The sequence below is a fragment of the Streptomyces sp. NPDC059787 genome (assembly GCF_042732315.1).
Classification (GTDB): domain Bacteria; phylum Actinomycetota; class Actinomycetes; order Streptomycetales; family Streptomycetaceae; genus Streptomyces; species Streptomyces atrovirens.
The window spans coordinates 113418-228010 of sequence record NZ_JBHWHX010000003.1 but is presented as its reverse complement, the minus strand read 5'-3'; the positions used below and the strand labels follow the sequence as shown (position 1 = coordinate 228010).

The 114593-nt window shown below is 73.0% G+C and carries 95 protein-coding genes and 14 pseudogenes (2 of these 109 cut by a window edge); 57 read left to right on the top strand and 52 right to left on the bottom strand.

Annotated features, from left to right (window positions below; genetic code table 11):
• Window positions 1-5982 carry the 3' end of an amino acid adenylation domain-containing protein gene (locus tag ACFV5H_RS04780; RefSeq protein WP_385192839.1) on the top strand. 8160 nt of this gene lie to the left of the window's left edge, so the window shows 5982 of its 14142 coding nt (coding positions 8161-14142); its start codon lies beyond the left edge, outside the window; its stop codon occupies window positions 5980-5982.
• The gene (locus ACFV5H_RS04775) at window positions 5979-6188 is read left to right on the top strand and encodes an MbtH family protein (protein ID WP_385051051.1); all 210 of its coding nucleotides are present in this window, start codon (window positions 5979-5981) and stop codon (window positions 6186-6188) included. The genes ACFV5H_RS04780 and ACFV5H_RS04775 overlap by 4 nt, the downstream gene beginning before the upstream one ends.
• 437 nt (window positions 6189-6625) lie before the next feature.
• Here ACFV5H_RS04775 and ACFV5H_RS04770 read toward each other — a convergent pair whose 3' ends face one another.
• Window positions 6626-8515, bottom strand: coding sequence for an ABC transporter ATP-binding protein (locus ACFV5H_RS04770; RefSeq protein WP_385192837.1), 1890 nt, complete (start codon window positions 8513-8515; stop codon window positions 6626-6628).
• Complete coding sequence (locus tag ACFV5H_RS04765) at window positions 8512-10206, bottom strand: ABC transporter ATP-binding protein (protein WP_385051047.1); 1695 nt, start codon at window positions 10204-10206, stop codon at window positions 8512-8514. Before ACFV5H_RS04765 ends, ACFV5H_RS04770 begins: the two co-directional genes overlap by 4 nt.
• Window positions 10207-10443: 237 nt before the next feature.
• On the opposite strand from ACFV5H_RS04765, the gene ACFV5H_RS04760 reads away from it, so the two are divergent.
• The 5 genes and pseudogenes from ACFV5H_RS04760 to ACFV5H_RS04740 all read left to right on the top strand — a co-directional run.
• Complete coding sequence (locus ACFV5H_RS04760; protein ID WP_385192834.1) at window positions 10444-11511, top strand: FecCD family ABC transporter permease; 1068 nt, start codon at window positions 10444-10446, stop codon at window positions 11509-11511.
• A 41-nt stretch (window positions 11512-11552) separates the two neighbouring features.
• Window positions 11553-12593, top strand: a complete 1041-nt coding sequence (locus tag ACFV5H_RS04755) for a FecCD family ABC transporter permease (RefSeq protein WP_385192832.1) — start codon at window positions 11553-11555, stop codon at window positions 12591-12593.
• A complete protein-coding gene (locus tag ACFV5H_RS04750) occupies window positions 12590-13450 on the top strand; it encodes an ABC transporter ATP-binding protein (protein ID WP_385192828.1) in 861 nt (286 codons plus the stop codon). The genes ACFV5H_RS04755 and ACFV5H_RS04750 overlap by 4 nt, the downstream gene beginning before the upstream one ends.
• A 51-nt stretch (window positions 13451-13501) precedes the next feature.
• Complete coding sequence (locus ACFV5H_RS04745; RefSeq protein ID WP_385051039.1) at window positions 13502-14473, top strand: pirin family protein; 972 nt, start codon at window positions 13502-13504, stop codon at window positions 14471-14473.
• Window positions 14474-14673: 200 nt separating this feature from the next.
• Window positions 14674-15021, top strand: a pseudogene (locus ACFV5H_RS04740) (transposase); the annotation flags it as partial.
• Between the two features lie 50 nt (window positions 15022-15071).
• On the opposite strand, the pseudogene ACFV5H_RS04735 reads toward ACFV5H_RS04740, so the two are convergent.
• From ACFV5H_RS04735 to ACFV5H_RS04725, 3 genes and pseudogenes are all read right to left on the bottom strand, one after another.
• Window positions 15072-15221: pseudogene (locus ACFV5H_RS04735) on the bottom strand (IS3 family transposase); the annotation flags it as partial.
• A 98-nt stretch (window positions 15222-15319) separates the two neighbouring features.
• Window positions 15320-15625, bottom strand: a complete 306-nt coding sequence (locus tag ACFV5H_RS04730) for a transposase (RefSeq protein ID WP_385051037.1) — start codon at window positions 15623-15625, stop codon at window positions 15320-15322.
• 120 nt (window positions 15626-15745) lie between these two features.
• Complete coding sequence (locus tag ACFV5H_RS04725; protein ID WP_385192825.1) at window positions 15746-17011, bottom strand: MFS transporter; 1266 nt, start codon at window positions 17009-17011, stop codon at window positions 15746-15748.
• Between the two features lie 284 nt (window positions 17012-17295).
• Here ACFV5H_RS04725 and ACFV5H_RS04720 point away from each other — a divergent pair, with 284 nt between their 5' ends.
• Window positions 17296-17574 (top strand): metal-sensitive transcriptional regulator, encoded by a 279-nt coding sequence (locus ACFV5H_RS04720; protein WP_030227223.1) that lies wholly within the window; start codon window positions 17296-17298, stop codon window positions 17572-17574.
• Between the two features lie 24 nt (window positions 17575-17598).
• On the opposite strand, the gene ACFV5H_RS04715 is transcribed toward ACFV5H_RS04720, so the two are convergent.
• The 3 genes from ACFV5H_RS04715 to ACFV5H_RS04705 are packed head-to-tail and all read right to left on the bottom strand — an operon-like array spanning window position 17599 to window position 20102.
• Entirely contained in the window at window positions 17599-18348 is a 750-nt protein-coding gene (locus ACFV5H_RS04715; protein ID WP_385051033.1) for a sulfite exporter TauE/SafE family protein, read from the bottom strand.
• The gene (locus ACFV5H_RS04710; protein WP_385192823.1) at window positions 18345-18704 is read right to left on the bottom strand and encodes a rhodanese-like domain-containing protein; all 360 of its coding nucleotides are present in this window, start codon (window positions 18702-18704) and stop codon (window positions 18345-18347) included. Before ACFV5H_RS04710 ends, ACFV5H_RS04715 begins: the two co-directional genes overlap by 4 nt.
• Before the next feature lie 36 nt (window positions 18705-18740).
• Complete coding sequence (locus tag ACFV5H_RS04705) at window positions 18741-20102, bottom strand: rhodanese-like domain-containing protein (RefSeq protein WP_385192821.1); 1362 nt, start codon at window positions 20100-20102, stop codon at window positions 18741-18743.
• Window positions 20103-20290: 188 nt separating this feature from the next.
• Between ACFV5H_RS04705 and ACFV5H_RS04700 the strand changes: the two are divergent.
• Window positions 20291-20687, top strand: a pseudogene (locus ACFV5H_RS04700) (DUF302 domain-containing protein).
• Window positions 20688-20834: 147 nt separating this feature from the next.
• Here ACFV5H_RS04700 and ACFV5H_RS04695 read toward each other — a convergent pair.
• The 6 genes from ACFV5H_RS04695 to ACFV5H_RS04670 form a co-directional block, all read right to left on the bottom strand.
• A complete protein-coding gene (locus ACFV5H_RS04695) occupies window positions 20835-21101 on the bottom strand; it encodes a metal-sensitive transcriptional regulator (protein ID WP_048456494.1) in 267 nt (88 codons plus the stop codon).
• 40 nt (window positions 21102-21141) lie between these two features.
• Window positions 21142-21510, bottom strand: a complete 369-nt coding sequence (locus tag ACFV5H_RS04690) for a thioredoxin family protein (RefSeq protein ID WP_385192819.1) — start codon at window positions 21508-21510, stop codon at window positions 21142-21144.
• A 164-nt stretch (window positions 21511-21674) separates the two neighbouring features.
• Entirely contained in the window at window positions 21675-22535 is an 861-nt protein-coding gene (locus tag ACFV5H_RS04685; protein ID WP_385051024.1) for a sulfite exporter TauE/SafE family protein, read from the bottom strand.
• Between the two features lie 5 nt (window positions 22536-22540).
• Window positions 22541-23122, bottom strand: a complete 582-nt coding sequence (locus tag ACFV5H_RS04680) for a rhodanese-like domain-containing protein (RefSeq protein ID WP_385051022.1) — start codon at window positions 23120-23122, stop codon at window positions 22541-22543.
• Window positions 23119-24522, bottom strand: a complete 1404-nt coding sequence (locus ACFV5H_RS04675) for a rhodanese-like domain-containing protein (protein ID WP_385192817.1) — start codon at window positions 24520-24522, stop codon at window positions 23119-23121. Before ACFV5H_RS04675 ends, ACFV5H_RS04680 begins: the two co-directional genes overlap by 4 nt.
• Window positions 24519-24884, bottom strand: a complete 366-nt coding sequence (locus ACFV5H_RS04670; protein WP_385192815.1) for a rhodanese-like domain-containing protein — start codon at window positions 24882-24884, stop codon at window positions 24519-24521. Before ACFV5H_RS04670 ends, ACFV5H_RS04675 begins: the two co-directional genes overlap by 4 nt.
• A 558-nt stretch (window positions 24885-25442) precedes the next feature.
• Here ACFV5H_RS04670 and ACFV5H_RS04665 point away from each other — a divergent pair.
• The 5 genes from ACFV5H_RS04665 to ACFV5H_RS04645 all read left to right on the top strand — a co-directional run bounded on the left by ACFV5H_RS04665 (window position 25443) and on the right by ACFV5H_RS04645 (window position 28675).
• Entirely contained in the window at window positions 25443-25895 is a 453-nt protein-coding gene (locus ACFV5H_RS04665; RefSeq protein WP_385192813.1) for a hypothetical protein, read from the top strand.
• 53 nt (window positions 25896-25948) lie between these two features.
• On the top strand, window positions 25949-26473 hold the full coding sequence (locus ACFV5H_RS04660; protein WP_385051016.1) for a hypothetical protein: 525 nt from the start codon (window positions 25949-25951) through the stop codon (window positions 26471-26473).
• A gap of 60 nt (window positions 26474-26533) precedes the next feature.
• On the top strand, window positions 26534-27319 hold the full coding sequence (locus ACFV5H_RS04655) for a DsbA family protein (protein WP_385192810.1): 786 nt from the start codon (window positions 26534-26536) through the stop codon (window positions 27317-27319).
• Window positions 27312-28199: a cytochrome c biogenesis CcdA family protein gene (locus ACFV5H_RS04650; protein ID WP_385192808.1), complete on the top strand. Its 888-nt coding sequence runs from the start codon at window positions 27312-27314 to the stop codon at window positions 28197-28199. The genes ACFV5H_RS04655 and ACFV5H_RS04650 overlap by 8 nt, the downstream gene beginning before the upstream one ends.
• A gap of 167 nt (window positions 28200-28366) precedes the next feature.
• Window positions 28367-28675, top strand: a complete 309-nt coding sequence (locus tag ACFV5H_RS04645; RefSeq protein WP_385192805.1) for a sulfurtransferase TusA family protein — start codon at window positions 28367-28369, stop codon at window positions 28673-28675.
• Window positions 28676-28870: 195 nt separating this feature from the next.
• Here the strand turns inward: ACFV5H_RS04645 and ACFV5H_RS04640 are convergent.
• The 4 genes and pseudogenes from ACFV5H_RS04640 to ACFV5H_RS04625 form a co-directional block, all read right to left on the bottom strand.
• Window positions 28871-29688, bottom strand: a pseudogene (locus tag ACFV5H_RS04640) (IS5 family transposase); the annotation flags it as partial.
• 121 nt (window positions 29689-29809) lie between these two features.
• A pseudogene (gene cutA, locus ACFV5H_RS04635) lies at window positions 29810-30138 on the bottom strand (divalent-cation tolerance protein CutA).
• A 428-nt stretch (window positions 30139-30566) separates the two neighbouring features.
• A complete protein-coding gene (locus tag ACFV5H_RS04630; RefSeq protein WP_385192802.1) occupies window positions 30567-31211 on the bottom strand; it encodes a DUF305 domain-containing protein in 645 nt (214 codons plus the stop codon).
• 105 nt (window positions 31212-31316) lie between these two features.
• Window positions 31317-31733: a DUF6153 family protein gene (locus ACFV5H_RS04625; RefSeq protein ID WP_385192800.1), complete on the bottom strand. Its 417-nt coding sequence runs from the start codon at window positions 31731-31733 to the stop codon at window positions 31317-31319.
• 572 nt (window positions 31734-32305) lie between these two features.
• Here ACFV5H_RS04625 and ACFV5H_RS04620 point away from each other — a divergent pair.
• Together ACFV5H_RS04620 and ACFV5H_RS04615 are read left to right on the top strand one after the other, a co-directional pair.
• A pseudogene (locus ACFV5H_RS04620) lies at window positions 32306-32779 on the top strand (DUF1918 domain-containing protein); the annotation flags it as partial.
• A 129-nt stretch (window positions 32780-32908) separates the two neighbouring features.
• Complete coding sequence (locus ACFV5H_RS04615) at window positions 32909-33247, top strand: TrkA C-terminal domain-containing protein (protein WP_385192912.1); 339 nt, start codon at window positions 32909-32911, stop codon at window positions 33245-33247.
• Between the two features lie 73 nt (window positions 33248-33320).
• On the opposite strand, the gene ACFV5H_RS04610 is transcribed toward ACFV5H_RS04615, so the two are convergent.
• The 4 genes from ACFV5H_RS04610 to ACFV5H_RS04595 all read right to left on the bottom strand — a co-directional run bounded on the left by ACFV5H_RS04610 (window position 33321) and on the right by ACFV5H_RS04595 (window position 38868).
• Window positions 33321-35465, bottom strand: a complete 2145-nt coding sequence (locus ACFV5H_RS04610) for an AMP-binding protein (protein WP_385192798.1) — start codon at window positions 35463-35465, stop codon at window positions 33321-33323.
• 88 nt (window positions 35466-35553) lie between these two features.
• Window positions 35554-36582 carry an alcohol dehydrogenase catalytic domain-containing protein gene (locus ACFV5H_RS04605; protein WP_385051001.1) on the bottom strand — a complete coding sequence of 343 codons (1029 nt, stop codon included), beginning with the start codon at window positions 36580-36582 and terminating at the stop codon, window positions 35554-35556.
• A 142-nt stretch (window positions 36583-36724) separates the two neighbouring features.
• On the bottom strand, window positions 36725-38332 hold the full coding sequence (locus tag ACFV5H_RS04600) for an FAD-dependent monooxygenase (RefSeq protein ID WP_385050999.1): 1608 nt from the start codon (window positions 38330-38332) through the stop codon (window positions 36725-36727).
• A complete protein-coding gene (locus ACFV5H_RS04595) occupies window positions 38305-38868 on the bottom strand; it encodes a hypothetical protein (protein WP_385050997.1) in 564 nt (187 codons plus the stop codon). Before ACFV5H_RS04595 ends, ACFV5H_RS04600 begins: the two co-directional genes overlap by 28 nt.
• 194 nt (window positions 38869-39062) lie before the next feature.
• Between ACFV5H_RS04595 and ACFV5H_RS04590 the strand changes: the two are divergent.
• The 5 genes and pseudogenes from ACFV5H_RS04590 to ACFV5H_RS04570 form a co-directional block, all read left to right on the top strand.
• Window positions 39063-40040: pseudogene (locus ACFV5H_RS04590) on the top strand (nicotinate phosphoribosyltransferase); the annotation flags it as partial.
• 224 nt (window positions 40041-40264) lie between these two features.
• Complete coding sequence (locus ACFV5H_RS04585; RefSeq protein WP_385051071.1) at window positions 40265-41140, top strand: universal stress protein; 876 nt, start codon at window positions 40265-40267, stop codon at window positions 41138-41140.
• 61 nt (window positions 41141-41201) lie between these two features.
• Window positions 41202-42253, top strand: a pseudogene (locus ACFV5H_RS04580) (HAD-IC family P-type ATPase); the annotation flags it as partial.
• Window positions 42254-42491: 238 nt separating this feature from the next.
• Entirely contained in the window at window positions 42492-43247 is a 756-nt protein-coding gene (locus ACFV5H_RS04575) for a hypothetical protein (RefSeq protein ID WP_385192910.1), read from the top strand.
• Window positions 43154-43918 (top strand): cation transporting ATPase C-terminal domain-containing protein, encoded by a 765-nt coding sequence (locus ACFV5H_RS04570; protein ID WP_385192795.1) that lies wholly within the window; start codon window positions 43154-43156, stop codon window positions 43916-43918. Before ACFV5H_RS04575 ends, ACFV5H_RS04570 begins: the two co-directional genes overlap by 94 nt.
• On the opposite strand, the gene ACFV5H_RS04565 is transcribed toward ACFV5H_RS04570, so the two are convergent.
• The 4 genes and pseudogenes from ACFV5H_RS04565 to ACFV5H_RS04550 form a co-directional block, all read right to left on the bottom strand.
• A complete protein-coding gene (locus ACFV5H_RS04565) occupies window positions 43804-44976 on the bottom strand; it encodes a nitrate/nitrite transporter (RefSeq protein ID WP_385192908.1) in 1173 nt (390 codons plus the stop codon). The two genes, ACFV5H_RS04570 and ACFV5H_RS04565, sit on opposite strands and share 115 nt — an antisense overlap.
• Before the next feature lie 204 nt (window positions 44977-45180).
• Window positions 45181-47868, bottom strand: a complete 2688-nt coding sequence (fdhF, locus tag ACFV5H_RS04560; protein WP_385192792.1) for a formate dehydrogenase subunit alpha — start codon at window positions 47866-47868, stop codon at window positions 45181-45183.
• Window positions 47865-49550 carry an NAD(P)H-dependent oxidoreductase subunit E gene (locus ACFV5H_RS04555; protein ID WP_385192790.1) on the bottom strand — a complete coding sequence of 562 codons (1686 nt, stop codon included), beginning with the start codon at window positions 49548-49550 and terminating at the stop codon, window positions 47865-47867. The genes fdhF and ACFV5H_RS04555 overlap by 4 nt, the downstream gene beginning before the upstream one ends.
• 237 nt (window positions 49551-49787) lie before the next feature.
• Window positions 49788-50108, bottom strand: a pseudogene (locus tag ACFV5H_RS04550) (restriction endonuclease); the annotation flags it as partial.
• A gap of 249 nt (window positions 50109-50357) precedes the next feature.
• Here ACFV5H_RS04550 and ACFV5H_RS04545 point away from each other — a divergent pair.
• The 4 genes from ACFV5H_RS04545 (at window position 50358) to ACFV5H_RS04530 (ending at window position 55639) form a co-directional block, all read left to right on the top strand.
• Window positions 50358-51230: a universal stress protein gene (locus ACFV5H_RS04545; protein ID WP_385192787.1), complete on the top strand. Its 873-nt coding sequence runs from the start codon at window positions 50358-50360 to the stop codon at window positions 51228-51230.
• Window positions 51231-51605: 375 nt separating this feature from the next.
• Window positions 51606-51794: a hypothetical protein gene (locus ACFV5H_RS04540; RefSeq protein WP_385192785.1), complete on the top strand. Its 189-nt coding sequence runs from the start codon at window positions 51606-51608 to the stop codon at window positions 51792-51794.
• Window positions 51795-51919: 125 nt separating this feature from the next.
• Window positions 51920-52840 (top strand): universal stress protein, encoded by a 921-nt coding sequence (locus ACFV5H_RS04535; RefSeq protein ID WP_385192783.1) that lies wholly within the window; start codon window positions 51920-51922, stop codon window positions 52838-52840.
• A gap of 414 nt (window positions 52841-53254) precedes the next feature.
• Window positions 53255-55639 carry a phosphoketolase gene (locus ACFV5H_RS04530; protein WP_385050981.1) on the top strand — a complete coding sequence of 795 codons (2385 nt, stop codon included), beginning with the start codon at window positions 53255-53257 and terminating at the stop codon, window positions 55637-55639.
• 117 nt (window positions 55640-55756) lie between these two features.
• Here ACFV5H_RS04530 and adhE read toward each other — a convergent pair whose 3' ends face one another.
• The 4 genes from adhE to ppdK form a co-directional block, all read right to left on the bottom strand.
• Complete coding sequence (gene adhE, locus ACFV5H_RS04525; protein WP_385192780.1) at window positions 55757-58399, bottom strand: bifunctional acetaldehyde-CoA/alcohol dehydrogenase; 2643 nt, start codon at window positions 58397-58399, stop codon at window positions 55757-55759.
• Between the two features lie 184 nt (window positions 58400-58583).
• Window positions 58584-59204: a CBS domain-containing protein gene (locus ACFV5H_RS04520; protein ID WP_385192777.1), complete on the bottom strand. Its 621-nt coding sequence runs from the start codon at window positions 59202-59204 to the stop codon at window positions 58584-58586.
• A 112-nt stretch (window positions 59205-59316) separates the two neighbouring features.
• Window positions 59317-59697 (bottom strand): hypothetical protein, encoded by a 381-nt coding sequence (locus ACFV5H_RS04515; RefSeq protein WP_385058297.1) that lies wholly within the window; start codon window positions 59695-59697, stop codon window positions 59317-59319.
• A gap of 129 nt (window positions 59698-59826) precedes the next feature.
• Entirely contained in the window at window positions 59827-62523 is a 2697-nt protein-coding gene (ppdK, locus tag ACFV5H_RS04510; RefSeq protein ID WP_385192774.1) for a pyruvate, phosphate dikinase, read from the bottom strand.
• Between the two features lie 232 nt (window positions 62524-62755).
• Here ppdK and ACFV5H_RS04505 point away from each other — a divergent pair.
• The 14 genes and pseudogenes from ACFV5H_RS04505 to ACFV5H_RS04440 form a co-directional block, all read left to right on the top strand.
• Window positions 62756-63151: pseudogene (locus ACFV5H_RS04505) on the top strand (universal stress protein); the annotation flags it as partial.
• A gap of 96 nt (window positions 63152-63247) precedes the next feature.
• Complete coding sequence (locus ACFV5H_RS04500; protein WP_385192905.1) at window positions 63248-63700, top strand: universal stress protein; 453 nt, start codon at window positions 63248-63250, stop codon at window positions 63698-63700.
• A gap of 276 nt (window positions 63701-63976) precedes the next feature.
• Window positions 63977-66235 (top strand): formate C-acetyltransferase, encoded by a 2259-nt coding sequence (gene pflB / locus ACFV5H_RS04495; protein WP_385192771.1) that lies wholly within the window; start codon window positions 63977-63979, stop codon window positions 66233-66235.
• Entirely contained in the window at window positions 66232-66978 is a 747-nt protein-coding gene (gene pflA / locus ACFV5H_RS04490; RefSeq protein ID WP_385192768.1) for a pyruvate formate-lyase-activating protein, read from the top strand. Before pflB ends, pflA begins: the two co-directional genes overlap by 4 nt.
• 94 nt (window positions 66979-67072) lie before the next feature.
• Window positions 67073-67771 carry a response regulator gene (locus ACFV5H_RS04485; protein ID WP_385192766.1) on the top strand — a complete coding sequence of 233 codons (699 nt, stop codon included), beginning with the start codon at window positions 67073-67075 and terminating at the stop codon, window positions 67769-67771.
• Window positions 67772-68190: 419 nt separating this feature from the next.
• On the top strand, window positions 68191-69948 hold the full coding sequence (locus tag ACFV5H_RS04480) for a GAF domain-containing protein (RefSeq protein WP_385058287.1): 1758 nt from the start codon (window positions 68191-68193) through the stop codon (window positions 69946-69948).
• Between the two features lie 942 nt (window positions 69949-70890).
• On the top strand, window positions 70891-71520 hold the full coding sequence (locus tag ACFV5H_RS04475) for a hypothetical protein (RefSeq protein WP_385058283.1): 630 nt from the start codon (window positions 70891-70893) through the stop codon (window positions 71518-71520).
• A gap of 152 nt (window positions 71521-71672) precedes the next feature.
• Complete coding sequence (locus tag ACFV5H_RS04470; RefSeq protein ID WP_385192763.1) at window positions 71673-72578, top strand: universal stress protein; 906 nt, start codon at window positions 71673-71675, stop codon at window positions 72576-72578.
• 37 nt (window positions 72579-72615) lie between these two features.
• Window positions 72616-72735, top strand: a pseudogene (locus ACFV5H_RS04465) (zinc-dependent alcohol dehydrogenase); the annotation flags it as partial.
• A 317-nt stretch (window positions 72736-73052) separates the two neighbouring features.
• On the top strand, window positions 73053-73250 hold the full coding sequence (locus ACFV5H_RS04460) for a BON domain-containing protein (RefSeq protein WP_385192760.1): 198 nt from the start codon (window positions 73053-73055) through the stop codon (window positions 73248-73250).
• A gap of 16 nt (window positions 73251-73266) precedes the next feature.
• Window positions 73267-73608, top strand: coding sequence for a hypothetical protein (locus tag ACFV5H_RS04455; protein WP_385053359.1), 342 nt, complete (start codon window positions 73267-73269; stop codon window positions 73606-73608).
• Window positions 73587-73772 (top strand): annotated as a pseudogene (locus ACFV5H_RS04450) (pyridoxamine 5'-phosphate oxidase family protein); the annotation flags it as partial. The gene ACFV5H_RS04455 and the pseudogene ACFV5H_RS04450, both read left to right, overlap by 22 nt.
• Before the next feature lie 239 nt (window positions 73773-74011).
• On the top strand, window positions 74012-74656 hold the full coding sequence (locus tag ACFV5H_RS04445; protein WP_385053364.1) for a CBS domain-containing protein: 645 nt from the start codon (window positions 74012-74014) through the stop codon (window positions 74654-74656).
• Window positions 74657-74726: 70 nt separating this feature from the next.
• Window positions 74727-74882: pseudogene (locus ACFV5H_RS04440) on the top strand (IS1380 family transposase); the annotation flags it as partial.
• A 491-nt stretch (window positions 74883-75373) separates the two neighbouring features.
• On the opposite strand, the gene ACFV5H_RS04435 reads toward ACFV5H_RS04440, so the two are convergent.
• From ACFV5H_RS04435 to ACFV5H_RS04410, 6 genes are all read right to left on the bottom strand, one after another.
• A complete protein-coding gene (locus ACFV5H_RS04435) occupies window positions 75374-76369 on the bottom strand; it encodes an Acg family FMN-binding oxidoreductase (RefSeq protein ID WP_385053367.1) in 996 nt (331 codons plus the stop codon).
• Window positions 76370-76384: 15 nt separating this feature from the next.
• Window positions 76385-77260: a pyridoxamine 5'-phosphate oxidase family protein gene (locus ACFV5H_RS04430; protein ID WP_385192759.1), complete on the bottom strand. Its 876-nt coding sequence runs from the start codon at window positions 77258-77260 to the stop codon at window positions 76385-76387.
• 130 nt (window positions 77261-77390) lie between these two features.
• Window positions 77391-77858 (bottom strand): Hsp20/alpha crystallin family protein, encoded by a 468-nt coding sequence (locus ACFV5H_RS04425; protein ID WP_385192757.1) that lies wholly within the window; start codon window positions 77856-77858, stop codon window positions 77391-77393.
• A 128-nt stretch (window positions 77859-77986) separates the two neighbouring features.
• Window positions 77987-78271: a DUF1876 domain-containing protein gene (locus tag ACFV5H_RS04420; protein WP_385053376.1), complete on the bottom strand. Its 285-nt coding sequence runs from the start codon at window positions 78269-78271 to the stop codon at window positions 77987-77989.
• An 11-nt stretch (window positions 78272-78282) separates the two neighbouring features.
• Window positions 78283-79674 (bottom strand): nicotinate phosphoribosyltransferase, encoded by a 1392-nt coding sequence (locus ACFV5H_RS04415; RefSeq protein ID WP_385192755.1) that lies wholly within the window; start codon window positions 79672-79674, stop codon window positions 78283-78285.
• A 35-nt stretch (window positions 79675-79709) separates the two neighbouring features.
• Window positions 79710-80315, bottom strand: coding sequence for a hypothetical protein (locus ACFV5H_RS04410; protein WP_385192752.1), 606 nt, complete (start codon window positions 80313-80315; stop codon window positions 79710-79712).
• 280 nt (window positions 80316-80595) lie between these two features.
• On the opposite strand from ACFV5H_RS04410, the gene ACFV5H_RS04405 reads away from it, so the two are divergent.
• From ACFV5H_RS04405 to ACFV5H_RS04395, 3 genes are all read left to right on the top strand, one after another.
• Window positions 80596-81471, top strand: coding sequence for a universal stress protein (locus tag ACFV5H_RS04405; RefSeq protein WP_385053384.1), 876 nt, complete (start codon window positions 80596-80598; stop codon window positions 81469-81471).
• 103 nt (window positions 81472-81574) lie between these two features.
• Entirely contained in the window at window positions 81575-83056 is a 1482-nt protein-coding gene (locus tag ACFV5H_RS04400; protein ID WP_385192903.1) for an AAA family ATPase, read from the top strand.
• Between the two features lie 88 nt (window positions 83057-83144).
• The gene (locus ACFV5H_RS04395; RefSeq protein WP_385053387.1) at window positions 83145-84191 is read left to right on the top strand and encodes an alcohol dehydrogenase catalytic domain-containing protein; all 1047 of its coding nucleotides are present in this window, start codon (window positions 83145-83147) and stop codon (window positions 84189-84191) included.
• Between the two features lie 362 nt (window positions 84192-84553).
• Here ACFV5H_RS04395 and ACFV5H_RS04390 read toward each other — a convergent pair whose 3' ends face one another.
• The 5 genes and pseudogenes from ACFV5H_RS04390 to ACFV5H_RS04370 form a co-directional block, all read right to left on the bottom strand.
• On the bottom strand, window positions 84554-84808 hold the full coding sequence (locus ACFV5H_RS04390; protein WP_385053390.1) for a LapA family protein: 255 nt from the start codon (window positions 84806-84808) through the stop codon (window positions 84554-84556).
• A 132-nt stretch (window positions 84809-84940) separates the two neighbouring features.
• Complete coding sequence (locus ACFV5H_RS04385) at window positions 84941-85822, bottom strand: universal stress protein (protein WP_385053392.1); 882 nt, start codon at window positions 85820-85822, stop codon at window positions 84941-84943.
• 27 nt (window positions 85823-85849) lie between these two features.
• Complete coding sequence (locus tag ACFV5H_RS04380; protein ID WP_385053395.1) at window positions 85850-86731, bottom strand: universal stress protein; 882 nt, start codon at window positions 86729-86731, stop codon at window positions 85850-85852.
• 812 nt (window positions 86732-87543) lie between these two features.
• A complete protein-coding gene (locus ACFV5H_RS04375) occupies window positions 87544-88056 on the bottom strand; it encodes a flavodoxin domain-containing protein (RefSeq protein WP_385192750.1) in 513 nt (170 codons plus the stop codon).
• Between the two features lie 64 nt (window positions 88057-88120).
• Window positions 88121-88815, bottom strand: a pseudogene (locus ACFV5H_RS04370) (DUF4389 domain-containing protein).
• A gap of 480 nt (window positions 88816-89295) precedes the next feature.
• Between ACFV5H_RS04370 and ACFV5H_RS04365 the strand changes: the two are divergent.
• Window positions 89296-91695 carry a glycoside hydrolase family 65 protein gene (locus tag ACFV5H_RS04365; RefSeq protein WP_385053403.1) on the top strand — a complete coding sequence of 800 codons (2400 nt, stop codon included), beginning with the start codon at window positions 89296-89298 and terminating at the stop codon, window positions 91693-91695.
• A 122-nt stretch (window positions 91696-91817) separates the two neighbouring features.
• On the top strand, window positions 91818-92315 hold the full coding sequence (locus ACFV5H_RS04360; RefSeq protein WP_385192748.1) for a flavodoxin domain-containing protein: 498 nt from the start codon (window positions 91818-91820) through the stop codon (window positions 92313-92315).
• An 8-nt stretch (window positions 92316-92323) separates the two neighbouring features.
• On the opposite strand, the gene ACFV5H_RS04355 is transcribed toward ACFV5H_RS04360, so the two are convergent.
• From ACFV5H_RS04355 to ACFV5H_RS04335, 5 genes are all read right to left on the bottom strand, one after another.
• Window positions 92324-94687 (bottom strand): heavy metal translocating P-type ATPase, encoded by a 2364-nt coding sequence (locus ACFV5H_RS04355; RefSeq protein WP_385192746.1) that lies wholly within the window; start codon window positions 94685-94687, stop codon window positions 92324-92326.
• Between the two features lie 225 nt (window positions 94688-94912).
• A complete protein-coding gene (locus tag ACFV5H_RS04350; RefSeq protein WP_385192743.1) occupies window positions 94913-95800 on the bottom strand; it encodes a universal stress protein in 888 nt (295 codons plus the stop codon).
• Between the two features lie 222 nt (window positions 95801-96022).
• Window positions 96023-96661, bottom strand: coding sequence for a hypothetical protein (locus ACFV5H_RS04345; RefSeq protein ID WP_385192741.1), 639 nt, complete (start codon window positions 96659-96661; stop codon window positions 96023-96025).
• A gap of 743 nt (window positions 96662-97404) precedes the next feature.
• Complete coding sequence (locus tag ACFV5H_RS04340; RefSeq protein WP_385053414.1) at window positions 97405-98067, bottom strand: response regulator; 663 nt, start codon at window positions 98065-98067, stop codon at window positions 97405-97407.
• A complete protein-coding gene (locus ACFV5H_RS04335; RefSeq protein WP_385192738.1) occupies window positions 98064-99191 on the bottom strand; it encodes a sensor histidine kinase in 1128 nt (375 codons plus the stop codon). Before ACFV5H_RS04335 ends, ACFV5H_RS04340 begins: the two co-directional genes overlap by 4 nt.
• Window positions 99192-99422: 231 nt before the next feature.
• On the opposite strand from ACFV5H_RS04335, the gene ACFV5H_RS04330 reads away from it, so the two are divergent.
• Window positions 99423-99797, top strand: a complete 375-nt coding sequence (locus tag ACFV5H_RS04330) for a DUF6223 family protein (RefSeq protein ID WP_385192736.1) — start codon at window positions 99423-99425, stop codon at window positions 99795-99797.
• A gap of 51 nt (window positions 99798-99848) precedes the next feature.
• On the opposite strand, the gene ACFV5H_RS04325 is transcribed toward ACFV5H_RS04330, so the two are convergent.
• On the bottom strand, window positions 99849-101093 hold the full coding sequence (locus ACFV5H_RS04325) for an MFS transporter (protein ID WP_385192900.1): 1245 nt from the start codon (window positions 101091-101093) through the stop codon (window positions 99849-99851).
• 106 nt (window positions 101094-101199) lie between these two features.
• On the opposite strand from ACFV5H_RS04325, the gene ACFV5H_RS04320 reads away from it, so the two are divergent.
• Complete coding sequence (locus ACFV5H_RS04320) at window positions 101200-101748, top strand: TetR/AcrR family transcriptional regulator (protein ID WP_385053423.1); 549 nt, start codon at window positions 101200-101202, stop codon at window positions 101746-101748.
• Here ACFV5H_RS04320 and ACFV5H_RS04315 read toward each other — a convergent pair.
• Window positions 101709-101930, bottom strand: coding sequence for a hypothetical protein (locus tag ACFV5H_RS04315; protein ID WP_385192734.1), 222 nt, complete (start codon window positions 101928-101930; stop codon window positions 101709-101711). The genes ACFV5H_RS04320 and ACFV5H_RS04315 overlap by 40 nt on opposite strands.
• A 204-nt stretch (window positions 101931-102134) precedes the next feature.
• Between ACFV5H_RS04315 and ACFV5H_RS04310 the strand changes: the two genes are divergently transcribed.
• From ACFV5H_RS04310 to ACFV5H_RS04270, 9 genes are all read left to right on the top strand, one after another.
• Window positions 102135-102944, top strand: a complete 810-nt coding sequence (locus ACFV5H_RS04310) for a DUF5753 domain-containing protein (RefSeq protein ID WP_385192731.1) — start codon at window positions 102135-102137, stop codon at window positions 102942-102944.
• Window positions 102945-103001: 57 nt separating this feature from the next.
• The gene (locus tag ACFV5H_RS04305) at window positions 103002-103817 is read left to right on the top strand and encodes an SAM-dependent methyltransferase (RefSeq protein ID WP_385053428.1); all 816 of its coding nucleotides are present in this window, start codon (window positions 103002-103004) and stop codon (window positions 103815-103817) included.
• Window positions 103818-104231: 414 nt separating this feature from the next.
• Window positions 104232-105437: an ATP-binding protein gene (locus tag ACFV5H_RS04300; RefSeq protein WP_385053431.1), complete on the top strand. Its 1206-nt coding sequence runs from the start codon at window positions 104232-104234 to the stop codon at window positions 105435-105437.
• Window positions 105434-105835, top strand: a complete 402-nt coding sequence (locus tag ACFV5H_RS04295) for a roadblock/LC7 domain-containing protein (protein ID WP_385053433.1) — start codon at window positions 105434-105436, stop codon at window positions 105833-105835. Before ACFV5H_RS04300 ends, ACFV5H_RS04295 begins: the two co-directional genes overlap by 4 nt.
• Window positions 105832-106206 (top strand): DUF742 domain-containing protein, encoded by a 375-nt coding sequence (locus ACFV5H_RS04290; RefSeq protein WP_004921410.1) that lies wholly within the window; start codon window positions 105832-105834, stop codon window positions 106204-106206. Before ACFV5H_RS04295 ends, ACFV5H_RS04290 begins: the two co-directional genes overlap by 4 nt.
• On the top strand, window positions 106181-106783 hold the full coding sequence (locus ACFV5H_RS04285; protein ID WP_385053435.1) for an ATP/GTP-binding protein: 603 nt from the start codon (window positions 106181-106183) through the stop codon (window positions 106781-106783). The genes ACFV5H_RS04290 and ACFV5H_RS04285 overlap by 26 nt, the downstream gene beginning before the upstream one ends.
• Window positions 106784-106994: 211 nt before the next feature.
• On the top strand, window positions 106995-108341 hold the full coding sequence (locus ACFV5H_RS04280) for a cytochrome P450 (RefSeq protein ID WP_385053438.1): 1347 nt from the start codon (window positions 106995-106997) through the stop codon (window positions 108339-108341).
• Between the two features lie 106 nt (window positions 108342-108447).
• A complete protein-coding gene (locus ACFV5H_RS04275) occupies window positions 108448-109713 on the top strand; it encodes a cytochrome P450 (RefSeq protein ID WP_385192729.1) in 1266 nt (421 codons plus the stop codon).
• Entirely contained in the window at window positions 109710-110492 is a 783-nt protein-coding gene (locus tag ACFV5H_RS04270; RefSeq protein WP_385053444.1) for an enoyl-CoA hydratase/isomerase family protein, read from the top strand. Before ACFV5H_RS04275 ends, ACFV5H_RS04270 begins: the two co-directional genes overlap by 4 nt.
• A 45-nt stretch (window positions 110493-110537) precedes the next feature.
• On the opposite strand, the gene ACFV5H_RS04265 is transcribed toward ACFV5H_RS04270, so the two are convergent.
• On the bottom strand, window positions 110538-111122 hold the full coding sequence (locus ACFV5H_RS04265; RefSeq protein WP_385192897.1) for a DinB family protein: 585 nt from the start codon (window positions 111120-111122) through the stop codon (window positions 110538-110540).
• A 98-nt stretch (window positions 111123-111220) separates the two neighbouring features.
• Here ACFV5H_RS04265 and ACFV5H_RS04260 point away from each other — a divergent pair, with 98 nt between their 5' ends.
• Complete coding sequence (locus tag ACFV5H_RS04260; protein ID WP_385053446.1) at window positions 111221-112189, top strand: helix-turn-helix transcriptional regulator; 969 nt, start codon at window positions 111221-111223, stop codon at window positions 112187-112189.
• 57 nt (window positions 112190-112246) lie between these two features.
• On the top strand, window positions 112247-113191 hold the full coding sequence (locus ACFV5H_RS04255; RefSeq protein ID WP_385192727.1) for a GNAT family N-acetyltransferase: 945 nt from the start codon (window positions 112247-112249) through the stop codon (window positions 113189-113191).
• Here ACFV5H_RS04255 and ACFV5H_RS04250 read toward each other — a convergent pair.
• The 3 genes in view from ACFV5H_RS04250 to narJ are tightly spaced (at most 50 nt apart) and all read right to left on the bottom strand, a layout consistent with a single transcriptional unit that may run on beyond the window.
• A complete protein-coding gene (locus ACFV5H_RS04250; RefSeq protein ID WP_385053452.1) occupies window positions 113188-113745 on the bottom strand; it encodes a vitamin K epoxide reductase family protein in 558 nt (185 codons plus the stop codon). The genes ACFV5H_RS04255 and ACFV5H_RS04250 overlap by 4 nt on opposite strands.
• A 50-nt stretch (window positions 113746-113795) precedes the next feature.
• Window positions 113796-114518 carry a respiratory nitrate reductase subunit gamma gene (gene narI, locus ACFV5H_RS04245; RefSeq protein ID WP_385192724.1) on the bottom strand — a complete coding sequence of 241 codons (723 nt, stop codon included), beginning with the start codon at window positions 114516-114518 and terminating at the stop codon, window positions 113796-113798.
• Window positions 114518-114593 carry the final stretch of a nitrate reductase molybdenum cofactor assembly chaperone gene (narJ, locus tag ACFV5H_RS04240; RefSeq protein ID WP_385192722.1) on the bottom strand. The gene runs 731 nt beyond the window's last position, so only the last 76 of its 807 coding nucleotides appear in the window; the start codon falls outside the window, past its right edge; the stop codon is at window positions 114518-114520. The genes narI and narJ overlap by 1 nt, the downstream gene beginning before the upstream one ends.

The window sequence follows — 114593 nt, the reverse complement described above, 5'->3', positions numbered from 1 at the left end:
CTGCTCCTGGACACCCCGTCCGTGGCCGCCGAACTCTCCGCACTCCCGCACGACGGCGTCACCGACGCCGAACGGCCGGCGTTCGCCCGCGGTGTGCCGGACCGGCTGGAGCACCCGGCGTACATCATCTACACCTCCGGCTCCACCGGACGCCCCAAGGGCGTCGTCACCCCCTACCGGGGGCTGACGAACATGCAGCTCAACCACCAGCGGGAGATCTTCGACCCGGCCATCGCCTCCGCCGGGGGACGGCGGCTGCGGATCGCGCACACCGTCTCCTTCGCGTTCGACATGTCCTGGGAGGAACTGCTGTGGCTCGTCGAGGGCCACGAGGTGCACGTCTGCGACGAGGAACTGCGCCGTGACGCCGAGGCGTTGGTGAACTACTGCGACCGGCACGCCGTCGACGTCGTCAACGTCACCCCGACCTACGCCCAGCTGCTGATCGAGGAGGGCCTGCTCGAACAGGACCCGGCCGCGGGCCGGCACCGGCCCGCCCTGGTCCTGCTCGGCGGCGAGGCCGTCCCCGACACCGTGTGGACCCGGCTGCGCCGCACGGAGGGCACCTACGGCTACAACCTGTACGGGCCCACCGAGTACACGATCAACACCCTCGGCGGCTCCACCACGGACAGCGACACCCCGACCGTCGGCCTGCCCATCCGCAACACCCGCGCCCACGTCCTCGACACCATGCTCCGCCCGGTCCCGCCCGGCTGCCCCGGCGAGCTGTACATCGCCGGCACCGGGCTCGCCCGCGGCTACCACGAACGGCCGGGACTCACCGCGGAACGCTTCGTCGCCGACCCGTTCGGGGAGCCGGGCGAGCGCATGTACCGCACCGGCGACCTGGTCCGGCGGCGCCCGGACGGCCTGCTCGACTTCCTCGGCCGCACCGACGACCAGGTGAAGATCCGCGGCTACCGCATCGAACCGGCGGAGATCGCCGCCGCCCTGTCCGCGCATCCCGAGGTCGCCCGTGCGGCGGTCGTCGTGGTGCCGTCCGCCGGGACGAAGCGCCTGGTCGGCTACGTGGTGCCGGAGGAGGACGGGCAGCCGGGGGAGGACCTGCCCAAACGGCTCCGCGACCACCTGCGGGCCGGCCTGCCGGACTACATGGTCCCGGCCGCCCTCGTCCCCGTGGACACCCTCCCGCTGACCGTCAACGGCAAGCTCGACGTCAAGGCACTGCCCGCCCCCGACCTCACCGGCACGGGCACCGGCCGGCCGCCCCGCACCCCGCACGAGGAGACGCTGCGCGCGCTCTTCGCCGATGTGCTCGGCCTGCCCGAGGACGGTGTCGGGGCCGACGCCGACTTCTTCGACCTGGGCGGACACTCCCTGCTCGCCACCCGGCTGATCAGCCGCGCCCGCGCCGCCCTCGGCGTCGAACTCGCCATCCGCGACCTGTTCGAGGCACCCACCGTCGCCGAACTGGCACGCCGCACGGCCCGCTCCGGCACCGCCGCCCGGCCCGCGCTCACGGCCGGGGAGCGCCCCGCCGAGCTGCCGCTGTCCCACGCCCAGCAGCGGCTGTGGGTCGTCCAGCAGATCGAGTGCACCTCCGCCGCGTACAACTTCCCGCTGGTGACGCGGGTGCGCGGACCGCTCGACCGTACGGCGTGGAGCGCGGCCCTCGCCGATGTGACGGCCCGCCACGAGGCCCTGCGCACCCTCTTCACCGAACGGGACGGCCGGGTGTCCCAGCACGTGCTGCCCGCCGACGAGGCCCGCCCGGAGGTGGAGCACATCCGGGCAGCCGAGGACGAGGTGCCCGGCGTCGTGGCCACCGCGGTGCGCCGGCCGTTCGACCTCGCCCGTGAACTGCCCCTGCGCGCCACCCTCGTGGAGATCACCCCCGAGGACCACGTCGTCGTGCTGCTGCTGCACCACATCACCACCGACGAATGGTCCGACCGCCCCTTCCTGCGCGACCTGGCCACCGCCTACCGCGCCCGCCTCGCGGGCACCGCCCCCACGTGGCGGCCGCTGCCCGCCCAGTACGCCGACTACGCCCTCTGGCAGCAGCGGCTGCTCGGCGACCCGTCCGACCCCGACAGCCCGGCCGCCCGTCAACTGGCCTACTGGAGTAAGGCGCTGGCGGGGATCCCCGAGGAACTCGACCTGCCCGTCGACCGGCCCCGGCCCGCGCGTCCCGCCTTCTCCGGAGCCGCGCTCGACATCGAGTTCGACACCGCGGTGCACGAAGGGCTCGGCCGGCTCGCCCGGTCCACCGGCACCAGCATGTTCATGGTCGTCCACGCGGCCGTCGCCACCCTGCTCCACCGCATGGGCGCCGGAACGGACATCCCGCTCGGCGCGCCCGTCGCGGGCCGCGGCGACCAGGCACTGGACGACCTCGTCGGCTTCTTCGTCAACACCCTCGTCCTACGGGCCGACCTCAGCGGGGACCCCGGCTTCACCGAGCTGCTCGCCCGGATCCGCGCGACCGACCTGGCCGCGTTCTCCCACGCGGACGTGCCGTTCGAGGCGGTGGTGGAGGCGGTCAACCCGGCCCGGTCGCTCGCCCGCAACCCGCTGTTCCAGGTGATGGTCGGCCACCACGTCCGTACCGGCGACGCGCTCGAACTGCCCGGCCTGACCGCCGAGTACCTGCCGTTCCCGGTCGAATCGGCCAAGTTCGACCTCGTGTTCAGCTTCACCGAGCGGCAACGGACCGACCACGAACCGGGATCGCTCCGCTGCCGCCTGGAGTACGCCACCGAGCTGTTCGACCACGAGAGCGCCGAGCGGATCGGCGAACGGCTGCGCAGGCTCACCGCCGCCGTCGTCGCCGCACCCGAACAGCCCGTCTCCCGGGCGGAGATCCTCTCCGCCGACGAACGCCACCAGGTCCTGGAGCGCTTCAACGCCACCGGACGGGACGTCGAGGAGGCGTCCCTGCCCGCCCTCTTCGCCCGGCGGCTCGCCGAACGGCCCGACGCGGCCGCCGTCGTCGAGCGCTCCCGCTCGGTGACGTACGCACAGCTCGACGCACGGGCCGACCGCATCGCACGGCTCCTCGCCGCGCACGGCGTCGGCACCGAGAGCGTGGTCGGAGTGGCCGTGCCCCGCTCGGCCGACATGATCGCGACCGTGCTCGCCGCGCTGAGGCTGGGCGCCGCCTTCCTGCCGCTGGACCTGACACACCCGGGCGACCGCCTCACCTACATGATCGAGGACTCGGGCGCCGCCCTCGTCGTCGGCAGCGAACCGGTGGCCGGCAAGATCCCCGAGGTGCCGGGCGTCCCCGTGGTGCTGCTCGACGCCCCCGCGACCGTCACCGCACTGGACCGCCTGCCGGACACCCCCCTGGACGCCCGCCCGGTCGCGCTGGACCAGGCCGCGTACGTCATCTACACCTCCGGTTCGACGGGCCGGCCCAAGGGCGTCGTCGTCTCCCACGAGGGCGTCTCCAGCCTGGTCGCCACCGCCGTCGACCGCATGGACCTGCGCCCCGGCAGCCGGGTGCTCCAGTTCGCCTCCATCGGCTTCGACGTGTTCGTCTTCGAACTGGCCATGGCCCTGTGCCACGGCGGCCGGCTCGTACTGATCCCCGACGAGGCACGGGTCGCCGGAGAGGCGCTCACCGACTTCCTCGCGGAGCAGCGCGTCACCCACATGATCCTGCCGCCGTCCCTGGTCTCCGCCCTGCCGCCCGGCTGCGCCCTGCCCGAGGGATCGACCGTCCTGGTCGGCACCGAGACGGTCCCGCCGGACCTGTTCGAACGCTTCGGCGCCACCGCCCACCTGATCTGCGCCTACGGGCTCACCGAGGCGACCGTCAACTCCACCCTGTGGCCCTCCCGCGCCCACGGACCACGCACGCCCGGCCGGGTCCCCATCGGCCGCCCGGACCCCAACACCCGCTGCTACGTCCTGGACGAGCACCTCCGCCCGGTCCCGCCGGGCGTGGCGGGGGAGCTGTACGTCGCCGGGCGCGGTCTCGCCCGCGGCTACCTCGGCAGGCCCGCGCTCACCTCCGAGCGGTTCGTCGCCGACCCGTTCGGACCGCCCGGCGGCCGCATGTACCGCACGGGCGACCGCGCCCGCTGGCGGACGGACGGCAACCTCGACTTCCTCGGCCGGGTGGACACCCAGGTGAAGATCCGCGGGTTCCGCGTCGAGCTCGGGGAGATCGAGGCGGCCCTCACCGGCCATCCCGCGGTCGGCCAGGCGGCCGTGACCGCCGACCGCGACGGCGACATCGTGCGCCTCGTCGGTTACGCCGTGCCCGACGGCGGCGCGGACCTCGACCCGCGGGCGCTGCGCGCCCATGTCGCCGGGCTGCTGCCCGAGTACATGGTCCCGGCCCTCGTCGTACCGCTGGACGGTCCGCTGCCGCTGACCCCCAACGGCAAGCTGGACCGCAGGGCGCTGCCCGCACCGGACTGGTCCTCCATGACCGGCGACGCCCACCCCGCCACCCGGACGCAGGCCCGGCTGGCCGGGCTGTTCCGCGAGGTCCTCCGGCTGGACGGCGTCGGCGTCCACGACAACTTCTTCGCTCTGGGCGGCCACTCGATGGCCGCGATGCGGCTGCTGGGCCGGATCCGCACCGAGTTCGGCGTGGAACTGGGCATCCGGGACGTCTTCGACGCGCTGACCGTCGCCGGCCTCGCCACCGCGGTCGACGGGGCGGCCGGCGCCCGCCCCGCGCCGCGCCCGGCCGGGGACGGCGCGGCGGTGGACCCCGGCCGGCCGGTCGCGCCGGTCCAGCGCGCCCAGTGGTACGCCCACCGGCGCGACCCCCGGTTCGACCACGCCCTGGAACTGCGCTCGCCGGGCGGACTGGACGCCGGCGCGCTCACCGCCGCGCTGGCCGACGTGACGGCCCGTCACCAGCCGTTGCGTACGGCGTTCACCGAACGCGACGGCACGGTGTTCCCGCGCCCGGTCGAGCCTCCCGCCCTGACCGTCGAGCGGTGCGCCGACCTCGACGGGCGCCTGGCCGAACTCGCGGGGCAGGTGACGGACCTGACGGCGGAGGCGCCGCTGCGGGCGCGGCTGCTCACCGCCCCCGACGGCCGCCAGGCGGTCTCGCTGACCGCGCACTACCTCGCCGTGGACGAGTGGTCGGTGGTCCCCCTGCTCCGTGACCTCGCCACCGCGTACGCCGCCCGGTCCGAGGGCCGGGAACCCGGCTGGCGGCCGCTGCCGGTGACGTACGCCGACCACACCCGCCGGTCCCACGAGACGCTCGGCGACCTCGCCGACCCGGACAGCCGGGGCGGGCGCCGACTCGCCCACTGGCGGCGGACGCTGAAGGGCGTACCGCCCGCCCTCGCGCTGCCGGCGGACCGATCGCGGTCCGCCGTGCCCGGCCGGGTCGCCTTCGTGCTGGACGAGCGGCTGCACGCCGACGTGGACCGGCTGGCCCGGACCACCGGCACCAGCATGTTCATGGTGCTGCACTCGGCCCTGGCGGCCCTGCTCACCGCGCACGGCGCGGGCACCGACCTGCCCATCGGCACGATGGCCGCGGGCCGCGCCGACGAGCGGCTCGCCGACCTCGTCGGCTGCTTCCTCAACACGCTCGTCCTGCGCACCGACACGGCGGGCGACCCCACGTTCGCGGAACTACTGGCCCGGGTGCGGGAGACGACGCTCGACGCCCTGGACCGGCAGGACGTGCCGTACGACGAGGTGGCCCGCGCGACCGGACTGCCCCCCGAGGGGCCCCGGGTCATGGTGATCCACCACGAACAGGCCGACCTGGCACGGCTGGAAGGGGGCCTGGGCTCGCTGCGGGCCGCCCCCACCGGCGCGGTGCGGGCCGGGCTGACCCTCGGCTTCCACGAACCGCGCGGCGCCGGCCCGGTGCACTGCGCGCTGACCCACGCGGCCGGCGTACTCGGCACCGCCGCGGCACGCCGGCTCGCCGACGGCCTGACCGCCCTGCTGCGCGACGCGGCGGCCGACCCGCGACGACCCCTCTCCGAGCTGATCACCACCCCGTCCACAAGGAGTGACCACGCATGACGACCAACCCGTTCGAGGACCCGCAGGGCCGCTTCCTGGTCCTGGTCAACGACGAGAACCAGCACTCCCTGTGGCCGTCCTTCGCCCAGGTGCCGGCCGGCTGGCGGACCGCCTTCGGCGAGGACACCCGCGAAGCCTGCCTGGCCTACGTGGAGACCCACTGGACCGACCTGCGCCCCGCGAGCCTGGCCGCCCGCGACCACTGACCCGCCTCACCCACCCGGCCGCCACGCCGACGCACGGACGAGGCGTCGCGGGACCTCACGGGCGACGCCGCCATGGGGCGGCCCGGTTTCCCGCGATCGCCTGCCACCACCACGGACCCGCGCCGCCGCCTGCCGTCGCCGGGGGGTCACCCGCCGGTGGCGGTTCCCGGTGGCGCGCCGGGTCTTCTCGAAGGGGCGCCGTGGGGCTCGCTCTTCGGCGGGGCGATGCCGCTGGGCCTTGCCGCCTGCCGTCGCCGGGGGTCACTTGCTGGTGGCGGTTTCCGGCGGCGCGCCAGGTCTTCTCGAAGGGGCGCCGTGGGGCTCGCTCTCCGGCGGGGCGCTGCTGCCGGGCCTCGCCGCCTGCCGTCGCTGGGTGCCGCCGGGCGGTGGCGGTTCCCGGTGGCGCGCCGGGTCTTCTCGAAGGGGCGCCGTGAGGTTCACCCTCCGGCGGGGCGGTGCCGCCGGGTCCCGGCGTCCTCCGCCGGCCGGGGCGTTCCCGGGCGGCTGTCGGACCAGGCTGCCCACAGTTCGGCGTACCGGCCGCCGGCCGCGAGGAGTTCCTCGTGGGTGCCGGTCTCGACGACCCGGCCCTCGTCGAGGACGACGATCCGGTCGGCGGTCGCGGCCTGCGGCAGGCGGTGCGCCACCATCAGGCCCGTGCGGCCCTCCAGGGCCTTCAGCGCGGCCGCCTCCAGGACGCGCGCCCCCGCGCTGCCCGCGTCGGCGGTCGCCTCGTCCAGGATGGCGATCGGCGGGCCGGCGAGGACCAGCCGGGCCAGCGCCAGATGCTGGGCCTGCGTCACCGTCAGCCGGTGCCCGCCCTCCCCGACCACCGTGTCCAGCCCGTCGGGCAGCGCCTCGGCCCATTCCAGGGCACCCACCGCCGCCAGGGCCGCCCGCAGGTCGTCGTCGCCGGCGTCCGGCCGGGCCAGCCGCAGGTCCTCGGCGAGCGGACCGGCGAAGACGTGCACCTCCTGGCTGATGAGCGTCACCGCCCGGCGGACCCCCGCGGGACCCAGCTCGTCCGCGTCGGCACCGCCCAGCGTGACCGACCCCCGGGCCGGCCGGTGCACGCCCGCGATCAGCTTGGCCAGTGTCGTCTTGCCGGCCCCGCTCGAACCGACCAGCGCGACCCGCTCCCCGCCGCTCACCTCCAGATCGACGTCCCGCAGCACCGGGTGGCCGGGCACGTAGGCGTGGTCGAGCGAGGAGACCTTGACCGAGCCGTCCACCGGCACGGCCCGCCGGTCCGGCTCCGGCTCCGGCGCGACGGCCAGGCCGGACACCCCGACCAGACGGGCGAGGCTCGCGCCCGCCGACTGCACGTCGTCCAGCAGGAACAGCGCGGCGTTGACCGGGTTGAACAGGCTGTGGAAGTACAGCGCGGCCGCGGTCGCCGTGCCGATGCTCACCGACCCGTCGTCCACCAGCACGAAGCCGGTGACCAGGACCGAGGCCAGGCCGATGAACTCGGCCAGGTTGAGCCGGGAGAAGAACCCGGTCACGACGTGGATGCCGCGCAGCGCCAGCCCGAGGGCCGCCCGCGACCGCTGCTCCACGAGGTCCAGATGCGGCCCGTTCAGCCGGAACGCGCGTACGGTGCGGACGCCCCCGATGCTGTCGAGCAGCTGGTGCTGGAGCGCGCCGGTGGCCACCCGGTGCCCGGCGTACACGGGAGCGGCCCGGCGCAGGTACCAGCGCACCGACAGCACCTGCACGGGCACGGCGCACAGCGCGGCGAGCAGGAACCGCCAGTCCAGCACGGCGAGTCCGGCCAGGGTCAGCACGATGGTGAAGGCGGAGCGGGAGAACTCCGGGAGGGCCTGCCGTACCGACTTGGCGACCATGGTGACGTCGTCCGTCACCCGGGAGACCAGGTCGCCCGAGCCGGCCTCCTCGACCCGCTCCAGCGGCAGCCCGAGGGCCCGCTCGACGAACCGCTCGCGCAGGGCGGCGAGCAGGGTCTCGCCCAGCCGGGCGACGAGGGCGCTGCCGAGGGCGGTGGCGGCGCCGCGCGCCACGGCCACCGTGACGAGCAGGACCATGGGTACGGTCAGCGCGTCCGTGCCGCGCCGTTCCACCACCAGGTCGACGACGTGTCCGAGCAGGGGCGCCGTCAGCAGGCCGACGGCCGTTCCGGCGACCAGGACGCCCACCGCCGCCGCCGTGAGCGGACGGTGGCCGCGCAGCATGGAGCGGAGGGCGGCGAGGGTCTCGGCGCCGGTCGCGGTCGGCAGCAGGGCGCGGTCGCCGGGGCCGGTGCGGATCGTCGTCTCCTCGGTCCGTCCGTCGTCGGTGCGCGGGTCCGTGCCGTTGGCGGCGCTCATGCCAGGACCGCCGCACGGTAGGCGGCGTCGGCGGCGACGAGTTCGGCGTGCCGCCCGTCGGCGGTCACCGTGCCGCCGTCGAGCACCACCACCCGGTCGGTGACCGCCAGCAGCGAGGGGCTGGTGGTGACCAGGACAGTGGTGCGGTCCCCTCTCGTCTCCCGCAGCCGGGCGGCGATCCGCGACTCGGTGACCGTGTCCACCGCGGTGGTCGGGTCGTGCAGGACCAGCACGGGCCGGCCGGCGGCCAGCGCCCGGGCCAGCGCGACCCGCTGGCGCTGTCCGCCGGAGAGGGAACGGCCGCGCTCGGCGAGGACGGTGTCCGCGCCCTCGGGCAGCAGCCGGGCGACGTCGTCGGCCGCCGAGGCGGTGAGCGCCGCCTCCACCGCGGCCGTGTCCGCGTCCGCCCCGGCGCGCACGTTGTCCAGCAGACTGGTCTCGAACAGATCCGCGTCATGGGGCGCCACCAGGACGGCCCGGCGGACGTCGTCGGGGTCCAGGCCGGTCAGCGGCACGCCGTCGAGTTCGACCACACCCCCGGCGGGGTCCGACTCCCGGGCCAGACAGCGCAGCAGGTCCCGTGCCGCCGCCGGGTCCCCGGTCACCACACCGGTGAGGCCCGGTCCGAGGTCGAGGTCGACGCCCCGCAGCGCGCCGAGCGTGACACCGCGCAGCCGGATCCGCCCGGCGACGGCCCCGGGCAGCGCGGCCCCGCCCGGCTCCACCGCGGCGGGCGCCGCCAGCACCTCGGCGATCCGGCGGGCCGAGGCGCGGCCCTGCGCGAACTCGGCGTTGACGAAGGTGAGCAGCTGGAACGGCCCGAGCAGGAACTGCGCCAGCCCCACCGCCGCCACGAGTTCACCGACACTGATGCCGCCGCGCATCGCCAGGTACGCGCCCACCAGGGCGATGACCGCGATGAAGACGCCGGTCAGCGCGAGCACCGCCCCCTCGTGCCCGGCCCGGCTGCGGGCGGCACGCAGCGCGGCGGCCAGCGAGTCCTGACTGGTCCGCCGGTAGCGGGCCACGGCCGCCGGCTCGGCCCCCATCCCCTTGAGCACCCGCAGACCCATGACCAGGTCGGCGGCGACCCCCGAAGCGTGGGCGGCGCGCTCCTGCTCGGTCTCGCTGCGCCGCTCCAGCGGCCCGCTGATGCGATGGCCCAGCCACAACAGGGGCGGGATGCCGAGCAGGACGAGCAGGCCGAGCGGCACCGAGATCCGCAGCAGGGCCACCGCGCTGACCGCGAGGGCGGCGAGCGCCGAGGCGCCGTACGACAAGGCGGTCACCGCCGCGCCCACGCGCCGGGCGTCGTTGGTGGCGATGCTGGTCAGCGCGCCCGGGAGCCGGTCGGCGTCGGCGCCGCCGCGCGGGTCGAGCACCCGGGCGGCGAGGTCCAGCCGCAGCCGGTGCGTGGCCCGTTCGCCCGCGGCCTCCGTGACGCGGGCGCCCACGCGGTAACACGTCGACAGGACGACGAAGACGACGGCGAGCACCGCCAGCAGCCGCAGCAGAGTGCCGGACGAGCCCTTGGCCACCGCCTCGTCGATGATCACGCCCACGATCACGGGGACCAGGGCCTCACACGTCTGATGGCCCATGCCGAGGAGCGATGCCGCGACGACACCGCGGCGCCGGCCCCTGATCGCTTCCCGGAGGACATGCCCCCCGGTCGGTCCTCCAGCCGGCATGTGCCGTACCTCCGCGATGGTCGGGCAGTTAGGTAAGGCTACTCTGAACAAGGCGGACCGGATACGGCGCGCCGAGTGCGCCGGCGTACGCCACCGCGCGACCAACACCCCTCGTACGACGGCTCGTTGACCACCCGCTTCGCCTTCGGTTAGCCTCGCCTAAGCTGAACTCGCCGTCGTGTCCTGCCTTCCCGCACCCGGGCGAGCCCCGCGAACCACCGCCAGGGGGAGTTGTCGTTGACGGTCGAAACCCGGGCGGTGTCCACCGGGCAGCCCTCCGCCCCGGTCGTGCCCGGAGCACGACGCGGGACCACCGCGCTCCGCGCGTTCGGGCTCCTCCTCGCGCTCGGCGCGCTCGTCCTCGTCGGACTCCTCGGCGTGTGGGTGGGGACCCGGGGCATCCCGTTCACCTCGACCTGGACACTGCTGTGGCGGCCCGACGGTTCCGAGGCCGCGGTCATCATCCACGACTACCGCATCCCCCGTACGCTCCTCGGGCTCGTCGTCGGCACGGCCCTCGGGCTGTCCGGCGCGCTGATGCAGGCGATGACGCGCAACCCGCTCGCCGACCCGGGACTGCTCGGCGTGAACCTGGGCGCCTCCACCGGGGTGGTCGTGTGCATCGCGTTCCTCGGGGTGGGATCCGTCCTGGGCCAGGTGTGGTTCGCGCTCCTCGGCGCGGTCGTGGCGACCCTGGTGGTCCACCTGCTCGGCTCCGCCGGACGGACGGTCGCCACACCCGACCGCCTCGTGGTCGCCGGCGCGGCCGTCACGGCGGTGCTGTACGCCTTCAACTCCACGGTGCTGCTGCTGCGTCCGCGCGCCTTCGACCAGTTCCGCTTCTGGACCGCCGGCTCGCTCGCCGGACGCACCTACGACGTCCTCCAGACCGTCCTGCCGTTCGTCGCCGTCGGCACGGCACTCGCCCTGCTGCTCGCCCCCGCGCTCAACGCCCTCGCCATGGGCGACCAGTTGGGACGGGCCCTCGGCGTCCACGTGGTCCGCACGCGGGTGCTGGCGGCCGTCGCGGTCATGCTGCTGTGCGGTGCCGCGACCGCCGCCGCCGGACCGATCGGCTTCGTCGGCCTCGCCGTCCCGCACGTGGCCCGGTTCGTCGCCGGTCCCGACCAGCGGTGGGTGATGGCGTACTCGATGCTGCTCGCCCCCGTCCTGCTGATCGGCGCCGATGTGCTGGGCCGGGTGATCGGCGCGCCGGGCGAGGTCCAGGTCGGCATCGTCACCGCGTTCCTCGGCGCCCCGCTGTTCATCGCGCTGTGCCGTCGCCGGAAGCTGGTCATGCTGTGAACCCCGTACACCCGACGGAAACCCCCGCCGAAGCCGCACCCGTGATCAGCGGGACGGTCGTGCGCGCCCGGGGAGGCGGGATCTCGCTGCGGATCCCGGGCCGGTCCGTGGCCGTGGGCGCCGTACTGCTCGCCGTGCTCGTCGTGATCATGGGCGTCAGTCTGACCACCGGGGACTTCGAACTCTCCGTCACCGAGGTCGTCGAGGCGCTGACCGGCAACGGATCCCCGGGCGCCGACTTCATCGTCAACACCCTGCGCCTGCCCCGCCTGGTCACCGCGGTGTGCGTCGGCGCCGCCCTCGCCGTGAGCGGCGGCATCCTGCAGAGCCTCACCGGCAACGCGCTCGGCAGCCCCGACGTCATCGGCTTCACCAACGGGGCGGCCGTCGGCGCCCTGACCGTCATCATCGTGCTGCACGGCAGCATGACCCGCATCGCGCTCGGCGCGCTGCTCGGCGGCCTCGCGACCGCCGCCGCCGTCACCCTCCTCGTCGCCGGCCGGGGACTGCAGGGGTTCCGGCTCGTCGTCATCGGCATCGGGGTGAGCGCGCTGCTGCTGGCCGTCAACTCGTACCTGATCACCAGGGCCACCTTCCAGGAGGCGCTGGAGGCGCAGGCGTGGCTCCTCGGCAGCCTCAACAACCGCGGCTGGACCCAGGCCGGCGCCATCGGTCTCGCGGTCCTCGTGCTCCTCCCGGTCGCCTTCGTGTTCGCCCGCCGGCTCTCGATGGTGGAGATGGGCGACGTGACGGCGACGGCGCTCGGTGTCGACGTGGCCCGGACCCGCACCGTCCTGCTCGTCGTCTGCGTCGCCCTGGCCGCGTTCGCCACCGCGGTCGCCGGACCCATCTGGTTCGTCGCCCTGGCCGCCCCCCAGGTGGCCCGGCGGCTGACCCGGTCCTCCGCCCCCGCCCTGCTGCCCACCGCCCTCATGGGCGCCGTACTGCTCACTGCGAGCGATCTCGCCGTGCAGCGCCTGTTCACCGACACCCTCCTGCCGGTGGGCGCGGCCACCGGCACCATCGGCGGGCTGTACCTCATCCGGCTGCTGGTCACCGAGTCGCGAAAGAGCCGCGCATGACAGGAACGCACCCGCCGGAACCCCGGATCCGGGCCGAGAACCTGACCCTCTCCTACGACCGGCGGACCGTGGCCACCGGCCTCGGCGTCGACATCCCCGACCGCTCCTTCACGGTGATCGTCGGACCGAACGCCTGTGGAAAGTCCACCCTGCTCAAGGCACTGGCCCGGATGCTCAGGCCCAAGGCGGGCGAGGTCTACCTGGACGGCGCCGCCATCGCCTCCTACCGTACCCGCGAGGTCGCCCGCCGGCTCGGGCTGCTGCCGCAGTCGTCGACCGCGCCCGGCGGCATCACGGTGGGCGACCTGGTGGCCCGCGGCCGTTACCCGCACCAGCGGCTGCTGAGGCAGTGGTCCGCCGAGGACGAGACCGCGGTGACCGGGGCGATGCGCCGCACCGGAGTCCTCGACCTCGCCGGCCGGCCCGTCGACGACCTGTCCGGCGGGCAGCGCCAGCGGGTCTGGCTGGCCATGGTGCTCGCCCAGCAGACGCCCGTCCTGCTGCTCGACGAGCCCACCACCTTCCTGGACATCGCGCACCAGATCGAGGTGCTGAACCTCTGCGCCGAGCTGCACGCGGCCCAGGGGCACACCGTCGTCGCGGTCCTGCACGACCTCAACCAGGCCTGCCGCTACGCCACCCACCTCGTGGTGATGCGGGCCGGCGGCACCGTCGTGGCCGAGGGGGACCCGTCGGCCGTGATGACCGCCGAACTGGTGGAGGACGTGTTCGGCCTGCCCTGCCGCATCATCGACGACCCGGAGACCGGCACCCCCCTGATGGTGCCCGCCGCCCCGCGGCGCGCCGCCGACGACTCACGGCGTCCGGCGCGCGATCCTGGCACAGCCGTCCTATGATCGACCCATTAAAGTTGAATTTCGAACTTTTCTGTGGTGGAGGGCCGGCACATGAGCAACACGGAAACGCACCCGACGGAGACGGTCTGCGGCGCGGACGCCGACGGGCCGCCCCCGCCGGACATCGAGATCCTCACCCCGAGGGACGTACCCCTCGGCGGCCCCCGCGCCATGCGGGTACGGCGGACCCTGCCCCAGCGGGCGCGCACCCTCATCGGAGCCTGGTGCTTCGCCGACCACTACGGCCCCGACGACGTCACCGAGTCCGGCGGCATGCGCGTACCCCCGCACCCGCACACCGGTCTGCAGACGGTGAGCTGGCTGTTCAGCGGCGAGATCGAACACCGCGACAGTCTCGGCAGCCACGCCTACGTCCGGCCCGGTGAGCTGAACCTCATGACGGGCGGCCACGGCATCAGCCACTCCGAGGTCTCCACCGGGAGCACCCGGATCCTGCACGGCGCGCAGCTGTGGGTGGCACTGCCCGGGGAACACCGCGACGCGGCCCGCGACTTCCAGCACCACGTCCCCGCCCCGGTCGCGCTGGACGGCGGCGAGGCCCGCGTCTTCCTGGGCACGCTCGCCGGCGACACCTCACCGGTACGCACCTTCACCCCGCTGCTCGGCGCCGAGATCACCCTGGACCCGGGCGCCCGCGTGACCCTCGACGTGGACCCCGGCTTCGAACACGGAGTCCTCCTCGACACCGGCGACGTCCTCCTCGCCGATACGGCACTGAAGCCGGCCGAACTGGGCTACGCGCCCCCCGGCCGCACCGCCCTCACCCTCTCCAACCAGGCGCCCGACCCGGCCCGCCTGCTGCTCCTGGGCGGACCGCCCTTCGAGGAGGAGATCGTCATGTGGTGGAACTTCATCGGCCGGTCACACGAGGAGATCGTACAGGCCCGCGAGGACTGGACGAAGGGGTCACGTTTCGGCGAGGTGCAGGGGTACGACGGGGCCCCACTGCCCGCGCCGGAGCTGCCGAACGCTCCTTTGAAGCCACGAGGAAGGATGCGCTGACCTGCGAAAACATCGGCCTTGAACCAGGGGCCTCAAGATCGCTGCTGGGCCCGCCCGGTGACGTGGCCATCCCCTGGTGCGTGCCTTCGGTTCCTGCCTTCCGGCGTCTCTGAAGCTGTCCGCAGTTCTCAATGTATGGGCATCTGCGGGCAGCTTTACAAGTCATTTCATTAGGCGTGATCTTGCGCCATGTTGGCGTGATGACGACTTCGCTTGTCCATCGGATGGCGCCAGACGCGCTGTGGGAGCTCTTTCAGCGGGTCGTGCCGCCGGCTCCCGTCCGTCCGCAGGGTGGGGGCCGAAGACGGCACGGGGACCGCGAGGTCTTGGCCGCGATCATCTTCGTGGCCACGTCGGGCTGCACGTGGAACCAGCTACCGCCAGGATTCGGGCCGTCTGGCGTGACGGCCTTCCGCCGGTTCACCGAGTGGTCACAGGCGCGGGTCTGGGCAGAGCTGCACCGGTTGGTTCTGGATGAGCTGGGCGCCCGTGGGGACCTGGACTGGTCACGGTGCGCCATCGACTCGGTCAGCGACCGGCGCTTGCGCCGGGTGACGCCGGTGATGTCGCGCTCACGCATGATCCGCTCCACGCGCTTGCGGTTGACCCGCCGGTCCGGCCCGCGCAGCTCGGCATGGATGCGCGGCACTCCGTAGGTGCACCGGGAGGCGATGTGCAAGACGGTGATCTCGTGGGCGAGGGCGTCGTCGGCGGCCCGGCGGGCGGCGCGGGCCTGCTCGCCGGCCATCCAGGCGTAGAAAGAGGACCGGGCCACCTTCAGCAGCCGGCACAACAGAGCAACATGGTGGGTGGTCTTCTCCGCCTTGATGAACGTGTACACGTCCTTCATCGATCGCTCTCCTTCGCGAAGAAGACCGCCGCTTCTCGCAACACCTCGATCGTCTCGGCCTGCTCACGGTTCTGCCGCCGCAGCCGACGCAGTTCCTCCCGCTCCGCGCTCGTGAGCTCGCCCGGCGCCCTCTGCCCGCGGTCGATCGTGTCCTGCTTGACCCAGTTCCGCAGTCCCTCGGCGCTGACCCCGATCTGACGGGCCACCTCGGTGACGGTCTTCCCGGAGGAGCGTACGAGAGCCACCGCGTCGCGCTTGAACTCCTCCGTGTACCGCCTGCTGCGATTGCTCTTGCTTCCCACCTGGCACTACTTCCTCTGGAACCTCACGTCCCAGTCTCCGGGTGTCCGACATCAAGGGGAAGCTTCATGTGGCGGGTCACCCAGAGCCTGCTCCGGTAGCGGCCGGGACAGGTCGCTCGTTCAGCGGACGTCGGGCCGGTGCTCGGTGATCCAGTGGGCTGCCAGGAGTCCCGAGGCGGCGGTGAGAGTGGCGGCGGCGATGACGGTGGCGTTCAGGTCGAGGGCGTCGGCGAGGATGCCGGCGACGAGGGCCCCGGCGGCGTAACCGATGTCCCGCCAGAACCGGTATGTGCCCAGGGCGTTGGCCCGCCAGGCGGGGTGGGCGTGGTCGGAGACGGACGCGATGAGGGCCGGGTAGACCATGGCGGTGCCCAGGCCCAGGAAGACCGCGGACAGGATGCCCGCAAGCAGCGGCTGGTCCAGCAGGGCGAGGGCGAGGACGAAGCTCACGGCCTGGACGAGCATGCCGTAGACGATGAGGGGTTTGCGGCCGATGCGGTCGGCGAGGTGGCCGGTGGGGATCTGCCCGAGCCCCCACAGGATCGGGTAGATCCCTTTGATCAGTCCGACGGCGGCGAGCCCGAGGCCGTGGTCGGTGAACAGCAGGGGGAAGACGCCCCAGGTGAGGCCGTCGTTGAGGTTGTTGATCAGTCCGGCCTGGCTGGCTCCGCGCAAGGAGCGGTTGCGCCAGGAAGTGCGGGTGAACGTGGCCTTCAGACCGGTGTCCTCATCCGGCGGCAGCGGCTTGGTGTGGTGGGCCAGTTCCAGGGCGACGTGGGCGGCGGTGTCGCGGACGGCCAGGGCGAGGGCGAGGCCGGCGGCGACGAAGACGACGCCGATGAGTTCGGGGACCGGGCGCAGGCCGTAGCTGGTGGCGAGGTAGCCGGTGAGCAGGGCGGTGACGCCGACGGCGGTGTATCCGGCGGCCTCGTTCAGGCCGGTGGCGAGTCCCCGTCGGGAGGGGCCGACGAGGTCGATTTTCATGTTGACGGTCATCGACCAGGTCAGGCCCTGGTTGAGGCCGAGGAGGACGTTGGCGGCGACGATCCAGCCCCACGACGGCGCCCAGGCGAGGGCGAAGGGGACGGGAATGCCGAGCAGCCAGCCGGTCACCAGCAGCTGCTTGCGGCGGAAGCGGGAGGTCAGGGCGCCTGCGGCGAGGTTGGTGAGCGCCTTGGTGAGGCCGAAGGCGATGATGAAGGAGAAGACGGCCAGGTCACTGGTGAGTCCGAAGGTCTCGGAGCCGATGAGCGGGACTGTGGTGCGTTCCAGGCCGACCAGGCCGCCGACGCAGATGTTGACGACGACCAGCAGGGTGAACTGCAGCCAGTTCTCCCGCAGACCCAGCCGGACGGGCCGCCCGGTCGCGGTGGGCGTGGCGCTCACGGGCGGATGTCCTCCGTACCTCGGGTGGGCCGCTGTCCGCGGGCACCCACGTGGTCGGCCGGCCCGCCGCCGAGGACGGTGGCATCGGTGCGGCCGGTCCGTTTCCTGAGACCGGCGGCGGTCACGGCGCGCTCGCGACGTAGGTTTTCAAGCGCTCGGCTGCCTGGGCGGGATCGATGGCGATGGGGGGTGCTCATGTGCGTGAGGTTGCTTTTCGTCTTTTCGTCCGGGAGAAGCACCGAACGGACTAGAATACCCCAAGGGGTATCAATGAAGGAGGATGTGTGGAGCTGGACATGGCGGCCGACGAGCTGAAGAGCGTGCTCAACCGGCTGCGCCGGGCGCAGGGCCAGATCGCGGGGATCATCAGGATGATCGAGGAGGGGCGGGACTGCGAGGACGTGATCACGCAACTCGCCGCGGTCTCCCGAGCCCTGGACCGGGCCGGCTTCGCGATCATCGCGACGGGGTTGCAGCACTGCATGGCCGAGGAGGGTCAGGTGGACGGCGACCGGGACCGGATGCGCGCCCGGCTGGAGAAGCTGTTCCTGTCGCTGGCCTGAGCGAGCCCCGGCCCGAGCGGCGTCTCATGTCACCGCGTCGGCGAGCATGAAGGCGGCCACGGCCAGCAGGACGACCGCGAAGACGCGTTGCAGGCGGGGCCCGGAGGCCTTCGCGGCGAGGCGTTTGCCGTCCCAGGCGCCCAGCACGGCGGTGGCGATGAAGGGGCCGATCACCGCCCAGTCGAGGGAGACGGCGGCGCCCGAGCGGGTGGCGAGCGAGGCCAGGGAGTTGGCCGTGATGACCAGCAGGCTGGTGCCGACGGCGGCCTGCATCTCGAAGGCCAGGACGGTGACCAAGGCAGGGACGGCGAGGAAGCCGCCGCCCACACCCAGCAGCCCGGTCAGCGCCCCCAGTCCCGCCCCGGTCCCGGCCGCCCGACCCGGCCGCACCCCGCGGCCCGCGGCGCCGGCCGGGTCGCCGGGCCGGAGCATCCTCAGTGCGGCCAGGGCCGCGACGGCCGCGAAGGCGACGGTGAGGACGGCCTGCGGCAGGCGGGCGGCGGCGGCCCCCGCCAAGGCGGCCGGCAGCAGTCCCGCCGCCGCGAAGGCCGCCCCGGCTCTCCACCGCACGTTCCCCGCCCGGGCGTGGGCGTACAGGGCGGTCAGGGAGGTCACGGTGACGATGACGAGGCTCGCGGTGGTGGCCGCGGCGGGGGTGAAGCCGAGCAGGTAGATCAGGGCGGGGACGGCCAGGACGCTGCCGCCACCGCCGAGCGCGCCGAGCGCCAGACCGACCACGGCTCCCGCGACCAGGGCCAGGACCAGGGCGCTCACGCGATCCGGCCGCCCTGCCCGTGCTCGTCGACGACCGGCAGGCCGGCTTCCGCCCAGGCGTTCATGCCGCCGGTGACGTCGACGGCGTCGACGCCCCGGGAGGCCAGGAGTTTCGCGGCTTGTTGCGAGCGGTTCCCGGAGCGGCAGATCGCCACCACCGGACGGTCCTGCGCGTCCGGCGGCAGGACGGCGCCGGCCGCCAGCCGGGACAGGGGCAGGTGGACGGCGCCGGGTGCGTGCCCGGCCTTCCACTCTGGCGTCTCGCGTACGTCGAGCAGTACGGCGGTGCCGTCGTCGGTGCGGGTGCGGGCCTGGTCGGGGGTGAGGCGGTCGGTGCCGCGTCGGAAGAGGAACATGGTGGTGCCCTTGCCTTGGGTGAGCGGACGGGGTGATCAGCGGCGGGTCACGGTCAGGCCCGCCTCGCCGGCGGCGTCGAAGCCGTCGTCGACGGCGACCACGTCCCGTCCGGCGGCGTCGAGCAGGGAGGCGGCGATCGCCGCGCGCATCCCGCTCGCGCAGTGCACCCACACGGTTCCGGACGGCACCTCGCCGAGGCGGCCGTGCAGCTCGTGGATCGGGATGTGCACTGCCCCCTCGACGTGTCCCGCGGCGCGTTCGGAGTTCCGCCGCACGTCCAGGACCACCACGTCGTCGCGCTCGCGGACGTCGGCGAGGTCGGCGAAGCGGGCGCGGGGGAAGGAGGCGAGTTGCTCGCCTTCGCGGACCCAGCCGGCCGGGTCACCGGTGGTGGCGGCGGCCGGGCGGTCGATGCCCACCCGCGCGAGTTCCCGCTGCGCGTCGGCGATCCGCTCCGGGGTGTCGGCGAGCAGGGTGACGGGCTTGCCCCACGGGATCAGCCAGGCCAGGTAGGTGGCGAGCTTGCCCTCGCCCTCGAAGTTGAACGACCCGGCCACGTGTCCCTCGGCGAAGGCCATGCGGCTGCGCAGGTCCACCACCCACTCGCCCTCGGCCAGCCGGGAGGCGATCTCCTCGGCGTCGGCCCGCTCCGGCGGGGTGAGGTCGACCGGTGCGGGACCTGCGGCGTTGGCCGGGCCCATGTGAGCGTAGTAGGCGGGTACGTCGTCCAGGCCGGCCAGCATCCGGGCGACGAAGGTGTCCACGTCCAGGTTCAGCGCGTCGTTCGTCTCGCGCTCCTTGCCGATCGTGGTCGCGTCCCCCTCGGCCTGGGAGGAGGAGCAGAAGCTGCCGAAGCCGTGGGTGGGCAGCACCGGCACCTCGTCGTCCAGCTCGTCGGCCAGCCGGTGGGCGGAGGCGTGCTGGGCACGGGCCAGCCGCTCGGTCAGCCGCGGCTCGACCAGGTCCGGACGGCCCACCGTGCCGATCAGCAGCGACCCGCCGGTGAACGCCGCCACACCGCGCCCGTCCTCGGCAAGGGCGTAGGAGGTGTGGTGGGGCGTGTGCCCGGGAGTGGCGATCGCGCGCAGCACCAGGCCCTCGTCCACCGTCACGGTGTCGCCGTCGGCGACCGGGGTACGGGGGAAGGACACGTGAGCCGCGGCCGGCACCAGGTACTGGGCGCCGGTGACGCGGGCCAGTTCCAGGCCGCCGGTGACGTAGTCGTTGTGCACATGGGTCTCGGCCACGAGAGCGATGCGCACCCCGCGCCTCGCCGCGGCGGCGATGACCTGGTCGATGTCGCGCGGCGGGTCGACGACCACCGCGGCGTCGGGCCCGCCGGCCAGGTAACTGCGGTTGCCCAGGCCCTCGAATTCCAGGGTGTCGACGAAGAACACGGCTACGGCTCCTCCGCAAGAGACTGTATACCTCGGGGGGTATCCGGCTCACTCACCCTAACAGAGATACCCAGGGGGGTATTTCCGGTCTTTGTCCGGATGGCTCGTCCGGTATCGCGTTCACTGCGGCGGGTACCCGGTGGGGTATCGAGGGAACCGGACATTCCGCATCGAAGGAGCAGCGCACCGTGGCTTACGACCGCACCGTCCGCCTGACCGGCGCCGACTTTGACACTGCCGTCGCCGCCGTCCGCCGGGCCCTGGCCGACCAGGGGTTCGGCGTTCTCATCGAGATCGACGTGCGGGCCACCCTGAAAGCCAGGCTCGACCATGACATGGAGGACTGCCTGATCCTGGGCGCCTGTAACCCGCCCCTGGCCCACCGGGGCGCTGGAGGCTGACCGCTCCGTCGGGCTGCTTCTGCCCTGCAACGTCGTCGTCCGTTGCGACGGCGACCACGCGCTCGTCCAGGCTCTCGACCCGGGCACCAGGGTCACCCTCACCGGACTCGACGCCCTCACGCCCGTCGCCGACGAGGCCACCGCCCGCCTGGACGCAGCCCTGAGCGCCCTGTCCGCCGTCTGACCCGCCCGGGCCCATCAGGGTCCGGCCGGTGGCCACGTACCAGGACCGGTGGGCTGTGGCAGCTCACCGGCCACGGGAGTGGGGAGGACGGTAGGGCCACGGGGAGGTGCTCCACGGGTGTCCTCACCTGGTCGGAGCGGAGGAGTTTCAGGAGAGGGAGAGGAAGAGCTTCTCCATTTTCTGGGTGTCGAGGCTGTCGGCTCCGCCCTCCTGGGTCAGGCACTCCTTGAGGCCGCTGGCGACGATGGCGAAGCCGGCCCGGTCCAGTGCGCGGTTGACCGCGGCGAGCTGGGTGACGACGTCCTCGCAGTCGCGTCCTTCTTCCAGCATGCGTACGACGCCGGCGAGCTGGCCCTGGGCGCGCTTGAGGCGGTTGGCGGCCGACCGCACCTGGTCGGCGGGGAGCTGGACCATGGGGTGTCCTCTCGAAGGGCCGGTCGGGGACCGGCCGCGGTCACTGGCTGGGGCTCTGGGTGGCGAGGGAGGCGCGGACCTCGTCCGTGTCGAGCTCGCGGACGGAGGTGATCAGCTGGTCCAGGGTCCGGGGCGGCAGGGCGCCGGGCTGGGAGAAGACCAGGACGCCTTCGCGGAAGGCCATCAGGGTGGGGATCGAGGTGATGTCGGCCGCGGCGGCCAGGGCCTGCTCGGCCTCGGTGTCGACCTTGCCGAAGACGATGTCGGAGTGGGCCTCGGAGGCCTTCTCGTAGGCGGGGGCGAACATCCGGCTCGGTCCGCACCAGGCGGCCCGGAAGTCGACGAGGGCGATGTCGTTGCCGTTGGCGGTCTTCTCGAAGTCCGCGGCGGCGAGGGCGACGGTGCTCATGGGTCGGTACCTTCCGTTTCGCCAGGGCAGTGGCGTTTGATACCCCCTGGGGTAATGAACGACGAAACGGGGCGGGTCATTCCCCGGACGGCACGGAATGCCGCTGCCCCGGCGCGCCGAGGGGACGGTGCGCCGGGGCAACGGTGTTGTGCAGGATCGGGGGGTCAGGTTCGACGAACGGCGCGGCGCAGCGGGCAGCGGGCGACGAAGCCGTAGCAGACGCCCGCTCCGGCGCCCAGCGAGGCGATGGCGGTCAGGATCGGGACCGCTACGTGGGCGGGGGCCTGCTGGATCAGGACGAGGGTGCCCATCGCCAGCACGAACCAGGCGAAGAGCCGGGAGAGGACGTGGGCGGGGACGCGTCCGGCCAGCCGGGCTCCGGCGAGGCTGCCGACGACCGCGAACCCGGTGACGGCCAGGGTCAGGCCCCAATCGATCTGGACGGTGGCGAGATAGCCGGCGAAGCCCGCGGCGGACTTCATCGCGATGACCAGCAGGGAGGTGCCGATGGCGACCGGCATGGGCAGGCCGCCCAGCAGGGCCAGGGCGGGGACGACGAGGAAGCCGCCGCCCGCGCCGACCAGGCCGGTGGCCAGACCGACGGCCGCGCCGTCCAGCAGGACCCGCCCCACCGGGAGCCGTTCAGGGGCCCGGCCGGGGCCGGCATCCCGGCGGCCGCGGAGCATGGCGGCGGCGGTGACGATCATCATGACCGCGAAGGCGACCAGCAGGACGACGTCGGGAATGTGGCCGCCGATGAGCCCGCCGGTGTAGGCGCCGGCCATGCCGGCCGTTCCGAACAGGACGCCGGTGCGCCAGCGGACCCGTCCACCGCGGGCGTGGTTGATCACGCCCACGGCGGAGGTGACGCCGACGACGAACAAGGAGGTGGCGATGGCCTCCTTGGCGTCCATGCCCGCGACGTAGACCAGCAGCGGCACGGTCAGGATCGACCCGCCTCCCCCGAGCAGCCCCAAGGAGACGCCGACCAGCAGCGCGAGGACCAGGACGAGCGTCAGCGTCATGACGGTCACCTGCCGTCGGCCAGCTGGGCGACGGCCTTGCGCGGGTCGAAGGACGGTGTGCGGTTCCACGGCATCTTCGACAGCAGCACACCCATGGCGCAGGTGTTGCTGATGGCGGCGAAGGCCAGTCCGCCGCCGACGAACGCGGACAGCGCCTGTAGGCCGGGGACGGCGAAGCTGCCGAGGGCGCCGACCAGGACCAGGGAGCCGGCGACCAGGCGGACCTGGCGCTCCATGTCCCAGCGTTCCTGGCCGTAGGTGGTCGGGGCGCCGGACTTCTCCCAGGCCGTCATGCCGCCCGACAGGATCGCCAGACCGGGGAGCCCGGCTTCGGCGAGGGCGCGTTCGGCCTGGCCGGCGCGCTGGCCGGAGCGGCACACCAGTACCACGTCGGTGTCCAGGTGCTTCGTCAGTTCCTCCCGGTGCTCGCGCAGGACGTCCAGCGGCACGTTGTAGGAGCCGGGGATGTGCGCTCCCTCGAACTCGGCGGGGGACCGGACGTCGAGCAGCCGGGGCGGGTCGGCCGAGTCGAGCCGGGTGCGCAGTTCGTCGGTGGTCAGGCCGCGGGGGGTGGTGGAGGTGGTCACGCGTTGATCTCCTGTCGGTTGTCGGAGGGTGCGGGGGTTTCGGAGGGGAGGGCGCACAGGCCCAGGTCACGGGCGTTGTCGAAACTGTCGTCGACGGCGACGACGTCGCGGCCGCGGGCGTGGAGCAGTGCGGCGACGACCCCGGCGCGGTAGCCGCCGGCGCAGTGCACCCAGACGCGGCCCGCGGGGATCTCCTCGAGGCGGCCCGGCACCTCGTGGATGGGGATGTGTACCGTGCCGGGGATGTGGGCCTCGTCGCGCTCCTGGTGGCGGCGTACGTCCAGGACGACGAGGTCGTCGTCGCCGGCCAGGGCCTCCTTGAGGCCGCCGAAGGTGGCGCGCTCGTAGGCGGCCAGGAGCTCGCCGCCGGCCCAGTCCCCGGGGCCGCCGGTGGCCATGGCGGCCGGGCGGTCGATGCCGATGCGGACCAGTTCGCGCTGGGCCTCGGCCACGTCCGCGGCACTCTCGCCGAGCAGGGTGAGTGGGGTGCCCCACGGGATCAGCCAGCCCAGGTAGGTGACGAACTGGCCGTCCAGGCCGAAGTTGAGGCTGCCGGCGAGGTGCCCGGCGGCGAAGGCGGTGCGGTCGCGCAGGTCCACCACCCATTCGCCGGCCTCGATCCGGCGGCGCAGCTCGGCCGGGTCCGCCACGGACGGCGCGGACAGGTCCGGCTTGCCTGGCTCGCCGGAGTTGGCCGGGCCCATGTGGGCGTAGTAGGCCGGGTAGGCGTCCAGGCCCGCCAGGAGCTGTGCGACGTAGGCCTCCTCGTCGGCGGTCAGCGCGGTGTTGGTCAGCTTCTCCTGGCCGATGGTGCTGGCCAGGCCGGTGGCCTGGGTGGCGGAGCAGAACGAGCCGAACCCGTGGGTGGGGTAGACGGCCGTCTCGTCCGGCAGTTCGTCCGCCAGCCGTCGTGCCGAGTGCCACTGGGCGCGCACCAGGGTGTCGGTGTGGTCCGGGCCCAGCAGGTCGGGCCGTCCGGTGGTGCCGTACAGCAGGGAGCCGCCGGTGAACACCGCGACCTGCTCCCCGTCGGCCTGAAGCGCGTAGGAGAGGTGGGTATGGGTGTGACCGGGGGTGTGGATCGCCCGCACCCGCAGGGTGTCGCCGACCTCGATCACCTGGCCGTCGCGCACCGGGGTGCGCTCGTAGGAGACCTCGTCGTCGGCGTTCACCAGGTACTGCGCGCCCGCTTCACGGGCCAGGGCCAGGCCGCCGGTGACGTAGTCGTTGTGGATGTGCGTCTCGAACACGTGGGTGATCCGCACGCCGGCCGCGTCGGCCAGCGCGGTCACGCGGTCGTAGTCGCGCTGGGGGTCGATTACCAGCGCCACGGAGCCGTCGTGGGCGAGGTAGGTGCGGTCGCCCAGGCCGGGGGTCTCGACGGGCAGGACGGTGATCATCGCGTCTCCTCGGAGGTGGCGGGGGCGGTGGAGGCGTCGGGGGTGCCGGGCTCGTCGCCGGTGACCGCGGGGCGGTCGGCGGCGATCCAGGCGGCGGTGCCGCCGCTGACGCTGTGGGCGTCGTAGCCCAGGGCGCGGAGTAGGGAGGTCGCCTGTGCGCTGCGGCCGCCGCTCTGGCAGATCACGTGGACCGGCCGGTCCTTGGGCAGTTCGGCGAGGGCCAGCGGGAGGGTGGGCAGCGGTGCCGACCGGGCGCCGGGGACGTGGCCGGCGCGGTACTCGCCGCGGTTGCGGACGTCGACGACGAGGGCGCCCGCCGCGTGCGCCTCGGCGAACCTCTGCTGGTCGATCTCGTGAACCATGCGGGGAACTCCTGCTCACTTGCCTTCAGTGATACCCAGGGGGGTATGCATGGCTCAACCGTAACAGGATCCGGTTTATGCCCCGGGGGGTATCCGAAAGTGATGCGCCTCACACGCCGGGACTCCGTCCCGCCACAGAACAGGGGAGGCGGCGGGGCGCTGCGCCACTCCGGGAGGAAGCCTGCGGGTGGCGCCGCCGGCCGGCCTTCCGCGCCCGCCGGTCCTCGTGCCGTGGAGGTGAACCACTGCCGTGGCACCCCAGCCGCCCGGCCTCGGACCCGAGTCGCGCCGACGTGCGGCACGGTTCAGTTCAGGGCGGACCCGGCGGCCCGTCGTCTGTTCCGCGGTCTTGTCGTGAGGCCGAGGTGGATCATGGCCGGGGCGCGGCTCGGCATCCGCCGGGCGCCGCCTCGGAGCACCGCCGCTCCCGGCACGAGTGGCAGCCCTGACGGCCCGAGTGCGGTGTGAGTGGCGGCTTCGCGACCCACGGGTACATACCCCTACCCGTATGCCCTACTGTGATTCCCGCATGCGGTATCGCCTCCCGGAGCCCTCACCATGACAGTGCTTTCTTCGCGCCACAGAGCGGGTTCCGTGCTGTGCTGCCTTCTGGTGCTGGTCGCCGTGCTGGTCTCGTCCCTGTGCGCGGCCGCGCGGTCCGCGGCGGAATCCGTCCGCGCCGAACCGGCCTCCACCACAGCCGGCGTACGGCCCGCAGTGGACCCCCTCGTAAGTGGGACCGCTGCGGAGCAGGGCGGCGTCGATGTCCGCGAAGCCGTCGCCCTCCACAAGGCGTCCGACCCCTTGTCGTCGGACGCCGGGCACTGCGGCAAGCAGGCCACCCCCGACATCGCCTCCACCCACGACGGCTCCCGTCCGTCCGCGCCGCTGCCGGAACGCGCGGAGCACCGGACACCGACCGCGCCGGCAGGCCCGGGCCCCGCATCCGCGGGGCCGGGGTCCGCACCCCCCGCACCCGACCTGGTACAGCTCTCCGTCCTGAGGATCTAGACCGGCCCGCGCGCCGTGTCCCTTCATCTCCTCAGCGAAACGGAGTCCCTTTCATGCCCTCCTCCCGGTCCCTGCGCCGGGCGGGAGCGACGCTGGCCGCGTGGCAGTCCCCGCAGTGGGTCGCCGCCACGGCCGGTGCCGCACTGACCACGGTGCTGGTGGGCGTGCCCACTGCGGTGGTGCCCTCGCCCCTGTTCTCCCGTTCTGTCCCCGTCCAGTGGTGGAACTACCCCGTGCTCGCCGCCACCGCGGTGCTCGCCGGCCTCGTTCTGGCCACCTTCCTCAGGCCGCCGCGCGGCACCGGTGCCGACGACCCGGGCGCACCGGAGGGTCAGAGTGATCCGTCCGCGAAGACCGCCGGACGGCTCGGGTCGGCCGGCGGGCTGCTGTCGTTGCTGGCGGTGGGCTGCCCCGTCTGCAACAAGCTCGTCCTGGTCCTGCTGGGCACCTCCGGTGCGCTCACCTACTGGGCCCCGCTGCAACCGCTGGTGGCCGTCGTCTCCCTCGTCCTGCTGGCCGAGGCGGCACTGCGCAAGCTCTCCACAGCCGACGCGTGCCCCGTGCCCGTCCGCCGCTGAGCCTTTCGCCGCCCCCGCGTACACATCTCCTCACTCTTTCTCACCTCTCGGAGCACCACCATGCCCGCAACATCCGCACCCTCCGCGTCCTCGCGAGCCGGGCGGCCCCGCCCCGGCCGCACCCGGCGCGTCCTCGCCGTGATCGTGCTGGCCGCCGCCGTCGTGACCGCCGTCCTCGCCCTCACCCTCGGCCGCGACACCACCGGAGGCGGCACGGCCGCCCCAGCCACGGTGTCGACCCCCGAGACACAGGAACCGGCCAACCCGGAGCTGCTCGCCCTGGCCCGCCGGGACGCCGCCGACCTGCTCGCCCTCGGCAGCCCGGACGCCCCCGTCGTGCTGATCGAGTACTCCGATTTCCAGTGCCCCTTCTGCGGCCGGTTCGCCCGCGAGACCAAGCCGGACCTGGTCCGCGACTACGTCGACAAGGGAATCCTGCGCATCGAGTGGCGTAACTTCCCCGTCTTCGGCGCCGAGTCCGACCAGGCCGCGCGAGCCGGCTGGGCGGCCGGACAGCAGAACCGCTTCTGGCAGTTCCACGACGCGGCCTACGCCGAGCCGCGTCGGCGCAACGCGGGCGACTTCAGCGAGGGCAACCTCATCGCCATGGCCCGGAAGGCCGGCGTCCAGGACCTCGCACGGTTCGAGAAGGACATGGCCTCCGACGCCGCCCACCAGGCGGTCACCCGCGACAGCGAGGAGGGCTACGGCATCGGGGTCACCAGCACCCCCGCGTTCCTGATCAACGGACGGCCGGTGCTCGGCGCCCAGCCCACGGACGTCTTCACCGACATCATCGACGAGGCCGCCGAGCAGGCACGACAGCAGGGAGACGGCGATGAGTGACCCCGGCGTGCTGGTCGCCTTCCTCGGCGGCCTGCTGGCCCTCCTCAGCCCCTGCTCGGCCCTGCTGCTGCCGGCCTTCTTCGCGTACTCCTTCACCAGCCGCACCCGGCTCCTGGGCCGCACGGCCCTCTTCTACGCCGGCCTCTGCCTCACCCTGGTGCCACTGGGCGTGGCCGGCTCCTTCGCCGGGCGGCTCTTCTACGGACACCGGGACACCTTGGTGACAGCGGGCGGCTGGCTGGTCATCGCGCTCGGCGTGGCCCAGGTGCTGGGCCGGGGATTCGGCTCGCGCCGCCTGCAGCAGGCGGCCGGCAGGCGCCGCTCGGGATCCGCGGCCTCCGTGCTGGCGCTGGGCTCGGTCTACGGCCTGGCGGGCTTCTGCGCGGGCCCGATCCTCGGCGCCGTCCTGACCGTCGCGGCCATGGGCGGCAACCCCTGGCGGGGCGGTGCGCTGCTGGCCGTCTACGCCCTGGGCATGGCGGTGCCGATGTTCGTACTGGCCGCCTTGTGGGACCGCTACGACCTCGGGCGCCGGCGGTGGCTGCGCGGCCGGGCGATCCAGGTCGGAAAAGTACCGCTGCACACCGCCTCCCTGGCCGGCGGGGTGATGTTCATCCTGCTCGGCGTCCTCTTCCTGGCCTTCGACGGAACCTCCGCCCTGCCGTCCCTGATGGGAGTGGACGCGGAATTCGCCTGGGAGGAACGGCTGTCCCGGTGGGCGGGCGCGGTCCCCGACCGCACCCTGCTGCTCGGCCTGTCCACCGTCGCGGCCGCAGCCGCCCTTGCCGCCCTGCTGCGCACCAGGCCCGGACGACAGGAGAAACGACACCCGCCGGCGGAGCGCGTCCGCGTGGACGGCACCAAGAAGGAACACCGCTGACCCCACACATGTCCTGGGAGGACCCGTTCCGGATTCTCCCAGGACCCCGGGCTCGCAAACGGCCACGAGGCCGAAGTCCAGCTCAGTCCTGGCAGGGCGAGTGTGAGCACGAGGATCGGCGATGCCCTCGCTCTGCTGCCCGCCGTCGCCACGGCCACCTACCGCCGATGAACGCCATGAACCGCGAGATCCCGGTGCCGGACGTCACCGTCGACGGCACCGGCCTGCTCTGCGTCCCCCTCCTGCTGCGCCTTCGCAAGGAGATCGACGGGGCGGGGCCGGGCACCGTCGTCCAAGTCATCGCCACCGCCCCGGCCGCACCGCTCGACCTGCCCGCCTGGTGCCACAGGACGGGCCACCACTACCTCGGTCCCGTTCCCGACGGCGAACGGCCGGCGTACGCCCTGCGGATTGCTGCCCTTGCCCGCCTCACCCGAGCTCGTGCCCCCTGGCATGCGGACAATTCCGGCGGTTAACCGCCGTCCCCCTTGACAGCACGGAATCGCTCACGGTCCGTGATCACACCTTGCCAACCGTCCTGCTGTATCTTCGCCAGCTGCACAGCGACACATCCCTCGACCCAGCACAGCCTGCGCAGTCCTTTGCCGACAAAACTGCGTGGTCACAGCGGGCACCGCCCTTTGGCGTGCGCGGGGTTGGACCATGTCCCATGTGGTGAGGCGGATGAGCCGTTTGTAGCAGCACAGGGAGGCGGCGAGTCCGAGAAAGGCCAGGTAGTTGCGGGGATCGCGCTCGTAGCGGGGGCTGAGTCCGTGGTAGCCGGACAGCCACGGCATGGTGCGCTCGATGACCCATCGGCGGCGCCCTAATCGTTCGCTGGACTCGATGCCCTTGCGGGCGATGCGGACTCCGATGCGCTTGCCACGAAGCCACCTGCGCAGGTCAGCCCGGTCGTAGGCTTTGTCCGCATGCAGGCGCTGGGGCTTGACGCAGCGGCCGCGGTGGGGGTCGTGTCTCGTTTGGTGACCCTCGACCATCGGCTTCAGCCCTTCGCTGTCGTGGGTGTTGCCCGCCGAGACGCCGACGAGGAGAGGCAGTCCGTTCGCGTCCGACAGGACGTGCATCTCGGAACCCGGCTTACCCCGGTCCACGGGGCTCGGACCTGTGCGTTCGCCCCTTTTTCAGCGCGGGCGTGGGCGGTGTCCAGGACGACGCGGGTGACGTCGACGAGACCGGCGTCGTCGAGCCGATGCAGTACGGCCTCGTGCGGCCGCCCCCAGACGCCGGCTCTGGACCAGATCAGGAACCGACGGTGGGCGGTCGACTTCGATATGCCGAAGCAAGGCGGAAGCCGACGCCAGGCACAGCCGCTGACCAGCACGTGGACGATGGCCGCGAACAGCGTCTCATCAGGCGTGTCCTGCGTTCCGCCAGCCTGCGGCCGCACCCTCGACGGAGGGATCAGCGGCTTCGCGATCTCCCACAGCCCATCCGGAACAATCCAACTCCACGTACCCCGCCGCCCCATACCGAAGTCAACGACGCCTCACCACGGAGGAGACGATATAAGGCAGTTCGCATCCTGAGCCCCATCGGACGACATGCGGGCAAGCTCAAGACGAGAGCGCCGTCGTACGGTGCATCGCTCGTCAGCCTTGAGCCGTCTCCTCGACAACCCAGGACAGGTACGCGTCCGACCCACCGGTCACGGGCAGTGTGATCCCATTGGGGGACTTCGTACGGGTGCCGCTCGTTGCAGCGAAGCTTCCAGCGTCGGGAGGCGATCCGTCGTGGTCGTGTACGAGATCCGCCACTCCTGCGCCGTCTCGGCCTTCCCCTTCCACCAGTAGAAGGCGGTGATCGGCGCATCGATGTGAACGCCTGCTGCCAGCTTGCCCTCGACCGCGCCCCGGGCCAGCGCCGTCGCCTGGTCCTCGTTATCGATGGTCGTCTGTGCGATCACGATGTCGTTGGCCATGTAACGGCCTTTCCAACTCGGGTACCGCGACCCTACCCAGTCGTTCAGAGCACACCGGAAGTCGGTCGCTACACCGCTGATCGAGGTCTGCCCGGCTGCTTTTCCATCAGGTCCCTGTCCTTCTGGGGTGGCATGCAGGGCGCCGTGTGCGTCCTACGTTCGTACAGACGCCAGTACGTCTCGCCTTGGCCGGTCCACGCCGAAAAGTGTCGCAGTTCCTGTGTCTCGGCATCACTCCGCCGAAGCTCGCCGCGCTGTCATACCGGACGCCGTATCAGCCGTGGGGGAATACGTGGCCAGTGCGACCGCGAGAACGACCGCGGTGGCGCGGGAACGAACCCTCGTGTTGAGGTTCTTTGCAAGTTGCGACGAGGAGCGTGAAGCGGGCGACGGAACAGGGGACCCACCCCGTCGCCCGCCGTGGAGCGTCAGTTCTTGTCGAGGAGTTCGTTCATCTCCTCGATCTCGGCGGTCTGCGCGGTGATGATGTCGTCGGCCAGCTTCTTGGCCGGCCCGTACCGACCCTCGTCCTTCTCGGTGGTGGCCATGTCCACGGCGCCCTCGTGGTGCTCGATCATCATCGTCAGGAACATGGTGTCGAAGTCATGGCCGGACGCCTCCATGAGCTGGTCCATGTCCTCGGTGCCCATCATTCCGGGCATGCCGGAGGAGTCGTCGTCACCGTGCCCGCCGTGATCCATGCCGGGCATGCCGGAGGGCACGTCCTCGCCCCACGCCTCCAGCCACCCGGACATGGTCTCGATCTCCGGGTCCTGGGCCTTCTCGATCCGGGAGGCGAGGTCCTTGACCTCGGCGGAGGATGCTTGGCGCTGGGCCATCCGTGCCATCTGGAGGGCCTGCCGGTGGTGCGGGATCATGCCCTCTGCGAAGTCGACGTCCTGGTCGTTGTGGGCGCCGGCGGTGTCCTCGGCGCTCGCCGGGGCGGACGTCTGCGCGCCGGAGCCGGTGTCGGGGGAGGCGTCGTCGTTGCCGCAGGCGGCGAGGACGAGGGCGGCGGTCACGGCCGTGACGCCCAGGGCGGCACGGCGGACGAGGGAACGGGTGCTGGTCATGGGTGTACTCCTGCGAGGTACGAAGGCGGGCGCGCCGATCGGCGCGGGACACGGTGGAGTGCCGTGTCCGCCTTGACGGTGGGGCGGGCACGGCTCGGCCTTGTCCTAGATCCGCAGGAGTTGCAGTTCGGCCAGGGTGGGCGGGGCACGCCCGCCCCCGGTTGCGGCGGTGAAGGCGCCGGGCAGGTGATCGGCGGACGGGGCCGCACCGACGGGGTCGGGCGCCAGCGGGGACAGAACCGGACCCGCGCCGACCGCCCCGGACGCACAGGTGGCATCGGCGTGCTGTGTGTGCCCGCCGTCGCTGTCGGCGCCGTGACAGATGAACTCGTCGGCCGTCCCCGTGCCCGCGTGCGCCGTAACGGCGGGAAGGTGATGTGACGCATGGCCGCCTGCCGCGACCGCGTCGGCAGGCCCGAGGGCGTGCATGCCGAGCAGACCGGCGAGCAGCCCGAGCAGCAGCAGCGCACGCCACCGTCCGAAGGACGATCGCGTACGACGGAGCTGCGTACGGGCTGTCACATCCCTCATGTTACGAGAGCGGCCCCGCTGTATGCGGGGCGAGAGGTACGCAAGAGCGAACCCAGGCGTGCCACAGCGGGTCGGGTTCGAGGCCGGCCGAGCGGCCGGCGGATTCGTGATCGACCTCGCCGGCAGTCCTGACGATCAGCGCGCAGAGCGTCCGGTCGGGCTCCGTGGCGGTCGTCGGGGTGGTCAAGCCGGTGCCGGACCCGGTGTCCACGGCGCTGACCGCGTCCAGGCTGCCGACCGTCTCGGCGATGACGCCCCGGCAGTGGGCGAGACGATGCCGTCCAGCTCGTCGTCACCGATCTCGAGGCCGCCGGACACCTCACCCGTACCAGGGCGGGCCGCCGCAACCGCCACACCATCGACCCGACCGTGGCCCCGCGCCACCCCGCCGCGCTGATTCCGACGGGGAGGGGCAGTGACCCGGTGCCGATCACGCGGACCTGAGGCCCGCACGCGGGACGAAGGACCTTTTCGTCCTGGCCGGGGCACTCGGCCACCTGGTGGGGGCGTCGCTCCGGCGTGATCCTGGAGTGGTATCGGCACAGAGGAAAGGGGGCGCTGCCATGCACGCCCGCCTTGGCGACCGGCTGATCGTCGAGAGCCCGGCCACCGGTGTCGTCCGGCGGGACGGGGAGAACATCGGCCTCCATCACGACGACGGGACACCGCCGTACGACGTGCGCTGGTCGGACACGGGCGACGTCACGCCGGTCCTCCCCGGGCCGGACGACCACCTCCGCCACCTCGGTGCGGAACGGGAGGCACCGGACGCACCGGTGCCGGGTGACGCGGCCGCCGCCGGGACCTCGGACGCCGAAGCCGCCGTCGGCGGCCCCGGTGACATCGGTCGGAGGCTGGCGGCCGCACGCCGGCGGAAGGGCCTCGGCCTGGAGGAGACCGCCCGCCGGGCCCGTATGTCACCGGCCTACCTCGACTACCTCGAGACGCACCCGTCCGAACCGGGCTTCGGGACCCTCGTCCGTCTGGCCGACGCACTGGGGACCACCCTCCTCGAACTGCAGGGAGGCGGCCCGGAGCGGCAGAGGTGGTGCCGATCGCGGGTGACTCCTTCGAGATACGGGTGCGCGGCCACGTCCTGACGGTGGACCAGCCGCTGTCCGACGGGGGCAAGGACACCGCGCCCACGCCCGTGGAGCAACGCCTGGCTGTTCGACGCGCGCGGGGGCGTAGACGTCGCCGTACCCGCCGCCACCCCGCTGATCTCCCTCATCGAGGAGGCCACCGGGGCCACCGACACGGTCGCCCTGCTGCGGCTCAGCAAAGCCGGCATCGACGTCGTCGAAACGGCCATCACGCCGCGGTCCAGAGCGGTGGGCCGGGCTCTGGGCGACATCCGGCTGCCCGAAGGGACGGTCGTCGCCACGATCGTCCGCGACGGACAGCCCACCGTGCCGGACCCGGCAGTCCGCCTGCGGGCCGGGGACGAGCTCCTGCTCGTCTCGCACTCCGCGACCGAACACGAGATCCACGCGGCGTTCCAGTGAACCACCCCCGCCGGGCACGCCGGGCTGCCTGCCGCTGTGGTGAGGCCGGGTGCCGGAGCGCGCGGCGGACGCTTCAGCGACGCTCTCCCGTTCCCCGCACCACCGCGACCGGACAGCGCGCGTGATGCAGCAGGGCCTGGCTGAGCGAACCCAGGAGCAACCCGGCGAAACCGCCGCGCCCTCGCGCGCCGACCACCACCAGCCGGGCGGAGCTGCTGGCCTCGACCAACGCCTCCCGCGTCCCGCCGTGCACCACCCTGTGATCCGCCACCACGCCCGGGTGGCGCTCCTGACGTCCGGCGAGCGCCTCGGACAGCAGCCTCTCCTCCTCCCCGGCCAGCGCTCCCGGCGGATTCGCGTACGGCACCGACGGATCCTGCGGGTCGGGCATCGGCGCGTTCCACGTGGTCCAGGTGTGCAGCGCCACCAACGGAGCGTTCCGCAGGGCGGCCTCGGAGAAGGCGAAGTCCACGGCCTTCTGTCCTGCGGCCGAGCCGTCGATGCCCAGCACGATCGGACCGTCGACGAGGGACTGCTCGCGCACGACCAGCACCGGGCACCGGCCGTGCGCCGCCAGATGCACCGCCGTCGCCCCCACCAGCAGCCCGACGAACCCGCCCATGCCCCGGTATCCGACCACCACCAGCTCCGCGGCCCGCGACTGGGCCTCCAGAACGGTCAACGGCTCACCGGTCACCACGACGTGACCGGCCTCGACCTGCGGTGCCACCGCCCGCGCCCGTTCGGCCGCCTCGGCCACCAGACGATCCACCATGTTCCGCAGCCCGCCCTCCGGTGGTCCCATCGGCGACGGTCCGTCCCGGCGGACCAGGTCACCCGTCAGGTACCAGCCGCCGGCGAACGCGGCGGCGTAGCGCTCCTTGTCGTGCAGGTAGCCGCGGAACATCGACGGCCATCCCGGCCGCAGCGCCAACTCGCCCTCCATGCCGGGGCTTTCCACCTCCGTGACGTTGCCCTCGGCGACCAGGACCCGGCCGTCCTCACCTCGTTTCAGCACGGTCGCGTCGACACCGGGCAGCGGCCGCCCCATCGAACCGGGACGGATCTCGCAGGCCGCGAAATTCGCGATCATGATGCAGCCGGTCTCCGTCTGCCACCAGTTGTCGTGCACCGGCAGGCCCAGCACGTCCCGGCCCCACACGACGGCCTCCGGGTTGAGGGGCTCGCCGACGGAGGCGATGAAACGCAGGGCCGACAGGTCGTAGGAGCGCGGCAGGTCGTACGGGCCCCGGTGCGGGGTGGCGCGCATCAGCATGCGCAGGGCCGTGGGGGCGGTGTACCAGACGGTGACGCGCTGTTCGCCGAGGATCCGGTACCAGCGCCGGGCGTCGTAGTCCCCCTCGTCGACGACCACCGTCACACCGTGGACGAGCGGGGCGATGATCCCGTACGACATACCGGTGACCCAGCCGGGATCGGCGGTGCACCAGTACACGTCCCCGGGATGCAGATCGAGCGCGTACGCGGCCGTGGTGTGGTGGGCGACGACGGCCTCGTGGACGTGGACGGCTCCCTTGAGGGTGCCGGTGGTGCCGCTGGTGAAGTGCAGCAGGGCCATGTCCTCGGGCGAGGTGGGCGGGACGGTGAAGGTGTCCGGGGCGGCGGACAGCAGGTCGTCGAAGGAGGCCGTGCCGGGCAGCTCCTCGGCGCCGGGACCGACGAGCAGGACGTGCTTCAGTCCGGGAACCGACGCGCGGCGCTCGGCGACCTTGCGCCGGTAGAGGGCCGCGGTGGTGACCAGCACCTGCGCGTCGCCCAGCCGCAGCCGCTGTTCCACGGGGTCGGGGCCGAAGGCGGAGAAGAGAGGGCAGAGCACGCTGGTGTTCTTCAGCGTGCCCAGCACCGTGGTGTACAGCTCGGGGCAGCGGCCCAGCAGGGTGAACACCCGGTCCCCGTGACCGACACCCAGCGACCGGAGCACGTTCGCGAAACGGGCCGTACTACGGGACAGCTCCGCGTACGTGAGGGTCGAGACGGAGTCGTCCCGGGCGACGCACCGCAGTGCGACCTTGTCCGCGTGGTCGGAGGAGGCGTGCCGGTCGACGGCCTCGTGGGCCATGTTGAGCCCGCCGCCGGGCAGCCCGGACAGCCCGGTACGCGCCTGCGACCAGGTGAAGGCGGAGCGGGCCCGGTCGTAGTCGGTGAGACGGGGCGGGACGACCGGTGCGGTCTCCTTGTGGATGGTTTCCCCGTGCATGGACGCTCCTCCCGGCACTGTCCCCTGATCTCCAGGGTCACCGGGCCCGGCTCCGGCCGCGTCTCCGGACTCCTGCGGGCCGGGCCCCTCACTCACGGCGCAGTGCGACCTTGAGCGCGCCGGACGTCGTGCCGTGGGAGAACACCTCGTAGGCGTCCGCCACCCGGTCGAGGCCGAAGGCGTGGGTGACCAGCGGGGAGACGCGCAGGCGCCCGAACCTCAGCAGCCCCAGCAACCAGGGTGTGGAGGAGGTGTCGACCTGGCCGGTGCTGATCGTCACGTTCTTGTGCCACAGGGACTCGAGGTGCAGCGTGGCGGGTTTGCCGGGCGTGCCGATGACCGCGATGTGCCCTCCCGTGCGGACGGCGCGTGTGCACAGGACGAAGCCCTCCGGTTCGCCCGACGCCTCGACGACCACGTCGGCGCCGGGCCCGTCGTACAGCTCGGCGATCATCCTCCCCGGTACTTCGGCGGCATCGGCGCCCATGCGGACGGCGGCCTCCAGCCTGGCGGCCGACAGGTCCACCGCGATGACCCGGCGGGGCGAGTAGAGCCGCGCGATCGCCACCGTGGCGAGGCCGACGGGGCCCGCGCCCACCACGACGACGGTGTCCCCCGGGCCCACCTCTCCGTTCCGCACGCCGACCTCGTAGGCGGTGGGGAGGACTTCGGCGAGCAGGACCGCGTCGTCGAGCGGCAGGGCGGGGGGCCGGCGGTGGGCGGAGTGGTCGGCGAAGGGCACCCGCACGAACTCCGCCTGGGTCCCGTCGATCAGATTCCCCAGGATCCATCCACCGCCCCCGCGGCACTGCCCGAACATGTGGTCGTGACACGGCCGGCAGCGGCCGCAGGCCGAGACGGACGAGACGATCACCTGGTTCCCGGGGCGCAGGTGGTGGACGTCCCGGCCGACCTCGACCACCTCGCCGACCGCCTCGTGGCCGAGGACCGTCCCCGCCTTCACCTCGGGCAGGTCCCCGCGCAGGATGTGCAGGTCGGTGCCGCAGACGGTCGTGGCCCCGACGCGTACGACGGCGTCGGCGGGATCCTCGATCGCCGGATCCGTGACGGTGTCCCAGGAGATCCGTCCGGGACCGTGGTAGACGAGGGCTCGCATGGTCACCCACTCCCTGGCGGCTCGGCCGGCTCCCTCCACCGTCGCCCCGGGCGGACGCCCGGGCAACCGGGGCCCCAGACCGTTTGTTCCGCAGGACAGCCGGACCCCTGTGGCCGGGAGGAGGGGCTCCGTCGCCCAGTGCTCATGGCCGGACGGGCGGGTATGGCGCCGCACCGATCAGGGAGAGCCAGCCGGTCAGCCCGGCGGGGTCGGCGGCCCCGCAGCGGAAGCCGACGTGGCCGTCCGGTCGGACGGCCACCAGACCACGGCCGGGGCTGTTCGACAGCCGCAGGACGGTCACCCGAGGGTCGGCCGTGTCCGGCGGTGGAGCGGCGTCGTGTTGCAGCAGCAGGTGCACACCCGGGCGGGCCAGCAGTCCGTGCAGCCGCTGGGCAGGTCCTCCGACGCTGACGGCCGCGTCGGGCAGGCGGTCTCCCGGGCGAGGAGATCCCCGCAGGGGCGGTGTTCCCTCCACCGACAGGGGACTGTGCCGGTAGTTCACGCGCAGTTGGGAGATGATACGGATGGCCTCGGCGACCAGCCGTCGCCGGCCGAGGAGGACGGGGACGGCGGGGGCCGAGCGCGGAGCGGCCACCGCGCGCAGCCACGAGGGGAGCCGGCCCGTCGACGCCTCCGCCCAGAACGCGGTGTGCGTCAGGAGCAGCCGTCGATGGGCGGCCGCTCTGCGCTCCCTGCCGTAGGAATCGAGCAGTACTTCGGCATCGAACCCGTTCGCGGAGCCGCCCCCGGATCCACTCGCCGCGAAGCCGAGCTTCCAGCCGAGGTTCACCGCGTCCTGGATACCGGCGTTCATGCCCTGGCCGGTGGCCGGTGAGTAGTTGTGGGCCGCGTCCCCCGCCAGGAAGAGCCGCCCCCGGCGAAACCGCCGAGCGAGACCGCACTGCAGCGGAACCCGCGCCGACCACGCGAGACGTTCGATCCGCGCTGTCATCCCGGCGTCGTCCAGGAGGCGTCGGAGCTCGGCTTCCGGGACGGCGGGGCCGGGCTGGCCGAAGTCCCGCCCGGCCCCGCCGGCGGACGCCCGCGTGGCCAGCAGCCGCCAGGCGGCCTGCTCCCCGAGCGGGAAGAGGAACAGCAGCCCTTGGCGTCCCGCGAACACCTGGGCGTCGGCATCAGGGGGCATGCCGCCGAGGTCCAGGTCGGCAAGGAACACCTCCTCGGCGTAGGGCCTGCCGTGCCACCCGATGCCGGCACAGGCCCGCACGGCACTGGCCGGGCCGTCGCAGCCGACGACGAAGGGGCAGCGGATCTCCTCGACGCCGCGCCGGGAGCGCAGCACGGCACGCGCGCCATCCCCGTCGTCGTCGACGGTGAGCAGTTCGGTGCCCCGTTCGACCGTCACCCCGCCGTCGGCGAGCGCCCGCGCCAGTACTGTCTCGACGTCCGTCTGCCGCATGAGTGTCAGGTGGGGGAACGCCGTGTCGGGCAGCGCGAGGTCCGCGAGCCCGGCTTCGACGACGTGGGATCCGAGATGCAGGTGGACCCTCGGGGCGGTGTCCGCCAGCTCCAGCAGGGCGTCCGTGACACCGAGCGGTCGCAGGACCTCAAGGGTCCGTGGATGCAGGATGAGCGCACGGGAAGGCCGGAACGGCTCGGGACGCCGCTCGACGACCCGGACCCGTGCTCCATGGGCATGGGCCTGCAGGGCCAGGCCGAGGCCGGTCGTACCGCCCCCGACGACCAGGACGTCCACCGCCGTGGTCACGTCCCGGCCGCTGTGCGCCACCACGCGGAGGCCTCTGGCTCCGAGTCCTCGACGAGTCGGGGGTCCGCGATCACGTCGTCGCGGCGCAGCCCCGGCACGACGGCGTACCGGATCGAACCGGGCACGCTGACCAGCGCGAGAACCCGCCACAGGGAGCGCGCGTAGTGTTCGGCGCGCCGTGGGCCGTCCCACTCGTACACGCCGCGGTAGCGGCCGCGCTCGTCGTGGGCCAGCCACAGCTTCGAGGTGAAACCGGGGAACCCGACGAACAGGGGAGTGTTCAGCAGGCTCTCGCGGCGGAACAGCGCGTGCGCGGGTCCGCGCACCAGGCGCAGCCGGAAGGTGACCACCAGCGTGCACGGGTCCTTCGCGAGGCCGCTGCCGAGGCGGGTCTCCCGGTAGACCCGGGCCCCGGTGCCGTCGCCGAAGTCCAGTCGCACGCCCACGTGCTCCTCCGGCAGACGGATCCGGTGCCGCGAGAGCAGCGCGAAGGTGGTGAGGAAGCACGCGGCCACGGCCCGCCACGCCTCGCCGGGGGCGAGTGGTCCCTGTGCGCCCATGGTGGCCTCCTTCGAGGAGCCGTGACGGGCCTGCGCTGCCGGGCTCCGCCACGCCGGCCGGGCCGGAGTTCCCCGTACACCCCACCATGCGGCAATGCGCCACGTCCCGCGAGACCTGGTGGCGCGGACCGGCCGCCGGCGATGGAACCTGAGGAGCGCCGGCGGGCACACCCGCTCGCCTGGTCCGGCTCCATGTAGGGGCGGCGGGGCATCCGGTCGTGGACTTCTCCCTGCGGCGCACCCACGGCCCGCAGGCCGGGTTCCAGGCCGCCCGCCTCGGGCCGATGGTCGGCTTCGCCGGAACCGGCAACGTGGCCGCCGCCACCGCCCTGGGCCTGACCGCCGTCGGCACGATGGCCCACTCCTTCATCGAGGCGTTCGCCACGGAGGAGGACGCCTTCCGCGCCTTCGCGCGGTCCCACCCGGGACCGGTGACCCTGCTGGTGGACACCTACGACACCGAGGAGGGCGTACGCGTCGCGTCGCGTGTGCTGCGGGGCCTCGACCACGCGGCCCGCGGGCCCGGCTCGGGGGTACGGCTGGACAGCGGCGACCTCGGAGCCCTGGCGGTACGGGCACGCTCCCTCCTCGACGACGCGGGCCTGCCCGACGTACGGATCATCGCGAGCGGCGGTCCCGACGAGTACGCGGTGGACGAACTGGTCCGCTCCGGGGCGCCGATCGACACGTACGCCGTCGGCACCCGCGTCGGCGTCTCGGCCGACGCGCCGTACCTGGACTCGGCCTACAAGCTGGTGGAGTACGACGGCCGGCCGGTGATGAAGCTGTCGTCGGCGAAAGTGACGGCACCCGGCCCCAAGCAGGTGTTCCGCCACCTCGGCTGCGTCGACGTGATCGCTCTGGCCGACGAGCAAACCCCCGACGGTGGCATGCCGTTGCTGGAGACGGTGCTGCGGGGCGGGCGGCGCACCGGCGCCGGGCCCACGCTCGACGAGTGCCGGGAGAGGTTCACGGCGGACCTGGACGGCCTGCCGCCGGCCGCCCGCCGGATCCGGGCGCCGGTCGCTCCCCGGGCTACGGCCTCCGAGCGGCTGGGCTCACTCGCCGCTCGCGTCCGGCGCCGCATCGAGGAACGGACGACGGAGGCCTCCACCCGGTCCTGGAGCGCGGAACGAACCGTGTCCGGACCGCACGGGTCCGTACCGAGGTGAGGAGGAAAGCGATGCCGCACACGACGGAGCGGAGGGTTCCGAGGGAGGGGACCTCGCCCTTCCTCCGGCCGTACGACTCCACGATCGTCGCAAATCGGCGCGGTGCAACCCGGGCCGAGGCCCCCGTCCGTAAGCCGGTCCATGTGTCGCGACGGAACCCGTGCGGTGCGACGGTATTGACAGGGACTTCAAGGCAGCGGCAGGGCAGGAAGGCGGTGGTGACCGTGGAGTTCCCGCTGGTCGTGGGTGTCGACGGATCGGATTCCAGCCTGGAGGCCGTGGACTGGGCGGTGGACGAGGCCGCGCGCCTCGGGCTGTCCCTGCGGCTCGTCCACGCCTCCTTGTGGGAGCGGTACGAGGGGGGCCTCCCGTCCTTCAGGACCGGCCGTCCGGCCGAAGAGGTCATGGCCGAGCACATCGCCGCGTCCTGCGCGGAACGCGCCCGGCTGCGCGACCCGGAGGTGAAGGTGTCGAGCGACGTACTGCCCGACGACGCCGTGTCCGCGCTCCTGCACGCGGCTCACGAGTCCTCCGCCCTGGTCACGGGCTCCCGCGGCCGCGGGAGGATCGCGGGAATGCTGCTGGGATCGGTGAGTCTCACAGTGGCCGGTCGTGCCGTGTGCCCGGTGGTCGTGGTACGCGGCGGGGAGCGGAACCGGCAGGGCTCCTTCGGCCGGGTGGTGGTCGGCCTCGGCGACTCCGCGGAAGGCTCGGCCGCCGTGCGGTTCGCCTTCCGCGAGGCGCAGGCGCGCGGCTGCGACCTGCACGCCGTACGGGCCTGGCGCCGCCCCGCCCACGAGCACGTGGACCATCCCCTGATCGCGGACGATGCCGCCGGTGCCGAGGAGGAGCGCGCCTCCGCCCTCCTCACCGACGCGCTGCGCGACGCCGGACGCGGCCACCCGCAGGTCGAAGTACGTCGTCAGGCGGTCGAAGGCCCCGCCCACAAGGCCCTCCTGGACGCCTCCTCCGACGCCGACCTGGTGGTCGTGGGGGCGCGCAGGCGCCACGGCCACGTCGGTCTGCAGCTCGGCAGGGTGGCACACGCCCTGCTGCACCACGCCGAGTGCCCGGTGGCCGTCGTCCCCCAACGGGCCTGACCCGGACGTGCCTCCCGTGCTCCTGCACATGGGGTGAGGGGAGAAGGAGAGGACGCGGCGGATGTCGGAGTGGACCTGGGAGTACGAGGGGTACGACCCGGCCGGCGAGCGGCTGCGCGAGTCGCTGTGCACACTCGGCAACGGCTGCTTCGCCACACGGGCGCCGTGCCCGAGAGCAGGGCGGGCCTGGCGCATGACCCGGCCACCTACGCGGCCGGGGTCCACAACCGCCTGGAGTCGGCCGTGGCGGGACGGCGGGTGGTGAACGAGGACCTGGTGAACCTCCCGAACTGGCTGTTCCTGCGGCTCCGTCCGCGCTTCGCCGACGGGTCGGCGGGACCGTGGTTCTCTCCCGACACGCACCGGCCGCTCGACCACCGGCACAGTCCGGACCTGCGCCGGGCCACCCTGACGCGTACGTCCCGGTTCCGGGACGACGAGGCGGGCGTGCTGGGTGTGGAGCAGGTCCGGCCGGGGGCACACGGACCCTCACCTGGCCGCGCTGCGGACCGAGTCGTACGGGACGGCGAGGAACGCTCCCTCCCGGCCGCCGGGGTGGTCCCCGGGGACATGGTCCTGGTGGCCGGGGGCGACATCGTGCCCGCCGACGGGGACGTACTGTCCGCTGCCTCGCTGCTGGCGGACGAGTCCTCGCTGACGGGCGAGTCCGTTCCGGTGGAGAAGGAGCCCGGCGGTGACCCCTCGCACGGCACGGTGTCGGCGGGCACGGTCGTCGTGCACGGCCGCGGACGCGTCGCGGTCACCGCCACGGGAGCCCGCAGCGCGCTCGGCCGGATCGCGACCCTGATGGGTGCCGCGCCCGGTCCGACCCCGCTGCAGCGCCGGCTGGCGGGATTCGGCCGGATCCTGGCAGCCGCGATCGTGGCACTGTGCGCCCTGGTCCTGGCTCTCGGGCTGGTGCGCGGACAGCCCGTGGAGCTGATGATCGTGGCGGCGATCAGCCTCGCGGTCGCCGCCGTACCGGAGTCCCTGCCCGCCGCCGTGACGCTCGCGCTCGCCCTAGGGGGGGCACGACGGACGGCGGACCGGCACGCCATCGTCCGCAGGCTGCCCGCGGTGGAGACGCTGGGCTCCGTCACGGTGATCGCCACCGACAAGACCGGCACCCTGACCGAGGGCCGCATGGCCGCCGAACGGCTGTGGACGCCGCAAGGAGAGGCCACGGTCCTGGGCACCGGCTACGAGCCCCGGGGCCGGGTCGTCCGCGACGGGCGGGCGGTCACGGCCGACGACGCACCCGACCTGGCGGCACTGCTGCGCGTCGCCGTGCTGTGCAACGACGCGGCGCTGGAGCCTCCGCCGGACGGCCCCGCGGAGTGGCGCGCGCTGGGTGACCCCACCGAGGCCGCCCTGCCCGTGGCGGGGGGCGCGGCTCGGGCCGGACCGGGCGTCGCTGGACCGCGCGCTGCCACGCGTGGAGGAGATCCCGTTCGACAGCGGCCGCAAGCGCATGACGACCGTCCACCGCCGGCCGGACGGAGCAGTGCGGGTAGCGTACGAGGGAGCTCCGGAGTCCCTGCTCGGGGCGCGGGTCCTGGCCGACGGCCCGGACCTGCTCGCCCGGGCGGCGGATCGGGCGGAGGCACCGGCACGCGACGGGTACCGGGTGCTCGCCGTCGCGTCGGCCGACCACGAGGAAGCGTCGGAACCGTCCGGAACATGGGAGTCGGTTCTGTCGCTGCTGGGCCTCGTCGGGATTCTGGACCCGCCCCGCAGCGCGTCCGAGCCGACGATCGCCGTCTGTGAACGCGCCGGCATCGTCCCCGTACTCATCACCGGCGACCCCCCGCTGACCGACCGGGCCGTGGCGGAGCGCCTCGGCATCGCCTCCCGGGAGGAGGAGATCACCACCGGGCGACGGATCCGGGAAGGCGCTGCGGGCGAGCTGACCGGCGTACGCGTCTACGCACGGACCACTCCCGAGCAGAAGCTGGACATCGTCGAGGCCTGCCCGGTGCCGCGCTCGGTGCGGAGCCCGTCGCCCCGGAGGCGATGCGCCGTCCGCCCCGGCCTCCCGAGGAGAGCATGCTGGGTTCCGGCCTGTGGCCGCGCGTCCTGCTCATGGGGGCCTTCGTCGCCGCCGTGACCCTGGCGGCCGGGGTGTGGGCCCGGGAGACGGGCCGCCTCTGGCAGTCCATGATCTTCCTGGTCCTCGGCGCGACCCAGCCGGGCGTCGCCCTCGGCTCCCGCGTTCGTCCGGGAAGTCTGGCCAACCCGTTCCTGCTGGTCGCCGTGGGCGCGGCTCTGAGCCTCCAGGTGGCCGGCGTGTATGTGCCCCCTCTCCGGGACCTGCTGGGCACGGAACCGCTGTCGCCCGGGGACCTGGCGATCGCCTGCGCGTTGTCCGGTCGCGGCCATGTGGTCATGCGTGCGCAGGCACGCCTGTGGCCGGAGCGGCAGCCGCGCGCCGCTCCGGACACAGGCGGCGCTCCGGGGGCCGGCGCTCCCGGTCCACCCGGACGGAACGGCCCGGATGAGCCCGCTCTTCCCGCGCTGGGCAGCCACGTCCCTGGCCTTCGGTCCGCCTCACGCGGCGGGGCGGACGCCTGCCGGGTTCGCCTCCCTGCCCCGCCGCCCCGGGCCGGGGGCACAGCCACTCGCAGCCGGTTCTCCGACGGTTTCCGGGGTTCCGCCGGAGACCGTCAGGCACCTCGTTCGTGTCCGCCCGGGCGCACGGCGTGGTGCCGGACCACGGTCGCGGTGAAGGCACAGGTGGCGGCAGCGGTGAGGGCCAGGAGCAGGTATCCCCAGGTGTAGTCGTCGGCGATGCTGTAAACCGCGCCCATGACCAGGGGCGGGAAGAAGCCGCCCAGTCCGCCGGCGGCGCCGACGACACCGGTGACCGAACCCACCCGGTCGGCGGGTACGAGGCGGGTGACGAGGGCGAACACGGCGCCCGATCCGGCTCCCAGGGCCGCGGCAATGCCGAGGAAGGCCAGGGTGCCGGTCGGGACCAGGGGGAGTTCCAGGGAGGCGAGGAGAGCGAGTGCGGCGATGGCGGCGTACGCCCCGATGAGCACGGGGACCGGGTGCAGCCGGTCGGAGAGCCAGCCGCCCACCGGACGCGCGGCGACCGCGAGGACGACGAAGCCGGCGGTGCGCAGGGAGGCGTCGGAACGCCCGAGACCGTAGGCGGTGGTGAGGTAGGTGGGCAGGTAGACGCTGAAGGCGACGAACCCTCCGAAGGCCACGGCATAGAGGAAGGCCAGCTGCCAGGCGGTGGGCATCCGCAGGGTGGCGGTGGTGCGCGCGAGCAGGGAGCCGCCCGGGACGGCGCGTTCCGGCTGGTCGCGCAGGAGGAAGTGCGCGGTGACGGCGTAGCCGGCCAGGATCACGGCGACGAGGGTGAAGGGAAAGCTCCGGTCGACGGCGTCGGCCAACTGCACGGTGGTGAACGCCGAGACGGCGGTGCCGCCCGTGCCGATGCCGAAGATGCCGAGGGCCAGGCCGCGTCGTTCGGGCGGGTACCAGGCGTTGACGAACGGAACACCGACGGCGAACGTGGTGCCGCCCAGCCCGAGGAAGAAGCCGCCGACGAGGAACTCGGCCAGGGAGTCGGCCAGATGACCCAGGTACAGCACGGGCAGGACGGTCAGGGCGGTGACGAGGGGAAACATCCGGCGGGCACCGACGCGGTCGGTCAGTGCCCCGACCGGGATCCGGCCGAGCGAGCCGACGAGCACCGGCACGGCCACCACGAGTGACTGTTCGAACGAGCTGAGACCCAGGTCCTCGCGGAGCGTCGGGCCGAGCGGCCCCAGCAGGGCCCACGCCCAGAAACCGGCCGTGAACCCGGCCGTGGCCAGGGCCAGCATGCGCGTCGGCTGCGAGGACCGGCTCACCGGCTCTCCCTCTCTTCGGACACCGGCGGCACACGAAAACGGCCCGGGGCCGGGGACGCACGGTCCCTCACCCTCCCGTACGCGGTGCGGCCGCACCTGAGGCCTCGGGGCGCTCTGCTTCTCCAGACCGGCGGGAACTTGCACATAAAGGGATATTTTGCAGTGCGGGTGTCCTTCTCACGTCGCGGCCACGCGGACTGCCGTGACCTTGTACTCGGGGCAGGACGTGACGGTGTCCGCGACGTCGGAAGTGAGGCGGTTCACCCCGCTCGCGGGGAAGTGGAAGGAGCAGAAGACCTGCCCGGGGGCCGTCTGCTCACCGACGCGGACGACGAGCCGGGCCCGTCCGTGCCGGCTTTCCACGGTCACGTCCTGGCCGTTCCGCAGGCCGTACCGGCCGGCGTCGTCGGGGTGAAGGTCCAGGAAGTCGACCGGATCGAGCGCCAGGTTGCCGCCGCGCCGCGTCATGCTTCCGGAGTTGTAGTGCGCCCAGCGCCGCCCGGTGACCAGGACCAGCGGATAGTCGTCGTCGGGTTGTTCGCCGGGCGGGAGGTAGGGGGCGGCGGCCAGGTGGGCCCTCCCGTCCGGTGTGGCGAAGCGCTCCGTGTACAGCTTGGCCTCTCCGGGGCCGCCGGGGGAGCGGCAGGGCCATGGCACGGAGCCCTCCCGGTCCAGGCGGTCGTGGGAGAGTCCGGCGAAGACGGGCGCGAGCCGGCCGCATTCGGCGAGGGCGTCGGCGGGAGTCGGGCAGCCCGGACCGGCTCCCATGGCCTCGGTGACGGCCCGCAGGATGTCGAAGTCGGTGCGGGCCCGGCCCGGCGGGGGCACGGCGGGGCGCACGCGCTGGAACCGGCGGTCGAAGTTGACGAAGGTGCCGTCCTTCTCCAGCCAGGACGCGGCGGGCAGGACGACATCGGCGTGCCGGGCGGTCTCGGACAGGAACAGTTCGTTGCAGACCACGAGCGGACAGGCGTCCAGGGCCCGGGCCACCTGGTCGGCGTCGGGGTCGGTCGCGCAGACGTCCTCGCCGACGATCCACAGCGCCCGTAGGTCCCCGGCTCGCGCGGCGGCGAACATGCCCGGGATCCGAAGCCCCGGCCGCGGGGGGACGGGTGCGCCCCAGACGTCCTCGGCCCGCGAGCGGGCGGCGGCGTCGGTGACCTTGCCGTATCCGGGCAGGAGGTCCGGCAGGGCGCCCATGTCGGAGGCGCCCTGGACGTTGTTCTGGCCGCGCAGCGGGTTGACCCCGTAGCCGCGGTCGGTGCCCACGGCGCCGCGCAGGATCGCCAGGTTGGACAGGGACCGCACCCCGTCGGTGCCGTGGAGGTGCTCGGTCACGCCCAGGCCGTAGACGATGGCCGGACGCTCGGCCCCGCCGTAGAGGCGGGCGGCGGCGACCAGGTCCGCGGCGGGTACACCGGTGAGGTCCGCGACCCGGTCGGGCGGGTAGTCGGCCAGCAGTTCGGTGAGTTCCGGCAGCCCGGTGGCGCGTTCACGCAGGAACTCCTCGTCGGTCAGCCCTTCGGCGAGCAGGATGTGGGCGAGCCCGTGGAAGAGCGCCACGTTGGTGCCGGGACGCGGACGCAGGTGTACGTCGGCGTGCAGGGCGAGGCCCACGGCCCGTGGATCGGCGACGACCAGCCGGGCTCCGCGGAGAACCTGCCTCAGCAGCCGGGCTCCGACCACCGGGTGGGCCTCGACGGGATTGGCCCCGACCACCAGCAGGCAGTCGGCCCGCTCCACGTCGTCGAAGGTGTCGGTGCCGCCGGAGAGCCCGAAGGAAGCGGTGAGGCCGGCGGCGGAGGGGGAGTGGCAGAGACGGGAGCAGTTGTCGACGTTGTTGGTGCCGATGACGACCCGCATGAACTTCTGTACGAGGTAGTTCTCCTCGTTGGTGGCGCGGGCCGAGGAGATCGCCGCCACGGCATCCGGGCCGCCCGCGGCGACGGCGGTCCGCAGTCCCCGGGCGACGTGGGCCAGTGCCTCGTCCCAGCCGGCCGGCTCCAGCACGCCGTCGCGTCGCAGCAGGGGCCGGGTGAGCCGTTCCGGGGAGGTGCGGAATCCGTGGGAGAAGCGGCCCTTCACGCACGCGTGGCCGCGGTTGACCGGGCCGTCCCGGGCGGGCAGCACCGCCGTGACCTCATCGTCCCGCGTGACCACGTCGAGGGCGCAGCCCACACCGCAGTAGCCGCACGTGGTGCGCGTCCGGTCCTCCGCCGGGTGGAGCGCCGAGGTGAGTCCACGCGCCGGTCCGGGCTGGCTGATCGCCCCCGTGGGGCAGGTGTCCACGCAGCCGCCGCAGGCCACGCAGTCCGACTCGATCCAGGGCCCGCCGGTACCGGGGGCCATGACCGTGTCGCCGCCCCGGCCGACCAGGGTGAGCGCGAAGGTGCCCTGTACCTCGGAGCACATCCGCACGCACCGGCCGCAGGCGATGCACAGGTCCCGGTCCAGGTGGACGTACGGGTGGGAGTCGTCCACGCCCCGGCCTCCGGCACCCTGTGCCGCCTCCGGGCCGATGCCCGCCGACCGGCAGACACGGGCCAGTTCGCCGGGACCGCCGTCGGCGAGGGCCCGGGGCGGCAGTGCGGAGACGATGACCTCCACCGCGTCCCGGCGCAGCCGCACGACATCGTCGCTCCCGGTGTCCACACGCATGCCGGGGGAGGCCGGAGTGACACAGGCCGCCACGATGCGCCCCCCGGCCCTCACGAGACACGTACGGCATGACCCGGCGGGACTGAGCCGGTCGTCGGAGCAGAGCGAGGGCAGCTCGACACCGGCCGCCCGCACCGCCGTGAGCAGGGACGACTCCTCGGACACCGTGACGCCGGCGCCGTCGACCTCGATCATGAGTCCGTTCATGGCCCCCATCCCGCCGGCCGGTTCCCGTAGGCGCGGGCGAGGCTGTGCACGGCGGGCGGAATCCGCCGCCCGAAGGCACACAGGCTCGCCTCGGTGAGGAGCCGCGACAGCCGCTCCCACTCCTGGTCCGGCGGGGCACCGGCCAAGGCCCACTCCAGACCGAGCCGCGAGCCGACGCGGCAGGGCGAACACGCGCCGCAGCTCTCGGCCGCGGCGAACTCCCATACGTGACGCAGTACGTCCTCCGGTGCCACGCGTTCGTCGAAGGCGACGAGCCCGGCGTGCCCGAGGGCGGCGCCCCGGGCCGACAGTCCCGCCTCCGACAGCGGCACGTCCAGTGCGTCGGCGGCGAGGAAGCCGCCCAGCGGTCCGCCGACCTGGAGCGCCGTCAGCGCGGCTCCGTCTTTCAGGCCGCCTCCCAGCCCGGTGACGATCCGCCGCACCGGCGTGCCGAGCTCGACCTCGTAGCAGCCCGGCCGGGCGAACCGTTCCGAGAGGCAGACCAGCTTGGTTCCGGTCTCGCCGGACGTACCGCGCCGGGCGTACGTCCGGCCGCCGCGCCGGACGATCCAGGGGACGGCCGCCAGGGTCTCGACGTTGTTGACCACGGTCGGCGCGTCCCACAGGCCGTGCTCGGTCGGGTACGGCGGGCGGGGCCGGGCGCATCCGCGTTCGCCTTCCAGTCCCGCGATGAGCGCGGTCTCCTCACCGGCGATGTAGGAGCCGGCGCCCCGGACGACGCGGATGTCCAGGGAGGTGGCCGTCCCGTGCACCGACGGCCCGAGATGCCCGTCTGCGTACGCCCGGCGCACCGCTTCCCGTATCCGCGCCAGTGCGGCCGGGTATTCGGAGCGCACCAGCACCACGCCCTGGCGGGCCCCGCACGCGAAGCAGGCCAGGGCCAGACCCTCCAGGACGCGTCCCGGGTCGGCCTCCATCAGCAGCCTGTCGGCGTACGAACCCGGATCGCCTTCGTCCCCGTTGGCGACCACCACGGTTCCGGGGGCGCGGCCCGCCGCCTCCCATTTCGCCGCCACGCGGAATCCGGCACCGCCGCGTCCCCGGAGCCCGGACGCCGCCACCTCGCGGTGGACCTCTTCCGGGGTGCCGGACGACACCGTCCCCGGCCACACCTGCCACGCCGGCTCACCGGAGAGCACGCCGCCCAGCAGGACCGGGTCACCGGTGTCGTCGACCGCCGGGATCCCCGGCGCCCGCGGTGGCTCCCGTCCCGCGAGCTGAGCCGGGAGGGTCGCCCCGGTACACGGGGTGTCGCCGTCGAGCGCGGCGGGCCCCGCATAGCAGTAGCCCAGGCAGCGGACGGTCTGCACCGACACGTCACCGCGGGGCGAGGCGGTGTGCGCGGCGACGCCCAGTGCGCGCTCCACCTCCGCGAGGTGCCCTCCGCCCCCTGCGGCGAAGCACGCCGTCGCGGTGCACACCCGCACATGACGGTCGCCGTGCGGGGCGGAGAGGTCCGCGTAGTAACTGGCGGGTCCCAGCGCGGCGGCAGCGGGCAGGCCGGTACGGGAGGCGACAGCCGGCGCCCAGCTTTCGGGGCTGTCCGGTGTTCCGGCCCTGGCCTCGGCCAGGGACTCGATCAGCCTGTCTCCCGGCCGCCCACGCCGGTCCGCCAGCGCCCGGAAGGCGTCGAAGGTGCGAGCGGATCGGATGAGCGCCATGCATTCATCGTGGGGGAGAGCGCACGGGACCGCAGCCTGAGGGGCCGGCACGGACGGGCGCCGGCAGCGAAGACCCCGAGGACAGACGTGGGCGGCGCGGGTCGCCGACGAGATGAGGCACATGTGAGGAGCTGGTACGGCTCCTTGCCGAGACCCCGGTGCCGGGCACCGGGGCAGTCCTCTTCGTCGAACACCGCGTCCCCCTGACGCAATGGACGGTGATCGGCGGGCTTGCTGTCAGGCGGCGCGCCTGAAGCGGTTGGCCCGGGAACGGGCGGGCAGCCTGAGGAGTTCGTGCAGGGCGGCGCCGGTTTCGGCCCGGCGCCGCAGCTTCTCCCGGTCGACCCGGTGGACGCCGTGCCGGTCCCCCCACTCCCTGGCATCGCGGGTGAAGCTCCCGTTGGTGATGACGACAGCGTGATCCGCTCCGTGAGCCGGACCCGCCGCCCCCCTCACCGCGTACATCACCGAGGACCCGGTCTTCCCGCCGACACGGGTGTGCCTGGTCTGGACGGCGATCCGCCCGAACCGAACCCGTTCACCGATGACGCCGGCGGCCGCAGTCGACGTGAACTCACCATGGGGTGTCCGCGACTTCAGCGTCCGCCGCTCGGCCTCCGGGACCCGGAGGGCCGGCTTCCCGACCGGGCGGTCGTTCGCGGAACCGGACGAAACCCGAGGGGCCTGACGGCCCCGTGGAGAGGACCCGTCGGCCCCGTGGGGGGGACCCGTCGGCCCCTGCGCACATGCTGCTGCCGGCGTGACGCTGAGAGCGGGGGAAAGGGCCCTTCACGGGAGGTGGATGTCATGCTGTCGCCTGTTGTCGTCGGCGTGGATGGTTCGGCCGAGAGTCTGGCAGCGGCCGAATGGGCGGCCGGTGAGGCCGTGCGCAGCGGGCGGTCGCTGCGGCTGCTGCATGTACGGAGCTGGCGCCCGTCTCAGGGCGGACCGGAGATCGCGGGCGCGGCCGAGCGGCACCTGGCGCGACGCGTCCTGCGGCAGGCCGAGGAACGTGTCCTCGCCGTGTGCCCCGGGGTGCGGGTGTACGACGAGCAGGTCGAGGGGCCGGCCTCCGCCGCCCTGATCGAGGCGGTGGGCGACGCCGAGCTGCTGGCGCTGGGCTCGCGCGGGCTGGGCCGCATCACCGGACTGCTCGCCGGTTCGGTCGCGCTCGGCGTCGTGGCGGAGGCGCCGCGGCCCGTGGTCCTGGTACGGGCCGATGGTGCGGGCGAGGGCCTGGGAGGAGCCGGTCGGCGGGACGTGGTGCTGGGTGTCGACGTCACCGAACCGTGCGACGAGGTGATCGAGTTCGCCTTCGAGGCGGCCCGCACCCGGGGCAGGCGGTTGAGGGCCGTGCACGCCTGGCGCGCGCCCGACCCGCTCACCCTGGGCGCCGGCGAAGTCGGCCTGGTGGGCGATCCGCAGCGGGCCGGGGAATGGCTCGGCTTCCTGTCCGCCGTGCTCCAGGTCTGGCGCGACAAGTACCCCGATGTCGAGGTGCTGGAGTCGGTGGTGCGGGGCAAGCCCGCGGACGCGTTGACGAAGGCGGCGTCCGGAGCGGAACTGCTCGTCGTCGGGCACCGGCTCACCGACCGCCCGGGGATGCCGCGCACCGGCCCGGTCACCCATGCCGTGATCCACCACGTCACCTGTCCCGTGGCCGTCGTGCCCCACCACTGAACCACCGAAGGCCGTCCTCGTGCTCAGGCCGGTGGTGGTCCCTCCGGGCGGTTCGCGCGGGGACGACGCCGAGGCGAATCCGTCCGAGCACCGACGGGACATCCACGGCATGCTCGCCTGCGCCGTCATGCGCCTCCTCGGCACCCCCGCCGTGTCCGGCACCGTCTCTCACGGCGAACTCCTGCCGTCCTCCGCGCCGTTCACCGACGCAGCGGACAACATCATGGGCGGCGCCCGGGCCGGCGACGCCGCCGTCTCCGGCATCGGTGCCCTGAACGGCTGGACCACGCTGCGCGCGGAGACGCCCTGCGCGGCATCCCGCGACGGATCCTTCCCGCAGCCTTCGCGAGGCCGCACGGCGGCCAGGACGTCCCGGTGTCCGGCGTCGTGGTCTCGACCGTGCCGGCCTCACCGATCACCGTCTTCCGCCGCACCCGCTTCGACGACGTCTTCACCGGCACCGTGCTGCTGAGCGTGTCGAAAGCGGTGCCCCCGGATGCCGCGTACGCCATCGCCCGCGGACTGCCGGGGACGCTCGTGCGACCTGAACTCGCCATCGGATGACAGACGGCCGGCCGCGAACCGGTGAGCCGGATGCCGGGACCGTCGGCTTCCGGGCGAGGACCAGCGGCCCCTGCTGCCACGGCCCCGCGGAACGAACACTTGGAGCAGCCTGAAGGAGGTTCACCATGACCCGCACCGTCACCGTCGGACTGGACGGCTCGCCCGCGAGCGTGGCTGCCGCGGACTGGGCCGCGCGCGAGGCACGGCTCAGGGACCTGCCCCTGCGGCTCGTGACCGCAGGGGAGTGGCAACCCCCCGCCTACGCGCCGACGGCCGGACTCGGCGTGCCGGTGCCACCGAGTGACCTCCAGCACGCATGGGCACAGCGCCTGCTGGACGAGACGCGGACCCGCGTCGCCGAGCGCCGTCCCGGGCTGCGGATCGACACGGACGAGATCTCCGGGCTGCCCGTCCCGGCTCTGCTGAAGGCCGCCGAGGACGCCGAGCTGCTGGTACTGGGATCCCGTGGACTGAGCAAGACGGCGGGATTCCTGCTCGGTTCCGTCTCCCTCTCCGTCCTGGCCTCGTGCAGGCGGCCCGTCGTCCTCGTCCGGGCCGCCGGACACGGCGAGGAGGAAGCCCAGCCGAAGCCCCTGGCGCGCGGACTCTCCGCCGCCACCGACCACCGCGACGTCGTCCTCGGTCTCGACCTGCACAAGACCGACGACGCGGTGATCGACTTCGCGTTCGACGCGGCTTCGCGGCGCGCCGCACGCCTGCGGATCGTCCACGGTTGGACGCCGCCGCCCTACCACTACGGCGGCCGGCTCATGCCCGACCTGAACGACCGCACGGCCACACAGGTCGGGCGCGAACTGTCCGACGTCCTGCGACCGTGGCAGGAGAAGTACTCCGCCGTGGAGGTCGGCACGCAGGTCACGGTCGGTGGTGCGGGTCGCCACCTGGTCGACGCCTCCCACGACGCCGCTCTCGTGGTCGTGGGCCGGCAGATCCGCCGGGCGGCGGTCGGCGCGCACATCGGGCCGGTGACCCAGGCGCTGCTGCACCATGCCGCCGCTCCCATAGCGGTGGTTTCCCACGACTGACCGGAAGAAGCGCGCAGGACGACGGAGGTTCCAGGAGGACGTCGCCCCGAGTGACCGGCGCGTGGCGGTGGAAGGGGCGGCGCACGCGACCTCCCCGGGACCACGCCGTCCCATCCGGCCGGCACGGAGCAACCGGTCCCTGCGGCGACGCGCCTGTACGGCGTTGGAGCGAAAGCGCCTCCCCCCGCTGTGCCTTCCCTCTTCGTGCGACCGGTGCCCGCGGTGCGCAGGTTGGCCAACCGGCGGCAATGAGTCACCTGACCCCGCCTCGACCGACCACCGGGTGGACGCAAGTGATGTGCGGAGGAGGGTCCGGCCGGCCCCATGGGGTACTCAGCGGCCAAGGAAGGGTAGGACGTAGGGCCTTGTGCACACCTCCGCCGACCGAACCTTCGATCCGCAAGGGAATCCAGCATGTCCGTCGATCCGCAGCAGGTGTCCGGTTCGCTCACAGACGAGGAGTTGAGGACGCTGGACGCCCACTGGCGTGCCGCGAACTATCTGTCCGTCGGCCAGATCTACCTGATGGCCAACCCCCTGCTCACGGAGCCGCTGCGTCCGGAGCACGTCAAGCCGCGGCTGCTCGGCCACTGGGGCACCTCGCCCGGCCTGAACCTCGTGTACACGCACCTCAGCCGGCTCGTCCGCTCCCGGGGTCCGGAAGCGCTCTGCATCTGGGGACCCGGACACGGGGGACCTGCCGTGGTGGCCAATTCCTGGCTGGAGGGGTCGTACACGGAGACCTATCCGGACGTCACCCGGGATGCCACCGGGATGGCCCGGCTGTTCCGGCAGTTCTCGTTCCCCGGGGGCGTGCCCAGTCACGTGGCCCCGGAGACGCCCGGATCCATCCACGAGGGCGGTGAGCTGGGTTACGCCCTCTCGCACGCCTACGGCGCGGCCTTCGACAATCCCGGCCTGCTGGTCGCCTGTGTGATCGGCGACGGCGAGGCGGAGACCGGGCCGCTGGCCGCCTCCTGGCACTCCAACAAGTTCCTGGACCCGGTGCACGACGGCGCGGTCCTGCCGATCCTGCACCTCAACGGCTACAAGATCGCCAATCCCACGGTGCTCTCCCGGCTGCCGGAGCCGGAACTCGACGAGCTTCTCAAGGGGTACGGCCACGACCCGATCCACGTCACCGGCGACGAGCCGGCCGCCGTGCACCGTGCGATGGCCCATGCCATGGACACCGCTGCCGACCGTATCGCCGGTATCCAGCGCGCAGCCCGTGAGGACGGGGCGACCGGACGGCCCCGCTGGCCGGTGATCGTGCTGCGCACCCCGAAGGGCTGGACCGGCCCCGCCGAGGTCGACGGCCTTCCCGTGGAGGGGACCTGGCGATCCCATCAGGTCCCCCTGTCCGCCGTCCGGGACGACCCGGACCACCTGCGGCAGCTCGAGGAATGGCTGCGCTCCTACCGGCCGCAGGAGCTGTTCGACGAACACGGAGCGCCTCGCCCCGATGTCCTGACGTGCCTCCCCGAGGGCGCACGTCGGCTGGGGTCCACGCCGTACGCCAACGGCGGCCTGCTGTTGCGCGAACTGCCGCTGCCGCCGCTGGAACGGTACGCCGTCCCGGTCGACGAACCGGGCGCCACCCTGCACGAACCCACCCGCGTACTCGGTGGTCTGCTGGAGGACGTCATGCGCGGGACCGCCGACCGGCGCGACTTCCGCCTCGTGGGACCCGACGAGACCGCCTCCAACCGCCTCCAGGCGGTCTACGCGGCCAGCGGCAAGGCGTGGCAGGCCGACACCCTCGACGTGGACGAACACCTCGACCGGCACGGCCGGGTGATGGAGATCCTCTCCGAACACACCTGCCAGGGCTGGCTGGAGGGCTACCTCCTCACCGGCCGGCACGGCCTCTTCTCCTGCTACGAGGCGTTCGTGCACATCGTCGACTCCATGGTCAACCAGCACATCAAGTGGCTGCGCGTCACCCGCCGCCTGCCCTGGCGCGCGCCCGTCTCCTCCCTCAACTACCTGCTGACCTCCCACGTGTGGCGCCAGGACCACAACGGCTTCTCCCACCAGGACCCCGGCTTCGTCGACCACGTCCTCAACAAGAGCCCCGAGGTGGTACGGGTCTACCTGCCGCCGGACGCCAACACCCTCCTGTCGGTCGCCGACCACGCGCTGCGCAGCCGCGACTACGTGAACGTGATCGTGGCCGGCAAGCAGCCCTGCTTCGACTGGCTGACGATGGAGCAGGCGAAGGCGCACTGTGCGCGGGGCGCCGGGATCTGGGACTGGGCCGGCACGGAGAACGGCGAGCGGGAGCCCGACGTGGTACTCGCGGCAGCCGGTGACGTCCCCACCCAGGAGGTGCTGGCCGCCGCACAGCTGCTGAGGGACCACCTGCCGGAACTGGCCGTCCGGGTCGTGAACGTCGTCGACATCGCCCGGCTGCTGCCGAGCGGGGAACATCCCCACGGCATGAGCGACTTCGAGTACGACGGCCTGTTCACCCCCGACAAGCCGGTCGTCTTCGCCTACCACGGCTATCCCTGGCTGATCCACCGGCTGGCCTACCGCCGCACCGGACACCGGCACCTGCACGTGCGCGGCTACAAGGAGATGGGCACGACCACCACACCGTTCGACATGGTGGTCCGCAACGACCTGGACCGGTACCGGCTGGTCATGGACGTCATCGACCGTGTTCCCGGTCTCGCGGTGCGCGCGGCGGCCGTGCGTCAGGAGATGGAGGACGCCCGGCTGCGTCACCACGCGTACATCCGCGAGCACGGTGTCGACCTGCCCGAGGTCGCCGACTGGTCGTGGGACGGCTGACGGAAGCCGACGGGGCCCGGACCGCGGATGTCCGATCCGCGGTCCGGGCCCCGTCGCCTCCCGGCGATCGGCTCCGGCTCTTCGGCAACCGCGTCGTGGCGACGGCCGGCCCCGTGGTCAGCCGTGGTAGGCGGTGCGCATGATGTCCTGCATGTCGTCCAGCATGGGCATCCGCGGGTTGGCGGGTGCGCACTGGTCCTCGTAGGCGTTGAGGGCCTGCTGGGGCAGGGCGTCGAGGAAGGTCCGCTCGTCGACGCCGAGGGCCTGGAACGACGACTCGATGCCCACGGCGTCGCGCAGCCGCTCGACGGCGGCGGCGAGGGCCTCCACACCCTCGGCCGGGGTGGCGGCGGGCAGGCCGAGGGTGCGGGCGATGTCCTGGAAGCGTTCGGGGGCGCGGTAGTTCTCGTACTTGGGCCAGCCGGTGAGCTTCGTGGGGACGGTGCCGTTGTAACGGATGACGTGGGGGAGCAGCACCGCGTTGGTGCGGCCGTGCGCGATGTGGAAGGTGGCGCCGAGGGTGTGCGACATGGCGTGGACGATGCCGAGGAAGGCGTTGCCGAAGGCCATGCCCGCGATGGTGCCGGCGTTGTGCATCTTCTCCCGGGCCTCCGCCGCGTCCCCGCGGTTGTTCACCGCCGCCTCGATGTTGCCGAAGATCAGACGGACGGCGTGCAGGGCGAGGCCGTCGGTGAAGTCGTTGGCGTAGACGGACACGTACGACTCGATGGCGTGGGTGAGGGCGTCGAAGCCGCTGTCGGCGGCCGGCACCGGGGGCAGGGCGGTGGTGAGGAGGGGGTCGACGATGGCCACGCTGGGGGTGAGCGCGTAGTCGGCCAGCGGGTACTTCTTGCCGGTGGCGGGGTCGGAGATGACGGCGAAGGGGGTGACCTCGGCGCCGGTTCCGGAGGTGGTGGGCACGCACACCAGGCGGGCCAGCCTGCCCAGGGTCGGGAAGCGGAAGGCGCGCTTGCGGATGTCGGAGAACTTCTGCCGCATGTCGGCGAAGTCGATGCCGGGCTGCTCGTACAGCAGCCACATCACCTTGGCCGCGTCCATGGGCGAGCCACCGCCCAGTGCGATGATCGTGTCGGGGCGGAATTCCCGCATCAGGCCGGCGCCGCGCTGCACGGAGTCGATGCTGGGTTCCGGTTCGACGTTGTCGATGATCTGTACGGTCACGGGCTCACGCCGCCGCCGCAGCACCCGCGTGATCCGGTCGACGAAGCCGAGGCGGGTCATGGTCGCGTCGGTGACGACGGTGACGCGGTGGACGTCCGGCATGGAGGTCAGGTAGCGGATGGCCTGCGGCTCGAAGTAGATCTTCGGCGGGACCTTGAACCACTGCAGGTTGTTGCGGCGCGTACCGACCCGCTTGACGTTGAGCAACTGGGCGGCGGAGACGTTGTCGGACACCGATGTGCTCCCCCAGGAGCCGCAGCCGAGGGTCAGCGACGGCAGCAGGCCGTTGTAGATGCCGCCGATCGCCCCTTGGGAGGACGGGGCGTTGACGATGACGCGTACGGTCTTCATGCGTGTGCCGTACGCCTCGGCCACGGTGGGGTCTTCGGTGTGGATGACGGCGCTGTGTCCCTGGCCGTGGAAGGCGACCATGTCGGCTGCCAGGCCGAAGCCCCGCTGTTCGTCCTCGGCCCGGAGCACGGCCAGCACGGGGCAGAGCTTCTCCCGGGTCAGCGGCTCGTCCGGGCCGACGCGCCCGGTCTCGACGAGGATGACCGAGGTGTCCTCCGGCACGGAGAAGCCGGCCCGCTCGGCGATCCAGGCGGGGCTCCGGCCGACGGCGGCGGCGTTGACCTTGGGTTCACAGCCGGCGCTCGAGCCTCCTGCGGCAGGGAACAGGAAGGACTCCAGCTTCGCCTTCTCCTCGGCGGTCGCCAGGTGGGCGTGGAGGGTGCGGAACTCGGCGAGCGCCGCGTCGTAGATGTCGGCGTCCAGGATGACGGCCTGCTCGGAGGCGCAGATCATGCCGTTGTCGAACGACTTCGACAACACCAGGTCGTTGACGGCCCGGCGCAGCTTCGCGCTCTTGTGCACGTACGCGGGGACGTTGCCGGCGCCCACGCCGAGGGCGGGCTTGCCGGCCGAGTAGGCGGCCTTGACCATGGCGTTGCCGCCGGTGGCGAGGATCAGCGAGACGCCCGGGTGGCGCATCAGCGTGCTGGTGGCCTCGACCGACGGCTGCTCGATCCACTGCACGCAGTGCTCCGGCGCGCCCGCGGCGACGGCCGCGTCGCGCACGATGCGGGCGGCTTCGGCGCTGCAGCGCTGGGCGGAGGGGTGGAAGGCGAACACGATCGGGTTACGGGTCTTCAGCGCCATCAGCGCCTTGAAGATCGTCGTGGAGGTCGGGTTGGTGACCGGTGTGATCGCGCACACGACGCCCACCGGTTCGGCGATCTCGACCATGTCCTCGATGTCGTCGCGGGCGATGACCCCGACGGTCTTCATGCGGCCCATGCTGTGCGTGACGTGCTCGCAGGCGAACATGTTCTTGGCCGCCTTGTCCTCGAACACCCCCCGCCCGGTCTCCTCGACCGCCAGGAGGGCCAGTGCGGTGTGCTGGTCCAGGGCGGCGACCGACGCCTTCTTCACGATGTGGTCGACCTGCTCCTGGGTGAGACCCTCGTAGTCGGCGAGTGCCTTGAGGCCGGCCGCGACCAGACGGTCCACGGCGACCGCGGTGTCGGAGGGGGCGTCGGCCTCGACGCGGTCTTCGGTCCGCACGTTCTGTCGGGTCATGGTGGTCCGCCTCCGTCGTCAGGGGCCGCCGTGGTGTACGGCGGCGCCGCTCTCCGCCTTCACTGTCCTCCGGGATCGCCTGCCGCAGGGGGCGCCGAAGGACCCCTCCCGCGTCCGTCCGGCCCGGCCCGGCAGGGACCGTCGGCCCCGGCCGGTCGAGCCGCGGGACGGCTCGCCGCTCCGCTCACGGATTCCCTGTCCGGACGAGCCGGGTGGACGCCGCACAGTCGTCGGTGCGGAAGCCGAGCCGGTTCACCACGCCGACCACGCCTTCGAGGCGCCAGGCGGCGTGCAGGAGCTCCGGCACCTGACTGCGTCGTTCGACACGGCCGGCGAGGGTGACGACACCGTCGCGCACGGAGACGAGGACGGCGTCGGACGGCAGTTCCAGTGCGTCGACGACGATCTCCCTGGTCACCTGGCGGCGGATGTCGTCGTCCGCGCGCAGGAAGACCCGGAGAAGGTCGCGGCGGGTGGCGATGCCGATGAGCCGGTCCTCCTCGTCGACCACGGGCAGCCGTTCGATGCCGCGGCGTTCCATGAGCCGGGCCGCGTCCGGCACGGTCTGCTCGGGGTGCACGGTGATCGCGGGACTCGACATCACGTCACCCGCCGTCACGGCCGGAGGCGGAGCGGTGCCGTCCCGGTACGCCTGAGCGCGTACCAGATCGCTGCCGGACAGGACGCCGACGACCTTGTCGTCGGCGTCGACCACCGGCAGTCCGCTGATCCGGTGGTGGTCGAGCAGGCGCACGACCTCCTTGAACGGTGTCGTCCGGTGGGCCTGTACGACGTCCCTGGTCATTACTTCGCCGACAGTGTGAGCGGTCACGGCGGATTCTCCTTCACGAGCGCGACGGGGAGGGCCGGAGCCGGAGGCCGGCTCCCCGCCAGGTCGGGCAGACGCCGTGCGGCGCCTACTTCCGCGGGCCGCCGCGCCACGGGGGCGGCGTGGCCGTCCGGCGGGTGGCGTCGCCTCGGTGGGCGGCGCGTTCGGTGGCGGCGCGCAGCCGGTCGTGGAGCCGGTCGGCGAGTTCGCGTGCGCTCGCCTCGCGGGCGTGGACGGCCACGAGGTGACTTCCGATCCGGATGCCGGCGCCGGCGGACCAGGGCAGTTCGACGTGGTGGGCCGAGGCCCGCAGGACGCGCACCTCACCGCTCACGGGCGGCAGTCCGGGCCGGTCCAGGGCGGTGCCGACCTTCTCGCGGAGATAGGCGAGGGACTCCTCGTCCACCTCGCCGTCGGCACGCACCCGCACGGTGGTGGTTCCACGGGGCCCGATGTCCTTGACGGTCATGTGTTCCACTCCCTGTGATCGTTCTGCGGCACCTCAAGACTGCTGCGTTTCCCGTCCGCGACCCAGAGGCGGTCGGCCCCGGTGTCAGGGGCTCCTCGGCCCTGACCTCAGGGCCGAGGAGCCCGGGCCTCACCTGCTGTCGCTCCCCTCGGTCTCCTCCAGGGCCGCCCGGCCTGCCTCCAGCCGCGCCACCGGCACCCGGAACGGCGAGCAGGAGACGTAGTCCAGTCCGGCGGTATGGAAGAAGTGCACCGAGTCGGGGTCGCCGCCGTGCTCGCCGCACACGCCGATCTTGAGGTCCGGCCGGGTGGCGCGGCCCTCGGCGACGGCGATGCCCACCAGCCGGCCGACCCCGTCACGGTCGAGCGTCTCGAACGGCGACGTGGGGAAGACGCCCTTGTCGAGGTAGGCGGAGAAGAACTCCGCCTCGACGTCGTCGCGGGAGAAGCCCCACGTGGTCTGGGTCAGGTCGTTGGTGCCGAAGGAGAAGAACTCGGCCTCCTCGGCGATCCGGCCGGCCGTCAGCGCCGCCCTGGGCAGCTCGATCATGGTGCCGACGGGGCAGTCGACGGTGACGCCTGCCGCCCGCGAGACGTCGGCCAGCACCCGGCGCACCTCCCCGCGTACGAGACGCAGCTCCCGCACGTCACCGACGAGCGGGACCATGATCTCCGCCTCGGGGGCGCCGCCCGCCAGGAGACGCCCCGCGACGGCCTCGCCGATCGCCCGTACCTGCATGGCGACCAGGCCGGGAACGACCAGTCCCAGCCGCACACCGCGCAGCCCGAGCATCGGGTTCTCCTCGTGCATGCGGTTCACGGCGGTCAGCAGCTCGACGTCGTGGGCGTCCGGTTCCTCGCCACGGGCTTCGGCGGCGGCGATCCGCACCGCCAGCTCGGTGTGGTCGGGCAGGAACTCGTGCAGCGGCGGGTCCAGCAGCCGGATGGTGACCGGCAGGCCGTCCATCGCCTCCAGAATGCCGGCGAAGTCCTGCCGCTGGAGGGGCAGGAGGTCCGCCAGGGCCCGGTCGCGCTCGGCGTCCGTGCCGGCCAGGATCATCCGCTCGACCAGCGTGCGGCGCTCGCCGAGGAACATGTGCTCGGTGCGGCACAGACCGACGCCCTGCGCTCCGAACCGGCGGGCCCGGGCGGCGTCCTGAGGGGTGTCGGCGTTGGCCCGCACCTCCAGACGCCGGACGGTGTCCGCGTGGGACAGCGCCCGGGCCACCGCGCCGACCGTACCCTGTGTGCCTTCGTCGCCCCGGCCGTCCTCCAGGTACCGGATGACCGCCGAGTCCACCAGCGGTACGGCTCCCGCGTACACCGCTCCCGCGGAGCCGTCCACCGAGACGACGGTGCCCTCCTCGACGACGGTGCCGTCCGCGGTGGTGAAGCGGTGGGTCCCGGTATCCACGGTGAGTTCCTCGGCGCCGCAGACGCAGACCTTGCCCATGCCGCGGGCCACGACGGCGGCGTGGCTGGTCTTCCCGCCCCGGCTGGTGAGCACCGCCTGGGCGGCGATCATGCCGGGCAGGTCGTCGGGGGTGGTCTCCTGCCGGACGAGGACGACCTTCTCGCCGGCCGCGGCGCGGCGCACGGCCCGGGTGGTGTCGAAGACCACGGCGCCGACCGCCGCGCCGGGGGAGGCCGGGACACCGCGGGCGAGCGCGGTGCCGGTCGCCGAGGCGTCGAACCGCGGGAACATCAGCCGGGCCAGGCCCTCACCGTGCACCCGGGCCAGCGCCTCGTCCGGGGTGATGAGCCCTTCGTCGGCCAGCTCGGCGGCGAGGACGAACGCGGCCTCCGCGGTGCGCTTGCCGACCCGCGTCTGGAGCATCCACAGCGTGCCGCGCTCGATCGTGAACTCGATGTCGCACAGATCCCGGTAGTGCCGCTCCAGTGTCTCCATGTGCGCCCGCAGCCGGGCGTACGACCCGGGGTCCAGGCGCTCCAGCTCGCTCAGGGGCACGGTGTTGCGGATGCCGGCGACGACGTCCTCGCCCTGCGCGTCGGGCAGGTAGTCGCCGTACAGGCCGGGGCGCCCGGTGGCCGGGTCCCGGGTGAAGGCGACGCCGCTGCCGGAGTCGGCCCCGAGGTTGCCGAAGACCATGCGCTGCACGTTGACGGCGGTGCCGAGGTCGTCGGAGATGTGCTCGCGCCGCCGGTACAGCCGGGCGCGTTCGCCGTTCCAGGACTCGAACACGGCCAGGACCGCCCGGCGCAGCTGCTCGGCGGGGGACTGCGGGAAGTCCTCGCCGGTCTCCAGGCGGATCAGGTTCTTGTACGTCTCGACCAGCTCGGCCAGGTCGGACGCCGTCAGGTGCACGTCGTCCTTGACGTCGCGCAGGTCCTTCAGGACGGCGAGGGAGCGTTCGAAGGAGGAGGAGCCGATGCCCATGACCGTGCTGCCGAACATCTGGACGAGGCGGCGGTAGGAGTCCCAGGCGAAGCGTTCACTGCCGGAGACCTTGGCCAGCCCGAGGACGGAGTCGTCGTTCAGCCCGATGTCGAGGATCGTCTCCATCATGCCGGGCATGGAGAACCTCGCGCCGGAGCGGACGGACAGCAGCAGCGGGTCGTCCGGCTGTCCCAGCGAGCGGCCGGCGGACGCTTCGAGGGCCGACAGGTGCGCGGAGACCTCCTCCCACAGGCCGACGGGCTCGCTGCCCGTGGCCAGGAAGGCGTGGCACGCCTCGGTGGTGAGGGTGAAGCCGGGCGGCACGGGGAGCCCGAGCCGGGTCATCTCGGCCAGGTTCGATCCCTTGCCGCCGAGGAGGTCGGCCATGTCACGGCCGCCCTCGGTGAAGTCGTACACGTGACGGACCATGACGCTGCGCTCCTCAGCTGTGGGGGCGTGATGGTTCCAGCGTCGGACGGGGGCGTGTTCGACGCGAGGTGCCGGCCGTCCCGCCCCGGGGACCGGTCGGCCCCGGTTCACACCGTCCGCCCCGGAAAGGCCTTCGGCACCTCTGCCGGGGCTGTACGGCCCGTGGACCACCCGCTCGGCCGGAAGGACGCTCGAAGACATCGGAAGTCATCGACCCGGGAGGGGACACGTCATGCCGCACGACATCGTGGTGGGGGTCGACGGATCGGCCGCGGGCCTCGCGACCGCGCACTGGGCGGCTCAGGAGGCCCAGCGGCGGGGAACCGGGCTCGGAGTGGTCCACGCCTGACGCCGCCACGCCCGCCCCGCGCCGTACGTCCCCATGGACGGCAACGAGCGCGACTGGGCCGAGCGGCTCCTGCAAGGGGCCGTGCGCGGTGTCCGTGCCGCCCATCCGGGTCTGCGGATCACCGACCGACTCGTGTGTGACGCGACGGTCACCGCTCTGCCGGCCGGCTCGGCCGACGCCGACCTGCTGGTCCTCGGTTCCCTCGGCCTCACGGCCGTGGGCGGATTCGTGACGGGCTCCGTGTCCCAGCGCGTCGTCGGCCGGTCCACCCGCCCGGTCGTACTGGTCCGGGCGGGACGGGGAGCCGCCGACGAGCATCTGCCGGCCACGGACGGCGTCGCCCCGGAGGAGATCCCGAGGACGCCCTACCGCCAGGTGGTCCTGGGGCTGCGGACGGACCGTCCCTGCGACGAACTGATCGGGTTCGCCTTCGACGCCGCCCGCCGGCGTGACACGGGTCTGCGGGTGGTCCACGCTTTCCGGACGCCGTTCAGCCCCGCGTCCGCTCCGGCGGCGTCCCTGGTGTCCGCCGCCCCGGAGGGCCCGGCTCCCGTCCCGCGGCCGCGGGCCCAGGCGCCGGCGGACGAGGAGCGCACCCTGACGGCGGTGCTGCGCCCCTGGCGGGAGAAGTACCCGACCGTCCCGGTGACCGAGACGGTCACCGAAGGGCGCGCCACCGTCGCACTGGTGCGGGCCACCCGGAACGCCGGCCTCCTCGTGGCGGGCCGCCGTACCACCGGCCACCGGGCCGGTGCCCGCACGGGCCCGGTCACCCACGCCGTCCTCCACCGTGCCGGATGCCCCGTCGCCGTCGTCCCGCACGACTGAGGTGGCGCGGCACACCGGCCGGCCACCGGTCCGCCGGACGCGAGGGGGGCACCGGCACCGCGGCGTCATGGCCGGGCACGCACACCGTGTCTCTCCGGTTGTCCGCCCTCACCCGACGGCCCCGTCCTGCGGTGCGCGGGTCCGGGGACAGGGGGCCGAAGGTCCCGGCCGGCCGGGGGCGGAGGGGCCCGCCCGGTGCCCTGTCCGGCACTCCTCGCCGCGGGCCCGCACGACGAGCATCGACAGTGACAAGACCGTCCGACGAGAGGACCTGAGATGACCGCGACGGTGACAACCGGCCCCCGAACCGCCGACGCCTGGCGGCAGTTCACCGGAAGCGAATGGCGTGAACGCATCGACGTGCGCGACTTCATCCAGGCCAACTACACCCCGTACGAGGGCGGTTCCGCGTTCCTGGCCGGTCCGACCGAGCGCACGCTCGCGGTCTGGGACAAGGTGGCCGCCCTGTTCCCCGAGGAACGCCGCCGGGGCGTTCTCGACGTCGACCCGGGCAACCCGTCCACCATCACCTCGCACCGGCCGGGCTACATCGACCGCGACCGTGAGCTGATCGTCGGCCTGCAGACCGACGCCCCCCTGCGGCGGGCCATCATGCCGAACGGCGGGCTGCGGATGGTGGAGAACGGTCTGAAGGCGTACGGCTACAAGCCGGACCCCTTCGTCACACGCGTCTTCGGGAGCTACCGCAAGACCCACAACGACGGCGTCTTCGACGCCTACACGCCCGAGATGCGGGCCGCCCGCAAGGTCGGGATCATCACCGGGCTGCCGGACGCCTACGGCCGGGGCCGGATCATCGGCGACTACCGGCGGGTCGCGCTGTACGGCACGGACCGGCTGATCGAGGCCAAGCGGGCCGAGCGGGCCCTGCTGGACGCGCGGCCCTCCGGCCCGGACGTCATCCGGGACCGCGAGGAACTCGCCGAGCAGATCCGCGCGCTGGGCGAACTGACCGGGATGGCCGCCTCGTACGGCTGCGACGTCTCGCGTCCCGCCGCCACCGCGCACGAGGCGGTGCAGTGGCTCTACCTGGGCTTCCTGGCCGCGGTGAAGGAGCAGAACGGCGCGGCGATGTCGCTGGGCCGCACCTCCACCTTCCTGGACGTCTACCTCCAGCGGGACCTGGGCGAAGGGCTCCTCGAGGAGTCCCGCGCCCAGGAGCTGATCGACGACTTCGTGATCAAGCTCCGCATCGTGCGGTTCCTGCGCACCCCCGAGTACGACGCCCTGTTCTCCGGCGACCCGACCTGGGTGACGGAGTCCATCGGCGGCATCGGCGCGGACGGACGCACGCTGGTCACCCGCACCTCCTTCCGCTTCCTGCAGACCCTCTACAACCTCGGACCCGCCCCCGAGCCCAACCTGACCGTGCTGTGGTCGCCCCGGCTCCCGGACGGCTTCAAGGAGTTCTGTGCCCAGGTCTCCATCGACACCAGTGCCGTCCAGTACGAGTCGGACGAGCTGTTGCGCCCGTGCACCGGCGACGACACCGCGATCGCCTGCTGTGTCTCGGCGATGGCGGTCGGCAAGCAGATGCAGTTCTTCGGAGCGCGCGTCAACCTGGCCAAGGCCCTGCTGTACGCGGTCAACGGCGGCCGGGACGAGATGACCGGCGAACAGATCACCCCCGAGATGCCGCCGCTGACCGGGGAGTACCTGGCCTACGACGAGCTGTCGGCCGCGTACGACCGCGTCCTGGACTGGCTCGCCCGGACGTACGTCGACGCGCTCAACGTCATCCACTACATGCACGACAAGTACGCGTACGAGCGCATCGAGATGGCCCTGCACGACTATCCGGTGCACCGCTTCATGGCCTGCGGCGTCGCCGGCCTGTCCGTCGCCGTGGACAGCCTGTCCGCCGTCAAGCACGCACGGGTGAAGGTGTTCCGCGACGCCACCGGACTGGCCGTGGACTTCAGGACCGAGGGCGACTTCCCGGCCTACGGCCACAACGACGACCGCGCCGACGCGCTCGCCGTCGACCTGGTGGAGTCGTTCATGGCCAAGGTGCGCAAGCACCCCACCTACCGCGACGCCGAGCACACCCAGTCCGTACTGACCATCACCTCCAACGTCGTCTACGGCAAGCACACCGGCAACACCCCCGACGGCCGCCGCGCCGGACAACCCTTCGCCCCCGGCGCCAACCCGATGAACGGCCGCGACCGGCACGGCGTGGCCGCCTCCGCTCTGTCGGTGGCCAAGCTCCCGTACGAGGCGGCACGCGACGGCATCTCCCTGACCACCACCATCACCCCGGAAGGGCTGGGGCACGTCCCCGAGGAACGCGCCGGTCACCTGGTCGGCATCCTCGACGCCTACACAGCCTCCGGCGGCTTCCACATGAACGTCAACGTCCTGGACCGGGCGACCCTGGAGGACGCCATGGAGCACCCGGAGAAGTACCCGGAGCTGACGGTCCGGGTCTCCGGATACGCCGTCAACTTCGTCCGCCTCACCCGCGAGCAGCAGCTCGACGTGATCAGCCGCACCTTCCACGGATCGCTGTGAACACCACGGTCGAGCCGGTGACGGGCCGGATCCACTCCTGGGACCTGTCCACGGGAGTGGACGGTCCCGGGACCCGGTTCGTGCTGTTCCTCAGCGGCTGCCCCCTGCGCTGCCTGTACTGCGCCAACCCCGACACCTGGCACATGCGGGACGGGAAACCGGCCACCGTCGACGAGGTGATGGCCGAGATCGCCAAGTACCGGGCCTTCGTCACCACCGCCGGCGGGGGAGTGACCCTCACCGGCGGCGAGGCCCTCCTCCAGCCGGCGTTCACGGCCGCGGTCCTCCGCCGCTGCAAGGAACTCGGCCTGCACACCGCGCTCGACACCTCCGGCCTCCTCGGCGCCCGCGCCACGGACGAACTCCTCGCCGACACCGACCTGGTGCTGCTGGACATCAAGTCCTTCGACGTCCGCACCTACCGGAAGCTGACCGGCGGCGACCTCGCCCCGACCCTGAACTTCGCCACCCGCCTCGACCGGCTGGGCAAGCGCGTGTGGATCAGGTACGTCCTGGTGCCCGGCTGGACCGACGACGAGGACGCCGTCGAGGGACTCGCCGGATTCCTCTCCGGCCTGGGCTGCGTCGAGCGGGTCGACATCCTGCCGTTCCACAAGCTCGGTGCCGGCAAGTACGACGCCCTGGGCATCCCCTTCGCCCTTCGGGACACCCCGGTTCCCGACACGACGCTCGTGGACCGGGTACGGGGCCAGTTCCGTGGACACGGCCTCGCGGCCCACTGACGCAGGCGAGAACGGGGCCGACCGGCACAGGACTTCGGCCGTCCTGGGAAGATGAGGAGCCCGACGGAGACCTAGGCATCACGAGGAGCATCCAATGGCGCACAGCGAGCGGGACGACGGCACGGGAAGCCCGGTCAAGGTCTTCCTCCTGGACGACCACGAGGTGGTACGGCGAGGAGTGCACGACCTGCTGAACGACGAACCGGACATCACGGTGGTCGGAGAAGCGGCGACGGTGGAGCAGGCACTGGTCCGGGTCCCCGCCCTGCGCCCCGACGTGGCCGTCCTCGACGTGCGCCTGCCCGACGGAGACGGAGTGAGCGTCTGCCGTGAGCTGCGGTCGAAGATGCCGGACCTGGCCTGCCTGATGCTGACCTCCTTCGACGACGAGGAGGCGCTCCTGGACTCGATCATGGCGGGCGCGGCCGGGTACGTGCTGAAGCAGATCCAGGGATCGGACCTGGTCTCGGCCGTGCGGACGGTGGCCCGCGGCCAGTCGCTGCTGGACGCCGACGCCACGGCCAAACTGATGGCACGCCTGCGAAGCGCCGGACAGCAGCCGGCCGAGGAGCCGGACGTCCTGCCCGGCCTGACCGACCGGGAACGCGAGATCCTGGACCTGATCGGCGAGGGGCTGACCAACCGTCAGATCGGCCAGCGGCTGTACCTGGCCGAGAAGACGGTCAAGAACCACATCTCCCGCCTGCTCGCCAAGCTCGGTGTGGAGCGCCGCGTCCAGGCCGCCGTCATCGCCACCCAGGCACGTGACCGGACGCGCTCCGAAGGCCGGTAGAGGGTGCGGTCCGCCGGTCGGCGACGCACCCGCCCCCCTCGGGGGGCCGAAGAAGGCGGACACGACCTGGAGCGGCACCACGTGATCTTCCACGTCCGCGAAGAAGACCGACGCCGCCTGCCGTGAGACCGCCGGGGGACGTGGCCGGTGCCACCGCATCCCGCGTCCTAGACGCCCGGGTCGTCCGGGCACGGCCACCCGGTCAAGGCCTTCGGCCGGTACGACGACGAGTGGGGCCGCGCCGACCGCCCGCTCCACCTCACCTCGTACGGGGTGGCCCGGCTGCCCGGAACCGACACTTCCGGGCAGCCGGCCCGCACGGCGGCGCTGATCCCTTGTCCTCCCCCCTGTTCGAGCCGCTACCGTGACAGCCGAACGGTACGGCTGCCGACAGGCGGTGAGACGCTGGAGGAGTAGCGTTGGAGAACGCCCGGGAAGCCCGCGAGGCACGAGTACGACTTCCGCAACTGCGGCTGGACGAGTTGCTGGAGGAGCTGCAGGCCCGGCTGGACGCGGCCCGCGGCACCAGGGACCGGGTGCACAGCCTGCTGGAGGCGGTGCTGTCCGTCGGCCGGGAGCTGGACCTGGAGCAGGCGCTCCACAGCATCGTGGAAGCGGCGGCGGCACTGGTCGACGCGGAGTACGCGGCCCTCGGCGTGATCGGCCCGGACGGCAAGCGCCTGTCCGCCTTCCACACCGTGGGTGTCGGCGACGAGCAGATCGCCCGCATCGGCCCCTACCCGGAGGGGCACGGCATCCTCGGTGAGCTGATCCGCCGTCCGGAGCCGCTGCGGCTGACGAAGCTCTCCGAGCACCCCGCCTCGTACGGCTTCCCGGCCCACCACCCGCCGATGGACAGCTTCCTCGGTGTCCCCATCCGGGTGCGGGACCACGTCTTCGGCAATCTGTACCTGACGGAGAAGCGTGGCGGCCAGCAGTTCGACGAGGACGACGAGTCGGTGCTGGCCACCCTGGCCGTGGCGGCCGGCGTGGCGATCGACAACGCCCGTCTGTACGAGGAGTCCCGGCTGCGCGAACGCTGGCTCCAGGCGAACGCCGAGATCACGCACACCCTCATGTCCGGCGCGGACCAGGGCGGGGCACTGCCGCTGATCGCCGAACGGGCCAGGGAGATCACCGCCTCCGCCCTGAGCGTGGTGGCGATGCCGGTGAGCGGGACGGACACACTCGCCGTGGAACTCGCCATAGGCCAGGAGGCCGACGCGTGGCGCGGGGTCGTCCTGCCCGTGGAGGGAACCCTCGTCGGGCAGGCGTTCGTCCAGCGGGTCTCCGTCAACAGCCCGGACGTCTCACATGACTCCCGGATCTCGGCCGGACCTCCGCGCTTCGACGGGCTCGGACCGGCCGTCGCCGTACCGATCGGCTCGGGCGACGACGCCCGCGGTGTGGTCCTGCTGGTCCGGCAGTCGGGTGGCCGTGAGTTCTCCGAGAAGGAGACCGAGCCGCTCCGGGTCTTCGCCGCCCAGGCCGCCGTCGCGATGGAGCTGGCGGAACGTCGCGCGGACGCCGAGCAGATCGCCCTGCTGGAGGACCGCGACCGGATCGCCCGCGACCTGCACGACCTGGCGATCCAACGGCTCTTCGCCACCGGCATGACGCTGCAGAGCGCCGACCGGTTCATCCAGCACGAAGGGGCCTCGGACCGGGTCCAGCGGGCCGTGAACGACCTCGACGAGACCATCAAGATCATCAGGTCGACGATCTTCGGCCTGCGCTCCCGCGAGGACGACGCTGCTCCCGGCCTGCGCTCCCGCGCGGTGCGCGCGGTCGGCGAGGCCACTCCGCTGCTGGGCTTCGCCCCCAGCGTCCGCATGGAGGGTCTGCTCGACACGCACGTGCCCGCGGAGACCGCCGGCCACGTCCTGGCCGTCCTCACCGAGTCCCTGTCCAACATCGCCCGGCACGCCCGCGCGGACCGCGCCGACGTCGTGCTGGGGACCGACGGCAAGGAGGTCCGCCTGACGGTCACGGACAACGGCGTCGGCATCCCGGCCGGAGGCCGCCGCAGCGGTCTGGCCAACATGGCCGAGCGAGCACGGAAGCTCGGCGGCGACATGGAGCTGGAGAGTCCGGTAGGAGGGGGAGCGCGGCTCGTGTGGCACGCGCCGCTGGGGCGGTCCTCGGACGAGGCGGAGGACGGCCGGCCCGCCTCGTGACGCACGGCGTCAGCGGATGAGCGGTCCTCGCGGCTTCTAGGGGCCGCTGCCGAGCGAGGCCGCCCGCTCACCGGGACCACCGGCTCACAGCGCGGACCGCCGGCCAGGCGGCGGCTCTCGCCGGCCCGGCCGGCGTCCGCCCTGTTGCGCCTCTCCGCCTCCCACACGGCACGCGGCACCCGATCGGTGTCCTTCGGTCCCGGAAAGCGGAGCGTCGCCCCCTCCAGGCGGGCCGCACCGGTCAGCTCGGCGAGCAGGTCCGACGGCAGCGGTCGCCCGGAGAAGGGGAAGCGGCTGCTGTGCCGGTGCCACACCGCTTCGTACAGACCGGCCGGCCGTGCGCCGTGCGCCGTGCGCCGATTCGGCGAGCCGGACCTGGCGAGCAGAGCGGGACGGTCCGGGCAGGGGAACAGCCGGGTCACCGGCTCCCGGCCCAAGTAGGCGGCGGCCACGTGCAGGTTGAGGACCGCGCAGCCCACGGCCAGGTGCACGGCGCGGCCCACCGGGTCGGTGTGGCGCAGCGCCCGGCCCGCGGCGGCGTCGATCCGTACGGTGCGGGTGTCGGCATCGAGCCGGAAGCGCCAGGGCTGGGTGTTGTGCAGGGACGGTGCGGCCACGGCCGCCGCGACCAGCCGTTCCACGGCCGGAGCGTCGAGGGTTGTCGAGCTCGTCGGGACTCCTTCCCGCCCGGGTCCGAGGCCGGCTGGGCCGGTGGGTGAACCCTTCCCGGCCTTGGCTCCCGCCGGCGCGCGCGTAAGGGGCCGTGCGGGCACCGCCCGGCACCGTTCGGCCCTGTTCGTCCGGTGGTGGCCGAAGGTCCCTGTGGTTCGGGGCTGTTGAGCCCTCGGGTGCGGACCTTCGGCGTCGGGTGCGGGGTGGCGGGGGGCGGGAGAGTGGGTGGTGTCAGGAACCAGCCGGATCCTCCCTGAAGGGGTCACTGTCATGGCCGTGCACCAGCCCACGCATCGTGGTTCGGGTTTCCACCTGCCGTCGCTCCGCCGTAACCGTGCCGTTTCCGCGGCGGGGGCGGCCGTGTCGGCGGAGGCCGGCACGTTCACCGCACGGGCCTGTGTCCTCGCCTCGGCGCGGGTGTTGATGGGGTTCGTCTTCCTGTGGGCGTTCCTCGACAAGACGTTCGGCTTCGGCTATGCCACCGCTTCCGGCAAGGGCTGGGTCGACGGTGGTTCGCCGACCGAGGGTTTCCTCGGGCATGTCGCGGTCGGTCCGATGGAGTCGACGTTCCACGCGTGGGCCGGGGCGGCGTGGGCGGACTGGCTGTTCATGCTGGGCCTGCTCGGGATCGGGCTGGCGCTGACCGCCGGAGTGGCGCTGCGCCTGGCCGCTTTCGCGGGGACGGTGATGATGGCGTTGATGTGGGTGGCGGAGTGGCCGCCGGCGAAGCACCTGTCGGACGGGTCGGCGAGTATGTCGACGAACCCGTTCGTCGACTACCACCTGGTCTACGCGGTGGTGCTGATCGCGCTGGCCGTGGTCTCGGCCGGTGACGCGCTGGGTCTGGGCCGGCTGTGGGCCCGGCTCCCCGTCGTCCGTGACCACGGATGGCTGCGCTGAACACGGCTGGTGGGGCGGGCCCAGCACAGGACCCGCCCCACCGGCCTGCCGGCAGGGACCGTCGGTCCCCTCCCGGGACCACGGGCCCCTGCCCCCCGGGACCGCCCGAAGAGACGCTGAGAACAGAACGAATGACACAGGAGGTGGCCAGCATGGCCCGCACGATCACCGTGGGACTCGACGGATCGCCCGAGAGCCGGGCGGCCGCCGAATGGGCGGCCCGCGAAGCGGCGCTGCGTCGGATGCCGGTACGGCTGCTCCACGTGTGGCAGCCGGTCCCGGAGCCCATGGCCCAGGCCCCGCTCCTCGGTGCGGAGACGCACCAGCACTGGACCGAGCGGATCCCCCGGGAGGCCGCCGAGGGCCTGAGGCTGCGGCACCCCGGGGTCGAGGTGACCACCGAGCAGCGGGCCGGAGCCCCGGCGGAGGTCCTGCTCGAGGCCGCCCGTGACGCGGAACTGCTGGTGCTGGGCTCGCGTGCGCTGAGCGGACTGACGGGCTTCCTGATCGGATCCGTCGGCCAGTCGGTGGTCGCCCGCGCCGAGGTGCCCGTGATCCTCGTCCGAGCGGGCGAACAGGCCGCCGACGAACACGTCAAGGACCCCGCCGGCATCCCGTCCGCCGCTACCGGCTTCCGGCCCGTGGTCGTGGGCCTGGACACCGGCAGCCCGGACGAGACCGTCCTCGCCTTCGCGTTCGAGGAGGCCCGGCGCCGCGAGGCCACGCTGACCGTCCTCCGGGTCTGGAACCTGCCGTCCTCCCACACCTACGCCCTGGCCGCCGGTTACGACCCGCGCGAGGACCTGGCCCGCGCCCAGGCCGAAGCGCTCACCGAGGCGTTGCTGCCGTGGCGGGAGAAGTACCCGGACGTCGAGGTGACCGAGGACTCCCGGCTCGGCAGCGCCGCGGGCCACCTCGTCGCCGCGTCCCACGACGCCTCCTTCGTCGTCGTCGGCCGCCGCGTCCGCCGCAGCCCGTTCGGTGTGCACATCGGCGCCGTCGCCCACGCGGTCATGCACCACGCCACCGCCCCCGTCGCCGTCGTCGCGCACGACTGACGCGGCCGGCCGAAGAGACACCGAAGGAGAAGGCACCATGAAGGCAGCGGTCGTACGGGAATTCGGCGAACCCCTGGTCATCGAGGTGCGCCCCGACCCCGAGCCCGGCCCGGGCCAGGTCCGCGTCCGTGTCGACGCGTCCGGGCTGTGCCACACCACTTCAACCCGATCCTCGCCACACCCGGCGAGGTCACCGTCCTCGACGCGCGGATACGCCTGCTGCCACGCCGGCCGCAGGACCCCCATCTGCGCCGACTGCGCCGAGGAGGAACAGACATGAGGAACCAGGAAGTCGGCTCCGTGACGACCATCGGCTCCCGGTGCTCGACGAGGAGGACCGCCTGGTCGGCATCGTCACCCGGCACGACCTGCTGAGGACCTTCCTGCGCCCGGACGCGGAGATCCGCGAGGAGGTGATCCACGAGGTGCTGGAGCGCGGACTGTGGCTGGTCCCCGGGCGGCATCGACGTCACCGTGACCGAGGGAGTCGTCGCACTGCACGGCCGGACGGAACGCAAGAGCGAAACCGAGGTCGCCGTGGCCATGACCCGCAGGACCGATGGAGTCGTCGACGTCGTGAACCAGCTCACCCACCGCTTCGACGACTCCGGGTTCCAGAACGGCACGCGCGTGCCGAGCGGCGTCGCGGACGACTGGCTGCGGCGGCTGTGAGAGGAGGCGGACCGCCATGGAGGAGAAGGTGTTGGCCGCCTACGGGTCGGCCAACGGATCGACGAGGGGAATCGCCGAGACCGTGGCCGGTGTGCTCCGGGTGGCGGGGCTCACGGCCGAGGTGCCGCCCGCCCGGTCCGTGACGGAGCCGACCCCCTACGAGGCCGTGGTGGTCGGCGGCGCCCTGTGCGCCGGGCGCCGGCACGAGGACGCCCGGCGCCATGGCGCGCCGGTGAACAGGAGCCGCGGTACGGTTCGCCGTGCCCGGCACCGGGAGACCGGGTGCCGGGGCACGGTCACGACTGCGTACGAGCCGAGGGCGTGGGCGCCGGGGCGACCCGATCCGGCCGGAGCGTGATCGTCACCGGCCGGGCCTCCGTGGTGACCGACGCCGCGGAGCGCGAACGGCTCTCGCGGACCGGCCCGCGTTCCCGGGTGCCCGTACGTGACGGGGTCTTCGTACGCCTCGGGTCCGAGCTGGTCACCGGACGCGAGATCACGGGCGCACGCGCCACGCGATGAGCCGCAGCCGGTGCGGCGTTCGCGACTGCCCGACGTCGGCGGCGTCTCGCGCACCGTGCCGCACTTCTGGCCGTGGGACCGTCGGCCCTCCCTGCCAGGCCGAACGTCACTGGTCGCCTGAGCGGCGCGGTGTTGTCATGGAGAGGGAGGACGGCGTGCGCGAGTCGACGCACCGCACGTGATCCGCCCGGGCGGTCCGACCGGGGACGCCTCGTCGTGATGCGGAGGAGACCGACGTCATGCTGCACCGCCGCACGGTCGGAGACGTGATGACCGAGGAGGTCGTCACCCTCCGCCCCACCACACCACTCCAGGAGGCCGCCGCCCTGCTGGACGCGAACGACATCGTCGCGGCACCGGTCGTCGACGATGGTGGCGCCCCTGTCGGTGTCGTGTCCGCGTCCGACGTGCTGCGGCACGAGACCGGCACGCCTGATCCGCAGGGGCGGGACGGGACCGACGAGCACGCCTGGGGCAAGGCCCGGGCACGGACCGCAGGCGAGCTCATGAGCAGCCCCGTCCTCACCGCCCGCGCCGACTGGACGATCCCCCGGGCCGCGCGGGAACTCCGCAGGAGGCACGTCAAGCAGCTGCCGGTGGTCGGCGACGACGGGCTCCTCACCGGCATCGTCACCCGTAGCGACCTGCTCGACGCCTTCATCCGCTCGGACGCCGAGATCCGTGGCGAGGTCGAGCAGGACGTCCTGGGGCGCATCCTCGGCCTGGATGAGGGCACCGTCGCCATCGAGGCCCAAGACGGGGTCGTCACCCTTCGGGGACACGTCCCGGAACCGCGTCTTGTCCCGGTGATCGTGGGCCTCTGCCAGGGCGTCGACGGTGTCGTCGCCGTGGACGCCCACCTCTCCGTCGGTCGGCCGGGCTAGCCTCGCGCTTTCATGAGGCGGACGGTCCGGCGGCTGGTCAGCAGAGCAGAAGGCGCTTGGACCGGCAAAGATGAGGATTTCCGAGGTCCTGCTCATCGAAACGGTCCGCGGGACCGGCCTTGACCAGGCCATATCGGCAGCTCTGGCTCCGTGGTGCAAGTCGCGGGCCGTCCACGATCCCGGCGAGGCCTTCCTGGACGTCGCCCTACGAACACGTGCCGAGGGTCCCCGCCGCAGCCTGGGCCCGGCCGTCGAGACCGGCGGTGAGGCCCGTGGCCGGGCCTGGGCCGCCGAGGTCACCGGCAAGTTCCTGGACGGCCGGTCCAAGGACATGCGACTGATCGTCCGGAAGGAACGGGCCCGCCCGCTCTGATGCCCTTCAGACAGGTGGCGGTGCGGTGCCCTCTCCGCTCGCTCCCTTGATGAGGCGCCCTCGGCGCTGCGGCGCTTCGCTGATGCCGGCTCTGGAGCCGACGGGCTCGTCCCGTGGAGGTCGCTCAGGCGTGAGGACATGTGCTGTTTGTGGGAACCGGGCGAGCGGTGTACTTGGCGGGCGGGTACCCGATCCGGACCTTGCGCCAGGCAGCCTGATCCCCGGGCCTCCCCCTCGGAAGCCACGGTCTGGCTGTTCATGCTGGGTCTGCTCGGTACCGGTGTCGTTCTGGTCGCGGGTGTCGGACTGCGGCCGGCTGCGGCCGGGGGCCCGGACACCGCCGGTCACGGCTCGATGTCGAGGATGTCCGGCACCGGGCGTCGCGGAGTGCTCGGACCCTCGGGGCCGTATCCGAGGCGCAGCACGATCTGCGTGTGCCCGGTCCCGGACACGGGGTCGCGCAGCGGCCAGCGCAGGTCGCTCCATTCCAGGGCCTGGGTGGCGAAGGAACTGGACAGGCCTTCGAGGGTGGCCAGGAGCAGCACGCGTTCCATGGCCTGGCCGGCGCGCAGCCAGTCCTCCGGGCGGTCGTGCGCGGTGCTGAGGACCGCCAGTTGTGGTGCCCGTTCGAACTCGGCGGCGGCGCGGCCGGCCACCGGCCTGTTCCCGGCGAAGTCCCGCATGGGAGCCCTGCCGCCCAGTTTGCGGGGCCCGAAAGCGTAGCCGGGCACTCCGTCGGATGCGGTGCTCACGGACGAGGCGTCGTCGATGCGGGTCCATTCCGCCAGGTCCTGGCTGCTGCCGGGATCCGTGAGGTTGCGTGCTTCGGCTTCCGCCAGCAGTTCGAGCACTTCCTGCAGATGCCAGGAGGACGGGAAGGTGAGCGCCGCCCCCTCGCGGTCGGCGGCGTCGGAGAGGGCTGAGCGGATCCGCTGGGGGATCTGCGTGTCGTCGAAGGGATAGCGGCTGCTGTGCCGTCGGTGGATCGCCGGATACAACGCCGCGAGCCCGCTGCCGGTGGTGCCGAGGGCGGTCGGCTGCACGGTGGCGAGCAGGCCGGGGGCGGCCGGGTCGGGCCGGAGCCGGGTTTCCGGGTGCCGGCCCTCGTGCACCAGCGCGACGCGCAGATTCAGCAGGGCGGCGCCGCAGCCGAGGTGAAGGGCGCGCTGCTGCGGGTCGGCGTGCGGCAGGACGCGGCCGGGATCCGCGCGCATCTCGAAGGTGCGGCTGCCGCGGAGGTAGCGGAACCGCCACGGTTGGGTGTTGTGCATGGACGGGGCGGCGGCCGCGTCGCGCACGAGGGCCGTCACACGTTCGTCGGACAGCGCCGGCTGGTTCACAGAAGGGCCTCCCGCTCATTGTCCGGCAGGGGTGATGCGGCGGCCCGTGAGCTGCGTGAGCCGGATCGACACCCACATCTCGCGTTCACCTCCGGCCCACGGTGAGGTGTGGGCGTGTTCGGTCAGGCGTCGTACGTCGTCGGGTTCGGTGACCGCCTGCGCGGGGCCGACGGCGAGAACGCTCCAGCCCTGGCTCATGGCCTCGTCCAGGTGGTCGACCTCGAAGGCGACCTCCGACCCCACGGCCGCCGCGGGCACGGAACCGGGAGCGGTCCTGAAGGCGATCGCGTCGTCGACGACCTCGTAGTTGACCGGTACCACTGCGGGGCCCTCGGGTGTCGCGACCGCGACACGTCCGACACCGTGTGTGGAGAGCAGGGTCCGGCACTCCTCCGGCCCGAGGTCCCGGAGCCGGGGGTGCAGCAGCGCCATGCCCTGGCCGGGCGGCAGGTCGGCGCCACCACCGCGCAGTGCCCGGACGTCGGTGTTCAGTGCCGCGGCCAGCCGGACGAGGGTGGCCAGGCTGGGATCGCCGGGGTGTTCTTCGAGGTAGGCGAGATAGTCCGGCGCCATCCGGGCGCGGCGGGCCGTCTCCTCCCGGGTCAGGCCCTGCCGTTCGCGTTCGGTGGCGACCCGCCGGCCGATGTCGCCGGGGTCGGGCGGATCGCCGCGCGAGGGCGCGCCGGCATCGGTTTCGGGTTCATGTCCGAGGTGCTTGACGTGGGCGTCGGGGCCGGGGAAGACGAGCGTCACGTCGAGCGTGTCCGACCAGCGCACGTCGTAGGGGGGTGTGCCGTCCTCGTGGTGCAGCCCGACGATCTCGCCGTCGCGCCTGGTGCCGCCGGTCGCCGGACTCTCGATGACGAGTTGATCGCCCAGGTGAGCTCGCATGATCGTTTCCCTTTCCTCACATACCGGTGTGCGACTCTCCCGACATGACCGTCGAAAGACCGTCGGGTGACGGAAGAGGCGGACACCGGCCTGCGGCCGCCGCACGGCGCATCGGCCGGTCCCGTCTCCCTCAGCCGGTGATTTCGATGCGGTGCGGCCTGGCCTTCTCGACTTTGGGGACGCGCACGGTGAGGACTCCGTCGGCCGACTCCGCGGTGATGCCCCCGGTGTCGACGTCCGGAGGCGGACTCGTGCGGTGGTCGAACTGCCCGACGTGCCGGGCCTGCCTGCGGAGCACTCCCGTGCGCTCCTTCTCCTTGATCTCGCCGTGGATGTCGAGCTCGCCGTCGCCGGTCTCCACCGTGATCCGGTCCCTGTCGGCGCCGGGAACCTCGAGCTCCATCAGGTAGGCGTCCTCGGTGTCCTCGACATCGGCCGACGGCGCCCACGCCCCCGCCTCGGTCCGGGGGAAACCGCTGCCGGGGAAGGGGGAAGCGGAGTGCATGAGCCGGTCCGTCCGGGTGCGCAGCTCCTCGAGCTCCCGGAACGGGGCCCATCCGGAGACCGGACCCCTGCCACGGCGTACGGGAAGTGTCATCGGTCCGTCCTCCTCGGTCTCTGATCCACGGAGCATCCGGCCGTGGAGATGTCTCCGCTGCTCACCGGACCGGGTACCCGGGCGGGCCCCGGATCCGAAAGGTTTCCTCGCCGGGGCGCGGAACGCGGTCACATCGGCCACCCGACGGCCGGACGGGGGTCCGGCCGTGCCGTGCCCGTGCCCCGGACGTCGCGTTCGGCGATGTCCAGCAGTTGCCGGCCCAGATCCTGCACGGCCCTGCCCGCGGCCAGTTCGTCGCCGATCTCCGGTACATCCGCGTCGGCCGGGTTCCGGCGTGCGGTGCCGTGGCCGGTGAGCACCGTGGTCCCGGTGTCGATCACCGCTCGGGCCTTCGTGGTCCCCTCCTCCTCGAAGAGGTAGACGCGGGCCTTCCATTCCAGGGTGTGCGACATCGCTGTCCTCCTCAGCTCGGGACGGACCCGCGGGACCCCGCACCGGGGCGTCCGGACACCGCCTGCCGCCCGGCCGGTGCCCCCACCCGGTCCGTGATACGGCGCCGGACCCGTTCGGTGAGCGCACCGAGCCGCTCGGAGGCCGTCGCACGAGGTGGGACGGGGCCACGGATCCGCCGGGCGGCCGACGGCAGTGCGGCCAGGTCGGCGGAGAACCTCTCCCGGCACTCCCGAAGCGTCGGCCTGCAGCCGGTGCGCTGCCCGTTCCGCATGACCGTTTCCAGCAGCGGTTCGCCGTCCTGCGGTGGCCGCTCGTCGGCGAGACCGATCGTGCCGGCACCACCGGGCCGACGGAACACCTGTTTCCGCCCGGGCGCCGTGACCTTCGCCGACGAGAGTTTCATGACCGGTCGCCCTTCGTACTCCACCATTTTGTACGCGGAGTCCAGATACGGCGCGTCGGCCGAGACCCCGACGCGTGTGCCGACCGCGTAGACGTCGACCGGTGCTCCGGAGCGGACCAGGTCGTCCACGGCGTACTCGTCGAGCCCGCCGCTGACGGTGATCCGCACATCGGTCGGACCCGCTTCGTCGAGCAGGGACCGGGTCCGCACCGCCAGGGCTCCCAGATCGCCGCTGTCCAGGCGTACGGCGCAACCCGGTCCGCGGTCCAGGTCCCGCAGCACGCGTGCCGCGACGCGGACGCCCTCCTCGGTGTCGTAGGTGTCCACCAGGAAGGTCACGGGGCCGGGGTGGGTCCGGGCGAACGCGCGGAACGCCTCCTCCTCGTCCTCGAACGCCTCCACGTACGAATGGGCCATGGTGCCGACGGCGGGCAGGTCCATGGACGTGGCCGCGGCCACGTTGCTGGTCCCCGCGAAACCGGTCATCGCGCCGAGCCGGGCGGCCTGGAACCCGGCCTGCGGGCCGTGGGTCCGTCGCAGGGAGAAGTCCACGACCGGGTGTCCGGCCGCCGCGAGCACACAGCGCGCGGCCTTCGAGGCGATCATCGTCTGATGACTCACCTGGTTGAGCACGTACGTCTCGGCCAACTGGGCCTGCGGAAGCGGAGCGGTCACCTCCAGCAGAGGCTCTCCCGCGAGGACGATCCGTCCCTCCGGCACCGCCCGCACGCTGCCGGTGAACCGCAGTCCGAGCAGAGACTCCAGATCCCGTGCCGGCCGGTGGAGAGCGGCGGCGAAGGCGTCGACGTCCTCCGGGCCGACGTGCAGGCCGGACAGGTGATCCAGGGCCGACTCCAGCCCCGCCGCGACCAGGAAGCCCCGCTCCGCCGGCAGATCGCGGACGAAGAGGCCGAACGTCGCCGGACCGGTCATCCCCTCCCGCAGATAGGACATGGCCATCGTCACTTCGTACAGATCGGTGGTCGTCGCCTCGGACATCGCCGCCGCCTCCCTTCCGTTCCGTTCGCCGGGCGTCACCGGCGGAACCGGCCGGCCCACCCGGGCTCCACCAGATCCCACTCGGCGTCCCACCGCGCGTACCTCCTGCGGTCCAGTACCAGGCGAGCCCCTGCCCGCGTCAGGAAGACTCCGGCCGTCACACCGATGACCGTGATGCCTCCGGCGAACCAGCCGTTCGTCAGGGCCTGGCGTTTCGTCAGCGGCGGACCGGTGACGGTTCCGTCCCGGTCCACCCAGACGCGCACCGTGGCGCCCTCGGTCATGCCCGGCTTCAGGAGGGCGGTGGCCGTCCGCACCGCGCCGCTGCTGTCCGCCCAGCGGACCTGCGCCCGTTCCCTCACCGCCTGGCCGACGTTCTCGGCGATCGACATCACCCGGGCACCGACCTGCTGCCGCTCCGCCGACTGGGTCCGCACCGTCTGTATCGACGACTCGTACGTCGTCCTGCCGACGACGAGTCCTGCCACCGGCAGTCCGGCGAGCAGGACGACCAGCAGCACGCGACGCAGCCAGGACTCGACCCGGTCCGACGTACGGATCAGGGGATTGTGCTCCTTGGACGTCCGATCCCCGCGTGGTGGCAGCGGACCGGACGCGTACGGTGAACTCCGGGTACTCATCGTCGGGCCTCCAGCACTTGGCGCTGGTCGCTTCCCTTACCACCGTCGAACGGCGGTGGGCTCCGGTCACTGGGCCGAAGGTCCCTGGTGGGCGGCCCTTCGGGCTTCGGTGCCGGCCTTCGGCGCGGCCTCCGACCGGCGTCGGGTCCGCGTGCACTGCGGAAGGGTTTGCGGTAACTCTCGAATGAGTGGTGGCGGGCACCGCGTGGCGTACCGCGCTTCCGGAGAGGTCTGCCCGGTCACCACCTTTCCAGCTTCTTACGAGAGGGAGGCAGGTGCCATGGAGCCAGTGATCACCGTCGGCCTCGACGGCTCACCCGAGAGTCTCTCCGCCGCCCGATGGGCCGCGGACGAGGCCGAGCGCCGCAACTTCACGCTGCGCCTGCTGCACGCGTGGCCCATGCTCGCGCCGGAACCGGCCAAGGACCCCTCCGAGATCGACCAGAACTACTGGGCGAAGCGGCTGGTGCACAACGCGCAGTCGGAACTGCAGAGGCTCCATCCAGGTCTCGCCGTCGTCGGCAATCTGGTGGCGGACGAGGCCCGGGACGCATTGCTGCACGCGGCGTCGGAGTCCTCCATGACCGTGCTCGGCTCGCGCGGGCTGGAACTCGCCGAGAGCTACTTCCTCGGCGACATCAGCATGTCGGTCGCGGCACATGCCGAGCGGCCGGTCGTCCTGGTCCGTGCCGGGACCCGTACGGAAGCCCCGCCGACCGCACCCGGGGGGCAGGGCGACGTCATGATCGCGCTGAAGCTGCACGGCCCCTGCGACGACCTGCTCGCGTTCGCCTTCGCCACGGCAGCGGCAAGGAACGTGCCACTGCGGGCCGTCCACGGACAGAGCCTGCCCATCCACGCCCACGTTCCCTGGGGGGTGGACCACGAGGTCGCCGACGACATCACGCAGGACGCGCGGAAGCGACTGGACCGGGTCCTTCACCCCTGGCGCGAGAAGTACCCGCAGGTGGAGGTGGCCGACGGCATCGGCCTGGAAAGCCCCGCCCGGGCGGTCCTGCGGTCCGCCCGGAGCACCGGGCTGCTGGTCGTGGGCCGGCGCAGGCACCGCCGCGTTCTGGCACCCAAGCTGGGACACGTCGTCCATGCCGCCATCCACCACGCGCGCTGCCCCGTCGTGGTCGTCCCCCATGACTGAGCCGGACGACCGGAGGCAAGCGACGACAGCCGCGCACCGGACCGACGCGTCCGTGCTCCGTCCGGGCTCCGGCCCCGACGGTGTCACGTTCCCGCGCGCGGAGCTGCACGAGACGCACACCGCGATCGTGCTCCTCTTCGGCGACCACGCCTACAAGATCAAGAAGCCGGTCGATCTGAAGTTCCTGGACTACACCACGGTGGCGGCCCGCAGGGCCGCCTGCGAACAGGAGGTCGGCCTCAACCGCCGCTTCGCCGCGGACGTCTACCTGGGCCTGGGAGAGATCCGTCTGCCGCACACGGACGAGGCCGAACCGCTCGTCGTGATGCGCCGCATGCCGGCGGACCGCCGTCTGTCCAGGCTGGTACGCGAGGGAGCCGCCGTCGACGACGTCCTGCGGTCCGTGGCCCGTCAGCTCGCCGCACGCCACGCGGACGCGCCCCGCAGCCCGGACGTGGACGCGCAGGGAAGCCGCGACGCGCTGTCATCGAGGTGGGAGGCGAGCTTCGCGCAGGTCCGTGCCCTGGCCGACGAGATCCCCCTGCCCGACGGCGTCGACGAGGCCGAGCGGCTGGTGCGCCGGTACCTCGCCGGCCGTGAGCAGCTGTTCGACACCCGGATCCGGGAGGGACGGGTCGTCGACGGCCACGGCGACCTGCTGGCCGAGGACGTGTTCTGCCTCGACGACGGCCCCCGCATCCTGGACTGTCTGGAGTTCGACGACCGCCTTCGCCACGTCGACGGCCTCGACGACGCCGCCTTCCTCGCCATGGACCTGGAGCAGCTCGGCGCCCCGGAATCGGCCGCGTACTTCCTCGCCCGGTACAGCGAGTACTCCGGCGACCCCGCGCCCCCCTCACTGTGGCACCACTACGTGGCCTACCGGGCGTTCGTCCGCGCCAAGGTCTCCCTGATCCGGTCACGCCAGGGTGCGCCCGGTGCCGGGGCGGTGGCCCGACGGCTCGTCACGGCGACGCTGCGGCACCTGCGCGCCTCCGCCGTCGGTCTGACCCTGGTGGGCGGGCTGCCGGGCAGCGGGAAGTCCACGCTCGCCGGGGCCCTGGCCGACCGCCTCGGGGTGACCCTGCTCAGCAGCGACCGACTGCGCAAGGAACTGGCCGGCATCCCGGCGGAGCAGTCCGCGGCGGCCGGTTACGGCGAGGGTCTGTACAGCCCGGAGTGGACCGCCAGGACGTACGCCGAACTGCTCGACCGCGCGGCCGCCCTCCTGTCCTCGGGGGAATCCGTCGTCCTGGACGCCACCTGGTCCGACTCTGGGCGGCGCGAAGCGGCCCTGCGTACGGCCGAACGCACCGGTGCGGACCTGGTGGCCCTGCACTGCCGGGTTCCCGGCGAGGTGGCGGAGGCCCGTCTCGACTCCCGTACCGCGGGAGCGTCGGTGTCCGATGCGGACATCGCCGTGGCCGCTGCCATGGCGGCCGAGGAGCAGCCGTGGCCCGAGGCCGTCGCGGTCGACACCGGTGGCCCTCTGGAGGCAGCGGTCGTCCAGGCGTTGGCAGCCGTGCGCCCGTGGGGCACGGGCCGGGCGCCGGTCTTCCGCCGCCCCTACATGCAGCCGGACTGACGGCCAGGGAGCGGGGCGGGCACCGCCGTGTTGCCCGGGAGTCCCCGGGGGTGACGGTGGAGAGGAGACGGCGAGCGAGGGAGCGGCCATGCGCGGACTCGTCCATCACGGACCCGGGCGGACATCGGGGGACACGGTTCCCGATCCCGTGATCGAGGAGGACACCGACGCGATCGTACGCGTCGACGCGACCACCGTCTGCGGGAGCGATCTGCACATCCGGCGGGGTGACCTTCCCGAGGTGAAACCGGGGACGGTCCTCGGCCACGAGGCCGTCGGAGAGGTGGTGGAAGCCGGCCGGGGGGTGCGTACCCGACGTGCCGGACACCAGGTGATCGTGTCGTCGGTGTCGGCCTGCGGGCACTGTCCGTCCTGCCACGACGCCCTGTACGGACAGTGCCGGGGCGGCGGCGGACGGATCCTGGGCCAGGAGATCGACGGGACGCAGGCCGAGTTCGTCCGTGTTCCCTTCGCCGACTCCTCCACACACCGCCGGCCCCTGTACCTCCCGCTCGACGAGGCGGTCCTGCTCGCCGAACTCCTCCCGACCGCCTACGAGGCCGGGGTGCGCAACGGACATGTGGGCCCGGGTGACACCGTCGTCGTGGTGGGCGCGGGTCCTGTGGGCCTGGCCGCGGTGGTCCTGGCCCGCCCGTACTCGCCCCGGCGGATCGTCGCGATGGACCTGTCGCCGTCCCGACTGGCGTCCGCCACCCGTATGGGCGCCCATGCCGCCGAACTCCCCGGGCGGATGGTCGCCGAGCTGTCCGAAGGGCCCGGCGCCGACGTCGTCATCGAGGCCGCGGGCGATCCGGACAGTTTCGTCCTGGCGACCCGCGTGGTGCGCGCGGGAGGGCACATCGCCAACATCGGCATGCACGGCAGACCCGCCACCCTCCATCTCGGGGCCCTGTGGCGCAAGAACGTCACGATCAGCACCGGCCAGGTCGACACCTCCTCCACGCCCTGGCTGCTCGACCTGCTGGCCTACGGACGCCTCACGGTCTTCCCGCTCGTCACCCACCGGTTCCCCCTCGAGCGCTTGGAGGACGCCTACGAGGTCTTCTCGCACGGACCGGACACCGGCGCCCTCAAAGTCGTGCTCCACCGCGAGCTGCCGGAACCGTCCCCGTAGCAGGTCACCCGGTCCGCGCCGGGGCGACGAGGAAGTCGGGCACCGCCGGGCCCCAGTACCACGCACGTCAGGCGCCGCGCCGCGTGCTCGACCGGATCGACGAACGGTACCCGCGGCTGTACATCGCCGCCGGACAGGTGGAGGCGGCGCCCGGCCCTGTCGGCGCGGATCGACGGCATCGGTGTCCTCGCGCGCGTCGCGCCCGAGGACAAGTCCGTGATCATGCGGGTCCTGCCGGGCCGGGGTCACGTCGTCGCGATGACCCGGGACGGCGTCGACGACGCGGCCGCGCTGCGGGCCGCCCGCACCGGCGTGGCGATGGGCGCCACCCCTGGTGCTCGCCGAGCTGCTCCGGCGGGTCGCTACCGGCGGGCGCGCCGGTGGGCGATGAGCAGACCGAGGGCCATGCCCACGAGAAGCGTGACCGTGAGGACGCCCCACAGCGGGAGCGTGACGGTCGGGACCCACAGTCTGATGGTGACCGACTCCGTGTTGGCGGCGATGAACCAGACGGCCAGGCCGGCGAGCAGCACGAAGCCGATGGTGCGCAGTCTGACGGCCCGTCCCTTGACCGTCACGGTCGCCGGACCGTTCGCGCGCGCGGTGTTCCGGGCCATACAGCCCATTGTCGGGCCGCCCGTCCGCATCGGCGACTCAAGAATCCGCGTCCGGGAACACCCCATCAAGGACTTCCGGGGCCCGGTCCGGCGAGCGCCGACCGCGGAGGGCCGCACGCCGGTGGCGGGAAGTCACTCCCGGACGTCCCGGACAACCGCGACGGGGCACTGCGCATGGCGCAGGACGGCCTGACTCACCGACCCCAGGAGCAGACCCGTGAACCCGCCCCTGCCCCGCGCACCGACCACGAGAAGCCCCGCGTCCGCGCCGGCCCCGAGGAGAGTGTGGCGTACCCGGCCGACGGCGGGGCGGTGATGCACCGTGACATCCGGGTAGTTCTGTTCGTCCTCGGCCGGCGCCGCCTCGAGCACGTGTTCCGCATGGTCACGCAGGTGGTCTCTGCCGTACGTCACGAAAGGCGGGTCCGCCGGTCCGTCGTAGGCGTCCGCGCTTCCGGGCCGGCACACGTGTGCCGCGGTGAGGGCTGCGCCGCGAAGACGCGCCTCGGCGAAGGCGAAGCGGACGGCCGGTGCCGACGAGGGCGCGTCGTCGACCGCCGGCAGCACCGGACCGTCCGGGGCCCGCCGTCCTCGCACGACCAGCACCGGGCAGCGGCCGTGGGCCGCGAGATGCCCGGCGGTCGAGCCGAGCAGCAGGCCGGCGACGGCGCCCCGGCCGTGGCTGCCGACCACCGCCGGCGCGGCCGTGCGCGAGGCGATCGCGAGGACCGTCGACGGCTCGCCCAGGACGACGTCCCGGGCGATCTCGACTCCCGGGACCGAGTCGAGGGCCCGACGCTCGGCCTCCGCCAGGGTGCCGTCGACCAGTTCACGCACCCCTGCCTCGGCCGGACTCCACGGCGGGCCGGGGTGCGGAACATGCGGGGACGGCCGTCCGAAGGCGTGCACCAGCCGCAGCCCCACGCCCCGGAGCACGGCCTCACGGGCAGCGGTCTCCACCGCGTCCAGGCTCGACGGCGACCCGTCCACCCCCACCACCACCGACTGATCCATGGCGACAACGCTCCCTGCCGGGCCCCGCTACCGTTCCCGCTCGCGCGGCACCATGAAGACCGGGCAGCGCGCATGGTGAAGGGAACCCTGGCTCACGGACCCGAGCAGCATGCCGCGGAAGCCGCCGCGCCCGCGCGTACCCACCACCAGGCCGAGCGCGTGAGCGGAAGCCGTCGTCAGCTCCTGCACCGGATGCCCCTTCACGACCTCGTGGTGCAGCTCCACCTCGGGATGCGCGGCGCCGCGCCCGGCCACCGTCTCCGACAGCAGCCGGCGGCACTCCTGCACCGCCGCGCCCTCGTCCAGCACCCCGAGCAACGGAGGGCGCCAGACGTACAGCGCGCGCAGGGAGGCACTCCGCAGGGAGGCCTCTTCGAACGCGAGGTCGACGGCGGCGGCCGAGTGCGGGCTGCCGTCGACGCCGACGACGAAGTACGGCGGCTGCTGGGCGGTGTGCTCCGCCTCCCGCACCACGACCACCGGACACGCCGCGTGGGCGGTCAACGGCAGAGCGACGGCGGACGAGCCGAACAGTTCCCGTGCGGTACCGAGACGCCAGGAGCCGACCACGACCTGTGCGGCGTCACGCGAGTGTTCGGCCAGGACCCACGCCGGGTGCCCCTCGGCCAGCACGGCCGAGGTGTCCACGCCGGGAGCGCGCGACTCGACGAACGCGACCGCGCGCCCGAGCACGTCGTCGCCCGCCGTGTGCGGGTCGTCCCGCCACTTCTCCCACGAAGGAGGGCTGCCCTCCAGCCGGAAGCCGGGAACCGGCCCGCCCTGCGTGTACACGAGTGTCAGGGGAAGGCGGCGCCGGTCCGCCTCGTCGGCGGCCCAGGAGAGAGCCACCGGTCTGCCCGGGTCGGGATCGACACCGACCACGATCGGCTTGCGTCCGTCGACGGGCATGGTGAACACCTCCAGCGGATCGGTTCCGCTCACCCGTGGCCGCGAGTGTTTCAGCCAGAGTGGGCCGTGAACGGAATTTCAAACGAGGGCGAACGGTCCCCACTCGAGTACGGAGGAAAGAGACCTTTGGGGCGAGGGTGAGATGTGGGCGTCACTGACGGCCGAGGAAGCGCGGCGCCTGGCCGGGCCGCCGCTGTACCAGGCGACTGCCGTGGATCCGGGACCCGCGGGCCGACCGGGAGCGGCCGAGGTGACTCCGATCGCGGGGACGCCTTCGGGATACGGGTCCGCGGTCACGTCCTGACGGCCGACCAGCCGCTGTCCGACGGGGAAAAGGACACCGCCCCCACGCCGGTGGAGCTCTTCGTGGCAGCGGTCGCCTCCTGCGCGGCGCTTCCTCGACCGCCACGGTGCGGCACGCGACGGGCTGTCGGTCCGGGCGGAGTACCGCACGGCGGACGACCGGCCCGCCCGGGTCGCGGGTCTCTCCCCGACGGTGCGGGCACCCTCCCTGCCGCACCGGCGGCCGGCCGCGCCGCGCGCGGTGGTCTCCCCCCGCACGGTCACCGACACGCCGGCGCGGGCACCGGAGGTCGAGCTGGAAGTCCGGTGCTCTCCCGACCGGGCGGTGGCCGGGGGTTCAGGGAGAGCCCGGGCCTGACGTGGGCCTCCGTGCTGCGGGACGTGGTACTGACCGTCACGGTCCCGGTGCACGAGGAGAAGGCGGACGGACGCCAGGACGATCCCGATGGCGGCACGCCCGGCGGGTCGGTGTGTGCGCACACCCGCCGTCAGCGGGGTACGGACCCACGTCAGGGACCGGGGCGGAGTTCTCCGGCTATACCGGCCGCCCAGTCGTCGACGGCCTCCCAGTCCCGGAAGTCACCGAAGCGCCCGCCCACCAGGCGGAAGAACACGCGTCCGGAGCGGGGGAGCTGGCCGCGCCCGACGACCCCGGAGAACAGGCGGTGACCGCGGTACCGCAGATCCGGCGGCAGGCCGTCCTCGACGGCCGGCAGTTCCTTGGGGGCCAGACGGCGCCACGGCCCGCGCAGTGCGGCGGGCATCCCCACGCTGAAGATCCACACGGGCCGGGGGCCGAGCACGTCCAGGTTGTCCCGTACGAACTCCCTGGCCGGAGGGAGCCAGCTCTGCCCGTGCACGGCGCTGCCGAGGACGAACGCGCGGTACGCGCCGGCGTCCTCGACCTCCTCCATGGACCTGGCCTCGGCCGTCAGCCCCGCACGGCTCAGCACGGCGGCCATCCGCTCGGCGATCGTCCGGGTGGAGCCGTGGGCGGTCGCGTAACCGACGAGGACGTCCACGAGGAGCACCTCCTCACGGGGGCGCCCGCCGGCCGGCCGCGCCGGCGGGCGGACGAGCGCGCTGTCATGACGGCACCGGTGGTTCCTGTGGTTCCCGGCCGCCCTGGTCGAGCCGGAAGGGCGGGTACACGTCGGTGAGCAGAGCCGCGTAGGCGGCCACTCGCAGCACCCAGCGGTTGAGCCCCGTCACCAGGTCGAAGACGCCGCGCGGATAACGTCCGGTCGCGGCCAGCGCCACGCCCGCGAACAGCGCGAGCAGCCCGATGAGGCCGCCCGAGAACCAGGCCGGGCGCGCGCCGCCGAGGAAGAAGCCCAGGACCAGATAGTGCGGGACGGCGAGGAGCCACCACTTCACCAGGACGAGGCCGTGGGAGAGCTCCTTCGGGTACGCCAGTTCGAAGTGCGCCGGATAGCCGGGACATCGGCGAGGGTGAACGGCGGATAGCGATCGGTGCCCAGGGCGCCGTAGGCGTAGTACGCCACGCGCCAGTTCCACCGCAGCACACCGGTGCTGAAGTCGAACAGGGGCCGTGGATAGCGTCCGGTGAAGAGGATGGCGAAGAAGGCCACCACGCTCACCCCCGCGAACGCCACCCAGAGGAACACGAGGACTACGTAGTGGGGAAGGGCGAGCAGCCATTTGACCAGCCACAGCCAGCGGGACAGCGGTGCGTCCAGGACCGCCGTCAGCCGCGCGGGATGACCTGGCGGCGCCGTCCCGCTCGGCGGCACGGCCGGGGGCTCGATATGCGTGCTCATGGTGACCGGTCCCTTCGGATTCCGGTGACGATCACGAGCGGTGACGCGGGCGCTCGTCCTGTTTCTGCCGGCGAACCGGGCGGGGCACGGGCGTCGAGCGACCGGTCACCGGGGAAGGACTCCACCGATGCCCTGATCCCAGTATCGGCGCGGCCGCCCACGGCGGCACGGGCCGAGCGGTGCACCGGGCCGGGCCGGTCGTCCCGCGGGGACGCCGGCCACCGCACGCTCGTCCCGCCCCGCCTCCCACGGCATGGCGGCGGCCGCCGCCCCGTACGAAGCTGGAAGTGACGGCATGCGGGAAGGGGATCCGGAACCCGGCACGGGAGGAGGCGCGGGCGGTGACCATTCCCCTGGTGGCCGGGACCGACAGGGCCGAGGCGAGCCTGGAGGCGGTGGACTGGGCGGCGCGAGAGGCGACCCGGCACACGGTGCCGCTCCATCTGCTGTATGCGGCGGGACGGGGCCAGGAGGCGGCCGATGCCGGAGTGGACGTGGGAGTACGAAGGGTACGACCCCGCCGCCGAGCGGCTGCGGGAATCGCTCTGCACGCTCGGCAACGGCTGCTTCGCCACCCGCGGCGCGTTCCCCGAGTGCGGGGCCGGCCTGGTGCACTGCCCGGGAACCTACAGGGCCGGGTGCTACGACCGCCTCGAGTCGGCCGTGGCCGGGCGCCGGGTCGTCAACGAGGACATGGTCAACCTTCCGAACTGGCTGCCGCTGCGATTCCGCACACGGTCGCAGGGCGGGGCCTGGGGCCCGTGGCTCACCCCGGACTCCACCGCCCTGCTCGACCACCGGCAGGTCCTGGACCTGCGCCGGGCCCTGCTCACCCGCACGTCGCGTTACCGGGACGGGACCGCGGGAGTGCTCCGGGTCGAACAGATCCGCCTGGTGCACATGGAGGACCCGCATCTGGCGGCGCTGCGGACGGTGCTCACCGCCGAGAACTGGTCGGGGGACGTCGAGGTCGAGTCCGCCCTGGACGGCGAGGTGATGAACACCAACGTCCACCGCTACCGGGCCCTCGACCGCCGCCACCTGGCACGCGTACGCACCGGTGCGCGGGAGCCCGGGACGGCATGGCTGTGCTGCCGGACCAGCACGTCCGGTATCGGGATCGCCATGGCCGCCCGGACCGTCGTCGTGGGGCCGCCGCCCTCCTTCTCACAACTGCGCCCGGACCGACGTCGTGCGGTCCACCGCATGGTGATCCCGATCGCTCCGGGCCGGCCCGTCGAGGTGGAGAAGACCGTGGCGCTGCACACCTCCCGCGACGCCGCGATCGGTGATCCTCTCGGCGCGGCGGCCGACCGGGTGACCGCGGCCCCGGACTTCGCCGCCCTGCTGGATTCGCACACCGCCGCCTGGCGGCGGATGTGGCGGCGCGCGGACATCCGCATCCCGGGCCAGGCGGGCCGCATCCTGCGGCTGCACCTCTTCCACGTGCTGCAGACACTGTCCCCGCACACGGCGGACCTCGACGTGGGTGTGCCGGCCCGGGGGCTCCACGGCGAGGCGTACCGGGGGCATGTGTTCTGGGACGAGCTTTTCGTCCTTCCCTATCTGAACCTGCATTTCCCCGAGGTGTCGCGGTCCTTGCTGGCCTACCGTCACCGGCGCCTGGACCGGGCCTGCCGGTCCGCCGCCGCCATCGGGCGGGCCGGGGCGATGTACCCGTGGCAGAGCGGCAGTGACGGCCGTGAGGAGACCCAGGAGCTGCATCTCAACCCCCGCTCGGGCCGCTGGCTGCCGGACAACTCCCGGCTCCAGCACCATGTCGGCTCGGCGGTCGCCTACAACGTGTGGCAGTACTGCGAGGCCACCGGCGACACCGAGTTCCTGTACACCAAGGGTGCGGAGATGCTGGTGCAGATCGCCCGGTTCTGGACGGACAGCTCGGTCTTCGATCCCGCGACGGGCCGCTACCGCATCCGGGGGGTCGTCGGCCCCGACGAGTACCACGACGGCTACCCCGGCGCCGACCGGCCGGGACTGGACGACAACACGTACACCAACGTCACCGCCGCATGGGTCGTCGCCCGCGCCCTGGACCTGCTGCGCCGCCTTCCCGCCTGGCGCCGACAGGAACTGTTCGAGCGCGTCCGTCTGGACGGAGACGAACTCCCGGAGTGGGAGGAGGTCTCCCGGCGGCTGTACGTGCCGTTCCACCAGGGCGTCATCAGCCAGTTCGAGGGGTACGACGACCTGACCGAGCTGGACTGGGACGCCTACCGGGCGCGCTACGACAGCATCCGGCGGCTGGACCGGATCCTGGAGGCCGAGGGCGACACGGTCAACCGCTACAAGGCGTCCAAGCAGGCGGACGTCCTCATGCTCGGCTACCTCTTCCCGCCGACGGAGCTGCGGAGCCTGTTCCGCCGCCTCGGACACCACCTGGACGAGGAGATCTGGAGCAGGACCGTCGACTACTACCTGCACCGCACCAGCCACGGCTCCACCCTCAGTGAACTGGTGCACGGCTGGGTTCTCGCCCGGGTGAGGCGGGCCGAGGCATGGCAGTACTTCCATGAGGCCCTGGAGGCGGACATCGCCGATGTCCAAGGCGGCACGACGGGGGAGGGCATCCATTTGGGGGCCATGGCCGGCACGCTCGATCTGGTCCAGCGGGGCCTGACGGGGCTGGCACCCCGCGGGGACGCCCTGTCGCTGGATCCGGTGCCGCTGCCGGCCCTGTCGGAGTACGGGTTCGCCCTGAGCTACCGCGGTCACCGGGGGATCGGCCTGAGGCTCCGCAGCGGGCGGCTGGAACTCGCGGTACCGGATTCGGAGGAGTCGCCGCTCCGCGTGGTCCTGGCCGACCGGGCCGTCACCGTCGCTCCCGGAGAGACCTGCACGCTCCAGCTGCCGACGGACTGACCGCACGTCATGATGAGAACGTCGCCGTGGGTCCTCGGCCGGCTCGGCCGGTGCCCGGGCGGCGCGCGACGACAGTCGGACGGACACCGTGTCGTGCGGGCCGTGAGAGGAGGTGGACCGTCATGGCGAAGAACGTGCTGGTCGCCTACGGGACGACGAACGGATCGACGGCGGAGATCGCCGAGGCCGTCGCCGGAGTCCTGCGCGAGGAAGGGATGACGGCCGAGGCGCGGACCGCCGGGTCCGTCGCGAGTGCCGCGTCGTACGACGCGGTCGTGGTCAGCGGCGGACTGTACGCCGGCCGCTGGCACCGGGATGCCCGCCGTTTCGTCCGCCGCCACGACAAGGAGCTGGCCGGACGTCCGCTGTGGCTCTTCAGCAGCGGACCGCTCGACGCCTCCGCGGCGGAGCGGGACATCCCGCCCGTGCCCTGGGTGCGGAAGGCCGTGGTCCGGCTCGACGCCCGGGACCACGTCACCTTCGGCGGCTGTCTGCGGGAGGGCGCGAAGGGCTGGGTCGCCCGGATGATCCTGCGCAACGGAAAGGGCGGGGACTTCCGCGACTTCGGCCGGATCGAGGCGTGGGCCGCGGGGATCGGCCGCGAGCTGAGGAGCGGCTGACGGCGCGATCAGGGAGCGAGGGAGAAGTAGTTCTCCTCCTCCTGCGTGAAGTGCAGCCGCAGCACGGTGTGCAGGCCGTAGAGACAGGCACGCAGATCCTCGAGCTGCCCGGGTTCCAGTGCGCCCTGCGCGTCGGCGAGCGCCAGGTGGGCGGCCACCCGCCCGGCGAGCCGTTCGATCTCGGCGTGGGCGCGGCTCATGGTCGCCGTCGCCTCGGGTCCGCCGAGTGCCGGTTCGAGAGCCGGATAGAGCTGGTGTTCCTCAGCGTGCTCGTGCGGCAGCAGCCGCCCGGTGAGCAGCCGGTTCACCTCGCGCACCGACTCCAGGGCCTGCCCGTCCCCGCCGGGGCCCGAGAGCCGGGCCGCGGCGTCACGTACGGCCTGCAGTACGTCCTGCAGGTCCTCGTGCTCGGCCGCGAAGCGGTGGATCAGGGCCTCGGCGGCGGGTTCGAGGGCGGGCCGGGCACCTCGGTCCACGCGCAGGGCGCGCAGTGCGTTGAGGATGACCGCCACGTCGATGCCCTCCTGCAGCAGCGCGCCGACGGCCGGGGGCAGCAGTCCCACGGCGGCCGCGCCCATGGCCGCCAGCGACAGGAGCATGCCCCCGAGGGCGCTCTGGACGGCGATACGACGCGTGCGTACGGCGATCGACGTGGCGTCGGCCAGCCGGTCCACCCGGTCCGTGGTGAGGATGACGTCGGCGGCCTCGGAGGACGCGGTGGAACCCCGTGCCCCCATCGCCACGCCGACATCCGCGGCGGCGAGCGCGGGTGCGTCGTTCACACCGTCGCCGACCATGACGGTGACGGCGCGCCCGCGTTCCGTGCGGACCGCGGCCACCTTGTCGGCCGGGGTCAGTTCGGCCCGTACGCCGTCGAGTCCCAGGACGGCGGCGATCTCGCGGGCGGGTTCGGGCCGGTCGCCGGTGAGCATCACGATCCGGCCGATGCCGGCCGTACGCAGCCGTCTCAGGGCGCGTGGCGCGTCGTGGCGCAGCGGATCACGCAGCATGACGGCTCCCGTGGGAACACCGTCGACGGTGAGCCAGGCGACGGCGGCGCCGTCCAGCAGCGCCCGGTTCTCCGCGGCCCGCGCCCAGTCCGGGACCACCGCCGCGGGCTCCGGACGGCCCACGGCCGTCCTTCGGCCCTCGACCACGCCGTACGCGCCCCGGCCGGCCTCCTCCGACACATCCGTCGCCATCGACGGCTCCAGCCCGCGCTCACGGGCCGCGTCGACGATGGCGCGGGCCAGGACGTGCGGCGAGTACTGATCCACAGTGGCCGCCAGCCGCAGCACCTCGGCGGGCTTCCCACCGGGGGCCGCGGTCACGTCGACCACGCGCGGGCGGCCGCCGGTGAGGGTGCCGGTCTTGTCGAGCAGCAGCGTGCGGGCCAGCCCCAGGCGCTCCAGCGCGCCGCCGTCCCGGACCACCACACCCAGCCGGGACGCCCGGGACAGACCGGAGACGACCGCCACCGGGGCGGCGAGCAGCAGCGGGCAGGGGGTGGCGACCACCAGCACCGCCACGGCCCGCACCGCGGAGCCGCTCAGCAGCCAGGCCAGCCCCGCGACCGCCACCGAGAGGGGCAGGAACCAGGCCGCGTAGCGGTCGGCCAGGCGGACGACGGGGGCCGCTTCCGCGCCCGCCTGCCGGGCGAGGCGCACGATCCCGGCGTAGGCGCTGTCCTGCTCGGTCGCCGTGGCCCGCAGGTCGAAGGCCCCGCCCGCGTTCACGACTCCGCTGCGCACCGGCTGCCCGGGCTCCCGTTCCACCGGCGCCGACTCGCCCGTGAGCACCGACTCGTCCAGGACGGCCGCCGGGCCCGCCACCTGCCCGTCGACGGGGACGACCTCGCCCGCGCCGACGACGAGAAGGTCCCCCACGGCGACCTCGGAGACGGGAACCGGGCGGACCTCGGTGCCGGTGCGCCGACGGGCGGTGCGGGGCGTGTGCGCGAGCAGCGCACGCAGGTCGTGGGAGGCGCGCCGCTGCGCGGCGGTCTCCAGCACGCGCCCGGTGGCCAGCATCAGACCGATCAGGGCCCCGGCGAGATACTCGCCGACGGCCAGGGTGCCGCCGAGGGCCAGGACCGCGATGAGGTCCACGCCGGCGTGGCCACGCCGCAGCGCGGCCACCACCCAGCCGATCGCGGGCACGACGGCGGAGGCCGTGCCCAGCGCCCAGCACAGGCCGGCGGCATCGCTGTGGCCCAGCAGCCGGAGGACGCCCCCTGCCGTGAGCGACGAGGCCGTGACAGCCAGGAGGACGGGTTCGAGCCAGGACGGCCCAGCCGGTGTTGTGGCAGGGCCCGGCACCGGCTTCTGTGAGCCGGCCCGGCGGGTGTCGTCGGCGGGATTGGCGTGGATCATGGCATTCCTCACCGGTCAGCGGTTGGCGACGGTCAGCCGGGGACGGCCACCCGCCCGGCCGGACCGGTCGCTCGGGCATCCCCTCACCCCGCATCCGGGGTCCGGCGGTCCATCGGGCGGATCCAGGGACGCATGGCCCCGCGCCTCCTCGTCCGGCCCCGCCCTTGCCGAGGCGGGTGGACGGACGACGGGGAGGCGGCCGCCACCTGGCCGGGGCGGCCGCCTTCAGTGAGGGGCGTCCGCTCCCCGCACCACGGCGACCGGACAGTGCGCGTGATGCAGCAGCGCCTGGCTGACCGATCCCAGCAGCAGCCCGGTGAAACCGCCGCGTCCGCGGGCCCCGGCCACCATCAGCCGGGCGGTCCGGCTCGCCTCGATCAGGGTCTCGCGGGTGGGGCCGTGCACCGCCTTGTGTTCCACGGCCACATCCGGATGCCGCTCCCGGTGCCCGGCCAGTGCCTCCGACAGCAGACGTTCCTCCTCCTGGCCGAGCGCCTCGGCCGGATTCGCGTACGGTTCGGACGGATCCTGCGGGGCGGGCAGCGGTGCGTTCCACGTGGTCCAGGCGTGCAACGCGACCAGGGTGGTCCCGTGCAGCTCGGCCTCCCGGAAGGCGAATTCCACCGCCTTGTCCCCGGCGGGGGAGCCGTCGACGCCCACCACGACCGGACCGTCGAGGCGGGCTTCCTCGCGCACGACGAGTACGGGGCAGCGCGCGTGCGCCGCGAGATGCACCGCCGTCGAACCCACCACGAGCCCGACGAACCCGCCCATCCCGCGGGATCCGACGACCACCAGATCGGCGGCACGCGACTGCGCCTCCAGCACCGTCAACGGCTCTCCCGTCACCACCGTGTGCGACACCTCCACCTCCGGCGCCGCGGCCCCGGCACGCTCCACCGCCTCCGCCACCAGACGACCGACCATGTTCTGCGTCCCGCCCTCCGGCGGCCCCAGGGGCGACGGGCCCAGGGGAGCATGCATGGCGGGCCAGAGGTAGGCGTGCACCACCCTCAACGCGGCCTCCCGCAGCCGGGCCTCCCGTGCGGCCGCCTCCACCGCGGCGAGACCCGACGCCGACCCGTCCACGCCGACGATCACCGAACCACCCACTGTGCCTCCCGCGTCCGGAGCGTTCTCGCTCCCTCCAGACTCCCCCCGGTGACGTCCCGGTGCCAGGGGACTCACGGCCCGCCCACAGGTCCATGCGGGTACACGGATGGACCGGAGTGCGCGGTCCGGTGCCCGCGGCCGTCTCGCGGTTCGGTGACGTGGTGGATCGGCCGACGGCCGGCCATACCGGCGGGATCGGGCCGAGGCCGTGGCACTACGGGGTCATGTCTCCGCGCCGACCCGGGCGCGCAGGTTGTGGAACTGGCGGGTCTGCATGATGAAGTGCGCGGGTTCGCCGAACACCAGGTCGAAGGGTCGGGTGAGCCACCGGGGGTGGCCCCGACCGCGCGTGCGGACCACCAGACGTGTCTCGCCGAAGGGGGCCGGTCGCAGGTGGAAGCCCCAGATCCCGTCCAGCCGCGCCTGTGGCAGGGGCTTGGTCCGCGGGTCGAAGGACCGCCCTCCGGCGAGGTTCAGGTCCGAGCGAAGCACCAGAGTCCGGTGCGGCTCCAGCAGTGCCACGGTGAACCAGGACTTTCCGTCCCGCGTTGCCTTGAGGCGTTGGCCTTCCTCCAGCTTCTGCCACTCGGGCGCGATGCGGTCCGCGCTGGGGTGTCCCCAGTTGTCCAGCCGGTCCCAGCTGTACCAGCCTCCGCGGTCGTACCCCATCTGCGCCAGCCAGGGCCAGACCTGCTCGGGCGGTGCCGGGAGGTCGGTGGCCATCGTCGAGGTGCCGTCGGGGTCGGGCACCAGTTCGTCTCCGGGGTACGCGCGAGCGGTTTCGTCCTGCGTCGCACCCCAGGTGAGCAGCCTCGGCCGGCACTGCAGCGTGTAGAACGCCAGCGTTGCGGAAGCTGTCACGAAGGGGAGCGGACCGGCTCCCGTTCGTCGGCATGATTGCTTCTCGGACATCCTGTACTCCCTGGTCACATACCTTCGCCCGGGTTGATCGGGCCCGAGGACGAGGAGGAAGCGCACCCCCTCGCCTCATTCCGGCATAGCCGGTGCGCGGCAACCGCGCGAGGGCTGGTCGGCCCTCCGGCAGGTCCCGCCGGGCCCGGCGTGCCGCCTCGGGGCCGTCGGCGACGAGGACGACCGCTCCGGCCAGGGCCAGGCCGCCCACCCGGGACGGCTCACCGATGGCGGCGACGCGGCCCACGGTCATGCCCTGCCGACGAGGACGACCGCGCCGACCGGCCCGTAAACGGCGATGCTCGCGAAGGCCGGCCCGACGACGGCGACCGCGGCGCCCACCACCCCCCGTACACGGCCTGCCCCAGCCACAGACACCCGGCGAGGGCGGCGAGACCGAGGCGGACCGCTGCTCCGGCGACGCCGGACGTCGCGTACAGGGCAGCTGCCGGCCCGCCACGGCTACCGGATCGGCCCCGGCACGCCGTGTCCGACGCCGCACCGGCCGGAGGCGGACGGACCGCTGGTCTCCGAGCCGCGGGTGGTCGACGGCCGTACCCGGCGCGTCCGCGAGGCGACCGAGGCCGGGAAGCAGGCTCCGGCGGAGGACCGGCGGGCGCTGAGGGAGCCGGGCGGTGAGGTCCTGGGGGACGAGGCGTCGTGGCGTACCGGCCCGGTCCACGGTGCGGGGGTCAGGAGGCGCGCGGGGTCACCAGGCCGGATTCGTAGGCGAGGACCACGAGCTGGGCGCGGTCGCGGGCGCGGAGCTTGGTCATGGCCCGGTTGATGTGGGTCTTGGCGGTCGACGGGCTGATGACCAGGCGGTCGGCGATCTCGTCGTTGGACAGGCCCTGTGCGGCCAGGGCGACCGCCTCGCGTTCGCGGCCGGTCAGCTCCTCCAGCCCGCTGCTGAGGCGGGCGGGTGTCGGCCGGGTGACGTACCGGTCGATGAGCTTGCGGGTGATGGCGGGCGCGAGCAGGGCGTCGCCGCGGGCGGCTACGCGTACGGCGTGCAGGAAGTCCTCCGGCAGGATGTCCTTGACGAGGAAGCCGGCGGCGCCGGCGCGCAGCGCGTCGAAGACGTACTCGTCCATGCCGTAGTTGGTCAGCACGACGACGTGCACGCCGGTCAGGGCCGGATCCGCGGCGATGCGCCGGGTCGCTTCGATGCCGTCCATGACGGGCATCTGGATGTCGACGAGAGCGACGTCGGGCAGCCGCTCCCTGGCGAGCACCAAGGCCTCCTGGCCGTCGGCGGCCTCGGCCACCACCTCGATGTCGCCTTCGAGGTCGAGCAGCGCGCGGAAACCGCTGCGGATGAGCGGCTGGTCGTCGACCAGCAGGACCCGGATCACGAGGCTCCGTTCGTGGGGAGTTCGGCCTGGACGGCGAAGCCACCTGTGCCGCGTGGCCCGGTGTGCAGTCGGCCGCCCAGGGCCGTGACGCGTTCGCGCATGCCGAGCAGCCCGAGGCCGGGCGTCGGCGCGGGGTTCGAGGTGGCCTTTCCGTTGTCGTCGACGCGGATGGCGAGAGCGTCCGGCCGGTAGTCGATCAGTACTGAGGCGGTGGTGGCGGCGGCGTGCCGGGCGACGTTGGTGAGCGACTCCTGAACGATCCGGTAAGCGGTACGGCTCACCGCGGCCGGCACGGCGTGCGGATCCCCTTCGATCGTCAGCATCGTCTCCAGGCCGGTCCCTTGGAACCGTTTCACCAGGTCGGGGATGTGCCCGAGTCCGTGCGGCGGGGTGGTGTCGTCGTCGCGCAGCGCCTCGAGGGTGGCGCGCAGCTCCCGGCTCGCCTCCCGGCCGGCTTCCTGGATCGCCAGCAGCGCCTCCGGCACCTGTTCGCCGCGGCGCCGGGCCACGTGGACGGCGACCTCGGACTGCACCTTGATGACCGAGATCTGGTGGGTGAGCGAGTCGTGCAGCTCCCGCGCGATGCGCAGCCGCTCCTCGTCGGCCCGGCGTCGCGCGGTCTCCTCGCGGGTGCGCTCGGCTTCGTCCGCCCGCCGTTCGGCCTGCCGCACCGCCTCCCCGGCGGCGAAGGCGGCGATCAGCCAGGCGAGTTCAAGGGTGTTCCGGGCCTGCGCCACGACCTCGCGTGCGGGCCCGTCGTGGGCTATCGGGGCGGTGAGGTGGAGCACGGCCAGCAGGCCCACGGAGACAGCCGGCGTGACGGTGCGGTGCCCGGCGCGTACCGCGCCGTAGACCGCGACCAGGTAGGAGACGGCGAGCGCCTCGAACCCGGCCGCCTGGTGGCCCACCGCGCACAGTCCGGTGACGACCAGGACCACGAGCGGGGCCCGGCGGCGCGCGGCCAGCGCCAGTCCGCCGGCCGCCAGCAGCGCGGAGCCGAGCAGTTCACGGTTCCCGACCGGGTGTGGTCCGGACAGCCCGGTGCCCAGCAACAGTGCCGCCACGCCCACGGCGATCACCCAGTCGGTGACTCCGGCCGGGACAGCGAGCCGCCCTTTGTCCATGGGTGCACCGTAGCCGGACGCGGTGGTGGGCGAGTCCGACTCATGGAGGAGCGGTCGGCTACCGCGCGCGTGGTACCGGCGCGTCGCCCGGCGCGTCCGCGGTATCCGGATGCCGCAGCGGCGGTAGCGGGAAGTGTCTGCGCCTGCTGGACGACCGGCGGGAGGGCCGGCGCGCATCCTCTCCACGTACATCGGACTTCGGAAGCAGTGACGCAGAAGGAGGAGAGCGGCATGAGTGCTTCAGCAGCGCTGGCGGCGGCCGCCGAGGGCGGGATCATCGGCGACGGGCGGACCGGTGCCAACCTGGCTCTCGGGGTGGGGGCGCTCGGCCTGGCCATCGGCCTGCTGGCCCTGGCCCGCGCCGGCGGCCGGATCAGCGCCAGCAACGCGCGCATCGGCGGGATGGCGGCCATCGCGGCGGGAACGGTCGGCACGGTCCTCGCGGTGCTGCACGCGGCCACCTCCAGTGGTGGTCCTGGCACCGGCAACGGGCTCGTCGGCGCCATTGTGGCCATCCCGTTGGGGCTGGGCGCCGTGCTCCTCGGCCGCCGGGTGCTGACCCGGTGCCGCGGCGCCGACCGCCCCGCCGGTCGGATGCCCGTCTGACCCCCTGGTCACGACGTGCGTGCGGCCACGGCCCAGGTCGTGGGCGGGAGGTCAGGGACCGGGGCGTTCGAGGTGTTCGTCCGTCGTCGACGGCTGTGGGGCCGGAGCGGCGGCGGTCAGTGTCGTGCGGCGGGTGCCGACGGCGGGGGCGAGGAAGACCGCCACGGCGACGAAGGCCAGGACGACGGTCATCGCGGTGCGCAGGCCGTAGTGGTCGCCGAGGAAGCCCAGGCCGGGAGGTCCCACGAGGAAGGCGATGTAACCGATCATCGCCACGAGGCTGACGCGGGCGGCCGGGTCGGGCCCGGAGTCCCCGGCCGCGGAGAGGGCGAGGGGGAATCCGAGGGATGCCCCCAGTCCCCACAGGAGCACGGCCGTTCCGGCGAGGAAGGCGTTGTCGGCGAAGACGACGACGGCCAGGCCGAGTGCGGCGGAGATCGCGCTGGCGCGGACGACGGGGGCGCGGCCGAAGCGGTCGATGAAGAATCCGCCGCCGAAGCGGCCGATCGCCATGGCGGCGGCGAAGCCCGCGTAGACGGCTGATCCCAGGGCGGGATCCATGTCGTGTCCGTCGACCATGAGCAGGGGAAGCCAGTCGTTGGCCGCTCCTTCGGCCAGGGCCATGGTCAGTACGATCCCGCCGATCAGCAGCAGGCGCCGGTCCTTCCACACCGCGGGCCGGCGAGGCTTTTCCCCGTCACCGGCCTGCTTGTTGTCGAGGATCCGGCCGACGCCGTGGGGGACGGCCCGCAGGGCGTGGGCGAAGGTGGCGGCGGTGACGGCGGCGACGGCCGCCAGGTGCCAGTGCACGGGGAAGCCGACGGCGGTGCACAGGATGCCGAGGGAGGCTCCCACGACGGTTCCGAGGCTGAAGAAGCCGTGCAGTGTGGGCAGGACCGTGCGGCCGGTGATCCGCTCGACCTCGGCGCCGTCGATGTTGATCGCCACCTCACTGCCGCCCATGCCGGCACCGGAGAGGAAGAGCCCCGCCGTGACGGCCGGTGCGGACGACCACAGCGCTCCGCAGCCGATCACCGCCATGCTGAGGATGACGAGCGCGGTTCCCGCACCCATGACCGGCCGGGTCCCGAACCTCGACACCAGCGCTCCGGAGCCGAGGATGCCGAGCATCGAACCGACGGAGAGACCGAACAGGACGATCCCCATCTGCGCGGTCGAGGCGCCCAGTTGGTCCCTGATGTCGGGTGTGCGTGTCACCCAGGAGGAGATCGACAGGCCGGGCATGAGGAAGAAGAGGAACAATGCCGTGCGGCGGCGGCGTGTGGCCAGGTCTATCACTGCGGGCTCGATCCAGACGTGAGGCAGCCGGGGACGTGACCGCCCACGGAGTGAGTATGTACAAACGTACATGTCCGTGGGGGAGTGAAGGAAGGGGACACCCATGTCGGGCAGTTCGCGCGGGCCCAACGACCCGGGACGCCGGGACCGCATCGTCGAGGCGGCCCTCGGCGTGATCGCCGAGCACGGGGTCACGGGCGCCACGCACCGGCGCATCGCCGAGGCCGCGGGCGTCTCCCTGGGATCGATGACGTACTACTTCGAGGGCAGGCAGCAGCTGCTCGTCGAGGCTTTCACCCGGCTCGCGGAATCGATGTCCGCCCGCTACCGCGAGCCGCTGGAGGCGGCCGGGACCGTGGAGGAGGCGCGCGCCGCCGTGGTGGAGATCATCTGCGGCACGCTCTGGGGCAGCCCCCGGGAGCTGGTGCTCAGCTACGAGCTGTACGCCTTCGCCTCCCGCAACCCCGCGCTGCTCGACGTCATACGGTCCTGGATGAGGGCCAGCCGCACGTCGTTGAGCCGGCACTTCGACGCCAGGACGGCCCGGGCCCTGGACGCGTTGGTGGAAGGGCTCAGCATCCACAACTCCATGGACGCCGAACCCATGAGCCGTCAGGACGTCGCCGCGATCGTGCGGGCGGTCAGCACCTGATGACGCCCCGGTCCGCGGCCGAGGTCATGGTGCGGAGCGCCGGCTGACGGCACGGCCGGAGCGGCGTGCGGGAGCCCGGTGCGCGGACGCACCGGGGTGACCGGCACCCGGTCGGCGAAGACCGGGTCGTACTTCGGTCCGGCACCGGCCTCCCGCACGCCGCGCGGCACCTCGCCGCTCACGCGGTGCCGACTCGCACCGAGCCGGCCACGGGGCTGCCGATTCCTCGGCCGAATCGCCGGGCCGCGCGCGGGAGACGCCGCAGAAGGCAGGAGGGGCCGAGGCCGCGGAAGAAGGCCCCGCGGACCGGGCCGAGGCCGTCCCGCTCGACGCGGTCATCGTCCCGCGGAGGAACCCGGGTTGCCCGGTGCCGTGGCCGAGGCCCGTTGCCCGGTGGTCAGTTCGGCCCAGACGACACGTCCGGCCCGGCCCGGGGTGCGGGTGACCGCCCAGTCGCTGCTCAGCACGTCGACCAGGAGCAGCCCGCGTCCGTTCTGGTCGCCGACGCCGAGAAGCTGCTCCGCGTCTACGGCGTGACCGACCAGCAGGAGATCGACACCTTCCTGAAGTCGGCCCGCGAGGCCAACAAACGGGGCTGGTGGCACACCTACCGCGATGTCATGCCGGACTGGTTCGCCGCCTATCTCAGCCTGGAACAGGCCGCCCTGCAGATCCGCGCCTACGAGAGCCAGTTCGTCCACGGACTGCTGCAGACGGAGGCGTACGCCCGCGCCCTGCTGAGTGCCGGCAACCCGCACGTCCCGGCCGAGGCCGCCGAGCGCCGGATCGCCCTGCGGATGCGCCGGCAGGAACTGCTCAGGCGCGAGACGCCGCCGCGGGTGTGGGTGGTGATGGACGAGACGGTGCTCCGCTGGCCGGTCGGGGGTCCGGACGTGATGCGGGCCCAGATCGGCCACCTCATCGAACTGCACCGCCTGCCGCAGGTGACGCAGCAGATCGTGCCGTTCGCCGGCGGCCCCCATCCGGCCATGCGCGCCGGGTCCTTCCAGCTCTTCCGGTTCCGGGCCCGTGAACTGCCCGACGTCGTCTACCTCAACGGCCTGGTCGGCGCCGTCTACCTCGACAAGGGCGACGACGTCGTGGTGTACCGCGAGGCCCTCGACCGGACCGGTGCCCAGGCGACGCCCACGACCAGGACCGAGGCCGTGCTCGACCGGATCCGCAGGGACCTCTGACCGGCACCGCCCGCCTCGCCCCGCCCCAGAACCGCGACCTGCGAAGGAGACACCAAGGTGACCGAGAACGGATGGCCGGCCGACCGCATCGACACCGGGAACGCGCACTCCGCGCGGATCTACGACTACATCCTCGACGGCAAGGACCACTACCCGGCGGACCAGGAGGCCGGCGACGCCATGGTCCGGGAGTGGCCCGCCCTGCCCGTCCACATGCGCGCCAACCGGGACTGGATGAACCGGGCGGTCCGGTGGCTCGTCGAGGAAGCGGGCATGCGCCAGTTCCTCGACGTCGGCACCGGCATACCCACCTCCCCGAACCTGCACGAGATCGCCCAGTCGGTGGCTCCCGACTCACGCGTGGTCTACGTCGACAACGACCCCATCGTCCTCACCCTCTCCCAGGGGCTCCTGGCCAGCACGCCCGAGGGGAGGACGTCGTACATCGAGGCGGACTTCCGCGACCCGGCGAGCATCCTGGCCGCCCCCGAACTGCGGGAGACCCTCGACCTGGACCGGCCGGTGGCCCTGACGGTCATCGCCATCGTCCACTTCGTCCTCGACGAGGACGACGCCGTCGGCATCGTCCGCCGCCTGCTGGAGCCGCTGCCCCCGGGCAGCCACCTGGCCATGACGATCGGCACCGCGGAGTTCGCCCCCGAGGAGGTGGGGCGGGTGGCCCGCGAGTACGCGGCCCGCGACATGCCGATGCGGCTGCGCACCGTCGACGAGGCCCACGAGTTCTTCGAGGGCCTGGACCTGGTCGAGCCGGGCATCGTCCAGGTCCACAAGTGGCACCCGGACGGCACCGGTGAACAGGGCGTCCGCGACGAGGACATCGCGATGTACGGGGCGATCGCCCGCAAGCCGTAGCACCGCGTCCGTGCCGGGGCCGTACAGCCCCCGGCACGGACGCGGACCGTCGGACCTGCCGCGCCCCACCACCCGGCCCGGACGCCGGCGCGTCGACGTCACGTTTCCGTGCCGTTCACGCGGCCGCAAGGTGCCGTCGGCGCCGGGGAGCGGCAGGGTGTGTGGGTCTCGTGAGGGTCATCAAGTGACCTCCGGGACGGATGGGTTACCGTAGCCGGGCTGATAAGATCATCAAACTTTCAGCAGGCTGGCGGCGCGTCATGAACGCGTACGGGGGACAGTCTCTAAGGCCCCATCGCTGAGGAGTTGAGGCTTGGTCCGCCGTAGGTCCGCGCCGTTCGACGGCCCGGACCCGTCCCACGCATGCGCGGACCCGACCGGACTCCCGGCGCGATGCGACTTGAAGAGAGTCTCATGACGTCATTGATCGGGGATCCGCTGCTGTGGATCCTGCTTGTGGTGCTCGCCGCTGCGGTCTTCGCAGTACAGCGGGCCCGGAGAACCAATCTGGCGCTCCGAAGAACGAAGAACGACCTGGAGACCCGACTGGGCCAGGCCCAGGGCCGGATCGACCAGATCCAGGGGCACATCGCCTCCCTGGACACCCAGCACCGCGGTGACCTCGCGGACGTCCGGGCGGACGCGGAGTCGTCGACCAAGGCGGTACTGAAGTCGGCGATGGGCACGCTCCAGTCGCTCGCCGAGGAGCAGCAACTGCTGCTGGACGGACTGCTGCAGAAGTACGGCAACGACACCGAGGTGCTGGCGGACCTGATGTCGGTGGACCACACCGGCAGCCAGTTCAGCCGCCGGGCCAAGGGCATCTCGGTGCTGTGCGGCGGCTGGCTGGGCCGGCGCGAGGGCGTGGCGACCGTCTACGACGTGGCCCGCAGCGCGCAGGGCCGCATCAAGGACTTCAACCGGGTGAGCATCCACGCGCAGGCGAGCGTCGGCGTCACCAGCAAGGCCGTCGAACCGGTGGCGGTGGTACTGGCCGAGCTGCTGGACAACGCGACCACGTACAGCGCTCCGGGCACACCGGTCGAGGTCAACATCCAGGCCGTGCCGACGGGTGTGTGCTTCATCGTCGACGACGCCGGTCTGGGCATGGACCAGGAGACCAAGGACCGGGCGGCGACGCTGCTGTCCGCCGACGGTCCCGTCGACATCACAGGTCTCGGCGACCCGCCCCGGTTCGGGTTCGCGGTGTGCGGCATGCTCGCCGCACGGTACGGCTTCGCCGTCTCCGTCGGTTCGGTGTCCCCCTACGGCGGAGTGCGCGCAGTGATCCGAGTGCCGGAAAGCCTTCTGGCGGCCGAGGCCGCCAGCCCCGCCGAACCCGTCCGGGAACCCGCGGACCAGGACAAGGAGAGCGCCCCGCAGCGGCTGGCGCCCGTCCCGGTCGGCCCCTCGCACGTGGTGGGCACGACGACCGGCGGGCTGCCCAAGCGCCGTCGGCGCCAGGGGCCCATCTCGGTGGTGCCGGCCCCGGAGCCCGCCATCGACGAGCAGACGTCCGAGTCGGCCGGCGAGGTGACCGCGTCGCGCCTGGGGGCGTTCGCGCGCGGCACCCAGCTCGGACGGAACACGAACACCACGGAAGGACCTGACCACCAGTGAACACCGACCTGTCGTGGGTGCTGAACGACGTGCTCGAGGTGCGTGGAGCCCGCCACGCGGTCCTCGTCTCGGGCGACGGCCTGCTGCTGCAGCGTTCGGACGACATCTCACGCGACGACGCGGAGACCAACGCCGCCGCGATGAGCTCCATGCAGTCCCTGAGCCGGGCGGTCGCCGGTTTCGTCGGGGCGGGGCACGGCATCTGGAAGCAGACGCTGCTGGAGTACGACGGCGGCTGGATCTTCCTGATCGCGGCCGGGCAGGGCGCCTACCTCGCCGTCTCGGCGGCGCTGGACGTCGACATGGAGGCCGTGTCGTTCCGCATGCAGAAGACGGTGGCGGCGCTGAGCAAGGCGATGAGCGTGGCCCCGCGCTCCGACAACGGCGCCGGCGTATGACGACGCCCGGCGAGGAAGCATCCGTCACCAGTGACTTCGTCCGCTCGTACGTCATCACGGGCGGCCGGAGCCTGCCGTCCTCGGACGAACTGGCGCTGCACACCTTGGTCACCCTGGCTCCCGAGCGGACGCTTCCGCTGGGGGCCGGCCCCGAGGTCCGGGCGATCTGGGAGCTGTGCGCGGGTGGCTACCTGTCGGTCGCCGAGGTGGCGGGCCACCTCGGCCTGCCCGTCGGGGTGGCCCGGCTGCTGCTCACCGATTTAGCGGAGCAGGGGCACCTGCTGCGCCGGGCCGAGCCGCCCCGGGCCCAGAACGTTGACAGAGCGACCCTCGAGAAGGTTCTGAATGGTCTCCAATCCCTCATCGGCTGAGACGGCACAGAAGTCCATCTACGTCTCCAGCGCGGTGACCAACGCCGCCAAGATCCTCGTCGTCGGGCACTTCGCCGTGGGCAAGACGACCTTCATCGGCTCGCTGTCGGAGATCACTCCGCTGCGCACCGAGGAGAAGATGACCCAGGCGTCCGTCCACGTCGACGACCTGCGGGGCGTGGCGGACAAGACCACCACCACGGTCGCCCTGGACTTCGGCCGTCTCACCCTCAGCGACGACCTGGTGCTGTACCTGTTCGGCACCCCGGGCCAGCAGCGCTTCATGCAGCTGTGGGAGGACATGGCCCGCGGCGCGCTCGGGGCCCTGCTCCTGGTCGACCCGGGACGTCTGGAGGAGACCTTCCCGGTCATCGACCTCATCGAGCGGTACGGCCTGGAGTACGCCATCGCCGTCAACTGCTTCGACCCCGCCGCCACTTACAGCGAGGCCGAGGTGCGCGAGGCGCTCGACCTGCTCCCGGACACCCCGGTCGTCTACTGCGACGCCCGCGACCAGCAGTCGTCCGCCAAGGCGCTGATCGCTTTGGTGAGACACCTGCTCGAGCGCGCGGCCTGACCGCCCCGCGCCCGCCCGGACCGGGAACAGCGGTTCCCGGATCACTGAGGAAGACTTCGTGACTCCGCTCCCCCTCCCGAAGGAGGGGGGCTTCCAACTCGAAAGTTGCGGTCCAGCCCGAACCGATCCCTTGTGGGACAGTTCAGAAACGTACACCAGGGATGCGATTCCCCCACCGGCTGATGCCGGTGGTTCCCTCGAAAGAGTTCCGATGGATCATCACTCCCCGTCTGCGGCGACCGCCGGCAGATGCCCCATGCATGACGCCGCGTTCGCCACCGACCCCCAGCAGGTGTACGACCGGCTGCGCGCCCACGCCCCGGCCGGTCCCGTCGAACTCGCCCCCGGCGCCGACGCCACGCTGGTCGTCGGGCACGAAATGGCGCTGCGCGTGCTGCAGAACACCGAGCTGTTCGCCCGTGACTCCCGCCGCTGGAAAGCACTGGGCGAGGGCCGCATCGGCATGGACAATCCGGTGCTTCCGATGATGGCGTACCGGCCCAACTGCCTGTTCACCGACGGTGCCGTGCACCTGCGGCTGCGCAAGGCCGTGGTGGACAGCCTGGCCCGGCTCAACACCACGCGCATCCGGCGCGACGTCGAACCGATCGCCGACTACCTCATCGACCGGTTCAGTGAGCGAGGCCGGGCCGATCTGCTGGGCGACTACGCCAAGTTGCTGCCGCTGCTGCTGTTCAACAAGCTGTTCGGCACCCCGGCGGCCATCGGTGACACCATCACCACCGCCATGTCGGCGATATTCGACGGCAAGGACGCGCTGCGCGCCAACGAGGACCTCACCGCCTGCCTCATGGAGCTGATCGCGCTCAAGCGGCGCACGCCCGGTGACGACGTCACCTCCTGGCTGATCCAGCACCCCGCCGGGCTCACCGACGAGGAGCTCAAGGACCAGCTGGTGCTGCTGATGGGCGCCGGCGTCGAACCCGAACGCAACCTCATCGGCAACGCCCTGGTGCTGCTGCTGTCCGGAGCGGGCGGCGGGCAGAGCGGCATGCTGATCGAGGAGGCGCTCGACCACGTGCTGTGGAACCAGACGCCCATCGCCAACTACGCCACCCACTACCCGGTCCAGGACGTCGACCTCGGCGGCCACGTGGTGGAGGCGAACACCCCGGTCGTCATCTCCTTCGCGGGCGCCAACAGCGACCCCGCGCTCGCCGAGGCCCGCCGCGCCCACAGCAAGGGCGCCCATCTGGCGTGGGGAGCCGGTCCGCACGCCTGTCCCGCCAAGGACCCGGCGCAGGTCATCGCGACCACCGCGATCGAACGGCTGCTCAACGCGCTGCCCGACCTCGCCCTGGACGTACCGGAGAAGGACCTGCAGTGGCGGCCGGGGCCGTTCCACCGGGCCCTGGTCGCGCTGCCGGTGACGTTCAGTCCCACGCCGGCCACCCGGATGGCGGCCGCGCTCCGGGACCGGGCCGCGGCGCCGGGCGCGCAGCAGCCGCTCCCGTCGTCCGCGTCCGCTCCGGTACGGCAGGAACCGGCGCGCAGGAAGGGATTCTGGAGCAGCTTCCTGGACATCTTCCGTGTCTGATGCACGGCATGTGACCGGGGCAACACGCAGGGGCGCATGACACAGGAGAGGGGAAGGGTAGATTCCGGCGGTAGTGATCAACAGCGCCCAGCAGAAGGAGCTCTGCGTGACCGCCGTTGGCGACATACGCGGTACCACCATCGACCGCCGAGCCGTCATCTCCCTCGTCCGTCGCCTGCGTTCGGACGAGGGACAGGCCAACCCCCTGCCCGTCTGGGAAGAGTTGCGCGCCCTGGGGGACGTCGTACCCGCCCCCTGGGGCGGCTACTTCGTCACCGGTTTCGAGGCATGCAGCCAGGTCCTGCGCAGCAGGAACTGGCTCGTGCCGGACTTCGCCTGGCAGGAGCGGCAACCCGATCCGAGACGCTGGCAGGAGCTGGCCACCCAGGAGTTGACCGGCACCCTTTCCCGTCTCAACCCCCCGACGCACACCTGCCAGCGACGCGCTCTGGGCAACCCGTTCGACCGCGCCACCCTGGAGGGCATGCGCCCCCGGATCGCCGCTCTCGCCTCCGGCCTCCTGGACGACCTGGAGGACCGCCTGCGCACCGACGGGGAGGCCGACTTCGTCCACGCGGTCGGCGAACTCCTCCCGGTCCGCACGGTCTGCGAGTGGCTCGGCATCCCCGAAGAGCACACCGCGTACATCCTGGACTTCGCCCACCGGCAGGCCTACGCCCAGGAACTGTTCCCCACCAAGGAAGAACTCGCGCAGGCGGCCCGTGCCACGCTGGAGATGCGGGCCTTCTTCACCGAGCTGATCCGTGACCGCCGGGCCCGCCCCGGCAACGATGTCCTCACCGGCTGGATCCACCACTGGGACGCGCAGTACCCGGACGACCGGGCCGCCGCGGACCGGGTGATCTACCACCTCACGATGTTCGTCACCATCGCCTCCCTGGAGACCAGCGCGGTCCTGCTGACCAACGCGGTGCGGTTCGCCACCGAGGACCCCGCCCGGGCGCAGTGGCTCCGCCTGCACCCGGAGCACATCGAGGACCTGGTGGAGGAGACCCTGCGCTACGACCCTCCGGTGTGGCTCAACTCCCACATCGCCGCCGACGACACCGTCCTCGCCGGCACCCCCATGGCCAAGGACACCACCGTCCACATACTGTACGGTTCGGCGGCCCACGATCCCCGGCGCAACCCGGACCCGCACGTCTTCGACATCCGGCGGGGCGGAGGCCACATCACTTTCGGCAGCGGCGCCCACTACTGCCTCGGCGCGGCCCTCGCGCGTACCGAGGCCCGGGAACTGATCGCCCAGGTGCTGGAACGTTTCCCCACCCTGCGGCCCGCCGCACCCCCCGCCTACGACACCTCCCGGCTCGTCTTCCGCCGTATCACCTCTTTGAAAGTGACGACATGAACGCCGCGCCCCTCACCGATCTCCCCGTCGACCGGATACTCAAGACCCTGCGCACCTATCGGCAGGGTCCTCTCCTCACCGTCGAACTGAACGTCCCCGAAGAGGGCAACGCCGTCACCGACGCCATGCTGGAGGATCTCCTCACCGTCCTCGACGAGCAGGACCCGGCGGTACGGGTCCTGGTGCTGGCCGCCGCCGGAGACGAGTTCTGTCTCGGCGGTGACCGGCGCGAGTTCCCCCGGCACCTCGCCGACGACCCCGCCGGCGGCGGCATCCGCGTCAACGGGGCGAAGGCCCTGCGCGTGTGCGAGGCCCTCACCGCCAACCCCGCCGTCACCATCGCCCGCGTCCAGGGCAGGGCCGTCGGCGCCGGCGTCGGGCTCGCGCTCGCCTGCGATCTGCGCGTGGGTGCGGACACCGCGTCCTTCCGCCTGCCCGAACTCGCCCTCGGCGTGCCCCCCGCCTGGGGCGGGCTGCTCCCCCGCCTGATCAGCGAGGTGGGGGCCGCCCGCGTACGGGAACTGATCCTCACCGCACGTGTCTTCGACGCCCAGGAGGCCCTCGGCCTGTCGGTCCTCCACCGGGCCGTGCCGCGGGACGCGCTCGACGACGCCGTCATGGCCTGGGCCAGACCCGTCCTGCGGCGGTCGGCCTCCGCCCTGCGGGTCACCAAGGCCATGTTCAACTCGCTCACCGCCACCACCCGGCTCGCCGACACCTCGGTGTTCGATCCCGAACTCCTGGTGGCGGTCCTCACCCAGCAGCACCGGCCCGGCTGACCGCGGGCGCACCGTCCGGCGGGCGGACGCGGCGATCCGCGCCGGTCAGGTGGATGTCTGTCCGTCGAGCGTCTCGCGCAGGATGTCGGCGTGCCCCGCGTGCTGCGCGGTCTCGGAGATGAGGTGCGCCAGCACCCCGCGCACGCTGCGCACCGCTCCCGGCTCGTGCCAGGGGGCCTCGGGCAGCGGACGGGTCGCCGACAGGTCGGGCACGGAGGCGACGACCTCCTCGGTGCGGGCGGCGGCCTTCGCGTAGCGCGCGAGGATGCCGTCCAGGGTGTCGCCGGGCAGCATCCGGAAGCCGTTCCGGTGGTCGACGGCCCACCGCGGGATCTCGCGGGCGGTGCCGGCCGCGAGGTCGGCCCAGGTGACGCCGTCGGGCAGGTCGTGGCGCATCGCGGAGGGGCCCTCGGTCATGAAGGCCGTCCACGCCTCCTCGACGGACGCGACGTGCTTGATCAGCCCGCCCAGGCACAGGGCGCTGACCGTCGGGCGCGCGCCGGCCTGTTCGTCGCCCAGTCCGCGCGCCGTGGCGGTCAGGGACGCCCGCGCGGTCGCGAGCGCGGCGAGCAGCTCGGCCCGTTCGGCGTCGAGGGCGGGCGGCCGGGGCGTGGCGGTGGTGGTGGTCACGGTGATCGGGTCCTTCTGGTCGTCGTGGTCGGACACGGGAGAACCGTCGCAGGGGAAGAGGCCAGGTCGTGTCCTCTTCCCGGGGCAGGATCGGCACCATGCCGAAAACCTCAGCCCGACTGCTGTCCCTGCTCTCCCTGCTCCAGGCCCGCCGCGACTGGCCGGGGGCGCTGCTGGCCGAGCGGCTGGGAGTGAGCCCGCGGACCGTACGCCGTGACGTCGACCGGCTGCGCGAACTCGGTTACCCCGTCGCGGCCTTCAAGGGACCCGACGGGGGATACCGGCTGGACGCCGGCACCCGGCTGCCGCCGCTGCTGTTCGACGACGGGCAGGCCGTCGCCCTCGCCGTCGCGCTGCGGACCGCCGCCACCACGGGTGCCGCGATCCGGGAGGACGCGGCCCGCGCCCTGGCCACCGTCCGGCAGGTCATGCCCGCGCGGCTGCGCCACCGCGTCGACACCTTCCGGGTGACCGCCGTGGAGCAGCCCGCGGCCCGTCCGCACCCACCCGTCGACGGCGCGCTGCTCATGACACTGAGCGCCGCCGTCCACGCCGGCGAAGTGCTGCGCTTCGACTACGCTCCCGCCTCCCCGCCGCGCCGGGTGGAGCCGCACCGTCTCGTCAGCCGGGGCGGACGCTGGTACCTCGTCGCCTTCGACCTCGACCGCGCCGACTGGCGCGTCTTCCGTGCCGACCGGATCACCCCGCGCAGCCCGACGGGGCCCCGTTTCACACCGCGCGAGGTGCCCGGAGGCGACGTGGCCGCGTTCGTCACCGGCAGGTTCCGCGGAGCGGACGGCTCCGGCGAGTGGCCCTGCCGCGGCGAGGTGATCCTGGACCTGCCCGCCGCCACCGTCTCCCGTCACGCCCACGACGCCGTCGTCGAGGAGCTCGGCCCCGGCCGCTGCCGGCTCGTGCTGGGTTCCTGGTCGTGGACCGCCCTGGCCGCCGGCGTCGGACGGTTCGACGCCGCCGTCGAGGTCGTCGGCCCGCAGGAACTCAAGGACGCCTTCGCGCTCCTGGCACGCCGTTACGCCCGTGCGGCGGCCGGTGCGCCCGGCGCCTGACCCACGGTGCCGAAAAACCGTTGCGCCCGGGGCCCGGCCACCGGATTCTTGGGCCTCATGCCCTACGCACACCGTCCCGCGGCGCTCACCGACGCGCCCGCCGTCACCGAACTGCTCAACAAGGTCGACGAGATCGAGATCGGCCGGCCCGAGACCGACCTGCACACCGTCGAGGCCGACCTCGGGCATCCCGGTACCGATCTGGAGCGGGACTCCTGGCTCACCTGGGACGGGGACCGCCTGGTGGCGTACGGGCTGCTGTGGGACGAGTCCGACGGCGAGCGCATCGACATCGACCAGTACGTCCTGCCCGAACACCAGGGGGCCGCCGCCCGGATGCTGGAGGCGATGGAGGCCAGGGCGCTGGAGAAGGCCCGGGAGAACGGGGCGGAACGGGCGGTGGTGCATCTGCACCTCAATGTGGCGCCCACACTCGACACCGGACTGCTCCGGGCACGCGACTGGCGGATCGTACGCCGGTACCACGTACTGCGCCGCCCCCTGGACCCCGCGTGGGACGCGTTCCCCGAGGCCCCCGCCGGCGTCCGGGTGCGGGACTGCGCCGCCGAGGCGGACCGGTCGCGCGTCCACGAGCTGTACCAGGCTTCCTTCGCCCACCACTTCGACTTCCGGCCGCGCACCTACGACACATGGCTGCACGACATCGACGCCCAGGGACTGGACTGGTCCCTGGTGTGGATCGTCGGCACCGAGGACCTGGGGGACGTCGGCTTCCTGCTCGCGCGGGACGACCGCGAGGCCATGGGGTGGATCCGCAGCCTCGGTGTGCTGCCCGCGGCCCGCGGCCGCGGACTGGGCGGACTCCTGCTGCGGCAGGCGTTCGCGGCCTTCGCGGCGCGCGGCCGGGACACCGTCGGGCTCGGCGTGGACACCGAGAACGCCACGGGGGCACCCCGGCTGTACGACCGCCACGGCATGACGGTCCACTACGCCGTCGACACCTGGGAGGCGACGGTCGGCCGACGCCGGCGCACCGGCTAGAGCAGGCTGCTCCAGTACGTCCGGAAACGGGTCAGGACCAGCAGCACGACCACGCCGTACCAGCCGGCCAGCAGCAGCCAGTGGCTCTCCAGGACCAGGTCCAGGGCGGCGCGACCGCGCCGGGGCACGGGAATGACGCCGTGCGCGCAGTTGCGCAGGGTCACGTACCAGAACAGGGCGATGGTCACCACCCAGACGACGGCGCAGTACGGGCAGAGGCGGTCGAGTTCGTACAGCGACTGCCAGATCAGCCAGTGGACGAACCCCACCGCCGCCAGCGCCCCGCCGTTCAGCGCCAGCCACAGCGCCCGGTGCAGCCGCGCCCCCGTCAGCACCGTCACACCGAGGACGGCCACCGCGGCGAAGGCGCCCAGGCCGATCAGCATGTTGGGAAAGCCCAGCAGATTCCCCTGCGGGCTCGCCATGGCGCTGCCGCAGCCCACCACCGGGCTGACGTCGCACGACGGCACGTGGCCGGGGTCCTCGAGCAGCCGCCGGTCGTCGATCGCGAGGCGCAGGGAGGCGAGCCAGCCGACGACCCCGGTCAGTGTCATCAGCCACCCGACGCGCCTCCCCGGCGCGGTCGCCGTGCCGGCCGCCCCGCTCATACGGCCCGCCGCCCGCCCGGCGCGGTGGCGGCGGCCGTGCGCCGCCGGTAGACCACGTACGGGCGTACGAGGTAGCCGACCGGCGCGCTCCACACATGGACGAGCCGGGTGAACGGCCAGGCGGCGAAGAGCAGACAGGCGGTGAGCGCGTGGAGCTGGAACAGCAGCGGGGCCCCGGCGATCGCCCCGGGCTCGGGGGAGAGGGTGAACAGCCCCCGGAACCACACCGAGACGGTGGAGCGGTAGTCGTAACCGGCGCCGAAGACGTTGTGGGCGGCGGTGGCGGTGATGCCGAGCAGCACGGTCGCCGACAGCAGCGGGAAGAGGACCTTGTCGCTGCGGTCGGTGCGGAGCCGGATCCGGCGGCTCAGCAGCCGGCGGGCGCACAGCATGCCGAGCCCGGTGACCATGGCGACCCCGGCGACCGAACCCGCCCACACGGCGACGGTGTGGTACGTGTGCTCGTCGACGCCGGCGGCCTCGGTCCACGAGGCCGGCACCGCGAGACCGGCCACGTGTCCGCCGATCACCATGAACGCGCCGAGGTGGAACAGCGGGCTGCCCCAGCGCAGCCACCGGTGCTCCAGGAGCTGGCTGGTGCGCGAGGTCCAGCCGAACTGGTCCTGGCGGTAGCGCCAGACGTGCCCGACGGCGAACACCGCGAGGCAGACGTAGGGGACGGCGACCCAGAGGAGCAGGTCGGCTGCGGAGGTGTTCATCAGTGCTCTTCCTGACGGTGCGCGGTGGACGGCGGCACGAGGGTGGGCGGAGCCTGCCCGGGCGGGACGAACGAG

What these genes read in the sequence shown, in the direction of transcription:
- ACFV5H_RS04775 (WP_385051051.1), top strand. Translation starts at nt 5,979, where the DNA reads ATGACGACCAACCCGTTCGAGGACCCGCAGGGCCGCTTCCTGGTCCTG.
- ACFV5H_RS04770 (WP_385192837.1), bottom strand. Translation starts at nt 8,515, where the DNA reads ATGAGCGCCGCCAACGGCACGGACCCGCGCACCGACGACGGACGGACC.
- ACFV5H_RS04765 (WP_385051047.1), bottom strand. Translation starts at nt 10,206, where the DNA reads ATGCCGGCTGGAGGACCGACCGGGGGGCATGTCCTCCGGGAAGCGATC.
- ACFV5H_RS04750 (WP_385192828.1), top strand. Translation starts at nt 12,590, where the DNA reads ATGACAGGAACGCACCCGCCGGAACCCCGGATCCGGGCCGAGAACCTG.
- ACFV5H_RS04745 (WP_385051039.1), top strand. Translation starts at nt 13,502, where the DNA reads ATGAGCAACACGGAAACGCACCCGACGGAGACGGTCTGCGGCGCGGAC.
- ACFV5H_RS04710 (WP_385192823.1), bottom strand. Translation starts at nt 18,704, where the DNA reads ATGTTCCTCTTCCGACGCGGCACCGACCGCCTCACCCCCGACCAGGCC.
- ACFV5H_RS04695 (WP_048456494.1), bottom strand. Translation starts at nt 21,101, where the DNA reads ATGGTCCAGCTCCCCGCCGACCAGGTGCGGTCGGCCGCCAACCGCCTC.
- ACFV5H_RS04690 (WP_385192819.1), bottom strand. Translation starts at nt 21,510, where the DNA reads ATGAGCACCGTCGCCCTCGCCGCCGCGGACTTCGAGAAGACCGCCAAC.
- ACFV5H_RS04685 (WP_385051024.1), bottom strand. Translation starts at nt 22,535, where the DNA reads ATGACGCTGACGCTCGTCCTGGTCCTCGCGCTGCTGGTCGGCGTCTCC.
- ACFV5H_RS04675 (WP_385192817.1), bottom strand. Translation starts at nt 24,522, where the DNA reads ATGATCACCGTCCTGCCCGTCGAGACCCCCGGCCTGGGCGACCGCACC.
- ACFV5H_RS04670 (WP_385192815.1), bottom strand. Translation starts at nt 24,884, where the DNA reads ATGGTTCACGAGATCGACCAGCAGAGGTTCGCCGAGGCGCACGCGGCG.
- ACFV5H_RS04665 (WP_385192813.1), top strand. Translation starts at nt 25,443, where the DNA reads ATGACAGTGCTTTCTTCGCGCCACAGAGCGGGTTCCGTGCTGTGCTGC.
- ACFV5H_RS04660 (WP_385051016.1), top strand. Translation starts at nt 25,949, where the DNA reads ATGCCCTCCTCCCGGTCCCTGCGCCGGGCGGGAGCGACGCTGGCCGCG.
- ACFV5H_RS04655 (WP_385192810.1), top strand. Translation starts at nt 26,534, where the DNA reads ATGCCCGCAACATCCGCACCCTCCGCGTCCTCGCGAGCCGGGCGGCCC.
- ACFV5H_RS04650 (WP_385192808.1), top strand. Translation starts at nt 27,312, where the DNA reads ATGAGTGACCCCGGCGTGCTGGTCGCCTTCCTCGGCGGCCTGCTGGCC.
- ACFV5H_RS04645 (WP_385192805.1), top strand. Translation starts at nt 28,367, where the DNA reads ATGAACGCCATGAACCGCGAGATCCCGGTGCCGGACGTCACCGTCGAC.
- ACFV5H_RS04630 (WP_385192802.1), bottom strand. Translation starts at nt 31,211, where the DNA reads ATGACCAGCACCCGTTCCCTCGTCCGCCGTGCCGCCCTGGGCGTCACG.
- ACFV5H_RS04610 (WP_385192798.1), bottom strand. Translation starts at nt 35,465, where the DNA reads ATGCACGGGGAAACCATCCACAAGGAGACCGCACCGGTCGTCCCGCCC.
- ACFV5H_RS04605 (WP_385051001.1), bottom strand. Translation starts at nt 36,582, where the DNA reads ATGCGAGCCCTCGTCTACCACGGTCCCGGACGGATCTCCTGGGACACC.
- ACFV5H_RS04595 (WP_385050997.1), bottom strand. Translation starts at nt 38,868, where the DNA reads ATGGGCGCACAGGGACCACTCGCCCCCGGCGAGGCGTGGCGGGCCGTG.
- ACFV5H_RS04570 (WP_385192795.1), top strand. Translation starts at nt 43,154, where the DNA reads ATGCGCCGTCCGCCCCGGCCTCCCGAGGAGAGCATGCTGGGTTCCGGC.
- ACFV5H_RS04565 (WP_385192908.1), bottom strand. Translation starts at nt 44,976, where the DNA reads ATGCTGGCCCTGGCCACGGCCGGGTTCACGGCCGGTTTCTGGGCGTGG.
- fdhF (WP_385192792.1), bottom strand. Translation starts at nt 47,868, where the DNA reads ATGAACGGACTCATGATCGAGGTCGACGGCGCCGGCGTCACGGTGTCC.
- ACFV5H_RS04555 (WP_385192790.1), bottom strand. Translation starts at nt 49,550, where the DNA reads ATGGCGCTCATCCGATCCGCTCGCACCTTCGACGCCTTCCGGGCGCTG.
- ACFV5H_RS04545 (WP_385192787.1), top strand. Translation starts at nt 50,358, where the DNA reads ATGCTGTCGCCTGTTGTCGTCGGCGTGGATGGTTCGGCCGAGAGTCTG.
- ACFV5H_RS04535 (WP_385192783.1), top strand. Translation starts at nt 51,920, where the DNA reads ATGACCCGCACCGTCACCGTCGGACTGGACGGCTCGCCCGCGAGCGTG.
- ACFV5H_RS04530 (WP_385050981.1), top strand. Translation starts at nt 53,255, where the DNA reads ATGTCCGTCGATCCGCAGCAGGTGTCCGGTTCGCTCACAGACGAGGAG.
- adhE (WP_385192780.1), bottom strand. Translation starts at nt 58,399, where the DNA reads ATGACCCGACAGAACGTGCGGACCGAAGACCGCGTCGAGGCCGACGCC.
- ACFV5H_RS04520 (WP_385192777.1), bottom strand. Translation starts at nt 59,204, where the DNA reads ATGACCAGGGACGTCGTACAGGCCCACCGGACGACACCGTTCAAGGAG.
- ACFV5H_RS04515 (WP_385058297.1), bottom strand. Translation starts at nt 59,697, where the DNA reads ATGACCGTCAAGGACATCGGGCCCCGTGGAACCACCACCGTGCGGGTG.
- ppdK (WP_385192774.1), bottom strand. Translation starts at nt 62,523, where the DNA reads ATGGTCCGTCACGTGTACGACTTCACCGAGGGCGGCCGTGACATGGCC.
- pflB (WP_385192771.1), top strand. Translation starts at nt 63,977, where the DNA reads ATGACCGCGACGGTGACAACCGGCCCCCGAACCGCCGACGCCTGGCGG.
- ACFV5H_RS04485 (WP_385192766.1), top strand. Translation starts at nt 67,073, where the DNA reads ATGGCGCACAGCGAGCGGGACGACGGCACGGGAAGCCCGGTCAAGGTC.
- ACFV5H_RS04475 (WP_385058283.1), top strand. Translation starts at nt 70,891, where the DNA reads ATGGCCGTGCACCAGCCCACGCATCGTGGTTCGGGTTTCCACCTGCCG.
- ACFV5H_RS04470 (WP_385192763.1), top strand. Translation starts at nt 71,673, where the DNA reads ATGGCCCGCACGATCACCGTGGGACTCGACGGATCGCCCGAGAGCCGG.
- ACFV5H_RS04455 (WP_385053359.1), top strand. Translation starts at nt 73,267, where the DNA reads ATGGAGGAGAAGGTGTTGGCCGCCTACGGGTCGGCCAACGGATCGACG.
- ACFV5H_RS04445 (WP_385053364.1), top strand. Translation starts at nt 74,012, where the DNA reads ATGCTGCACCGCCGCACGGTCGGAGACGTGATGACCGAGGAGGTCGTC.
- ACFV5H_RS04430 (WP_385192759.1), bottom strand. Translation starts at nt 77,260, where the DNA reads ATGCGAGCTCACCTGGGCGATCAACTCGTCATCGAGAGTCCGGCGACC.
- ACFV5H_RS04425 (WP_385192757.1), bottom strand. Translation starts at nt 77,858, where the DNA reads ATGACACTTCCCGTACGCCGTGGCAGGGGTCCGGTCTCCGGATGGGCC.
- ACFV5H_RS04420 (WP_385053376.1), bottom strand. Translation starts at nt 78,271, where the DNA reads ATGTCGCACACCCTGGAATGGAAGGCCCGCGTCTACCTCTTCGAGGAG.
- ACFV5H_RS04415 (WP_385192755.1), bottom strand. Translation starts at nt 79,674, where the DNA reads ATGTCCGAGGCGACGACCACCGATCTGTACGAAGTGACGATGGCCATG.
- ACFV5H_RS04410 (WP_385192752.1), bottom strand. Translation starts at nt 80,315, where the DNA reads ATGAGTACCCGGAGTTCACCGTACGCGTCCGGTCCGCTGCCACCACGC.
- ACFV5H_RS04405 (WP_385053384.1), top strand. Translation starts at nt 80,596, where the DNA reads ATGGAGCCAGTGATCACCGTCGGCCTCGACGGCTCACCCGAGAGTCTC.
- ACFV5H_RS04395 (WP_385053387.1), top strand. Translation starts at nt 83,145, where the DNA reads ATGCGCGGACTCGTCCATCACGGACCCGGGCGGACATCGGGGGACACG.
- ACFV5H_RS04390 (WP_385053390.1), bottom strand. Translation starts at nt 84,808, where the DNA reads ATGGCCCGGAACACCGCGCGCGCGAACGGTCCGGCGACCGTGACGGTC.
- ACFV5H_RS04385 (WP_385053392.1), bottom strand. Translation starts at nt 85,822, where the DNA reads ATGGATCAGTCGGTGGTGGTGGGGGTGGACGGGTCGCCGTCGAGCCTG.
- ACFV5H_RS04380 (WP_385053395.1), bottom strand. Translation starts at nt 86,731, where the DNA reads ATGCCCGTCGACGGACGCAAGCCGATCGTGGTCGGTGTCGATCCCGAC.
- ACFV5H_RS04365 (WP_385053403.1), top strand. Translation starts at nt 89,296, where the DNA reads ATGCCGGAGTGGACGTGGGAGTACGAAGGGTACGACCCCGCCGCCGAG.
- ACFV5H_RS04360 (WP_385192748.1), top strand. Translation starts at nt 91,818, where the DNA reads ATGGCGAAGAACGTGCTGGTCGCCTACGGGACGACGAACGGATCGACG.
- ACFV5H_RS04355 (WP_385192746.1), bottom strand. Translation starts at nt 94,687, where the DNA reads ATGATCCACGCCAATCCCGCCGACGACACCCGCCGGGCCGGCTCACAG.
- ACFV5H_RS04335 (WP_385192738.1), bottom strand. Translation starts at nt 99,191, where the DNA reads ATGGACAAAGGGCGGCTCGCTGTCCCGGCCGGAGTCACCGACTGGGTG.
- ACFV5H_RS04330 (WP_385192736.1), top strand. Translation starts at nt 99,423, where the DNA reads ATGAGTGCTTCAGCAGCGCTGGCGGCGGCCGCCGAGGGCGGGATCATC.
- ACFV5H_RS04320 (WP_385053423.1), top strand. Translation starts at nt 101,200, where the DNA reads ATGTCGGGCAGTTCGCGCGGGCCCAACGACCCGGGACGCCGGGACCGC.
- ACFV5H_RS04300 (WP_385053431.1), top strand. Translation starts at nt 104,232, where the DNA reads ATGACGTCATTGATCGGGGATCCGCTGCTGTGGATCCTGCTTGTGGTG.
- ACFV5H_RS04290 (WP_004921410.1), top strand. Translation starts at nt 105,832, where the DNA reads ATGACGACGCCCGGCGAGGAAGCATCCGTCACCAGTGACTTCGTCCGC.
- ACFV5H_RS04285 (WP_385053435.1), top strand. Translation starts at nt 106,181, where the DNA reads ATGGTCTCCAATCCCTCATCGGCTGAGACGGCACAGAAGTCCATCTAC.
- ACFV5H_RS04280 (WP_385053438.1), top strand. Translation starts at nt 106,995, where the DNA reads ATGGATCATCACTCCCCGTCTGCGGCGACCGCCGGCAGATGCCCCATG.
- ACFV5H_RS04270 (WP_385053444.1), top strand. Translation starts at nt 109,710, where the DNA reads ATGAACGCCGCGCCCCTCACCGATCTCCCCGTCGACCGGATACTCAAG.
- ACFV5H_RS04260 (WP_385053446.1), top strand. Translation starts at nt 111,221, where the DNA reads ATGCCGAAAACCTCAGCCCGACTGCTGTCCCTGCTCTCCCTGCTCCAG.
- ACFV5H_RS04255 (WP_385192727.1), top strand. Translation starts at nt 112,247, where the DNA reads ATGCCCTACGCACACCGTCCCGCGGCGCTCACCGACGCGCCCGCCGTC.
- ACFV5H_RS04250 (WP_385053452.1), bottom strand. Translation starts at nt 113,745, where the DNA reads ATGACACTGACCGGGGTCGTCGGCTGGCTCGCCTCCCTGCGCCTCGCG.
- narI (WP_385192724.1), bottom strand. Translation starts at nt 114,518, where the DNA reads ATGAACACCTCCGCAGCCGACCTGCTCCTCTGGGTCGCCGTCCCCTAC.